Origin of the sequence: Stenotrophomonas sp. SBJS02 (genome assembly GCF_020428325.2) — a bacterium.
GTDB lineage: Bacteria > Pseudomonadota > Gammaproteobacteria > Xanthomonadales > Xanthomonadaceae > Stenotrophomonas > Stenotrophomonas africana.
Genome location: NZ_CP109812.1, coordinates 720,168 through 833,510, shown reverse-complemented (window position 1 = coordinate 833,510; position 113,343 = coordinate 720,168). Strand labels below are relative to the sequence as shown.

Sequence of the window (113,343 nt, the reverse complement as noted above, 5' to 3'; positions counted from 1 at the left end):
ATCGATGCGATCCACGCGCCCTACCACGCGCGCATCGACGCAGAACTTGACGCACGCCGCGATGCCGGCCGCCCCACCCTGCTGGTGATGATGCACAGCTTCACCCCGGCGATGAACGGCACGCAGCGACCGTGGCATGCCGGCGTGCTGTACCACCATGACACGCGCTTCGCGCATGCCTTGCTACAGGCACTGCGCGAGGAAGGCGATCTGGTGGTGGGTGACAACGAACCGTATTCGGTCAGCAGCACCAGCGACTACGCGGTGCCGGTGCATGGCGAAGGCCGCGGGCTGGTGCACGTGGAACTGGAAATCCGCCAGGACCTGATTGCCGATGTGGCTGGGCAGCAGGCGTGGGCGGAGCGGCTGGCGCGGATCTTCAGCGCATTGCAGCCGCAGTTGCTGGCGTTCGGTTGAACGCGCGTGGATCCAGTCCGGATCGGTAGTACCGGCCGCTGGCCGGCAACCTCAGGGTAGTTGGATCAATGTATTTGCCGGCCAGCGGCCGGCACTACCGCAGGCATGGCACATCCCCCCACGGCAGCGCCTTCAATCATGCCTCGCTGACCGGGCAGACGGCGGCGGCCGATTCGACCGGCGCCGGGCGCAGGCCCAGCGCGATCACCACGCCGAGCGCGGCGAACATCGCGGCGCCGTACTGTGCATTGACCATGCCCTGCAGGGCGTCGGCACTGGTTGCTGCCTGCGTGCCGCGCGCGGCGTTGGCCACCATCACCAGCACCGCCAGTCCCAACGCGCCGCCGATCTGCTGTGCGGTGGCCGCCATGCCGGACGCGACACCCTGCTGCGGCCCCGGCACGCCCTGCCCGGCCACGATCCACATCGCCGTCCAACTCATGCCCTGACCGACGCTGAGCACCACGATGCCCGGCAGCAGCGGCCAGTAACCGGCGCCATGCGGCATCGCCAGCGCCACCGTAGCGATGCCGATGGCACCCGCAGCGAAGCCCCAGGCCAGCACCTGCCGTGGCGAACGGCGCCGCAGCATGCGTTCGGCAATACGGATGCCGAAGGTGCACACCAACGTCGGCAGCAGGAAGGCCATGCCGGCCTGCAGCGGGCTCCAGCCATAGCCATCCTGGAAGTAGAGCGCCAGGAAGTAGTACTGCACGCCATAGCTGCTCATGAAGGCGAAGGTCAGGCCCAGTGCCGCGCGCAGGCCGGGCAGGCGCAGCAGCGAAAACTGCATCAGCGGATCACGGCTGCGCTTCTCGATCTGCACGAACACGGTCAGCAGTACCGCTGAAAGCAGCAGGCAGATGAGCGTGGCCGGCGCCGTCCAGCCCCACTCCGGCCCTTGCACCAGGGTGGTAACCAGCAGGCTGCCGCCGGCGGTGACAGTGAGGCAACCGGCCAGATCGAATGAACGGCCCTGCACCCGCGGACCATCGGCCGGCAGCCATGTACCGGCAGCGACCGCGCAGGCGGTGGCCAGCGGCACGATCACCGCCAGCACCGCCGGCCAGCCGAATGCCTGGGTCAATACGCCACCCAGAAGCGTGCCCAGCGCCAGGCCGACAGCGCTGGCCATGCTCCAGATCGCCAGCGCGCGGTTGCGCACCGGACCTTCGGCGTACAGCGTGTTGATCAATGCCAGCGTAGCCGGGAACAGCAGCGCCGCACCGACGCCCTGTGCGGCACGCGCGATGATCAGCAGGGTCGCATTCGGCGCCAGCGCACCAAGCAGCGAGGCCAGTGCGAACAGCAGCATGCCCAGCCGGTAGAAACGGCGGCGGCCGACCAGGTCGGCGGCACGGCCCCCCAGCAGCAGGCTGCCGCCGAAGGCGACGGTGTAGGCACTGACCACCCATTGCAGCTGCTGCGCATTGATCTGCAGCGCGCGGCCCATGTCGTGCAGGGCGACGAAGATGATGGTGGCGTCCAGGGCGATGATCAGCTGCGCGGTGGCCAGCAGGGTCAGCGCCCAGCGCGGGTATTTGAGGGGAGGCATCGGCGGGTTGGAGCGGTGGGGGGAGCGCAGTCTCATTGATGCGGACAACTCAATAAACCCCCTGCCGCCCATATCTGTCATGATTTTCAGCATGAATGCAGCCTCGATGGACCTCAATGCGGTGCGCATGCTGGTGCAGGTCGCCGAAGCACGCAGCTTCACGGTGGCCGCCGGCCAGCTCGGCCTGAGCCAGTCCGGCCTGTCCCGCGCGATCGGCCGGCTGGAGGCCACGCTGGGGGTGAAGCTGCTGCAGCGGAACACCCGCAACGTGGCGCTGACCCCGGATGGCCGCCAGTTCGTGGAACAGGTGGCCCCCCTGCTGGCCGGCCTGGACGATGCCGAGCGGCAACTGGCCGACCGCCCGTGCACGCCGTCGGGCACGTTGAAGATCAGTGCGCCGTCGATGTTCGGGCGCAAGGTGCTGGTGCCGATGCTGGCGCCGTTGCTGCAACAGCATCCGCAGCTGCAGGTGGAAGCCGTGCTCAGCGACCGCCTGGTCGATCTGGTTGAAGAAGGTTTCGATGCCGCGCTGCGCACCGGCGTCATCGCCGACCAGCGCATCGTCGCGCGGCCCTTGCGGCCGCTGCGCTGGGTGACGGTGGCCAGCCCCGCCTATCTGGCCCGCTGTGGCGCACCGGACGATGTGGCCGCGCTGCAGGATCACGCGTGCCTGGCGGTGCGCAACCTGCGCAGTGGCCGGCTGGTGGACTGGCAGTTCCTGCAGGACGGGCAACTGCGCGAGGTCACGCCACCGACGCGGATGGTGTTCGACAGCGGCGATCCGCTGGTGGAAGCGGCCATCGCCGGTATCGGCATCGTGCAGGTGATGGATTTTGCGGTGGCCGATGCGCTGGCCGACGGCCGCCTGCAGCGCGTGCTGCAGCCGTTCGAGGGCCGCAGCCGCGAACTGTCGTTGATCTACCCGCCGTCGCGCCAGCATTCGCCAAAGCTCCAGGTGCTGGCCGACGCGTTGCTGGCCGGGGATTGGTAGCGCCGGCCGCTGGCCGGCGTCTGCAGGAATCCAACCGTCTCAGGTTTGCTGGCCAGCGGCCGGCACTACCGATCAGGCGAAGCTATCGGTGGCGCGCACCAGCGCGTCCACGTTCTCGGCTTCGAACGCCGAATGGCCTGAAGCCGGGGTGATTTCCAGCTTTGCCTTCGACCACACCTTGGTCAGGTCCCAGGCGTTGGCCAACGGGCAGACCACGTCGTAGCGGCCGTGCACGATCACGCCGGGAATATCGGCGATGCGGTGCGCGTCACGCAGCAGCTGGTCTTCCACCTCGAAGAAGCCGCCGTTGACGAAGTAGTGGTTCTCGATGCGGGCGAACGCCAGCGCGAAATGCGGGTCTTCGTGGCTGTTGATGAAGTCGTCATCGACATGCAGGAAGCTGGTCGCACCTTCCCACACCGCCCACGCCTTGGCCGCTTCCAGGCGGGTGGTTTCGTCGTCGCTGGTCAGGCGGCGGTGGAAGGCGGAGATCAGGTCATGACGCTCCACCGACGGAATCGGCTTCAGGTAATGCTCCCACGCATCCGGGAACAGGCGGTTGGCGCCTTCCTGGTAGAACCATTCCAGCTCCCAGCGACGCAGCATGAAGATGCCGCGCAGGACCAGTTCGGTCACGCGCTGCGGGTGGGTTTCGGCGTAGGCCAGCGCCAGGGTCGAACCCCAGCTGCCGCCGAACACCTGCCAGCGATCGACCTTCAGGTGCTCGCGCAGCTTCTCGATATCGGCAACGAGGTCCCAGGTCGTGTTGTCCACCAGGTCGGCGTGCGGGGTGGAACGCCCAGCACCGCGCTGGTCGAACAGGATGATGCGGTACTTGGACGGGTCGTGGAACTGGCGCATCTTGTCGCTGCAGCCGCCGCCCGGGCCACCGTGCAGCATCACCACCGGCTTGCCGTCCGGATTGCCGCACTGTTCGAAGTACAGCGTGTGGCGGTCGTCGACCTTCAGGGTGCCGACGTCGTAGGGGGTGATGGCGGGGTACAGCGTACGCATGCTTGCAGCTCCAGGGTGATGCCCTGCCGGGGCAGGAGAACCTCCATTCTAGGCCGGACGCCGGCCCAGGGTGATGCGGTCGCGCTGCTCCAGATCCTGCATGGTCTGCACCTCGGCAAAACCCGCTGCGTCGAACAGCGCGCGGATCGCCTCGCCCTGGTCCCAACCATGCTCGATCAGCAGCCAGCCGCCGGGCAGCAGGTGGGCCTGACCACCGCCGATGATGCGGCGGATGTCATCCAGGCCATCCGGACCCGAGGCCAGTGCGGTGGCCGGCTCGAAGCGCAGGTCACCCTGTTCCAGATGCGGGTCGTCGCTGGCGATATACGGCGGGTTGCTGGCAATCAGGTCGAAGCGGGCACCCTGCAGCGGCGCATACCAGTCGTGCCCGCCCTCGGCGAAGCGGACGTTGCGCAGTTCATGGCGGGCCGCGTTTCGCGCAGCCACGGTCAACGCGCCTGGGCTGGCATCGGTGGCCAGCACCTGCGCCTGCGGCCGTTCGCTGGCCAGTGCCAGTGCGATCGCACCGCTGCCGGTGCCCAGGTCGGCCAGCTGCAGCGCGCGGCCAGGCGGCAGTCGCTCCAGCGCCAGTTCGACCAGCAGCTCGGTTTCCGGACGCGGGATCAGCGTGGCCGGGTCGACCTCCAGGTCGAGCGTCCAGAATCCGCGGCGGCCGGTCAGGTAGGCCACCGGCTCACCGGCCACGCGGCGGGCCAGCAACGCCTCGAAGGCGGCCTGGTCATTGGCGGCCAACGAATCGGTGGCGTGCGCGAACAACCAACTGCGCGGGCGGTCCAGTACGTGCAGCAGCAGCAGTTCCGCCTCGTGGCGGGCCTCGCTGCCGCCCAGGCGGGCGCTGGCATCGGCCACGATCTGGCGCAGGGTGGGTTCGGTTTGGAAAGACATGCCGCAATTGTAGAGTCGAGCTTGCTCGACTGCTTTTGATTGAGATGACGGGCGGGTCCGGAAAAGCCGTCGAGCAAGCTCGACGCTACAAAAGCCGAGATCCGTTCAGGTTCTGGCGAACGGAATAAGGAGGGGCTATCGGCCCCATTCAGCGGCCCCGCAAGATTTTCCTTGTCACACAGCCAGTTGCAGGGTGGGCACGGCAAGGTTCAGTGCCGGCTCATGGCATTACGATAGACTACATCTATCAAATAGATGCAATCAATGGATTGTTCTTATCGCGAGCGAATCGGTAACCTAGCTCCTGTCGATTCACCCACTCCCCTTCACCAGAGGAAAAACGATGTCCCTGATCAATACCCAGATCCAGCCGTTCGAAGCCAACGCTTACCACAATGGCGAGTTCATCAAGGTTTCCGACGCCAGCCTGAAGGGCCAGTGGTCCGTCCTGATCTTCATGCCGGCCGCCTTCACCTTCAACTGCCCGACCGAGATCGAAGACGCGGCTGACCATTACGCCGAGTTCAAGAAGGCCGGCGCCGAGGTCTACATCGTCACCACCGATACCCACTTCTCGCACAAGGTGTGGCACGAAACCTCGCCGGCCGTCGGCAAGGCCCAGTTCCCGCTGGTCGGCGACCCGACCCACAAGCTGACCCGTGCCTTTGGTGTGCACATTGAAGAAGAAGGCCTGGCCCTGCGCGGCACCTTCATCATCAACCCGGAAGGCGTGATCAAGACCCTGGAGATCCACTCCAACGAGATCGCCCGTGACGTCGCCGAGACCCTGCGCAAGCTGAAGGCTGCCCAGTTCACCGCCGCCAACCCGAACCAGGTCTGCCCGGCCAAGTGGAAGGAAGGCGAGAAGACCCTGACCCCGTCGCTGGACCTGGTCGGCAAGATCTAACGCAGTACCGGCCTGCCGTGGCCCCACGCCACGGCGCGCCTTTCATCCCCGTGCCGGTCCCCCGCCGGCGTGGGGTGAACCCAAGACAGCCAACGCTCGCCCGCCTTGGCCAGCCAGCCCCTTCCACGGTCGCTATCTTGGGTTCACCCCTACCCCCTGCTGGTCCGCTACCTTCTACAGCGGTGCCACGCCCCCTGTTTGCCTGAAGCCAGGAGATGACCCGATGTTGGACGCCAACCTGCAGTCGCAGCTGAAGACCTATCTGGAGCGCGTGACCCGCCCGATCCAGATCACCGCGCACGCCGACGACGGCGCCAAGTCGCAGGAAATGCTGGACCTGCTGCGGACCCTGGAAAGCCTGTCGGACAAGATCACGCTGCAAGTCCTGCGCGATGGCCAGGGCCGCGTGCCGTCCTTCGACCTGGGCACACCGGGCCAGGACATCCATCTCACCTTCGCCGGCCTGCCGATGGGCCATGAGTTCACCTCGCTGGTGCTGGCGCTGCTGCAGGTGGGCGGTCATCCGTCCAAGGCCACCGCCGAGCTGATCGAGCAGGTGCAGAACCTGGAAGGCGAGTACACGTTCGAAACCTACTTCTCGCTGTCCTGCCAGAATTGCCCGGATGTGGTGCAGGCGCTGAACCTGGCCGCGGTGCTCAACCCGCGCATCCAGCACGTGGCCATCGACGGCGCCCTGTTCCAGGACGAAGTCGAGAAGCGCGAGATCATGTCGGTGCCGACCGTGTACCTCAACGGTGAAGTCTTCGACCAGGGCCGCATGACCCTCGAACAGATCGTGGCCAAGCTGGATACCAATGCCAGCAAGCGCGATGCCGAGAAGATCGCCGCCAAGGACGCCTTCGACGTGCTGGTGGTGGGCGGTGGCCCGGCCGGCGCTGCAGCGGCGATCTACGCCGCACGCAAGGGCATCCGCACCGGCATCGCCGCCGAGCGTTTTGGTGGCCAGGTACTGGACACCATGGCGATCGAGAACTTCATTTCGGTGAAGGAGACCGAAGGCCCGAAGCTGGCCACGGCGCTGGAACAGCACGTGCGCGAGTACGAGGTGGACATCATGAACCTGCAGCGCGCCAGTGCGTTGGTGCCGGCCGGTGAAGACGGCCTGGTGCAGGTGCAGCTGGAAAACGGCGCGGTGCTGAAGTCGCGTTCGGTGATCCTGTCCACCGGCGCGCGCTGGCGGCAGATGAACGTGCCGGGCGAAGACCAGTACCGCAACAAGGGCGTGGCCTACTGCCCGCATTGCGATGGTCCGCTGTTCAAGGGCAAGCGCGTGGCGGTGATCGGCGGCGGCAACTCCGGCGTGGAAGCGGCCATCGATCTGGCCGGCATCGTGTCGCATGTAACCCTGCTGGAGTTCGATTCCAGCCTGCGCGCCGATGAAGTGCTGCAGAAGAAGCTGCGCAGCCTGGCCAACGTCACCGTGTTGACCAGCGCGCAGACCACCGAAGTGCTGGGCGACGGCAGCCGTGTCACCGGCCTGGTCTACAAGGACCGCGTCGGCGGCGACGCCCACCGCGTCGAGCTGGAAGGCATCTTCGTGCAGATCGGCCTGCTGCCCAACACCGAGTGGCTGAAGGACACCGTGGCGCTGTCGCCGCGTGGCGAGATCGTCATCGACGACCGCGGCCAGACCAACCTGCCGGGTGTGTTCGCTGCTGGCGATTGCACGACGGTACCCTACAAGCAGATCATCATCGCCATGGGCGCCGGTTCGACCGCCGCACTGAGCGCGTTCGACCACCTGATCCGCTCGTCGGTAAGCAACAGCAGCGGTGCCGTTGCTGAAGCTGCCTGATCCACCGTTCCCAGATCACCGGGAGCATTGTCTGCCTGTCGGGTAACCACGCCGTCAGCCGGTCCGTTATCCCTGGGGTGTAAGGATGAACCTACGTGATCTGAAGTACCTGGTAGCCCTGGCCGACCACAAGCATTTCGGCCGGGCTGCCGCCTCCTGCTTCGTCAGCCAGCCCACGCTGTCCACGCAGATCCGCAAGCTGGAAGAAGAGCTGGGCCTGCCGCTGGTGGAACGCGCACCGCGCAAGGTGATGCTGACCCCGGCCGGCCAGGAAGCGGCGGCACGGGCGCGGGTGATCGTGTCCGAAGTGGAACAGCTGAAGGAAGCGGCGCGACGCAGCCGCGATCCGGAAGCCGGTACGGTGCGCCTGGGGATCTTCCCGACCCTGGGCCCGTACCTGCTGCCGCATGTGATCCCGCGCATCCGCGATCGCTTCCCGGAGCTGGAACTGCTGCTGGTCGAGGAAAAGAGCGATGTGCTGCTGGACCGCCTGCGCGAAGGCAAGCTCGACGCAGCACTGCTGGCACTGCCGGTGATCGACGACCAGCTGCATGCCGAGTTCCTGTTCGAGGAACCGTTCCTGCTGGCTGTTTCCGGACGCCACCCGCTGGCCCGTCGCGAACACCTGGACGTGCAGGAGCTGGCTACGCAGAAGCTGCTGCTGTTGGAAGACGGGCATTGCCTGCGCGACCAGGCACTGGAAGTCTGCCGCCTGTTCGGTGCCAACGAGAAATCCGAGTTCCGCGCCACCAGCCTGGAAACCCTGCGGCAGATGGTCGCCGCCGACGTCGGCATCACCCTGCTGCCGAGCCTGTCGGTGCAGCCGCCGGTGCCGCGTTCGAACAACATCCGCCTGCTCGACTTCACCGGCGAGGGCCGTCCCAGCCGCCGCATCGCCATGATCTGGCGCCGCAGCTCGGCCATGAACGATTTCCTGATGGAGCTGGCCGACCAGTTCAAGCGCCTGCCGCAGACACTGTTCACCCTGGAGGCGGTCAACGCCGCCGACGACACGGCCGCCCTGCCCGGCCCCGCGCTGAACGGCTGAACCCCCGCAGCACCGGCCTGGAATCGGCAGGAGTCGATTCCGGCCGCATTTGTCCCCACAATACAGACAGGCGGCGCCAGCAGGTGCCGCCTTTTGCATGGCTTTCAACCAAGGAGCTTCACCATGAACACCGCCAGCGGCCTGCCGCCGTCGATCACCGTTTCTACCTTCGACATGGACCGCCTGGACGCCATGCTCGAATCCCCTGCGCTGAGCCAGACGCCTGCCGCGCTCGCGCTTGCTGAAGAACTCAACCGTGCCACCGTGCTGGCAGCGGACCAGATTCCCGAAGGCATCGTCATGATGCATTCGCGCGTGGAGTGCGAAGATGAAGTGTCGGGCGAAAAGCACGTCCTGACCCTGGTCTTCCCCCGCGAAGCCAACGTCGATGAAGGCAAGGTCTCCGTACTGGCCCCGGTCGGCACCGCCCTGCTGGGCCTGGCCATCGGCCAGAGCATCGACTGGAACGCGCCTGGCGGCCGCAAGCTGCGCCTGCGCGTGACCGCGGTCCACAACGACCGCCCCTGATTACCGCTGCGCACCGCGCGCGATTCGATCCCCCTGCACCAGGAGCCGTAATGAGTACCCCGTCCAAACTGTCCCAGCTGCGCGAACTGTCCGTGGTCGTTGCCGATACCGGTGACTACGACGCGATCAAGCGCCTGCAGCCGGTGGATTGCACCACCAACCCGACCCTGGTGAAGAAGGCGCTGGACCTGCCGGTCTACGCCGAGCTGATCGAACGCGAACTGGCCTGGGGCCGCCAGCAGGGTGGCGACCGCGAAGCCGTGGTGCACGCCGTGGCCGACCGCCTGACCATCGGCGTCGGCGCGCTGCTGAGCACGCTGGTGCCCGGCCGCGTGTCCACCGAAGTGGATGCCGACCAGGCCCACGACACCGCTGCCACCGTGGCCAAGGCGCGCCAGTTCATCCAGATGTACGCCGACGCCGGCGTGCCGCGCGAGAAGATCCTGATCAAGATCGCCGCGACCTGGGAAGGCGTGGAAGCCGCGCGCATCCTGCAGGCCGAAGGCATCGACTGCAACCTGACCCTGATCTTCAACCCGACCCAGGCGCTGGCCTGCAGCGAAGCCGGCGCGTTCCTGATCTCGCCGTTCGTCGGCCGCATCCTGGACTGGTACGTGGCCAACGGCCAGGCCCCGGCCAGCATCGACGAAGACCCGGGCGTGAAGTTCGTGCGTGGCGTGTATGCCGAATTCAAGCGTCGCGGTTCGCCGACGGTGGTGATGGGCGCCTCGTTCCGTTCGACCGCGCAGATCGAAGCACTGGCCGGCTGCGACCGCCTGACGATTTCGCCGGACCTGCTGGAGAAGCTGGACGCCGACCACGGCGAACTGCCGCGCAAGCTGGTGGCCGGTGTGGCCGATGGCGTGGCGGTGACCCCGATCGATGCGGCGAAGTTCGCGGCGGACCTCGCGGCCGATCCGATGGCGACCGAGAAGCTGGCGACCGGTATCGATGCGTTTGCCAAGGATCTGCAGGCGCTGCGCGAGCGCATTCGCTCGGAACTGTGATTCCAGCCAACGGCTGAGCCCCTCGTGGCGGGGGGCTATGAGCAAAAGCCGCGCTTGGCCGGGCGGGTTGGGTTCGCGGGAGACGCCGTGAATCCGTCCCTGGAGGCTTGGCCGCCGCATCCATGCGGCGGACACTCCCGCGAACCCAACCCGCCCGCCCTCTGACAGTTTCCTGTGGCCGCCCGCCACGGAAGAAAGAAAAGAAAAGCAACAGCGGGTCGCGCGCTGCGCGTGCTCACAAGCAAACAAACAAAAAGGACGCGGCGAACGCCGCGTCCTTTTTGTTTTCCATCAGTTCGTCAGTAACCCAATGCTCTTTCCCACCGTCACCGGGAAACTGTCGGGGGTGGGGCGGTGTGGGTTGGCAGGACCGTTGGCGCCATGGATGGCGCCATCGAGCCCCCAGGGACGGGTTCACGGCGTGTCCTGCCAACCCACACCGCCCCACCCAACAAGCAGCAACCCAGAGCCGCTTTGGCTTTGGCTTTCAGCCGTTGACGTTGCCCGCCGCAGGCGGACCACCGCGCGTCAGCGCGGCGCCTCCACATCCAACCCGATCGGGCAGCTCACGCCGGTGCCGCCGATGCCGCAGTAGCCGTTCGGGTTCTTCGCCAGGTACTGCTGGTGATAGTCCTCGGCGTAGTAGTAGGCCGGTGCCGGATACACGATCTCGGTGGTGATCGGGCCGTAGCCGGCCGCATCCAGCTGCGCCTGGTAGGCCTCGCGGCTGGCCAGCGCGGCGGCGTACTGCGCCTCGTCGGTGGCGTGAATCGCCGAGCGGTACTGGGTGCCGGTGTCGTTGCCCTGGCGCATGCCCTGGGTCGGGTCGTGGCTTTCCCAGAACAGCTGCAGCAGCCGCTCCAGGCTCACCACCGCCGGGTCGAACACCACCTGCACCACTTCGGTGTGGCCGGTCAGGCCCGAGCAGACCTCTTCATAGGTCGGATTCGGGGTGATGCCGCCGGCATAGCCCACCGAGGTGCTGTACACGCCCGGTTCGGTCCAGAACTTGCGCTCGGCACCCCAGAAACAGCCCAGCGCGAAACGGATCTGCTGCAGGCCGGCGAAGCGGTCCTTCAGCGGATGGCTGTTCACGAAGTGCTGGTTGCTGTGCAGCGGCAGCGGCTGGTCACGCCCCGGCAGTGCTTCTTCCGGGCGCGGCAGGCGCTGCTTGAAGGCGCCGATGCCGAGGATGCCCTCGCCAATTCCCAACATGATGCGCTCCTACGCCGGCAGTCCGGCTATGTCGTCTGCATCTGAAATGGGGGCGTCCGGCGCATGGCCCAAGTCCAGCCCCGCCACGATGTCCTCAGCCTGCGGGCGTGCTGCGTCGGGGATACCGACCCGCAGCACACCGAACAGCGGCAGTTCACCCATGCCGCCCAGCAACGACTCGCCGAACACGAAGGCCGGAATGCCGGCATCTTCCAGCGCGTGCTTGACCAGATGAGCGTCGAACAGGTTGTCGGCCTTGTACACGATGTGCATGCGGCGCCTCCGTGGGAGAGGGTTCCAGCATACGCCCGGGTGCTGAATGATGGTGGTGACGGCGCATGACCGTTCTGCCGGCCAGCGGCCGGCACTACCCAATTGCACGGCGATCCACATTCCGCCGGCCCGCTGCCGGCGCTGCCGGAAGATGGGTGGGAAGTGCCGGCCGCTGGCCGGCATCCCCACACCCCACCGGGCAGCCCTGCCCCGTACGCGCTAGACTGTTGGTCTTTCTGCCCTTTTTCGCCCCAGACTCATGTCCGAGCACACCCCCGCCAGCCCCGAGACCCCCGCCGACAGCCACGAGAAGCGCGATTTCATCCGCCAGATCGTGCGCGAGGACCTGGCCAGCGGAAAGCACCAGGCGATCAAGACCCGCTTCCCGCCCGAGCCGAACGGCTACCTGCACATCGGTCATGCCAAGTCGATCTGCCTGAATTTCGGCATCGCCGGTGAGTTCAGCGGCGTCTGCAACCTGCGCTTCGACGACACCAATCCGGCCAAGGAAGATCCGGAGTACGTGGCCGCGATCCAGGACGACGTGCGCTGGCTGGGCTTCGAGTGGAACGAGCTGCGCCATGCCTCGGACTACTTCCAGACCTACTACTTGGCCGCCGAGAAGCTGATCGAACAGGGCAAGGCTTACGTCTGCGACCTGTCGGCCGAAGAAGTGCGTGCCTACCGCGGCACCCTGACCGAGCCGGGCCGTCCGTCGCCGTGGCGCGACCGCAGCGTCGAGGAAAACCTCGACCTGTTCCGCCGCATGCGCGCCGGTGAATTCCCGGATGGCGCGCGCACCCTGCGCGCCAGGATCGACATGGCCAGCGGCAACATCAACCTGCGCGATCCGGCGCTGTACCGCATCAAGCACGTCGAGCACCAGAACACCGGCAACGCGTGGCCGATCTACCCGATGTACGACTTCGCGCATGCACTGGGCGATTCGATCGAGGGCATCACCCACTCGCTGTGCACGCTGGAATTCGAAGACCATCGCCCGCTGTACGACTGGTGCGTGGACAACGTCGACTTCGCCCACGATGACGCGCTGACGCAGCCTCTGGTCGACGCCGGCCTGCCGCGCGAAGCGGCCAAGCCGCGCCAGATCGAGTTCTCGCGCCTGAACATCAACTACACGGTGATGAGCAAGCGCAAGCTGATGGCGCTGGTTACCGAGCAGCTGGTGGACGGCTGGGAAGACCCGCGCATGCCGACTCTGCAGGGCCTGCGTCGCCGTGGCTATACCCCGGCGGCGATGCGCCTGTTCGCCGAGCGCGTGGGCATCAGCAAGCAGAATTCGCTGATCGACTTCAGCGTGCTGGAAGGCGCGCTGCGCGAAGACCTGGACAGCGCCGCGCCGCGTCGCATGGCGGTGATCGATCCGGTCAAGCTGGTGCTGACCAACCTGCCGGAAGGCCACGAAGAGCAGCTCACCTTCAGCAACCACCCGAAGGACGAGAGCTTCGGCAGCCGCGAAGTGCCGTTCGCACACGAAGTGTGGATCGACCGCGAGGACTTCGCCGAAGTGCCGCCGAAGGGCTGGAAGCGCCTGGTGCCGGGTGGCGAAGTGCGCCTGCGCGGCGCCGGCATCATCCGCTGCGATGAAGTGATCAAGGATGCCGACGGCACCATCACCGAGCTGCGCGGCTGGCTGGATCCGGAATCGCGTCCGGGCATGGAAGGCGCCAACCGCAAGGTCAAGGGCACCATCCACTGGGTCAGCGCCGTGCATGGCGTACCGGCCGAGATCCGCCTGTACGACCGCCTGTTCTCGGTGCCGAACCCGGATGATGAATCGGAAGGCAAGACCTACCGCGATTACCTCAATCCGGAATCGCGCCGCACCGTCACCGGCTATGTCGAGCCGGCCGCGGCCAGCGCCGCGCCGGAGCAGTCGTTCCAGTTCGAACGTACCGGCTACTTCGTCGCCGACCGCCGCGACCACACCGAAGCCAAGCCGGTGTTCAACCGCAGCGTGACCCTGCGCGATACCTGGTCGGCCTGAGGACCTGCGCGGGCGCCAGCACGGCGCCCGCACGCCATCGACAATGATCACCGCCCTCTCCGTCCTGTTCTGGTTCATCTCGCAGCATCCGCTGCTGACGTTCTTTGCAGCAATGGTGCTGGCCGGGCTGGTCTCGTGGTGGCGGCGCTTTCCGGGCTACGCCATCGTGGTGTTCCCGCTGGCGATGCTCAACATGTTCCTCGGCCACTTCCTCAATGCCGCCTTCCTCAACGTGGTGGGCGAGCGTGGTGAAGCGGTGATCGTCAAGGCCGAGCAAACCAGCTCCACGCTCAACGAACAGTACATCTGGCGGTACGAAGGGGTGCTGCGTACCGCCGAGGGCCGCGACGTGGAGGTGGTGTTCCACACCAACACCGCCTCGCTATGGCCGCTGGAAAACGCCATCCGCATCCCGGCGCGCGACCAGCCGTTCGTGGTGAAGTACACGCCGGGCTTCCCGCGCAACTTCGTCATCCTCACCAACGAATCCCCGCATGGTGTCGCCCAGGCCCGGACCAGCGCGCGCGAGCGCGTGGAGGTGGCGGCGCGCAAGCTGCACTTCAGCCCGGGCAATGCCGATTTCCGCGCGGACTATCGCCGCGAGCTGGAAACCTGGCTGCGCGACCACGGCAACGATCCGCAGCAGCAATCCGACGCGCAGCGATATCGCGCCGAACTCGACGCGCTCGACCGCTAGATCCCCAGGCCCTGCCTGGATGTTCCCCCCCATCCACCCACAGGCCTGACATGACCACGACCTCCGCCGCCCTCCTCCCGCTGCTGCAGCAGGTCCTGCAGGACGCGGGCGTCGCCAGCCACGTCGACGGCAACGCGCTGCTGCTGGACAGCGGCCTGCGCCTGACCCCGCATGCAATGGCCGCACACGCGCGCGACAACGGTGGTTGGCAGACCTCCACCGTCATCGAAAGCCAGCATCCGCAGTTGTTCGCCGATGGCCTGTTCGAGTACCAGCACGCAAATGGTGCCGATGAGCAGGCATCGCTGTTGTCCGGCTTCCAGGCCTGGGCCCGAGTGGACCTGGTGACCCTGCAGACCGCGATCGGCGCCCAAGACGCACAGGGCCTGCCGATGATGGGCCTGACCTATCCGGCCGGTGACAATGGCGAGGAACACGAGCGCACCGTGGTGCTGGGGCCGTTGGCGCACTACCGTGCACAGGAAGTGGATGCCTCCACCTGCAGCGAAGACGATCATGGCTCCTGCCCCTGCTGCCTGTTCACCCGCAGCATGGACGCCTTCGACGACCTGCTGAAGGCCCGCCAATTCCTCGCCATCCGCCTGTTCGCCTCGCGCGATGCCGATGGCCTGTGCGAGGCCGATTGCCGGGTCAACGGCCACGACTTCGCCGCAGCCCTGCCCCTGCTGCGCACCTACGCGGCCAGCTGGCCGCAGGCCGGGCTGGAGTTCCGCAAGCAGTACGTGGTGATCCGCACCGGCTCGCCGGGCTGACCCACCGCCACACCCGATACAGGCCGGTGCAGCTACACTGCGCGCCGGTTTCCCAAGCAACCGCACCTTCTTCCATTCCACTACGAGGCACCCCCGCGATGCTGTACGCGCAAGTCCACCTGACCCTTCCCGCCTGGATCCACGACCAGATCGACCTGGATCGTCGATATCCGGGCGATGAGGCCAAGGTCGCGCTGGCGATCGAGCTGTCGCGGCTGAACGTCGAGCACGCCAGTGGCGGTCCGTTCGGTGCCGTGGTGTTCGGCCCGGATGACAAGGTCATCGCCGCCGGCGTGAACCGGGTGATGCCGCACGCGACCTCGCTGGCGCACGCCGAGAACATGGCTTACATGCTGGCCCAGCAGCGCCTGCAGACCCCGCGCCTGAACGCGGTGCTGTCGCCGGTCACCCTGGCCACCAGCTCGCAGCCGTGCTGCCAGTGCTACGGCGCCACCGTGTGGGCCGGTATCGACCGCCTGCTGATCGGTGCCAACTCGGCCGACGTCGAAGAGCTGACCCCGTTCGATGAAGGTCCGCTGCCGGCCGACTGGGTGGGTGAACTCAACAAGCGTGGCATCGAAGTGGTGCAGGGCCTGAACCGCGACGCCGCGCGCAGCGTGCTGCGTGCCTATGGGGAAAGCGATGGCGCCCGTTACTGAAACCGGCATCGGCCTGCTGTGCCTGTGCCGGCAGGGCTTCGAGCCCGAGCTGGCCGGCGAGCTGCAGTTCCGTGCCGGCGAAGCCGGTTTCGCCGGCTATGCGCGTACCCAGCGCAATGACGGCTACGTGCTTTTCATGTGCGACGAAGCCGCCGCGCTGGCGCCGCGCCTGCGCTGGCGCGAGCTGATCTTCGCGCGGCAGAAGCTGGTGGTGCTGGCCGAACTGCCGCAGCTGGACCCGGCCGACCGCATTACCCCGATGCTCGACGTGCTGGCCGATGCGCCGCGCTTCGGCGACCTGTGGGTGGAACACCCGGACTCGGACGCCGGCAAGCCGCTGTCCGGGTTGGCCCGCGCCTTTGGCAATGCGCTGCGCCCGGCGCTGCGCAAGGCTGGCAAGCTGACTGACAAGCCGAACAACCGCCTGCCGCGCCTGCACGTGGTGTTCGTCGACGGCACCCATGCCTTCGTCTGCGTGGCCGACCCGGCCGACAGCGCGCCGTGGGCACTGGGCATCCCGCGCCTGAAGCTGCTGCCCGAAGCGCCTTCGCGTTCGGCGCTGAAGCTGGACGAAGCCCTGCTGACCCTGCTGACGCCGGAGGAGCGTGAAGCGCTGGCCAAACCCGGCATGCGCGCGGCCGACCTGGGTGCCGCACCGGGCGGCTGGACCTGGGTGCTGACCCGCCAGCACATGCACGTGCTGAGCATCGACAACGGCCCGCTGCGCCAGCACGTGCTGGACACCGGCCTGGTCGAGCACCTTCGCGCCGATGGCTTCCACTGGCACCCGGAGCAGCCATTGGACTGGATGGTCTGCGACATGGTCGAGCAGCCGCGCCGCGTGGCCGAACGCATGGCCACCTGGTTCCGCGAAGGCTGGTGCAGGCACGCGATCTTCAATCTGAAGCTGCCGATGAAGAAGCGCTGGGACGAAACCCGCTTGTGCCTGGACCTGTTCCAGGACCAGGCCGGCAAGCCGCTGGTGGTACGCGCCAAGCAGCTCTATCACGACCGTGAGGAGATCACGGTATTGGCCTCGCCGCTGCGCTGAGGAACATGCCCGCCGGGCATGGGCCCGGCGCTACCGAGGAAGGGAACCATGCGATACCACTCGCTCGCCATGCTGATCACCTTGCTGGCAGCCACACCTGCCATTGCCCAGCAGCTGCCGCACACCCCTGCGCAGAGCCAGCCGCTGGGCCCCACCGGCGGCGCGATCCGCCAGCAACCGCTGGATGCTGGCCGGGTCAGCGGCAGCGTCGAGATTGCACAGCCGGCCGGCGAGGCACAGGTAACCGTGCGTTCGCTGGAACCGAGCAGCGTGGTCGGCCAGTACCGCATCCACTTCGCCGCGCTGGATGTGAACGGCGATGGTTTCATCAGCCGCGAGGAAGCACAGGCCAACCCGGCGCTGGCCGATGAGTTCAATGCGTTGGACGTGAAGCGTCGCGGCAAGCTGGATCGTGCCGACCTGGCCGGTTGGCTGGTTGACTGAAAAAAGGGACGGAGGGGATTAAGTCGTATGTGCACATACGACTTAATCCCCTCCGTCCCTTTTTTGCGTTAGACGCCGGCGGCGCGCTTCCAGAACGCCTGCACCAGCGGCGGCCACTTGCCGACACAGCCCAGCGCGCGGCCACGGGCCAGGGTCAGGTGCATTTCGTCGTTGGAGAACAGGCGGTTGATCGCATCGAAGCTGTAGGCGGCGATGTGGTTGTCGCTACGCCGTTCGCGCGCCCAGCGCTGCAGGCGCTGTGGCGACAGCCGCGGCTGGCCACGGCGCTCGGCCGATGGCGCCAGCCACTGCTGCAGGGCGGCCACATCGCGCAGGCCCAGGTTCACTCCCTGCCCGGCCAGCGGATGCACCACATGCGCGGCATCACCCAATGCCAGCACGCGGCCGGCCACGTAGTGACGTGCCAGCTGGCGGCGCAGCGGGAAGGCTGCGCGCGGTGATGCCAGACGCAGCTCACCCAGCCGCGCCGCGAAAGCACGGGTCAGTTCGCGGTTGAACGCATCTTCGTCCAAGGCCAGCACACGTGCCGCCTCATCCTCGGGCAGGGTCCAGACGATCGAGCTGCGGCGCTCGGCCACAGGCAGCAGCGCCAGCGGCCCGCTCGGCAGGAAACGCTGCCAGGCGGTGGCCTGGTTGGGAAGATCGCTGTCCACGTAGGCCACCACGCCACGCTGGTGGTAGTCATGCTTTTCAACCTCGATCCCGGCCAGCTGGCGCAGGGTCGACTCGGCACCGTCGGCGGCCACCGCCAACGCCGCTTCCAGGCGGCGACCGTCATCCAGGCGCAGGCGCACGCCGTCTTCATCCTGTTCCAGCGCTTCCACCCGTGCCGGGCAGTGCAGCTGCACGCCCGCCGCCGGCAACGCCGCCCACAGGCGATCCTGCAGCAGGCCGTTCTCGACGATATAGCCCAGCTCACGACGGCCGAAGCGATCGGCGTCGAACAGAAGATCTTCGCCACCGGCGGCATCCCACACCTGCATGCGCCGGTAGGGCCAGGCGCGGGCCTGGGCGATTGCCGGCCACACGCCCAAGCGGTTCAACAGTTGTACGTTGTCAGCGGCGAAGGCGAACACGCGCAGGTCCGGCTGTGCGGCCTGCCACGGTGCCGGCTCACGGCCTTCCACCAGCGCAACCGACAGGCCGGCGTCGGCCACCGCCAGCGCGCAGGCGGCACCGACCACGCCGCCACCAACGATGGCCACATCAAGGCGCATGCGCCGGCTCATGCGGCTTCCCCGCGGCACAAGCGCGGCACGTCGCCACGGAAGCCCATCGCGCCACCGACCAGCATCGACTGCACCGAGGCGCGCTGTGCGGCCACCAGGCCGAGACTGCGCAACGGCCGCATCAGCGGCGCCGGGTTGCTGGTCAGCCGCGCCAGGCCTCCGGAGAACGCCACCGTCTGCCGGCGGTCTTCCTCGCGGCGCGCGACGTAGGCCTGCAGCAGTGCATCACTGCCGGCATCCTCATGCGCATCCTCCAGCAGTTCGGCCAGGGTCAGCGCGTCGCGCAGGCCCAGGTTGAAGCCCTGCGCACCCAACGGGTGAATGGTCTGCGCGGCATTGCCCAGCAGCACCGTGCGCTCACCGGCCAGCGCCCGCGCCAGTACCTGGATGAGCGGGTAAGCACTGCGTGGGCCGGATTCGAGCAGGCGACCGGCACGCCAGCCGATCGCGTTCTGCAGGCGTTGCAGCCAGGCCGCTTCGTCCAGCGCCATCACCGCATCGGCCTGGTCGCGCGCTACGCCGTGCACGGTGCCGAAGTGACGATCGCCACGCGGTAGCAGGGCAGTCGGGCCGGTATCTGTGAACCGCTCCCAGGCCGCGCCGTCCGGCGCGCGCTGGCTGCGCACGCGGGCCACGAACAGGGTCTGCTGGAAATCATGGCGGTCGACCTCGATGCCCAGCGCGCCACGCACGCCGCTGGTGGTGCCATCGGCCCCGACCACCAGGCGTGCCAGCAGCACGCGTTCGCCGGCCTCGTCAGCCACCCGTACCTGGCGGTAGCCATCGACCACGTCGCCCAGGCCCACGAATCGCATCGGCCGGTAACGGCGCAGGCGCGGCAGCTCCTGCAGGCGCGCTTCCAGCGCCTGGCCGAAATCGCGCGCGACCACCACCTGGCCGAACCACGGCCGGTCGTAATCGGCCGCTTCGAGCTGCACACGGCCGAAATCGCCGGCACGGCTGACATGGATGCGCCGGATCGGGCCCGGCGCCATCGCCAGTTTCTGCATCACCCCCAGCGCGGTCAGCGCATTGACGGTAGCAGCGGCGAAACTGAGATTGCGTTGATCGAACACCGCAGGCAGCTCACCGGCCGGGCTCGCCTCGAGCAGGCCCACGTCGCGGCCCAGCCGGTCCAGGGCGATGGCCAGGCTGGCACCGACCAGGCCACCACCGACGATCAGCACGTCATGTCGTTCACTCATGGTGTTCATGATACGCGCTCGCCCCGACTGTACGCCGAACGAGCGGCACCTGCGCCAACCTGCGCGGCGGGCTAGAATGAAAGCTGAATCCGCTCCGGGCCCCCACCATGTCCGACACCGCCAACCGCGCCTTCGTCCTGTCCGTGCTCGTACTGCTGCTGGCGGCGACCCGGGTCAATCACTTCGCGGCGATCCCCGATGCCTCCTGGGCCGTGTTCTTCATCGGTGGCTTCTACCTGGCCCGCTGGACGCGCTGGGCGTTCCCGCTGCTGATGGTGTTCGCGGTGCTGGTGGACTGGATCGTGATCCGCAGCAGCGGCCTGGATTTCTGGCAGCACTACTGCATCTCCCCGGGCTATTGGCTGCTGCTGCCGGCCTATTTCTCGCTGTGGGCCGGCGGCATGCTGCTGGGCCGCAATTACCAGAGCGCGCGCTGGCCGGTACTGGCCAAGGGCGCGCTGCTGCTGGTCGCCTCGGTGGCGGTCTGCCACCTGCTGGCACAGGGCGGCTTCTACTGGACCAGCCGCAACGTGGCCGAGCCGACCCTGGCCGGCTGGGCACAGAACTACGCGCAGTGGTTCGGCCCCTACCTGCGCACCACGGCGATCTACGTGGCGCTGGCCGCCGCCCTGCAGCTGGCCGTGGAGCAGGTGTTGAAGCTCCAGCAGGCCCGCCGCGACATCCGCCACTGAGCCGCGACATGGGTCATCGCCTCTCGCGCATCTACACCCGCACCGGCGACGACGGCAGTACCGGCCTCGGTGACGGCCAGCGCGTGGCCAAGGATAACGCCCGGGTGGCGTCCTACGGCACCGTCGACGAGGCCAATGCCGCGCTCGGCCTGCTGCTGGCCGTGCCCCTGCCCGAGGATGTGCGCGCGCTGGTGGTGCATCTGCAGCACCAGCTGTTCGACCTGGGCGCCGAACTGTGCATCCCCGGCCACGCCGCGATCCACGCCGCCGATGTCTCGGCCTTGGAACAGCAGCTGGACCATTACAACGCCGACCTGCCGATGCTGAAGGAATTCATCCTGCCGGCCGGCGGCGAAGCCGCCGCGCGCTGCCATCTGGCCCGCACCATCGTCCGCCGCGCCGAGCGCGAAACGGTCACCCTGGCCCGCCACGAAGCCGTGCGCAGCGAGGCGCTGCAGTACCTGAACCGGCTGTCGGACCTGTTGTTCGTACTGGCCCGGGTACTGGCCCGCGCCGATGGCCAGGGCGAAGCGCTGTGGCAACCACAGCAGCGCCAGCGCTGAGTCGGCACGATGCTGGTCTATACCCACCCGTCCTGCCTGCTGCATGACCCCGGTCCCGGCCATCCCGAGTGCCCGCAACGTCTGCAGTACGTACTCGATGCGCTGCATGCAGCCTTCCCTGGGCAGCTCGAATGGCGCGAGGCGCCGCCAGCCAAGTTCGGCGAACTGACCCGGGTCCACGACAGCGCCCTGCTCGACTTCGTGCTGCAGCCGCAGACCGCGCCGCTGCGCCAGCTGGACATGGACACCTGGACCTCGCCGGGTTCGGCCAGCGCCGCCGTGCACGCCGCCGGTGCCGGTGTGGCCGCAGTCGATGCGGTGATGCTGGGCGAGGACCCTCTGGCCTTCTGCGCGGTGCGCCCGCCGGGCCACCACGCCACCAGCAGCACGGCGATGGGCTTCTGCCTGTTGAACAACATCGCCATCGCCGCCGCCTATGCCCGCGACCGCCATGGCCTGGAGCGGATCGCGGTGGTCGATTTCGACGTGCACCACGGCAACGGCACCCAGGACATCTTCCAGCACGATGCCCGGGTCTCGTACTACAGCACCCACCAGGCCGGGCTGTTTCCCAATTCCGGCCTGCGCCGCGACCGCGGTGCCGGCAACCTGATGAACATCCTGTTGCCGCCGGGCAGCGGCGGCTTCCGCTTCCGCAACGTCTGGGCCGACGAGATGCTGCCGGCCATCGACGACTTCCGCCCGCAGCTGCTGCTGATCTCGGCCGGCTTCGACGCCCACCTGCGTGATCCGCAGGCGGACCTGATGCTGGAGACCGACGATTTCGCCTGGATCACCCGTGAACTGCACGCGCTGGCGCGTCGTCACGCGGCCGGCCGGGTCGTGTCGATGCTGGAAGGTGGCTACGACCTGCAGGCCCTTGCAGAGTGCAGCGTAGCCCACGTCCAGGCCCTGATGTCACCGGCGTCCAGCGCCGCCGCCGGATGAACCCGAACCGGCAGGCTCCGGCGTCCTTCATTGCCCCTATGCAAGGGATGGGGCAAGCTACCGTCCGTTTTCGCCCGAATCCGAACCGCGTGCGCCGAGCCCTCCGCCTGCTTCCCCTGCCTCTGAGCATCGCCATCAGCCTGCCGGCGATGGCCGATGAAAAGCCGCTCAACTGGGGCCTGTGCCCGGCCACCGACGTCATTCCCGCGTTCACTGACGCCCCCACCCCGGTCCCGGCCCAGGACAAGGCTGCCGCCGCGGCCGCCCGCGAGAACCAGCCGACCGACATCGAAGGCGACCAGCTGCTGGGCACCACCACCGTGCCGCAGTACGAGGGCAACGTGGCGCTGCGCCGGGGTGACCAGTTCGTCGGTACCGACAAGCTCAGCTTCGACACCGAGACCGGCAACTACATCGCCGACGGCAATGTCCGCTACCAGGACGGGTCGATCCGGATGGTCGCCAAGCGTGCCGAAGGCAACCAGGAAAGCGACACCCACAAGATCTCCGACATCAAGTACCAGCTGGTGTCGCGCCGGGGCAACGGTGATGCCGAGTCGGTCGACCTGCAGGGCGCGGTCGGCCAGATGCACCGCTCCACCTACACCACCTGCGACCCCTCGCAGCCGGTGTGGAAGCTGTCGGCGCCGCAGATCGAAGTGGACAACGACGAAGGCTTCGGCACGGCCCGCAACGCCGTGCTTCGCATCGGCAAGGTGCCGGTGCTGTGGGCGCCGTACTTCAAGTTCCCGATCGATGACCGCCGCAAGACCGGCCTGCTGTTCCCGCAGCTGGGCATGTCCGGGCGCAACGGCTTCGACTACGCGCAGCCGATCTACTTCAATCTGGCGCCGAACTACGACGATACGCTGACCCCGCGCTACATGAGCCGGCGCGGCCTGCTGCTCGACAACGAGTTCCGCTACCTCTACAACGGCGGCCGCGGCGAGGTGCTGACCTCGTTCATGCCCAACGACCGCCTGCGTGACCGTGACCGCGGCCGGGTGATGTTCACCGGCTACCACAACGTGGACAGCCACTGGCAGGCCCGCGCCAACCTGGCCTGGGTCAGCGACGAGCGCTATGTCGAGGATTTCGCCAACCGCCTGGTCGGGGTCACCGCCTCCAACCTGCAGAGCACGGTGGGCCTGTATGGCACCGGCCAGAACTGGACGGCAGGCATCATGGCCGACCGCTGGCAGCTGACCGACTACACCCTCGACGAGCGCGCCCTGCCCTACAACCGCCAGCCGCGCCTGTACTTCAACTGGGACAAGCCGGTCCGTTCATGGCTGGAAACCGGCATCTACGCCGAAGCCGTGCGCTTCACCCACGACGACATCAACTTCAAGAACGCCGTCGGCACCGGCGAGGATCTGCAGTACACCCGCAATGGAGTGCAGTGGACCGACGGCGTCGGTGTCAGCGGCGGTTCGCGACTGGACGTGAAGCCGTATGTGTCATTCCCGATCAGCGGCGCGGCCTGGTATGTGACCCCGACCCTGGCCTACCGCTACACCGCCTATCAGCTGGACCGTGGCCTGGTGGATGGTGTGAGAGGCATCCAGGCCCAGATCCTGAGTTCGCAAGGCATCGACCCGAACACTGCCACACCGGAACAGCTGCGCGGCAATACCTCGCCCAGCCGCAGCCTGCCGATCGGCAGCATCGACGCCGGCCTGTTCTTCGACCGCGAAACCAGCATCCGCGGCAAGTCGTTCCTGCAGACCCTGGAACCACGCCTGTTCTACCTGCGCACGCCGTACCGCAACCAGGACGAGCTGCCGATCTTCGACACCCGTGACTTCACCTTCAGCTGGGGCCAGCTGTTCCGCGATTCGCGCTATACCGGCGCCGACCGCCAGAACGACGCCAACCAGCTGACCCTGGCGGTGAGCACCCGGTTCATCGACCAGACCACCGGCAAGGAACGTTTCTCGGCCTCGATCGGCCAGATCCAGTACTTCGATGAGTCGCGGGTGACCGTCACCCCCGGCGGCGCGCCGGTGGAAAAGGGCAAGTCGGCCTGGATCGCCGACGGCAACTACATGATCAACGACCGCTGGACCCTGGGCGCCACCTACCAGTGGGACCCGAAGTACAAGCGCGAGGATCTGGCCAGCGTCCGTGCCCGCTACCTGATGCCCAACGACGGCGTGGTCAACCTGAGCTACCGCTACCGCATCAATGCCGGCGCCCTGCCCGGCGCCAACAAGCATGACCGGACCCTGCTGGAGCAGGCCGACCTGTCGTTCCTGTACCCGCTGAACGCGCGTTGGAGCCTGGTCGGCCGCTATTACTACTCGCTGCAGGACAAGGAGCCGCTGGAAATCATCGGCGGCGTGCAGTGGGACAGCTGCTGCCTGGCCGTGCGTGTGGTCGGCCGACGCTATGTGCGCAATCGCGAAGGCGAGATGAACAACTCCATCCAGGTGGAGTTCGTCCTGAAGGGCCTGAGCTCCATCGGCCAGGACACGGACCGCACGCTGCGCCGTGCTATCCTCGGCTATAACCGCGACGACCTCTATCTGGTGCCGCCCAGCAACACCGGGGCGACCCGGGATGACTACGATCCGAATCTGATCCCATGACCAAGCGCTTCCCCGTTCTACTCGCCTCGCTGCTGGCGGTGTCCAGTGTGTCTGCCCCCCTGCAGGTGCTTGCCCAGGAGGCGCAGCCGCTTGACCGCATCGCCGCCGTCGTCGACGAGGACGTGATCCTGCAGAGCGAGCTCCAGCGTGCGATCGCCAACATCAAGGCGCAGTACGTCGGCCGTGAAAACCAGCTGCCGCCGGAAGACGTGCTCAGCCGTCAGGTGCTCGAGCGCCTGGTGCTGGTCAAGCTGCAGGTGGCCCGGGCCCAGGGCAGCGGCATCCGTATCGGCGACCAGGAGCTGAACCAGGCGATGAATGCCATCGCCCAGCAGAACGGTTCGACCTTGGACGCCCTGCGCCAGCGCCTGGCCCATGACGGCATCGACTTCAATGATTTCCGCGCTTCGGTGCGAGACGAGATCACCGTGCAGCGCCTGCGCCAGAGCTTCGCGCAGAGCCGCATCAGCGTCAGCGAGGGCGAAGTCGATGCTGCGCTGAAGCAGCAGGCTACCGTCGGCAACCAGTATCACCTGGCGCACATCCTGATTGCCCTGCCCGACGGCGCCAATGCCGACCAGATCTCCACCGGCCAGAAGAAGGCCGACGGCGTGAAGGCCCTGCTGGACAAGGGCGAGCTGGACTTCAACGCGGCCGCCGTTCGCTATTCGGACAGCCCCAATGCGCTGGAAGGCGGCGATCTGGGCTGGCGCAGCCTGGATGAAATTCCGCAGGCGTTCGCGCAGATGATGGAAAAGATGAAGCCCGGCGAAGTGGTCGGTCCGATCCGTGGCCCCAGCGGCTTCCAGCTGCTGAAGCTGGTGGACGTGCGCGATGCCAGTGCCGCTGCCGGCGCCAGCACCGTGACCGAGTACCACGGCCGCCACATCCTGGTGCGCGTGGACGATCACCAGACCGACGCGGCCGCCAAGGCCAAGATCGATACCCTGCGTGCCCGCATTGCCGGTGGCGCGGACTTCGAGACCGTGGCCAAGGAGTCCTCCGAAGACAACAACAGCAAGGGCCAGGGCGGCGATCTGGGCTGGTTCCCGGCCGACGCGTTCGGCCCGGCGTTCGGCCAGCAGGTCTCCGGCATCCAGGATGGCGGCGTCAGCCAGCCGTTCCGTACCGATGCCGGTTGGCACATCGTGCAGCGCGTAGCCACCCGCCAGACCGACGTGACCAACGACAACCAGCGTGCCCAGGTCCGCGAGACCATCGGGCGCCGCAAGCTGGAAGACGAGTACAACCGCTTCCTGCAGGAACTGCGTGGCGAAGCCTACGTCAGCTTCCGCAGCGGCGACCGCGCGGAAAACACCGCGACCCCGCCGCAGTCCTGACCGATGCGCCCCGAGCTCGCTCTGGTACCGGGCGAGCCCGCCGGGATCGGCCCGGAGCTGTGCATCCGCCTTGTCCAGCAGCCGCGTGAAGATTGCCGGCTGCTGGCCTTCGCCGATCCGGACACCCTGCGCGCGGCCGCTGCCGCGCTGAACCTGCCTCTGCAACTGCTGCCCGAGGACGCCGAAGCACGCGCCCCCGGTGATCTGCGTCTGCGCGTTGTGGCCAATACCGTGCCCAGCCACTTCGGCCAGGCCAACCCGGCCAATGCCGGTGCCGTCATCGGTGCACTGCTCGGTGCCGGCCAGGCCTGCCTGTCCGGCGAACTGCACGGCGTGGTCACCGGCCCGGTGCACAAGGCGGTCATCAACGAAGGCGGCATCGCCTACAGCGGCACCACCGAACTGCTGGCCGACCAGGCCGGGGTAAAGGTGGTGATGATGCTGGCCAACCCCATCGTGCGCGTGGCCCTGGCCACCACCCACCTGCCATTGCGCGAGGTGGCCGATGCAATCACTGCGCCCGGCCTGGAACACACCCTGCGCACCGTGCACGCCGCGCTGCGCCGCGAGTTCGGTCTGCCCGCGCCACGCATCGCCGTGCTCGGCCTGAACCCGCATGCCGGTGAAGACGGCCATCTGGGCCGCGAGGAACTGGACCTGGTCATCCCGCTGCTGCAGCGCCTGCGCGCGGAGGGCATGGACCTGATCGGGCCGCTGCCAGCCGATACCGCCTTCCTGCCGGCCAAGCTGACCGGCTTCGACACCGTGCTGGCGATGTACCACGACCAGGGCCTGCCGGTGCTGAAGTATTCGGGCTTCGAGCAGGCGGTGAACCTGACCCTGGGCCTGCCCTACCCGCGCGTGGCGGTGGACCATGGCACCGCGCTGGACCTCGCCGGCCGCGGCATTGCCGATCCTTCCAGCCTGCAGGCGGCAACGACGCTGTGTGCGCAGCTTGCGCGGCAACGTACACTGAGCGCATGAATTCCCCGCATTCCCCCTCCGGCCCGGTGTTCACCGCCCCGGCCAAGAAGCAGCTTGGCCAGCATTTCCTGGCCGACCGCCACTACATCGACAAGATCGTGATGGCGGTCAACCCGAAAGACGGTGACCGCCTGGTCGAGATCGGTCCCGGCCAGGGCGCGATCACCCTGCCGCTGCTGCGCGTGCATCCGAAACTGACGGTAATCGAGTTCGACCGCGACCTGATCGCGCCGCTCACCGCCGCCGCCGAGCCGCTGGGCGAGCTGACCATTGTCCACCGCGACGTGCTGCGCGTGGACTTCACCGAGCTCGCTGCCGGCCAGCCGATCCGCCTGGTCGGCAACCTGCCCTACAACATCTCCTCGCCGATCCTGTTCCATGCACTGGAACATGCCGCGGTCATCCGCGACATGCACTTCATGCTGCAGAAGGAAGTGGTCGACCGCATGGCCGCCGGTCCGGCAGCAAGGTATTCGGCCGTCTCAGCGTGATGCTGCAGGCGTACTGCGAGGTGACCTCGCTGTTCGTGGTGCCGCCGGGCGCGTTCCGGCCGCCGCCGAAGGTCGATTCGGCCGTGGTGCGGCTGGTGCCGCGTGACCCGGCCACGATCAACATCAACGACCACAAGCGTTTCGCCGAGGTGGTCAAGGCCGCCTTCGGGCAACGCCGCAAGACCCTGCGCAACGCCCTGAACAACGTGGTGTCCGCCGAACAGTTCGTTGCCGCCGGCGTGCGTCCCGATGCCCGCGCCGAACAGCTGGACGTGGCCGAATTCATCGCTTTGGCCAATGCCTCCTGATTACACTGCCGGTATGGAAGACGCTGACGTTTACGCCATCTCCGTCGAAGTCGCACCGCGCTTCCTCGACGATCAATCCGCGCCGGAAGACGGGCGCTATGCGTTCGCCTACACGATCCGCATCCACAACCAGGGACGTGTTGCCGCGCGCCTGGTCGCACGCCACTGGCGCATCACCGATGCCAACGGCCGCGTCGAGCATGTCGATGGCGACGGGGTGATCGGCGAGCAGCCGCGCCTGCGTCCCGGTGAAGACTTCCATTACACGTCCGGTGTCATGCTGGGGACCGATCACGGGACCATGCAGGGCCACTACGACATGGTCGCCGACGACGGCACCGAATTTGCCGCGCCGGTCGCACCTTTCGTGCTGGCCGTCCCGCGTACCCTGCACTGACACGGAGGCCGAACGATGAGTGTGTGGGCGATCGGCGACCTGCAGGGCTGCTATGACGTCACCCAGCGACTGCTGGAGAAGATCCGTTTCGACCCGGCCCAGGACACCCTGTGGTTCTGCGGCGACCTGGTCAACCGGGGTGGCCAGTCACTGGAAACGCTGCGGCTGGTGCATTCGCTGCGCGAGCACAGCGTGGTGGTGCTGGGCAACCATGACCTTTCGCTGCTGGCCGTCGGTGCGCGCACCGAAGAGGAACAGCGCAAGGTCAACCCGGACCTGCTGCGCATCGTGCAGGCCGAGGACCGCGACGAACTGCTGGACTGGCTGCGCCTGCAGAAGCTGGTGCACGTGGACCGCGAACTGGGCTGGATGATGGTGCACGCCGGCCTGGCGCCGAAGTGGACCACGCAGATGGCCGAGAAGCATGCGGCCGAAGTCGAGGCACAGTTGCACGGCGCCGGCTACCGCAAGTTGTTCCGCAACATGTACGGCGACAAGCCGAGCTGGGCGCCCAACCTGTCCGGCTACGACCGCTCGCGCGCGATCATCAACGTGCTCACCCGCATGCGCTACTGCACCCCGCGCGGGCGCATCGGTATCGAGGACAAGGGCACGCCGGGCACGCAGGAACAGGGGCTGTACCCGTGGTTCGAAGTGCCGGGCCGGGTCGAGCGTGACCTCAAGGTCGTCTGCGGCCACTGGTCGGCGCTGGGCCTGACCATCACCCAGGGCGTGCACGCCATCGACACCGGTGCGGTCTGGGGCGGCAAGCTGACCGCGATCCAGCTCGATACCGATGAGCTGCGCGTGGTGCAGGTGCCAGGCCGCGATGTGCCGGCACCAGTGCCGCATGCACGACCGCCGGCGCGACCAGCGCACGAGCGTCCCGTCGCTGCGGTGCAGGGCAAGGAACAGGGTGGCGGCAGTGCCCCCGCTGCCAACCCCGGCAACCGTGGCCCGCGTCGTCGTCGCCGTCGAGGTGGCGGCGGTGGCGGCGGTGGTTCCGGCGGTCCCAACAACAACGGCGCAGCGCCGCAGGCATGATGCGGCGTGGCTGGGCACCATGGACGGTGCTGCTGCTGACGCTGGCCCTGGCCGGCGGCTGCCAGCCCACTTCGGCCCCGACTCCCACCGGCGGCAGGAATGCAGACCACACGCCATCGCAACCGCAGGCGCCTTCGCCGCCACTGGTGGCTGCAGCGCGCGCGCAGATCGGCGTCACCACCCGCTACGACCCTGCCTATCAGGTGCTGGCCTATCCCGGCGGAGATGTCCCGATTGATCGCGGCGTGTGCACCGACGTGCTGGTGCGCGCCCTGCGCAGCCAGGGCCTGGACCTGCAGGCGCGCGTGCACGAAGACATGCGCGGCAACTTCAGCGCCTATCCCACGATCTGGGGCCTGTCACGACCGGATCGCAACATCGATCATCGTCGCGTACCGAACCTGATGCGCTGGTTCGAGCGGCAGGGCTGGCAGCAACCGATCACGGCCCTCGCCGCCGACTACGCGGCCGGCGACATCGTCGCGTGGAAGCTCAACGGCAACGGCCTGCTGCACGTGGGCATCGTCTCCGACCGGCGCCTGGCCAATGGCACACCGCTGGTGCTGCACAACATCGCGCGCGGCACGCGCGAAGAGAACCTGCTGTTCCAGCACACCATCATCGGGCATTACCGGAGGCCGTAGGCAATCCTGTAGAGCCGAGCCATGCTCGGCTACGGGATGTGTCCGGCAACAGCAGCCGAGCATGGCTCGGCTCTACAGGAAACCATCTTCAGCGGCGCACGTAGTGCACGAAGCGGAACGCGTAGGCGTGTCGTTCGTCGGCCGGGTGCGGCTCGCTGCTCACTTCCCGCCAGTCCTGCACGTCCACTTTGGGGAAATGGGTATCGGCAGGGACTTCGGCATCCACCCAGGTCAGGTACAGGTCACTGGCCTGGTCCAGCAGCTGGTGGAAGATCTCGCCGCCGCCGATGATGCACAGCTCGCTGGCGCCCTCGCCTTCGGCAATCGCCTTCGCCTCGTCCAGCGACGCCACCGCCCGCATGCCCTCGAACGGCACCTGGCCGCTGCGGGTCAGCACCAGGTTGGTCCGCCCCGGCAACACGCGGCCGATCGACTCGGCCGTCTTGCGGCCCATCAGGATCGGCTTGCCCAGGGTGAGCGCCTTGAAGTGTTTGAAATCATCCGGCAGGTGCCAGGGCATTGCATTGCCCTGGCCGATGCCACGGTTGCGGTCCAGCGCCACGATCATCGACAGCTTCATTACGACCACCTCCTCAGCTGGCGTCGATCTGCAGGCGTTCGCAGGCAGCGTTGGCGGCACTGGCGGCCTGCAACGCCGCCGCCAGCGCAGGGCTGGACGTGGAGTGCTCATCCAGGCCACCGAGGATCTTCTGCTTCTGCGCCTCTTCGATATCTTTCAGGCCCGGTCCCGACAGGATGTCTGCCGACAACGCAGCCGTGTCGGTGCTGGCACGACGTGCCAGAAATGCCTGCAACTGGTCACTGGAATAGACGGTGGCAAGCTGCTGCTCGAGCGTGCGCTGATAGGCCGGATCTTCGATACCGGCCTTCAGGTGCTCGGTCATCGCCTTGTACATGCCGGTTGCCGCCTCACGCATCTGCGCCCGGCAGCCTTCCGGCACATCCTGGGGCATCATCGTGCTGCCGTTGAATGCCCCGGCGAACGCCTGCACTCCCTCGCGCATGTGCTTGTGCACGATCTGCTCATTGACCTGCCGGGCCAACGACAGCGCATCGGCCGATCCGGCCTGCACCATGGCCAGCGGCAGCATGCCGCACAGGCCCAGCAGGCCGCTGGAAATCAGACGGATACTCATACCGCCACCGGCGCCTTGATGGTCGGGTGCGGATCGTAGCCGTCGATGCGGATGTCGTCGAACTGGAAACCGAACAGGTCGGTCACCTCCGGGTTCAACCACAGCTTGGGCAGCGCGCGCGGTTCACGCGACAGCTGCTCGCGCGCCTGCTCGAAGTGGTTCGAATACAGGTGCGCATCGCCCAGCGTATGCACGAAATCACCCACGCCCAGGCCGGTGGCCTGCGCCACCATGTGGGTCAGCAGCGCGTAACTGGCGATGTTGAACGGCACGCCCAGGAAGATGTCGCCGCTGCGCTGGTACAGCTGGCAGCTGAGCTTGCCGTCCACCACGTAGAACTGGAACAGGTTGTGGCACGGCATCAGCGCCATCTGCGAAAGCTCGCCCACGTTCCAGGCACTGACCACCAGCCGCCGCGAATCGGGATTGCGCTTGATCTCGTCCACCAGCCACTGCATCTGGTCGATCTCGTCGCCATCGGCGGTGGCCCAGCTGCGCCACTGCTTGCCGTAGACCGGGCCGAGGTCGCCTTTCGCGTCGGCCCACTCGTCCCAGATCCGCACCTGGTTTTCCTTCAGGTAACCGATGTTGGTGTCGCCTTTCAGGAACCACAGCAGCTCATGGATGATCGAGCGCAGGTGCAGTTTCTTGGTGGTGACCAGCGGGAAGCCTTCGGCCAGGTTGAAACGCATCTGCCAGCCAAACACGCTGCGGGTGCCGGTGCCGGTGCGGTCGCTCTTCTCGGCGCCGTGCTCGAGCACGTGCGAGAGCAGGTCCAGGTAAGCCTTCATGCCTTGCCCTCGACAGCCACCGGCAGCTGCGGCTGCAGCACCGGCGCGCGGCGCGACATCACCAGCAGCACCAGGCCGAAGGCGATCAGCGGCAGGCTGAGGATCTGGCCGCGCGTCAGCCAGTCGAAGGCCACGTAGACGCCGTTGTCGGGCATGCGCACGAACTCCACCGCGAAGCGGAACAGACCGTACATCAGCGCGAACAGGCCACCCACCAGATAGCGGTGACGTGGCTTGGCCGACACGGCCCACAGCACGATGAACATCACCAGGCCTTCCAGGAACGCTTCATACAGCTGCGACGGATGGCGCGCGAACTGGTTCAGCGCGCCGCTGGCGAACTGCGCCTGCAGGGTGGCGTGGTCGAGCTGGTTCAGCGGCGCCGGCAGGCCGGACGGGAACACCACGCCCCAGGTACCGTCGGTGTACTTGCCCCACAGCTCGGCACCGATGAAGTTGCCGATGCGCCCGAAGCCCAGGCCCAGTGGCACCAGCGGCGCCATGAAATCCATGGTGTCGAAGAAATGCAGCCTGTGCTTGCGCGACCACCACCAGCAGGCGCCCAGCACGCCCAGCAGGCCGCCGTGGAAGCTCATGCCGCCATCCCATACCTTGAACAGCAACAGCGGGTTGTGCAGGAAATCACCCAGCGCGTAGAACAGCATGTAGCCGACGCGCCCGCCCAGCACCACGCCGAGCATGGCGTAGAACAGCAGGTCGGAGAAGCCGTTGGCATCGACGCCCGGCAGGCGCCCATCGGCGATGCGCTTGCGGCCCAGCAGCCACGCTGCAGTGAAGCCGAGCAGGTACATGATGCCGTACCAATGCACCTTGATCGGCCCCAGCGAGAGGGCGATGGGGTCGATGTCGTGGAAATAGATCATGGAAGGTGCCTTGCGGTTGAACGCCTATTCTCGGGCCAGCGCCGCCCCGGCTCAACCAAGGAGCTGGGGCGAGTTCGGCAACGCGTCATCGTTCGACCGCGTCGAGGCCGGAAAGTGCCCTTCGATCAGGCTGGAGACCTCGTCGATGGCATCCTGCAGCGCCTCCACCGGATGGGAACCACGCAGGCCCTCGCGCAGGTGGGTGCAGACCCGCTGCCACTGTGCGGCGCTGACCCGGCCCTGCAGGCCACGGTCGGCAACGATCTCGATGGCATGGTCAGCCAGCAGCAGGTAGATCAGAACGCCATTGTTGTGGGTGGTATCCCAGGTGCGCAGGCGCGCAAACGCATGCTCGGCGGCCTGGCGCGGGGTGACCTTGTGCCACAGCGCGGCCAGCGGCAGGTCCGCTTCCACCGCGAACATCACCTGCCCGCCGTGGCGCTGCTCACCGGCTGCGATTGCCTCGGTGATCGCCTGCAGCGTGGCCGGCGGGAAAGCGCGCCGTACCGACGGCGAAAACACATGACGACACAGTCGTTGGATCATCACCAGCTCCCCGAAGCACCGCCACCACCGGAGCGGCCACCACCGCCACCCCAGCCGCCGCCGCCACCGAATCCACCGCCCCCGCCGAAGCCGCCTCCGCCGCCCCAGCTGCCACCTCCCCAGCCGCCGCCACCGGCAAAGCGGCCCGGGTGACCGGAGAGCATGGCCACGATCAGCCCTACGACGCCTGCCAGGCCACTGGCCAGCAGCGTGGAGGTGAACAGGAACGCCGCCAGCGCCGCACCGGCACCGCCGAGCAGGCCACGCAGCGGACGCGGCACGCGCGAGAACACGCCGCGCAGGATGCTGCCAGCGAACACACCGATGAACAGCGCCAGGAACCAGGTATCACCGCCACCCTCGGGCTCGCGGCCACGCTGGCTGCTGACCGGCGCAGGCAGCGTTTCGCCGTCGATCAGCTTGACCAGCACGCCGGTGGCGTCGGTGATACCACCTGCGTAGTCACCGCTGCGGAAGCGCGGCACCAGGTATTCCTGGATGACCCGGTTGGCGATGGCATCGGGGATGGCACCTTCAAGACCGTAGCCCGGCTCGATGCGCACGCGCCGGTCGTCCTTGGCCACCACCAGCAGCACGCCGTCATCCACGCCCTTGCGGCCGATCTGCCATTGGTCGAAGACCCGCGTGGTGTACTGCGCGATGTCCTCCGGCTGGGTAGTGGGCACCACCAGCACCTGCAGCTGGCTGCCCTTGCGCTGCTGCAACTCGATCGCCTGCTGCACCAGCGCCTGCTTCTGCGTGGCATCCAGCGTGCCGGTGGTGTCGACCACCGGCGAATCCAGCGCAGGAACCGGCGCCAACTGCTGTGCATGCGAGGCCAGCGGCAGCCACAGCAGCAGGGCCAGCAGCGCAGTGGCCAGGCGCATCGATCAGTGCCCCGGCTGCGGTGCCGGCTGCTGCTGCGGCGTGTTGCCGAAATCGACCGCCGGCGCGTTGGAGATCTGCGCTTCGTTTTCCACCGTGAAATTCGGCTTGGTCTTGTAGCCGAAGATCTTGGCGGTGATCACCTGCGGGAACGAGCGGATGTAGGTGTTGTAGTCCTGCACCTGCTGGATGTAACGGCCGCGGGCGACGGTGACCCGGTTCTCGGTACCTTCCAGCTGCGCCTGCAGGTCGCGGAAGTTCTGGTTGGACTTCAGCTCCGGGTAGTTCTCGGTGACCACCAGCAGCCGCGACAGCGCGCTGCCCAGTTCGCCCTGGGCCTGCTGGAACTGCTTGAGCGAGGCTTCGTCGTCGGCATTGACGTTGATCTGGCCGACACGCGAACGGGCGTTGGTGACTTCGGTCAGCACGCGTTCTTCCTGGCTGGCGAAGCCCTTCACGGTCTGCACCAGATTGGGCACCAGGTCGGCGCGGCGCTTGTACTGGTTGATGACCTCCGACCAGCTGGCCTTGACCGCTTCATCCTTCTGCTGGATGGCGTTGTAGCCGCAGCCGGACAGCAGGGAGGCCAGCAGCATCAGGGGCAGGACACGGGTGAACAGGCGCATGGCGGAGGTTCCGGGTGGGCTTGGCGCCGAGCATGCCACGGTTCGGGTGAAAGACCGGCCATCGGGCGCCGCCCCCTCCGCGGTGGCCATGCTCATGGATCGCCTGAGTAGTCCGGGCGGGTGGGCATGGCGGGGGACGCCGTGAATCCGTCCCTGGAGGCTTAGCCGCGCCATCCATGGCGCGGATACCCCCGCCACGCCCACCCGCCCGGCCTCATACGGTTTCCTGCGCACCGCGGGAAGATCAAAAGAAAAATCAAAAGCAAAACGCGGTTCTTCAGGCATTCGTGTCGACCAAGGTCGACACCTACCAGAGCGGGACGCCGTTCCGACAGATCGCGGAAAACTGTCGAAGGCGGGGTGGGTCAGTTTGCGGGGGTGTGAGCGCCATGGATGGCGCGACCGAGCCTACACGGACGTACTTGCGGCGTCCCCCGCAAACTGACCCACCCCGCCATCCCACGGATAGCCAGCTTTTGACGTTGACGTTGATTGCAGCGGGTGCAGGGCTGCAAGCCCTGCCGGAACCCCACACCGTTCAACAGGCCTCAGCCACCGGGGCGCGCGCACGCCCCAGCCACGCCAGCAGCAGGCCCGACGCTGCCAGCAGGCCACCGGCCACCGGAATCGCCGCGTACCCCAGCCCCAGGCTGATCACCGCACCACCCAGCGCGGCACCCACCGCATTGCCCAGGTTGAACGCACCGACGTTGATCGACGACGCCAGCCCCGGCGCCTCGCTGGCCGCCTGCATCACCCGGATCTGCAGCGGCGGCACGATGGCGAAGGTCGCTGCGCCGAACAGCAGCACGCCCAGCGCCGCAGTGGCGTGGCTCATGAAGGCCAGTGGCAGCACGAACATGAGTACGGCCAGGACCGCCAGCAGGATGCGCGTGGCGCCATCCAGCGACCAGTCGGCCATGCGCCCGCCGATGCCGTTGCCGAAGGTGAAGCCGATGCCGATCAGGGCCAGCGACATCGCGATGAAGGCGTTGGAGGCGCCGGTCAACTCGGTCAGTACCGGTGCGACGTAGGTATAGAGGGTGAACATCGCACCGGCGCCGAGCACGGTGGTGGCCATCGCCAGCAGCACCTGCGGTTGCAGGATCGCCTTCAGTTCACGGCGCACGTCCGGGCGCGGTCCCGGCGCGGACGCCGGCAGCGCGAAGCCCAGCGCGGTGATCGCGACCAGGCCCAGCACCGCAGTACCGGCGAAGGACAGGCGCCAGCCCAGCTGCTGGCCCACCCAGGTTGCCAGCGGCACGCCGCCGATGTTGGCGATGGTCAGGCCCATGAACATGGTGGCCACGGCTGCAGCCTGCTTTTCCTTCGGTACCAGGCTGGCGGCGACCACCGCACCGATGCCGAAGAAGGCACCGTGATTGAGGCTGGTGACCAGACGCGACAGCAACAGCAGGCCGTAGTTCGGGGCCAGTGCCGAGAGCAGGTTGCCGACCACGAAGATCGACATCAGCAACATCAGCGCGGTGCGCTTGCCGAAACGGCCCATCAGCAGGGTCATCACCGGGGCACCCAGCATCACACCGACGGCATAGGCGGTGATCAGCATGCCGGCGGTGGGAATGCCGACGCCCACGCCGTCGGCGATGACCGGCAGCAGGCCCATCGGCGCAAACTCGGTGGTTCCGATGGCGAAGGCGCCGACGGCAAGCGCCAGCAAGGCGGCTCTGGAATTCATGGGGGTCCTGGGGGCGGGATTCGGGAGTGCGTAGCCTGCGCGCTTTGCTGCGCCGGATTAAGCCTCGCCCCGGGAAAACACTGTTGATCCAGGTTCACAAGTGGGGCCCGGAAACCCGCTACAAGTGCAAAAAACGCAGCGCCATAGTGAAGCCGAGCCCCCACAACGCAGAACCCCCGGCATGCCGGGGGTTCCGAGGGACACACACGCCAGTGGCGCGGTTACCAGTTACCGGCACCCGGCACGTTGTGCTCGCGGGCGCGACGGCGCATCAGCAGGTTCAGCCACTCGACCAGCACCGAGAAGCCCATCGCGGCGTAGATGTAGGGCTTGGGCACGTGCACGTCCAGGCCGTCCAGGATCAACACCGCGCCGATCATCAGGATGAAGGCCAGGGCCAGCATCTTCACGGTCGGGTTGGCATCGATGAAGCGGCCCAGCGGGTTGGCGGCCAGCAGCATCACCAGCACCGACAGCAGGATGGCGGCCACCATCACCGGGATGTGGTCGGCGATGCCGACGGCGGTGATCACCGAGTCCAGCGAGAACACGATGTCGATCACCGCGATCTGCGCGATCACGTAGCCGAACACGGCCGAGGCCTTGGTGGTGCTGGGGTCTTCGTCCTCGCCACCGCTGATCAGTTCCTTGATCTCCATGCAGCCCTTGATGATCAGGAACAGGCCGCCGACGATCAGCACCAGGTCACGGATGGAGATGCCCATGCCGGCCACCGTGAACAGATTGGCCGCCATATGTGCCAGATACGCCAGCGACACCAGCAGGCCAATACGGGTGATGCAGGCCACCGCGATGCCGAGCTTGCGCGCGAACGGGCGGCGCTCTTCGGGCAGTTTGCTGACGGCGATGGAAATGAACACCAGGTTGTCGATGCCGAGCACGATTTCCAGCGCGCTGAGCGTGAACAGGGTCACCCAGGCATTGGGGTCGGCGAGGAACTCAAAGGACATGGAAACTCTTCAGGGCAGTGGGGGAATGGGGATCAGCCGTAATTGCCGGCCATTGCATGCGGGACCACGACCAGCGACCAGCACAGAAGCACGTTCATCATCAGCACGAAGACTGCCGCCGAGCCCATGTCCTTGGCGCGGCCGGCCAGCTCGTGGATCTCGCTGCCGTAACGTTCGATCACCGCCTCGATGGCCGAGTTGGCCAGTTCCATCGCCAGCACCAGCAGCATCGAACCGATCAGCAGCGCGCGCTCGACCGGGGTCTGGCCCAGCCAGATCGCGACCGGAGTCAGCAGGATCAGCAGGTAGACCTCCAGCCGGAACGAGGACTCATGCAGCCAGGCGGCGCGCAGGCCCTGCCAGGACCAGCGGGCGGCCTGGAAGATGCGGCGCGGGCCGCGGGGCAGATGGCCGAACTGATCAGCCACGGGTGGAACATCCAGCAACAGGGGCGCGGCGCAGCGACCGCTCAGACGCACGGCAGGGAATCATGGGTGCACAGGGATGGGCAGATGGCCGCCATTTTGCCACAAGGCCGCCAGCCGCATCCCTCGCACCGGCCCGGTGAATGGACTGCCAGGGGCAAGCCCCGGCCCGCCCCAGCTTCTATGATGGCGTTCCCCTTCCCTGCTGGAGCGCCTGATGTCCCGTCGCCGTACCTGCCTGCTGATGCTGGGCCTGCTGACCGCCGCCCCCCTGGCCCATGCGCTGGGCCCGGCCAAGCCGCCGCGCGTGCCCGAGCAGGTCTCCAACGTGGCCTGGGCCGGCGACATGGCCCGCTTCGCCAGCGCCGACCAGGCCAGCCCGCCGCCGCGCGGTGGCATCGAATTCATCGGCAGCTCCTCCATCCGCTTCTGGGAGAGCCTGGCCACCGACTTCCCCGGCCAGCCGGTGTTCAACCGCGGTTTCGGCGGTTCGGAAGTGCGCGACAGCACCTGGTATGCCGGCCAGATCGTGGTGCCGTATGCGCCGTGCAAGGTGTTCTTCTACGCCGGTGACAACGACCTCAACAGCGGCCGCAGCGCCGTGCAGGTGCGCGACGATGTGGTTGCCTTCGTGCAGCGCGTGCATCGCGACCTGCCGAAGACCAAGGTGGAGTACCTGTCGATCAAGCCGAGCCCGTCGCGTGCGCATCTGCTGCCGGCGATCAACGAGGCCAACACGCTGATCAAGGCCGCCCTGGCCAAGCTGCCCAACACCGGTTTCACCGACATCTACACGCCGATGCTGGGTGCCGACGGCCAGCCGGATGCGTCGCTGTTCCGCGAGGACATGCTGCACATGACCCCGGCCGGGTATGCGATCTGGACCAGGGCGCTGGCGCCGAAGGTCAACTGCAACTGAGGCGTGCGTTCGCCGACCAAGGTCGGCATCTACGGCGACAATGCGCGTGCTCCGGTAGTTGCCAACCTTGGTTGGCATGAATGCGTCCACCTGCATCCCAGTGAAAGCGCCGACCAAGGTCGGCATCTACCGAGGCAGCTGGTGCCGCCTCAGCGGAAAATCACCGTGGCTTCGGTGCCCTTGCCAGGCTCGCTGGCCAGGCTGACCTTCCAGCCGAAGCGGTCGCACAGCCGGCGCACGATCGACAGGCCCAGGCCGGTGCCCTGCGGGCGGCTCGGCTCGGCGCGGTAGAACGGTTCGAAGGCCCGCGACAGTGCCTCGGCGGACATGCCGATGCCGGTATCGCGCACCACCACCCGGTCGTTGTACACATGCACGTCGATGCGCCCTTCGTCGGTGTAGCTGCAGGCGTTGCGCACCAGATTGCTGACCACCACCTGCAGCACCCGCGGCGGCGCATGCAGCTGCACCGGCCCATCGCTGTGCAGATGCACCGACACCGGGCGCGTACCCAGCAACTCGTTGGCGTTGTCCACTTCGTAGCGGACGATGTCGTTGACGTCGAACAGTTCGATCTGCGGCTCGACATCGGCCTCGCGGGCCAGGATCAGGAACGCATCGATCACCGCCTCCATGTCACGGCCGGCGCGCTGGATGCGCTGCAGGCTGCGGCGCAGGCGCGGCTCCAGGCTGTCATCGCCAAGCGCCATGTCGCTGGCAACGCGAATCACGGTCAGCGGCGTGCGCAGTTCGTGGCTGGCGTCGCGGGTGAAATTGCGCTCGCGCGCCACGTGTGCGCTGACCCGGTTGGCCAGCGAATGCAGTGCGGCCGCCAGCTGCCGGGTCTCGCCCTGCATGTCCGCCGGCAGCTTGTTCGGCTCCAGATCGGCCGCCTCCGGGTGGCCCGGGTCCCAGCGTGAGACGCGCCGCGCCAGCCAGTTCACCGGCGACACCAGGCGCTTGGAGGCCCGATAGGTGACCCAGCTGGCGCCATACACCGCAAGCAGGGTCAGCAGCACCGGTACGATGCCGAACCAGAACGCCAGCATCTCCGCGCGCGAGCGCAGGAACACCAGGTACAGGCGGCCGGCCGGGCGCACATCGACCAGCACCAGCTGGTCGTCCTTGGGCAGCTCGTGGAAGCCGGGCTCAAGATTGCGCAGGTTGGCCGGCAACGACAGGGCCGACTGCCCGCTTTCCAGCAGGTAGCCGCGGATGTTCTGGGTGTTGGGCGGCGGCTGCACCGGCGAGGCCTCGTGCAGCGTCCAGAAGTACGCCGCCTCCTCGCGCAGGGCGGCGCCGACCAGGCTGTGCTTGATCACCAGCGAGACCAGCCACGCGCCCAGCAGGATGCCCAGGCTGGCCAGCACTGCCTGCAGGATGAAAGCGATACGGATCTTGCGCGGCAGGCCGTGCGGCATTGCGGTGTCCCGGTCAGAGCGCTGCGATTATAGGCAGCGCTCTGCGCCGTAGTCGTGCACGGGGGCTGACCGGCGGCGCTGCCGACCGGTCATCACCTGCCCGGGTGCGTGGCCATTGCCCGGCCACGCCTGTTCCTGCACCTGTGGCGGCCCTGCTCAGGCCATCGGTTGGGCGATGTCGGCAATGCGGTAGCCGGCACTCTGCACGGTATGCAGCAGCGGACGGTCGAACGGCTTGTCGATGATCTTGCGCAGGTTGTACAGGTGGCTGCGCAGGGTGTCCGAATCCGGCAGGCCGTTGCCCCAGATCTCGCGTTCAATCTCCTGGCGGGTGACCACGCGCGGCGATTCGCGCATCAGGATGGTCAACAGGCGCAGGCCGATCGGCGACAGCTGCAGTTCGGTACCGGCACGGGTGGCACGCATGCTGACCGGATCGAGCACAAGGTCGGCGACCTTCAGCACTTCCGAACCGACCTGACGACGCTCGCGGCGGATCAGCGCGCGCAGGCGGGCTTCCAGCTCCTGGATCGCGAACGGCTTGGTCAGGTAGTCATCGGCGCCGAAACCGAGGCCGGTGAGCTTGTCGTCCAGCGTGTCGCGTGCCGTGAGCATCAGCACCGGGGTGGACTTGCGCGCATCGTTGCGCAGGCGACGGCACACTTCGATGCCATCCAGGCGCGGCAACATCAAGTCGAGCACCACGACGTCATAGCTGTTCTCCGCCGCAAGGCGGTAGCCATCCAGGCCGTCCTGTGCATAGTCGACTTCGAAGCCGCGACCTTCCAGGTATTCCCCGATCATCTCGGAGATGTTGCGGTTGTCTTCGACCACCAGCACCAAGCCGGAGGTCTCCTTCGTCTGACGCATGTGATTCCCTCTAACTTCAGCTTTGTGAAACATGCCGGATCGACGGTGGACGCGATGTGAAGTTCCGTCAAGAGGTACACAAACGGTTCAGAGCAGCGGCCTGAGCAGCGGCCAGACGTTGTCCAGCACCTTTGGCTGCGCCTGTGCGGTCGGATGCAGGCCGTCGGCCTGCATCATGCCCGGCTGCAGGGCCACACCCTCCAGCAGGAACGGCAGCAGCGGCACCTTGTACTGCGTGGACAACGCCTTGTAAGCCGCCGCCAGACGCTGCCGGTAGGCCGGCCCGTAGTTGGGCGGTACGTCGATGCCCAGCAGCAGCACCTTGGCCCCGGCCTTCTGGCTGGCCTGCACCATCCTTTCCAGGTTGCCCTGCACCTGCGCCGGGGTCAGTCCACGCAGCGCGTCGTTGCCTCCCAGCGCGATCACTACCACGGTCGGCTTTTCCTTGGCCAGCAGGCCTGGCAGCCGGGTCAGCGCACCGGCGGTGGTCTCCCCGCTCATGCTGGCGTTGACGATGCGCGCCGGCGTTTTCGACTGCTGCCTGACCCGCTGCTGCAGCAGGCTGACCCAGCCGGCGTCGGCAGGGATATTGTGGGCTGCACTGAGGCTGTCGCCGAGGACCAGCACGGTGCCGGCCGGACCTTTGGCACAGGCCAGCCCGGGCAGCAGCAGGAACCCTAGCAGCAGCACCATCATCACGCCGGCTCGCCGGCTCCATCCCGTCTTGCGCATTGGAGTCTCCTCATCGACAGCCTGTCCCCCCGCAGCGCGACCGTTGCCATCGCCGTCGACCAGGTCGGCAAATCCGTGCAGGGCCCGGAGGGTGAAGTCCACATACTGGACAACATCACCCTGACCGTCCATGAAGGCACCAGCGCGGCCATCGTCGGCGCCTCCGGTTCCGGCAAGACCACCCTGCTCGGCCTGCTGGCCGGGCTGGACCTGCCCAGCCGCGGCCATATCAGCCTGGCCGGCCAGAATCTGGCGACACTGGATGAGGAAACACGCGCCCAGCTGCGCGCGCGTGAGGTCGGCTTCGTGTTCCAGAGTTTCCACCTGCTGCCGGCGCTGACCGCCGCCGAAAACGTGGCGCTGCCACTGGAGCTGGCCGGGCGCGAGGACCGCGCGCGCGTCGATGAGGTGCTGGCCCAGGTCGGCCTGGCCCATCGCGCTCGCCATTACCCGCGCCAGCTTTCCGGCGGCGAGCAGCAGCGCGTGGCGCTGGCACGTGCCTTCGTCACCCGCCCGCGCATCCTGTTCGCCGATGAACCGACCGGCTCGCTGGACCACGCCACCGGCCAGCACATCAGCGACCTGCTGTTCGAACTCAACGCCGGCAGCGGCACCACCCTGGTGCTGGTCACCCACGACCTGCGCCTAGCCCAGCGTTGCCAGTACATCCACCGCATCGACGACGGCCGCCTGCTGCCGGTCGAGCGCGGGGCGCAGGCATGAACCTGCTGCGGCACGCGTGGCGCGCGCTGCGCCGCGAGGCCCTGGCCGGTGACCTGCTGACGGTGTTCGCCGCGCTGGTACTGGGCGTAGCAGTGATGACCGCAGTGGGCACGCTGGTGAACCGGGTCAACCTGGCGCTGACCGGTAGCGCGGCGGAAATGCTCGGCGGCGACCTCGGCATCGCCGGGCGCGACGATCCATCGCAGGCGTTCGCCGACGAGGCACAGCGGCGTGGACTGGCCCACACCCGTATCGCCAGTTTCGGCAGCGTGCTGTTCAACGGCGATGCCAGCCAGATGGCCAGCATCAAGGCGGTGCAGGCGGGCTATCCGCTGCGCGGCACGCTGCGGGTGCGGCCCACACCCGGCGGCGCCCTGATCGCCGAGGCCGGCATGCCGCCCAAGGGCCAGGCCTATGCCGACCCGCGCCTGTTGCAGGGACTGGGGCTGAAGGCCGGCGATGACCTCGAATTCGGCGCCGGCACGCTGCGCATCGCCGGCATCATCGAGGCCGAGCCCGATGCCGGCGGCGACCTGCTGACCCTCTCCCCCACCCTGCTGGTCAACCGCGCCGATGTGGAGGGCACCGGACTGCTCGGCCCTGGCAGCCGCATCAACTACCGGCTGATGTTCGCCGGAGCAGCCGACCAGATCGCCGCGCTGCGGCAATGGCTGCTGCCGCAGGTGAAGGGCCTTCGCCTGCTGAGCGTGGACGACACCCAGCGCGGTGTGCGCCAGGCCTTTGATCTTGCCGGACGCTTCCTCGGCCTCAGCGCGCTGCTTGCGGTGCTGCTGGCCGGCGTGGCCACAGCGCTGGCGGCCAACCGCTTCGCGCTGCGCCGCATCGACCAGGTGGCGATCCTGCGCTGCCTGGGCGCGCGCCAGCGCGACATTCTGTCCGGTCTGGCACTGCAGCTGCTGATGCTGGCGGTGCCGGCCTGCGCACTCGGCATCGGCCTGGGCATGGCGGCGCAGGAAGGTCTGGTGCAGGTACTGGGCAGCCTGGTGCCGCAGCGCTTGCCGCTGCCCGAGGCAATGCCGGCGCTGACCGGCGCCGGCATCGGCCTGTTGCTGCTGTTCGGCTTCGGCCTGCCGCCGCTGCTGCGCCTGCGCGGGGTGCCGCCGATGCGCGTACTCAACCGCTCCTTCGCCGCCCTGCCGCCGGCCTCGCTGCTGGCCTACGTGGCGGCACTGGCGGCCAGCCTGCTGCTGGCGGTTCAGGTCACCGGCGACCTCAAACTGGCGTTGTGGGTGCTGGGCGGCCTGGCCGCGCTGGCGCTGGCCGCCGGCGTGGTCGGCTTCGTGCTGCTGCAGCTGCTGCGCGGCCTGCAGCACCGCCTGCACGGCCACTGGCGGCTGGGTCTGGCCGCCCTGACGCGGCGCCGCCTGCTGGCCGTGATGCAGCTGGTGGGGCTGTCGCTGTCGCTGTGTGCGCTGTTGCTGCTGGCTGTGACCGGCCCCGGCCTGCTGCAGCAGTGGCGCGAGCGGCTGCCGGCGGACACGCCGAACTACTTCCTGATCAACATCCAGCCCGAACAGCGTGACAGCGTGCTGGCCGCGCTGCGCGGACTGGGGGCCAACGACGCCAGCATCGAACCGATGGCGACCGGCCGCCTGATCGCCATCAACGGCAAGCCGCCGTTGCGCGTGGACCGCTCACCGGAGCAGAGCGGGCAGCCGGCACAGGGCGAAGGCCAGCGCGATGACGACGATGAAAACCGGCCGTTGAACTTCAGCTGGCGCAGCAGCTTCCCACCCGCCAATACGCTGATGAACGGCACCTTCTGGACGCCCGACAACACGGCACCGGAAGCCTCGGTGGAAATCGGCTGGGCCAAGCGCTACGGCGTGTATCCCGGCGACCGCATCACCATTGCAGTCGGCGAGCAGGAGCGCGAGTTCACCGTCACCAGTGTGCGCAAGGCCGACTGGAACACCTTCCGGCCGAACTTCTTCGTGCTGCTCAACCCCAACGCGGTGGGCGACACCCCGCACAACCTGTTGTCGGCATTCCATCTGCCGGCCGGCAAGGCGGCCGGGCTGGGCGAGCTGGTGCGCGCGCAGCCCAACCTGTCGCTGCTGGACGTGGACGCGGTGATCTCGCAGGTGCGCGATGTGATGGAGCGGGTCGCGCAGGCGGTGCAGCTGGTGATGGTGTTCAGCCTGCTGGCCGGCGTGCTGGTGCTGCTGGCCGCACTGCAGGCCACGGCGGGCGAGCGCCGCTACGACAGCGCGGTGCTGCGCACGCTGGGCGCGACCCGGCGCCAGCTGCGCGGTGCGGTGCTGGTCGAGTTTGGCGCACTGGGCACGCTGGCCGCGTTGCTTGCGGTGGGCGCGGCCGCCGCCATCGGCGTGGCGGTCTCGCAGAAGGTGTTCGAGCTGCCATTGCTGCCGCCGTGGCCGGGCCTGCTGATCGGCGGCGTGGTCGGCATCGGGTTGAGCCTGCTGGCGGGTTGGTGGGGTACGCGGGCGATCCTGCATACGCCGCCGGCATTGGCGCTGCGCGAGGCCTGAGGCGGTTGCGCCTCCGGACGGCGTGCCGAGCAAGCCCGGCACCCACCGGAAGCAGGTGGATGCGGTTCCGGGTACACCCGGCCCCCATCTCCATCGCGCCGATCAACCTTCCTTCGGCGCCTTTTCCACGTACTTGGCGAACACTTCGTCGATCTGCTTGTCCTTCACCTTCTTGCCGGACTGGATTTCTTCGGCCTGGGTGAACAGCGGAATGATCATCGCCATGCCGTCGATCCTGGTCTTCAGGTGCACGCCCGGGGCCTGGGTCAGGAAACCGTCCCAGCGCTGGCGCACCTTGGCCCAGTAGCCGGCGGTGGCCTTCCAGTAGTTGCGCGCCGGGGTGAAGTCGACCTCGGTGGTCTTCACGTAGTCGTTGAAGCCGAACTCGCGGGCGATCTCCACCTGGCTGCCGTCGGCGTTGCGCTGCACCTTGGTGTTGAACTGCTCGTGGGTCCAGCCATTGGGCGTGAGCGTGTGGCGGTTGACCACGGCCAGCGCGTTGTAGTCGCTGCGCTTGGTGTACTCACGGCGCGGCAGCGGGCGCCAGCTCAGGTCGCTGGTCCAGCTCGGCACGTTGTTGGTGTAGGTCCAGGTGCCGGTGCCGCAGTAGCGCGGCGCGTCGCTCACTTCGTACACGCACTGGGTCCAGGCGCCCTGGTTGGTCGCTGCCGGAATGCTGCGCACCCGCCAGGTCTGGTCGGCACTGAACTCGAAGCGGTTCGGCGCTTCGTAGACCCAGTCCTGGCGCCAGTGCTTGGTGATGTGGCCGCTCTTCTCGTCCAGCAGCAGGTGCTGCAGCACGATGCGCTTCGGCGTGTCCTCGACCACGATGACCACTTCGCTGCCGCCGCTGCGCATCGCCGGTGCACGCTCGTAGCCCGGCTTCAGCAGCACGGTCTCGTCGAACGCGAAGTCCACGGTGTACTCACCCTGCATGGCAAGGATGCTGTCGTGGTCGCGGGCGATATCGGAGGGCTGCGCGCTGGCCACGCCGCTGGCGGCAAGCACAAGCAGGGCGCTGGCTGTCTGGAGCTTCATCGGGGTCTTCCTTCGGGGTTGCAGATTCATTGAGCGGCCATCCGTGGCCAGCGGGCGTTCCATCAGGAGAGGGTCACAGCGGATCAGCGGCAGGTCGCCGGGAACCCGCAGTGCCGGACGCCGCGCGGCATCGGCACAGCAGCAGTCGTCAATCGCCAGTTCGCCTTCAGCGTTTTCCAGGCGTGCGATGCGGCGCGCGGTGGCCGCGCCCAGCGAAGACAGGGTCGACAGGCTGGCAGCCAGCGTGCGCCCGTCGTCGGCGGCATGCAGGCGTAGCGCGCACAGGCGCCAGCGCTGGCCACCGAGATGGCCGGCCAGGCGGCGCCACAGGCGTTCGCCGACGCTGCCATCGCTGTCGTGTTCCGGTCCCGGCGGCAGCGCGGCCACCAGCCGGTCCCAGGCCAGGAAGTCGCTGTCCGGCAGCAGGTACAGGCGCCACACGCAGCGGCCGCGGCCATCGAGGAAGCACAGGCTTTCGCGCAGGCCTTCACTGTCCACGCCCTGGCAGGCGTGCACGCGTACGGCCTGGCGCCAGCCGCCCAGCTCGTTGCCGTCGGCGTGGTACAGGCACAACACGGTGCCGAGCGTGGCCAGCTGTGCCGGGGTCGGCCAGGCCGCGCTGTGCGGCGCGGCGATGGAATCATTCCTGCGTGCGGACAGTGCTCGGCTCATGAGGTCACCAGGAAACGGCAAGGCTGGCGGAGAAGGTGCGGCCCGGGCTGCTGTAACGATCGCTCAGTGCGCGATTGGTGATCAGGCTCGGGGTGATCGACGACCATTCGATGTAGCGCTTGTCGGCCAGATTGAACACGCCGACATTGAAGGTGGCACCCGGTGCGAAGTTCCAGTGCGCCATCAGGTCCAGCACGCCGTAGCCGGCCGGCTGGTAGACGAACGGCGCCGGTGCGTTCGGATTGGTCTGCGCAGCAGGCGGCGGCAGGCGCTTCTTGCGTTGTACGAAGGTGCCAGCCAGTTCGACGCCCCAGGTATCGGTGTCGTACATCAGGCCCAGCGTGCCGCGCAATGGGTCGACCGAGGCCAGCGGTTCGTCATCGGTCCGGTTGTCACCACGCGACCATGCCAACGCACTGCGCAGCGCCCAGCCCTTCAGCGCCGGGCTGAGTTCGCCGAACTCGATGCCGGCCTTCATTTCCGCGCCGTAGATGCGCGCGTCGGCGATGTTCTGCGACTGGAACACCATCAGGCCCTGCGCGTTGCGGCCAGTGTTGACGTTGGACTCGATGAAGTCCTTGTAGTCGTTGTAGTAGCCGCTGACGCTGACGTACGCCGCCGGTGCGATGAAGCGCAGGCCCAGCTCGTAGCCGTCGCTGGTTTCCGGCTTCAGGTCCGGGTTGGCAATGGCGGTGTAACCGAAGGCCACGTTGGTCAGGCCGATGTTGACGTCGTTGTAGGGCGGCGAACGGAAGCCACGCGCATAACCGGCGAACAGCGACCACTGGTCAGTGAAGCGCCAGACCATGCCCAGCTTCGGCGACACGCTGGTCTTCTTCAGCTGCGCCACGGCCGTGGTCGGGTTGTCTTCGGCGAAGATGCTGTCCACTTCCGGCTTCAGCTCATAGCGGTCCACGCGCACGCCCGGCACCAGCGACAACCGGCCATCGGCAAAACGCATCTCATCCTGTGCATACAGGCCCAGCTCGGTGGTCTTGCTGATCGGGAAGTCACGCACCGGGAAGGTGTCCGGCAGCACCGTGTTGCTGACCACGCCAGCCTTGCTGACCTGGTAGCCGTCGCGCTTCTGGCGGATCTCGGTACGGGTGCCTTCGAAACCGTAGGTCAACGCGTGCTCGACGCTGCCGGTGGTGAACGCCTTGTTGAACTGCGCCTGCAGGCCATAGGCATGCTGGTCGAAGGAGAACACGCGGTGGCGGCGGGTGCCGTCGGTGCGGGTCTCGTCGGTCTGCTGCCGGGTCTCGCTGTTCTGCGCGTACGCCTGCCAATGCAGGCTGTCGGCGAACGGCTGGTCCAGCGCATCCATCTCGTGGGCGAAGGAGATGCGGGTGCGCTTCTGGGTGTCGTGGGACGTCATGCCAGTGGCCGCAGCCGTCGCGCCCGGGCGCGGCGCAACGCTGGCGATCGCCGACAGCACGTTGGTATCGGTGGTGTCTTCGTTGCCTTCCACGGTCAAGCGGAAGCGCTGGTCTTCGCTCGGTGCATAGACCAGCTTGCTGAGCAGGCTGCGGCCGTCGCGATCCTGCGGATTGGACGCGGTGCGGGTGTCGTTGTCGCTGCGTACCGTGCCCTTGTTGTCCGTTTCCTGGCCCTGGTGGTGGTTGACGTTGACCAGGCCGCTCCAGTGGTCGCCACCAAAGGCGGCCGTGGCACCGCCGAGCAGGCCCTTCCACTCACCGTCGTAGCCGAACTTCAGGCCGAAGTAACTGTTCTTGCCGTCCTTGAGGTAGTCGGCCGGGTCCTTGGTCACGAACGCGACCACGCCACCGAGTGCATCGGAGCCGTACAGCGAGCTGGCCGGGCCACGCACGATCTCCACGCGCTTGAGCGTATCGAGGTCGGTGAAGTTGCGGTTGGAACTGGCGAACGCACCGATGTCGAACCGGGTCGGCATGACGATGCCGTCGGTCTGGATGCGCACGCGGTTGCCGTCCAGGCCACGGATGCGGAAACCATCCAGGCCGAAGCGGGTCGCGCTGCGGGTAACCGACAGGCCCGGCTCGTAGCGCACCAGATCCTTGATGTCCTGCACCAGGTGCCGGTCCATCTGCTCACGGTCGATGACGTCCACGGTGGCCGCCACGTCACTCACGGCCCGCTCGGTGCGGGTGGCGGTGACCTGCACCCGATCGAATTCGCGCGCATCGGGGGCGGCAGTGGCAGCAGCATGGGCGGACAGCGGCAGCGCCATCCAGACAGCAAGGCAAAGGGCGGTATGGCGGGTCATCGGGTTCGTTCAGTCAGGCAGGGGAACCCCCGGTTACCGGCACACCTGGAAGGTGCACGCGGTAGACCGAGGGGGAGAGAGCGGGAGCGGACGGGTCGCCCACCCTGTCGGCGCAGCCGGCAGGAGGGAGGGAGGCGGGCGACCAGACCGCGATTACTTGGTCAGGATCAGCTTGTCGTTGCTGGTGTGCCGCAGGCGATAGAAGCGGTCGCCGTGCTGGATCAGGATTTCACGACGGCCCTTGAGCAGGGCTTCGCTGTCGATGACCTCTTCCGGCGGAACGACACGGACGGGACGATCGCGGAGGGTCAGCGTTTCGGGGCGCAGCAGTACAGGTTGAGCATTCATGAGCATCTGGACTCGTGCGAGGGACGAGTTAAATGATAATGATTCTCAGTTGACAATCAACAACCATTCTCAATTTCATTGATGAGATTAATGATCGAATTCCGTAATTCGATAGATCGCATCAATTAAATGGCGAGGCAGGTGTGTAGAGTCGACTGTTAGTCGACTGCTGTTGCTCGAAGCAGTCGGTTATTCGAAGCAGTCGACTAACAGTCGACTCTACCGTTCCTGTTCCTGTTCCCGTTCCTGTTCCCTCGGCCAAGCCGGCCCGACCGAGGCCCCCGAGGCCCGGTTGGCCCCGGGGTTCAGGCGAAGACGGCTTCGACCTGCGCCCAGCCGGCGGCGTCGACCTGCTCCAGTACGTCCAGTGCCTGCAGATTCTGCAGCAGCTGGCTGACCCGGCTGGCGCCGAGGATGACGCTGGAGACGTTCGGGTTGCGCAGGCACCATGCAATGGCCAACGTGGCAGGGGCGTGCCCCAGCACGCGCGCCACCTCGCTGAAACGACGCACCTGGGCCAGGCGGGCCTCGGTGTCGTCCCCCAGCACCAGATCCTGCAACCACTCCATGCCTTCCCGCCCCAGCCGAGCATCGGCCGGGATGCCTTGGTCGTACTTGCCAGTGAGCAGGCCCGAGGCCAGCGGCGAGAAGATGGTGGTGCCCAGCCCGGCACCGGCATACAGGGGCGCGTACTCGATCTCGACGCGTTCGCGGTGCAGGAGGTTGTACTGCGGCTGCTCCATCGATGGGCCCTGAAGGTTGTGCGCCTCGGCGATGTCCAGCGCCTGCTGGATCTGCACCGCCGACCATTCCGAGGTGCCCCAGTAGAGGATCTTTCCCTGGCGCACGAGAGTGTCCATGGCGTGCACGGTCTCGGCAATCGGTGCATCCGGATCCGGGCGATGGCAGTAATAAAGGTCCAGGTAGTCCACCCGCAGGCGCTTGAGCGCGGCGTGGCAGGCGTCGGTCACGTGCTTGCGCGACAGGCCGCGCTGGGTCGGCCGCGGGTCCTTGGCGCTGCCGAAGAACACCTTGCTGGACACGCAGAAGCCGTCGCGCGGCAGGCGCAGGTCGGTGATCACGTCACCCATGACCTGTTCGGCGCGGCCGTTGGCATAGCCCTCGGCGTTGTCGAAGAAGTTGACGCCATGATCCCAGGCGGCGGCCACGAGGTTGCGGGCCTCATCGCGCGGGACCTGGTCGCCGAAGGTCACCCAGGCGCCGAAGGACAAGGCTGAAATCGGCAGGCCGGTGGAGCCCAGGCGACGGTATTGCATGCGAATCTCCTGCTGCGGGCCCGCATCCGGGCCGGGATCGAACCCCATTCTACCTGCCGCCGCCAGGCGCAAGCCCTTGCCGTTGCTGGCCTGATCGGTACCGTTGGCCGCGCACACGCTGCTTTTTCTTGCCCCGGCCCCTGCCCTGCACTAGGCTTCCCGTTTTTCGCGACGCCCCAGGGGAGTCACTCACATGGTCGAAGGTTTGGGCAGGATCGGCTTCGGCCTGTTCGGGTTGGCGGTGCTGATCGGCATCACCTGGTTGTTTTCCAATAACAAGCGCGCGGTTGACTGGAAGCTGGTTGCCACCGGTATCACCCTGCAGATCGCCTTCGCGGCGCTGGTGATCCTGGTGCCGGGCGGGCGCGATGTGTTCGATGCGCTGGGCAAGGGCTTCGTCAAGATCCTCAGCTTCGTCAACGAGGGCTCGGGCTTCATCTTCGGCTCGTTGATGGACACCAAGAATTACGGCTTCATCTTCGCCTTCCAGGTGTTGCCGACCATCATCTTCTTCTCTGCGCTGATGGGGGTGATGTACCACCTCAACATCATGCAGGGCATCGTGCGCGTGATGGCCTGGTCGATCACCAAAGTGATGCGCGTGTCGGGTGCGGAAACCACCAGCGTCTGCGCCAGCGTCTTCATCGGCCAGACCGAGGCGCCGCTGACCGTGCGACCGTACATCGCCAAGATGACCCAGTCCGAGCTGCTGACCATGATGATCGGCGGCATGGCGCACATCGCCGGCGGCGTGCTGGCGGCCTACGTGGGCATGCTCGGCGGCGGTGATCCGGCGCAGCAGGCCTTCTACGCCAAGCACCTGCTGGCGGCCAGCATCATGGCCGCACCGGCCACCCTGGTCGTGGCCAAGCTGCTGATTCCGGAAACCGGCACCCCGCTCACCCGCGGCACGGTGAAGATGGAAGTCGAAAAGACCTCCAGCAACATCATCGACGCGGCCGCTGCCGGCGCCGGCGACGGCCTGAAGCTGGCGCTGAACATCGGCGCGATGCTGCTGGCCTTCATCGCCCTCATCGCGCTGTTGAACGCACCGCTGACCTGGATCGGCGATGTGACCGGCCTGGCCACCGCCATCGGCAAGCCGACCAACCTGTCGACCATCTTCGGCTACGTACTGGCCCCGATCGCCTGGGTGATCGGCACCCCGTGGGCCGATGCCACCACCGTTGGTTCGCTGATCGGCCAGAAGGTCGTGATCAACGAGTTCGTGGCCTACACCGAGCTGTCGCAGATCGTGAACGGCCAGATCGCCGGCGTGAGCCTGTCCGAGGAAGGTCGACTGATCGCAACCTACGCGCTGTGCGGCTTCGCCAACTTCAGCTCGATCGCGATCCAGATCGGCGGTATCGGCGGCCTGGCCCCGGAACGTCGCCACGACCTGGCCAAGTTCGGCCTGCGCGCCGTGCTGGGCGGTACCATTGCCACCTTCATGACGGCGACCATCGCCGGCGTGCTGACGCACTTCAGTTGAACCCTTGGTTGAGAAAAGATTCCCTATGAGCAGCAGTGTCGTTGTCGTCGGTTCCTTCAATGTCGATCACGTGTGGCGGTGCGAATCGCTGCCGGCACCGGGTGCGACCATTGCCGGCCGTTACAGCACCGGCCCCGGTGGCAAGGGCTTCAACCAGGCCGTGGCGGCCTGCCGCGCGGGTGCCGACACTCACTTCGTGTGTGCGCTGGGCGACGACGCCGGTGGCGCCACCGCCCGTGAGCTGGCCGCACAGGACGGCTTCGGCCTGATCGCCGAAGCCAGCAGCGAACCAACCGGCACCGCCGGCATCTATGTCGATGCCCGTGGCCGCAACACCATCGTGATCGGCCCGGGGGCCAACGCTGCGCTGAGCACCGACTTCCTGCAACAGCAGCAGGCCCTGCTGACCAGCGCCAAGGTGGTGCTGGTGCAGCTGGAATCGCCGGTGCAGACCATCGAAGCGGCACTGGCCACGGCCCGCGAGGCCGGCGTCACCACCGTGCTCAACACCGCACCGGCCGATGCCCCCTCGACCATCGGCCTGCTCAAGCTGGCCGACGTGATCACCCCGAACGAGACCGAGTTCGCCGCCCTGCTCGGCCGCCATGTCGGCGAGCGCGTGGATGCCAACGATGTCGCGGCGCTGGATGGCGCCAGCCTGCACGCGCTGTGCCGCAAGCTGGTCGGCAATGGCACCGTGGTGGTCACGCTGGGTTCGGTGGGCGTGTTCGTGTCGCATGCCGATGAGAACCTGCGTGGCGATACCCAGCCGTACTACCGCGTGGGTGCCGAACAGGTGCAGGCAATCGACACCACCGGTGCCGGTGACGCCTTCAACGGTGCGCTGGCCGCATCGCTGGCGCAGGTGGCCGATGCCCCGTTCGCCCGCCACGTGCGCTTCGCCAACCAGTTCGCCGGCCGTTCGACCGAGAAGGAAGGCGCTGCTGCAGCCATGCCGCGCTTCACCCCGGCCGATTCAGAAGCAAAGTAAATCCACGCCACGCGTGGATGAGAGGGCCCGCGCATGCAGATGCACGGGCTTTACTTTTGCACAGTCTGCAGGCCCGCGCGCACCTGCGACCGCCGGTCGCATTGCCCGCATCCCGGCCCTCGCCCACCATCCGCGCAGCTTCCTTGCACGGGCAGGACATGGACGGATTCCCCTGGTTGCTGTTCGCGGCCGCCGGCAGTGCCATTGCAGCCCTGCTGCATATCGGCTGCATCGCCTTCGGCGCCCCTTGGTACAGGTACTTCGGTGCTGGCCAGCGCATGGTCCGGCTGGCACAGGCCGGGCATTGGTGGCCGCCGCTGATGACCGCCGGCATTGCTGCCGTGCTGGTGGCCTGGGCGCTGTACGCACTGGCCGCCGCGGGCTGGCATTCGCCGCTGCCGGCCAGTCGTCTGGTCCTGACGGGCATCGCCCTGCTGTTGCTGCTGCGCGCGGCGATGGGCTTCGGCCTGGCGCTGCTCCGGCCCGGCTACAACGGCCGGCGCTTCTGGGTAGCCAGTTCAATGGTCTGCCTCTGCCTGGGGCTGGCCTTCGCGCTGGGGACCCGGCAGGCCTGGCAGAGCCTGGGCTAGCCGCCTACCATCGCCCGCCCTTGGGGGCGGCGGAAGCAACCGTCAAGCATCTGCTGATGCCGGTACGGCATGAGGTCGGTGCCGATGGGCCTGAACCGGGGCGGGGCTGACACGGCCGTACCGCCGCCCGCGCCCTACAATGGGCGCATGCAGATCGGCCCCTACACCATTGCCCCCAACGTCGTGCTGGCGCCCATGGCCGGCGTCACCGACAAGCCCTTCCGCCTGCTGTGCAAACGGCTGGGCGCGGGTCTGGCCGCCTCGGAAATGACCATCAGCGATCCGCGCTTCTGGAACACGCGCAAGTCGATCCACCGCATGGACCATGACGGCGAGCCGGCCCCGATCAGCGTGCAGATCGCCGGCACCGAGCCGCAGCAGCTGGCCGAGGCCGCGCGCTACAACGTCGACCACGGCGCGCAGATCATCGACATCAACATGGGCTGCCCGGCCAAGAAGGTGTGCAACGCCTGGGCCGGTTCGGCACTGATGCGCGACGAGCAGCTGGTGGCACGCATCCTCGAAGCGGTGGTCAACGCGGTGGACGTGCCGGTCACGCTGAAGATCCGAACCGGCTGGGACTGCGACCATCGCAATGGCCCGCTGATCGCGCGCATCGCCGAGGACAGCGGTATCGCGGCACTGGCGGTGCACGGCCGTACCCGCGACCAGCACTACACCGGCCAGGCCGAGTACGCCACGATCGGCGAGATCAAGGCTGCGCTGCGCATTCCGGTGATCGCCAACGGCGATATTGATTCGCCGCAGAAGGCCGCCTTTGTGTTGGAGCAGACCGGCGTGGACGCGGTGATGATCGGCCGCTCGGCGCAGGGCCGGCCGTGGATCTTCCGCGAAGTGGCGCACTACCTGGCCACCGGCGAGGAACTGGCACCGCCGTCGCTGGCCGAAGTGCGCGACATCCTGCTTGGCCACCTGCACGCACTGCACGCGTTCTATGGCGAGCCGCAGGGCGTGCGCATCGCGCGCAAGCACCTGGGCTGGTATGCCAGGGACCGGCCGGAGAACGCCGCCTTCCGCGCCGTGGTCAACCGTGCCGAGGATCCGCAGAGCCAGATCGCATTGACCACCGAGTACTTCGACCGCCTGATCGGCGGGGAACCGGCGCTGTCTTCGGCGGCCTGAGCGTACGGCCCGCAACCTTTCCGACCACTTCGTTACGTAGAGTCGAGCTTGCTCGACTGAATTTCCAGAGCAGTCGAGCACGCTCGACGCTACAAGAGCCCACCATGACGCCGCCGATCTCTTCCCCGACCTATCTGCATGGCTTTTCCGGCACCGAGCAACAGCGCCTGATGACCCAGGCACGCCTGCTGGAATCGAGCATCTTCGGCCAGATCGACTACAGCGGCGCGCGGCGCCTGCTGGAAGTCGGCAGCGGCGTCGGCGCGCAGACCGAGATCCTGCTGCGCCGCTTCCCCGAGCTGCACGTGACCGGCGTGGACCTGAGCGAAACGCAGCTGGCCACCGCGCGCGAGAATCTGGCGCGCACGCCGTGGTGCAGCGACCGCTACACCCTGCAGCAGGCCGATGCCGGCGAGCTGCCGTTCGAGGCACGCAGCTTCGATTCTGCGTTCCTGTGCTGGGTGCTGGAACACGTTCCGTCCCCGGCACGCGTGCTCAGCGAAGTGCGCCGCGTGCTGGCACCGGGTTCGCCGGTGTACATCACCGAGGTGATGAATGCCTCGTTCCTGCTCGATCCGTATTCGCCGCATATCTGGCGCTACTGGATGGCCTTCAACGATTTCCAGTACGACCACGGGGGCGACCCGTTCGTCGGCGCCAAGCTGGGCAACCTGCTGCTGGCCGGCGGCTTCCGCGATGTGCACACCGAGATCAAGACCATCCACCTGGACAACCGCGAACCGGCACGCCGCAAGACGATGATCGCGTTCTGGGAACAGTTGCTGCTGTCGGCGGCCGACCAGCTGCTGCAGGCCGGCTCGGTGGACGAGGACACCGTGGAAGGCATGCGTCGCGAGTTCCGCCTGGTGCAGAACGACCCGAACGCGGTGTTCTTCTTCTCGTTCGTGCAGGGCCGCGCGACGGTGTATTGAGCCAACGCAGCACTGCCGCGGGTCCCGCCATCCACGCATGGCGTGGACCTACGGGTGCGCGGCACCGGTCGCGGAGGCTGCCGGCTCGTGCCAGATGCGCTGCCACATCGCGGCAAGCCGGCGCCCGGCGTCGGCGCGCGCGGCGGGACTGCTGTAATCCGCCCGCACCTGCCCGGGCGTGATTGGCCGCCACTGCCCGTCGACCTGCTCAGCCACGACAAAGTTGAACGTGTAGTCCGGCTCCAGCCCCATGCGCAGGTCGCTCAGCACCAGCCGCCCGTCCAGCACCTGTGCTCGCATGAAGCCGCGATTGAACCACGTCAGCTGCTGCACCGCCGGGATGCCCTCTGCTTCACGCAAGGCCTGCACGTTGGACGCGTGGCCTTCAAACTGCATCGGCCCGTGGTCGGCCACCAGCGAGCGGTCACCCACCACGTAGCCATTCGGTGTCATCGCCACCACCCGCCACAGCAGGGTGTTGAACGGCATCGGCACCGAGAAGCGCGGTGCATCGCCCAGGCCCATCGCCGCCAGGCTCTGCTGCGCGGCACGGTCGACCTGCGCTTTGGCGATCAGGCCCCAGCCCAGATAGGCACTGCTGAGCAGCAGGGCCACGCCCAGCACCTTGCCAGCCCAGGGGCGGGCACGGCCAAACCAGGCCAGCACGCAGCCCAGCAGCAGCCATACCGTGTAGCCGAGATCGATGATGAAGACGCTGGAACCCATCGTCGGGTGTGGCCGCAGCGGCCACCACAGCTGGGTGCCGTAAACGGTGAACGCATCCAACAGCGGATGGGTGACCAGCGCCAGCTGGATCGCCCAGAACCAGCGCACCGGTGATTGCGCGACACGGCCGTTGCCGAAGCGCTTGAACAACCACCAGATCAATGCGGCCACCCAGGGCAGCACCAGCAGTGAATGGCTGAAGCTGCGGTGCTCGATCATGTTCGCCACCGGGTCGGCGGCGGTGAAGCCGAGCCACAGGGCGTCGAGGTCCGGCAGGGTGCCAAGCGCGGCACCGGCCAGCAGGGCCGCGCGGCGGTGGCCGGGCGGGGCGATGGCAGCAGCGACGGCGCCGCCGAGCATGATCTGGGTCAGGGAATCCATGGGCCGATGCTAGCGGCTTGCAGGCGGTGCATGTAGAGCCGAGCCCATGCTCGGCTGCTCTTCGTTGGGCGCCACGTCAGCCGAGCATGGGCTCGGCTCTACAGGAGGACAGACGCGCGTTATGCCGCCTGCGACATCCGCGCGCCGGGCAGCTCCAGCAGCGTCTGGCCGTTGTGGTCGAGCAGGCGCAACGCGCCATCATGGTCTTCGGCCAGTGCGGTCAGGCTCTCGACCCAATCGCCGTCGTTGGCATAGACCAGACCATCGCGTTCAATCAACGCAGCGCGGTGGATGTGGCCGCAGACGATGCCGTCCAGGCCGCGTCGGCGCACGTCGTCCAGCCCGGCCTGCACGAAGCGCTCGATGTAGCGTTCAGCGGCACCGCTGCGCTTCTTCAGGAACTCCGACAGCGACCAGTAGCGCATCCCCAGCAGCCGCCGCACCGCGTTCAGCGCCTGGTTGCCGGTCAGGATGCGGTAGTACAGCCAGTCGCCGAATTTCTCCTGCAGGCCACCGAAGTGGGTCACGCCGTCGTACTCGTCGCCGTGTGCGACCAGCAGCCTGCGGCCATCGGCGGTCACATGGATGGCGCGGCGGCGCACCTGCATCGCTGGCAGCATCAGCCCGCATACCTGCCGCAGCGAGGCATCGTGGTTGCCGGGAATGTAGATGATCTCGGTGCCTGCACGGCGCAACGCGTGCAGGGCCTGGATGACTTCGCTGTGCGACTGCCGCCAGTTGGCGCGGCGATGCGCCATCCACCACAGGTCGATGATGTCGCCGACCAGATACAACCGTTCGCAGCGCAGCTGCGAGAGGAACCCTGCCAGCTCAGTGGCATGGCAATGACGCGAACCCAGATGCACATCGGAGACGAACACTGCGCGCCGGTGTGGCGACAGGTTCGCCAGCGCGCTCATGCCGGCGTCCCCGCGTCGCGCAGGTAGCGTCTGCGCTTGTTCGGCCGGATCGCGCACAGATCCACTTCAATCAGGCCGTCGATCGAATCACTGAAGTCCGGGTCGACACCGAAGGCGAGGAAGCGCGCGCCACCGGGTTCGCACAGATCGGTGTACTGGCGATACAGCGTCGGGACGCCGGTGCCGAGAGCGGCCAGGTTGGCCTTGAGCACATCGAACGCGGCGCCTGCATCCAGCTCGCCGAAACTCGGCGGCGCGGCGAAGTACTGGAACGGGCGGTTCGATTCGGCCAGGCCGGCGGTGCCGCTGTAATAGCGCTGGTAGTACGCCACCAGCTGCTCGCGCGCATCGCGTGGCAGCGCCGCGCTGATCGACACCGCGCCGAACAGGTAGCGGATGCCCGGCCGGCACTGCAGGTAGGCGCCGATGCCCTGCCACAGGTAATCCAGGCTGCGGCTGCCCCAGTAATCGGGCACCACGAAGCTGCGGCCCAGTTCCAGGCCCTCGGCGATGTGGGTGATCGCATCGTCGGAATAGCGGAACAGCGACGCGCTGTAGAGCCCGGACAGTCCGTGCCGGGCCAACGCATGGGCGCCGCGCATGATCCGGTACGCGCCGGCAATGCGCTGCGCGGCCGCGTCCCAGATCACGATGTGCTCGTACCGCGGGTCGTAGTCGTCCAGGTCGCGGCTGCGCCCGGTACCCTCGCCCACCTGGCGGAACGTCAGTTCGCGCAGGCGGCCCAACTCCAGCAGCAGCGGTGAATCAGCGGTACAGGTGGCCAGCAGGATCTGCTTGCCATCGGCGGTCTGGCCCAGCTGCGTGGCCGCCGCGATGCCCGCGGCGACCTGCGAGGGCGGCACCGGGGCGGCCAGCGGCTCCGGGCCTGCGCAGGCAACGGCATTACCGGCCCCACCATTGCGGCCCAGCGCATACAGCGCGCGGCGTACCGCCAGCAGCTGTGCGCCCGGGTCACCGCCTTTGCCCAGCTGCATCGGCTCACCGATGCTCAGCCGCAGTGGGCGGCCACGCCGGGTGAACATCTCGCGCGCCAGCAGCGCGGTGCCGGCCGGCTTGAACAGGGTCGAGGCGCCGTAGAACAGCGCCGAGTTTCGCGCTTCCACACGCACCGGCAGCACCGGCGCGCCGGCGGTACGGGCAAAGCGGACGAACCCGCGCTGCCAACGGCCATCACGGATGCCGCGCAGCGACAGCCGCGAGACCTCGCCGGCCGGGAACACGATCACGCACTGCTCGGCGGCCAACGCCTCCTCGACCGCATGCAGGCTGCCATGCTGGGCCTTGCCACCGAGGATGCGCACCGGCAGCAGCAGGTCCTGCAGTGGCGCGATGGCCCCCAGCAGGTCGTTGGCCACGATCCGCACGTCGCGGCGGATACGGCCAACCGCGTCCAGCAGTGCGAGGGCATCCAGTGCCCCGGAGGGGTGGTTGGCGACGATCAGCAGGCGGCCGGTGGCGGGAATCTTCGCCAGCGCGGCCGGGTCCACCTGGTACTGGCCGTCGATGAATTCCAGGCCGGCAGCGACGAAACCGAATCCGCGCAATCCTGCACTGCGCTGCAGGAAAGCTTCGATCTGGCCCAACCGCGACCAGCGCCCGACGCTGCGCAGCAGCGGCCGCGCCAGTTGGCCTCGGCGGCCGTGGAACCAATCAGGGAAGCGTTGCTGGAGACGCTGTTCAAGTTCCTGCATGGCGGTTTCACTCATGCCCGGCGGCCGGATTGGCCGACAGCCTGCTCCCGGCAGGCGGCAGCCAGATGGCGGTTTTGGGGCAGAACGATGACCACGGGTCCGTCTTGTCGACAGGGACGCCGCCTGCGCGGTCGGGGGCCGCAGCGCCCGCCCCGTTGTCACGCTGGTGGAACACTGGGCCTCGACGCTGGGCCCCAATCCCGGCCAGACGGCCCCTGCCGGGCCTACACGGGCTTAACCACCGGCAACCGGTACAGGTTCACAATGCACAGGCGGCGCACCCCGTGTATCATTCGCGCCCATCTTTCCATCCGAATCAAGGGATATTACGCCTGATGTCCAGCTATCTCTTCACCTCCGAGTCGGTCTCCGAAGGCCATCCGGACAAGGTTGCCGACCAGATTTCCGATGCGGTGCTGGACGCGATCCTGACCCAGGACCAGCGCGCCCGCGTGGCGTGCGAGACCATGGTCAAGACCGGTGTTGCCATTGTGGCCGGTGAAATCACCACCAGTGCCTGGATCGACCTGGAAGCGCTGACCCGCAAGGTCATCACGGACATCGGCTACGACAGCTCCGACGTCGGCTTCGACGGCGCCACCTGCGGCGTGCTGAACCTGATCGGCAAGCAGTCGCCGCACATCGCCCAGGGCGTGGATCGCAAGAAGCCGGAAGAAATGGGCGCTGGCGACCAGGGCCTGATGTTCGGCTATGCCACCAACGAGACCGACAGCTACATGCCGGCCGCGATCCACCTGTCGCACCGCCTGGTCGAGCAGCAGGCCAAGATCCGCAAGAAGAAGAATTCGCCGCTGTCGTGGCTGCGTCCGGACGCCAAGAGCCAGGTCACCCTGCGCTATGAAAACGGCGTGGTCTCGGCCATCGACGCGGTGGTGCTGTCGACCCAGCACGCCCCGGGCATCAAGCAGAAGGACCTCATCGAGGCCGTCCGCGAAGAGATCATCAAGCCGGTGCTGCCGGCCAAGTGGCTGCACAAGGGCACCAAGTTCCACATCAACCCGACCGGCAAGTTCGAGATCGGTGGCCCGGTGGGCGACTGCGGCCTGACCGGCCGCAAGATCATCGTCGACACCTACGGCGGCTGGGCCCGTCACGGTGGTGGCGCCTTCTCCGGCAAGGACCCGTCCAAGGTCGACCGTTCGGCTGCCTACGCGGCCCGCTACGTCGCCAAGAACGTGGTTGCCGCCGGCTTGGCCGACCGTTGCGAAGTGCAGGTCTCCTACGCCATCGGCGTGGCTGAGCCGACTTCGATCTCGGTCACCACCTTCGGCACCGGCAAGATCAGCGACGACAAGATCGAGAAGCTGATCCGCAAGCACTTCGACCTGCGCCCGTACGGCATCATCAAGATGCTGGACCTGATCCACCCGATGTACCAGCAGACCGCGGCCTACGGCCACTTCGGCCGCAAGCCGAAGGAGTTCAGCTACCTCAACGGCGAAGGCGAGACCGTCAACGCCACGGCCTTCTCCTGGGAGAAGACCGACCGCGCCGCCGCCCTGCGCGCCGATGCGAAGCTGAAGTAAAGCCGGCTGATAAAGCCGGCGGGTAGAGCCGACTGTTAGTCGGCTGACGGTGAGGAAGGGCCGCGCAAGCGGCCCTTCTGCTTTCTGGTAGAGCCGGCCGCTGGCCGGCTTTTTCATGGCCTCCGGAAACAATCGCGTCGTTGCCGGCCAGCGGCCGGCGCTACCCGGTTGCCGATACAATCGCCCCATGTCGACCGAACTGAAATCCCACCAGCTGTCCATGACCGTGCTGATGTCGCCGGAAATGGCCAATTTTTCCGGCAAGGTCCACGGCGGTGCGATCCTGCGCCTGCTCGACCAGGTCGCCTACGCCTGCGCCAGCCGTTATGCCGGCAGCTACGTGGTCACCCTGTCGGTGGACCAGGTGATGTTCCGCCAACCGATCGCAGTGGGTGAGCTGGTCACCTTCCTGGCCTCGGTGAACCACACCGGCACCTCGTCGATGGAGATCGGCATCAAGGTGGTGGCCGAGGACATCCTCAAGCGCAGCGTGCGCCACGCCAACAGCTGCTTCTTCACCATGGTGGCCGTGGATGAGGAAGGCCGGCCGACACCGGTGCCGCCCTTGCAGCCGGTCACGTCGGACGAGAAGCGCCGCCAGGCAGCCGCACTGATCCGCCGCCAGCTGCGCCAGGAAATGGAGCAGCGCCATCTGGAACTGCTGGCGTCGAATCCACCGTCGCCGGAGGAATGAGGGCGTGCGGGGCAAGCCCCACACCCACCGAGGCAGGTAGCGCCGGCGGATGCAGAAGGTCAGCCCGTGTTCTGCACGCCCTGCGAAACACCGTTCACGCACGCCACCAGCGCGCGCAGCAGGTCCTCGTCTTCGCGTCCGCTGGCCCGCCAGCGCTGTAGCAGGTCCACCTGCAGCACGCTGATCGGATCGACGTACGGATTGCGCAGGCGGATCGACAGCGCCAGCCGCGCATCGTGGTCCAGCAGCGTCTGCTGGTCCATCAAGGCCAGCAGCCAGTGCCGGGTGAGTTCCAGTTCGCGCTGCACCTGCGGGAAGAAGCGGTCGTGCAGGTCGCCCGACAACAGCGAGAACTGCTCGGCGATGGTGATATCGCCCTTGGACAGCACCATCGCGATGTCGTCCAGGAAGGTACGGAAGAACGGCCAGTCACGCGCCATATCGCGCAGCGTCTGTTCGTGGCCGGCATCAACCGCCGCCTGCAGGCCACTGCCCACGCCGTACCAGCCGGGGATCACCGCCCGCGCCTGGCTCCAGGCGAACACCCAGGGAATCGCACGCAGGTTGCCCAGTGCCGCGTCCTGGCCGAGCCGGCGCGAAGGACGCGAGCCCAGCGTCATCCGCTCGATCACGTCGATGGGTGTGGCGGTACGGAAGTAATCCATGAAGCCGGCCTGGCCAACGAACCCGCGATACACCTCGCTGCTGGCCGATGACACCACGTCCATCACCGGTCGCCACTCATCCTCGCGCGGCTCGGCGGCACGCGGGCGCAGGCTGGCGCGCAGCACCGCACCGGTGGCCTGTTCCAGCGAGCGCAGGGCCAGCGCGCGGATGCCGTACTTGCGATGGATCACCTCGCCCTGCTCGGTCACCCGCAGGCGGCCATCGATGCTGCCGCGCGGCGACGCATCGACCGCGTGCGTGGTCTTGCCACCACCACGGCTGATCGAACCGCCACGGCCATGGAAGAAGGTCAGGCGGATGCCGGCCTCGGCCGCCACCTCCAGCAGTTCCACCTGCGCGCGCTGCAGGCCCCAGCGCGAAGCAGCAATGCCACCATCCTTGCTGCTGTCCGAATAGCCCAGCATCACCATCTGCACGTCGTCGCGTGCTTGCAGGTGCGCGCGATAGATCGGGTCGGCCAGCAGGTCACGCAGGGTCGCGGTGCCGCGCTTGAGGTCATCCACGGTCTCGAACAGTGGCGCGATGTCGAGCGGCACCGCACCGCCCTCCTCTACCAAACCGCCACGGCGCGCCAGCGCCAGTACCGCCAGCACGTCGCTGCGGTCGTGCGCCATCGAGATGATGTAGCTGCCCAGTGCATCGCTGCCATGCCGCGCGCGCGCATCGGCCAGCGCAGCGAACACCGCATCCAGCCGCTGGTTGCCCTCGTCATTACCCTTGGGCAGCGTGTCTTCGCCGCTGGCGTGCGGGCCCAGCAGGCGCGCTCGGCCCAGCGCGTCCAGCGCCTGCCAGGTTGCTTCACCGCCCAGCACGGCGGCCAGCGCGCGCGCATGCACGCTCGATTCCTGGCGCACATCCAACCGCGCCAGATGGAAGCCGAAGGTCTTCACCCGCCACAGCAGGCGCTGCACGGCAAAGCCGCCAGCATGTTCGCCGCGATTGGCGCGCAGGCTGTCGAGGATCAGCTGCAGGTCGTCGATCAGTTCAGCGGGGCCGGCGTAGGCGCCCTCGCCGTCATCCAGCGTCGCCTGCAGGCGTGCGCGCATGCGGTCATTGAGCAGGCGGTACGGCATGTCGGCATGGCGCGGGCGCGACTGCACCCGCGGCAGCAGCTGCTGGTACTGCGCCACGCGTGCCTGCAATGCGTCGCTCACCCCTACCCGCTCGGTGGACTGGCTGAGCAGGCTGGCCAGCTGCAGCAGTTCCTTCTGATAGCGCCCGAGCACCGCCTGCCGCTGCGCATCCAGCGTGTTGCGGATGGTGGTGGCATCCACGTTCGGGTTGCCGTCCATGTCGCCGCCTACCCAGGTGCCGAAGCGCAGCAGGCGCGGCAGCGGCAGTTCTTCGCCGTAGGTATCGCGCAGCGCCTGCTGCAGTGATTCGTACAGCACCGGAATCACGCGATACAGCACCTGCACCAGATAGAAGCCGACGTGCTCGCGCTCGTCATCGACCGTGGGCCGCACTGGCGAGGAGTCGGTGGTCTGCCACGACGCCGTGAGCGCCATGCGGAAGCGCGCCGCATCGGCGGCGGCCTCGCCCGGCGTGCGCTGGCCGTCGAGGTTGTCGACCAGGCTGGCCACCATCAGCTGCTCTTTTTCCAGCAGCGCACGGCGCACGGCTTCGGTCGGATGCGCGGTGAACACCGGCTCGATGTCGATGCGCGGGAGCCACTGCGCCAGTTCGTCCAGGCCCACGCCCTGCGCCTTCAGGTGCTGCAGCGCGTCCTGCAGGCCATCGGGCTGCGCACCTGCGGTACCGGCGCGCTGGTAGTCACGGCGACGGCGGATGCGATGCACGCGCTCGGCGATGTTGACCACCTGGAAGTATGTGCTGAACGCCCGCACCATGGTCTCGGCCTGCTGCGGCGTGCGCCCGGCCAGGCCTTCGGCCAGCTCGGACAGGGGCGCCTGATTCTCGCGGCGGGCGATGGCGCGGGTGCGCACGTCTTCGACATCGTCGAGAAACGCGGCCGAAACCTGTTCAACCAGCAGGTCACCGACCAGCGCGCCAAGCCGGCGCACATCATCGCGAAGCGGAAGATCGGGAGAAGCAAATTCGATGCTGCTGCGGTACTCGTTCATCGGCGACGCACAGGCCTCGGTCAACGGATCCAGGCCCCAAGCCTAAACCAGAACGGGCGTCGTGCTGCGATGCAAAAATGGTTTCATCTGCACGTATCCGCAGCAGAAGCAGCCGAGCGTGGGCTCGGCTCTACAGACATCATCACGTGCTATACCGTGTAGCGCCCGAGCCCATGCTCGGGCGGCGGCGCAGCCGCACAGGCGGCCCCTGTTGCAGGGGCCGCCCTCATGCAGGTATCAGCGCTTCTTCTTCGCCTTGCCCTGCTCGGCCGGGCCGATGGTCTGTTCCAGCCAGCGCTCGCTCTCGGCCAGCATGGTCAAGATCGATTCGCGTGCGCGGTAGGCATGCGATTCGTTCGGCAGCATCACCAGTCGCGCCGTGCCACCCAAGCCCTTCACCGCGGCGAACATGCGCTCGCTCTGCAGCGGGAACGTGCCGGAGTTGTTGTCGTCCACGCCATGGATGAAGAGGATCGGATCCTTGATCCTGTCAGCGTAATTGAACGGCGCCATCTTCTGGTAGACGTCCTGCGCCTGCCAGTAGTTGCGCTCCTCGGCCTGGAAGCCGAACGGAGTGAGCGTGCGGTTGTAGGCGCCGCTGCGCGCGATGCCCGCCTTGAACAGGCGCGTGTGCGCCAGCAGGTTGGCGGTCATGAACGCACCATAGGAATGGCCACCGATGGCGATGTGGTCGCGATCGGTCACGCCACGGCGCACCACTTCATCCACCGCTGCCTGCGCGTTGGCCACCAGCTGTTCGATGTAGGTGTCGTTCGGCTCCTTGTCGCCCTCACCGATGATCGGCATCGACGGGCTGGCCAGCACCACATAACCCTTGGCCAGGAACGCCTGCGGGCCCCAGTAGCTGACCGCGTTGAAGCGGTACGGCGAATCGGTCACCTGGCTGGCCGCGGCCGCGCTCTTGAACTCACCCGGGTAGGCCCACATCAGCAGCGGGCGCGGGCCATCGCGCTTCGGGTCGTAGCCCGGCGGCAGCAGCAGGGTCGCGGTCAGGTCGACGCCATCCTTGCGCTTGTAGCGGATCTGTTCCTTCTGCACGCCCTTCAACTGCGGCAGCGGATGGGCGAAGTGGGTCAGCGCGCGCGCTGCGGTACCCGCATCGGCCAGCGACTGCACGTAGAAATTGGCCGGCTCGTCCGGGCTCTCGCGGCTCAGCAGCAGCGAGCTGCCCTGGTTGTCCAGCAATGCCACCGGCAGCGAATAGCTCGGCGCCTGCGAGTGGAACAGGCGGGTGGCCTTGCCGCTGGCGATGTCGAAGCGGTCCACGAACGGACGGTCACCTTCCGGCGAAGCACCCGCACCGACCAGGTACAGGCTGCTGCCATCAGCACTGGTCTGCAGCAGCGAGCGGCCACGATCGTCGCTGGACACCTGCGGACGACCCGGGTCGGCGTAGCGGTCCTGCGCATCGCGGTCCCACAGCAGGCGCGGCTCGGTACCGGCGTTGTCCGGGGCGATCAGCCAGGTCCTGGTCTTGCGGGTCTTCCACCACGATTCGGTCAGCAGGGCCAGGTCACCGCGGCCCCAGCTGATGCCGGCCAGGCGGCTGCCAAGCTGGGCCAGCGTCACCGGCGGCTTGTCGAACGGCGCGGCCTGCATCAGCACCGCATCGCGCACCTTGGCATCCCTGTTCGGGTCGCCGCCGTCCTGCGCTTCGGCCCAGACCAGGGTTGCATCGGCATCGCCGCGCCAGCTGATGTCGCGCACGCCGGTCACTTCAGCGTCGTTGCCGGTCGGCAGGCCTTCCACCAGCGGGCGCACGGCCACGGTGTGCACCAGCGTGCCGCTGGCTCGGTCGATCACTTCGATACGGCGCGGGAAACTGGTCACCGGCACCACGTAGGAGTACGGGCGCTGCACCGGCTGGCGCAGCACGAAGCGGCCGTCCGGCGACACCGAGAAGCCCATGAAGATGCCGGCCGCGCCGATCGTGCGGGTGTTGCCGTCCAGGCTGACTTCCATCGGCTGGGTGGTGGCGTAGTAATCGAACTGGCGCGCGTCGGCCTCGTTCTTCAGCAGGTCCTGGTAGGTACGGATCGACACCACGCCGCTGCCCTGGCTGGTCTGCTGCACGGCCGGGCCGGTCGGAATGCCGTCGGCGGCCGGGGCCGCACCGAGGTTGGCCGGGCGGGTGAACACCACCAGTCCGCGGCTGTCCGGCAACCACTGGTAGCCACTGCCGATCACCGTGTTCAGGCCGGCGACCAGGCGACGGGCGCTGCCGCCGGCCACGTCCACCAGCCACAGTTCATTGGCGCCACTGGCGGCGTCGACCTGGTTGAAGGCCAGCCACTTCTGGTCCGGCGACCACATCACACTGGCGATCGACAGCTTGGCCGGCAGGCCGCTGATCTGCCGTTCCTTGCCGTCGGCCACGTTCATCAGCCACAGCTTCTCGCCGAAGCTGAAGCGGCTGTCGGAGAACGTGCGCGGGTTGATGCGCAGGCCGGCCAGCTTCAGTTCCGGCTGCGCCACCACCTGGATCGAAGGCAGCGACGGCATCTGCATCATCGCGGCCACGTCGCGGCGTGGCGACAGGTACAACGAGGGCGCACGGGGTGCGTCCACCACCGCCTGCAGCGCGGCCGAGGGCAGTTCGTAGCCGTTGACGCCCCGGGCCTGTGCGGCCGCGGGCTGCGGCGCTGCCGCCCAGGCCAGCGGGGCCACCGCCAGCAGTCCCATCGACAGGACCAGGCCGGTCCAGCGCCGTGTGCGGCGCGCGTGCATGCTCATCGTTCCACCTGTGTGATGCGTGAAAACACCGACCTTAACAGGCCGTGCACGCCCGCCCATCTGCCGATGGTTGGGTCATCCGGATGTCATGCCGGGGCCGCGATATAATGGGGGTTCTCCCCTGCCGAGGGGCGCTGCGACCGGATCCCGTGAGGCCCGGCCAGGCTCGGTGAGGTGGCTTTGTAACAACGGCGCCCGGCTAGATGCGAGCACCCGCTCGCCCACAACCGGAGCACACGAATGAACGCTGTTGCCAAGACCTTCTCCACCGAAGGTGATTACAAGATCCGCGATATCACGCTGGCCGACTGGGGCCGCAAGGAACTGGACATCGCCGAGCACGAAATGCCGGGCCTGATGTCGATCCGCCGCAAGTACCAGGCCGAGCTGCCGCTGAAGGGCGTGCGCGTGACCGGCTCGCTGCACATGACCATCCAGACCGCGGTGCTGATCGAGACCCTGAAGGACATCGGCGCCGACGTGCGCTGGGCCTCGTGCAACATCTTCTCGACCCAGGACCACGCCGCTGCCGCCATCGCCGCCACCGGCACCCCGGTGTTCGCCTGGAAGGGCGAGACCCTGGAAGAGTACTGGGACTGCACCCTGGACGCGCTGACCTTCACCCTGGCCGACGGCACCCTGACCGGCCCGGAGCTGGTGGTCGACGACGGCGGTGACGTGACCCTGCTGATCCACAAGGGCTACGAGCTGGAAAACGGCAGCGACTGGGTCAACACCGCGTCCTCCTCGCACGAAGAACAGGTCATCAAGAACCTGCTCAAGCGCGTCGCCAAGGAGCGCCCGGGTTACTGGGGCCGCGTGGTCAAGGACTGGAAGGGCGTCTCCGAAGAGACCACCACCGGCGTGCACCGCCTGTACCAGCTGGCCCAGGCCGGCACCCTGCTGATCCCGGCGATCAACGTCAACGACTCGGTCACCAAGAGCAAGTTCGACAACCTGTACGGCTGCCGCGAGTCGCTGGCCGATGGCCTGAAGCGCGCGATGGACGTGATGCTGGCCGGCAAGGTGGCCGTGGTCTGCGGCTATGGCGACGTCGGCAAGGGCTGCGCCGCCTCGCTGCGTGCCTACGGGGCGCGCGTGATCGTCACCGAGATCGACCCGATCTGCGCCCTGCAGGCGGCGATGGAAGGCTATGAAGTCAATACCATCGAATCGACCCTGGGCCGTGCCGACCTGTACGTCACCACCACCGGCAACAAGGACATCATCCGCATCGAGCACCTCAGCGCGATGAAGGACCAGGCCATCGTCTGCAACATCGGCCACTTCGACAACGAGATCCAGGTCGACGCGCTGGTGTCGTTCGCCGGCATCAAGCACGTCAACATCAAGCCGCAGGTGGACAAGTACATCTTCCCGAACGGCAACGCGATCTTCCTGCTGGCCGAAGGCCGCCTGGTGAACCTGGGCTGCGCCACCGGCCACCCGAGCTTCGTGATGTCCAACAGCTTCGCCAACCAGACCCTGGCACAGATCGACCTGTGGGCGAACAAGGACAGCTACGAGAAGAAGGTCTACCTGCTGCCGAAGAAGCTGGACGAGGAAGTGGCGCGTCTGCACCTGGAGAAGATCGGCGTGAAGCTGACCACCCTGAGCCAGGAACAGGCCGATTACATCGGCGTGCCGGTGGAAGGCCCGTTCAAGCCGGACCACTACCGCTACTGATGCCTGCGGAGTGCCGGCCAGCGGGCGGCACCACCGGTGCATGCAACACACGGAACGGGCGCCCTCGGGCGCCCGTTCTGCATTTGCGAGTGGTCGTACACCCCGCATCCAGTCCCCGCGATAGATCCACGCCATGCGTGGATGCTCCGGCAGTAGCTTCGGTCAAGGCAACACCCCCGCCCCACGCTACGATGCCCTCATGACCCCGGCCATCAACCTGCTCAAGCGCGAGAAGATCGCCCACACCGTGCGCAGCTACGTGCACGACGCCCACGCCGAATCGTATGGCGGCGAAGCCGTCGACAAGCTCGGCCTCGACCCGGCCCAGGTGTTCAAGACCCTGCTGGCCAGCACCGAGGCACACGAACTGCTGGTGGCGATCGTGCCAGTGGCCGGCCAGCTGGACTTGAAGGCATTGGCCGAAGCGGCCGGCTGCAAGAAGTGCGAGATGGCCGCTGCAGATGCCGCACAGCGCGCGACCGGCTACCTGGTCGGTGGCATCAGCCCGCTCGGGCAGAAGAAGCGCCTGCGCACCTTCCTGGACGCCAGTGCCGAAGCGCTGCCCGCGCTGCATGTCAGCGCCGGACGCCGTGGACTGGAAGTGGAACTGGCACCCACCGATCTGCTGCGCCTGACCGGTGGCCACTACGCCGCCATCGGCAAGTCACGTTGATGCGCTGGCCGTGGTCTGCAGCACCGATTCCCCGGCTCGACGATGCACAGGCCGACGTGCTGCTGCAGGACCTGTTGTCGCGCGACGCAACGCGCATCACCGATGCCGCACGCACCGTCGCCCGATTGTTCACTCCCGCATCCCTGGAGGCGTTGAGCGCGCATGTGGATACGATTGAACGCAGCTGCCAGGGCGTCGCCCTTGGCGGCATGCTGATCAGCAACCAGGCTCACCTCAAGGCGGCCCTGCAACGGCTGCGCTACTGGCAGGCGCGCGAAGGCTGCCTGTGTGCGCTCTACCCTTCCTATGTGTTCTTCAGCCCCGAGCCGCTGCTGGAACAAGGTCACGTGCAGCTGCGTGCACGGGGCGAAGCGGAGGATGGCTGGGGCGAATGCTACCGGCTAACGTGCACCTGCTGCGCGCGGCAATGGCGCGCGACCGAGCGCGAGTACCACTACCGCTGGTGGGAGTGGAAGGCCGAGCCCGCCCTGCAGATGCCCTAGTTGAGCTTGAACGTGACCGTTCCGCGTATCAGGCTCATGTCTGGCGCCTTGCCCGCCGCTTCACGCTCATAACGCCAGTCGCGCGCGTGCTTGAGCGCCGCCGCATCGAGCAGTGGGTACCCACTGGACCGGGACAGGATGATCGCCTGGGTCTTGCCTTGTGCATCCAGCAGCAGCATCAGCTCGACACCGCCCTGCTGGGCTTCGCGCATGGCGGCCGCGGGATACGCCGGGACCGACGAGAGCCGCCGCTGGTGCCAGCCTCCTTCCCGGGCAATCAACGGCGTGCTGGAAGAGAGCGGGCAACGGGCAGGCATCTGCAGGTCGAAGCCCGCAGCCCCTTGCGAAGGCCGGGTGGTGGCTGGCCCACCACAGGCAATCGCCGACACGCTCTGGAGCAATGACTGCTGACGCGAAAGCGCTGCTGCGTCATCCGCTTCCACATGGAACGTGCAACGCCCCGAGGTTGCCTGCGCCTGCAGTGAACCCACGCCCGCGTCGCGGATCTGCGTCACGTCGGACAGGGCCCCACAGGCAGCGCCTGCATCGTACTTTGCTGCCGAGCTTTCACTTGCGGCCAACAGGCCTGCGGCGACCCATGCAAACGGCATCCAACGTCGAACATCCATCCCTGTGCTCCCTGCGTTGATTCACCGCCATGGTAGCGCTCCACTGCCGTCACCCTGTTCACATGCCGGCTGTCCGGCCACAGCGTGGGCTCAGGGCCGCCAGTTGGCGTTGTTCTCCCAGAACTCCACCGAGCGCCGGTAGGCCTCCCGGTCCAGCGGTACACCGGAACCGCCCTCCTCCACGCCCAGCGCATTGCGCATCATCGTGATCGGCGCCATCGGCACCTCTTCCGGTTCGGCGGTGTAGATGCAGCCGACGATGCCCCAGTCGGCCTCGATCGGTGAACCTTCCCTCGCCAGCTGCCCGGCGCTGTACAGGATCACCACCAGGTAGTTCGCGCGCGGGGACTCCACACCCTCGAACCAGCGCACCAGTACCGGCAGTTCCTCACGGTTGCGCGCTTCGTAGCCGCTGCGCAGCAGATGGCGGTTGTCCTCGGTGACCGGCACCGTCAGGCAGCGCGTGCTGGTCCAGTTCTCATAGACGAACAACTTGCAGAACGGCGCGTAGCCGTCGAGCACCTTCAGCGGTGCGTGCGCATTGAGGTGTGCCTCGAACTGCTCGGCAGTGCAGTCCTGGAGGGTGTTGCCGCGCGGCACGCGCGGGAACAGGCGGGGACGGGCGAAATCGGTGAGGACGATGGACATGGCAGGGCGTGATCAGGAGTTCCACCGCACAGGGTAACCGCCCCGGAGCCAGGCCGGGCCAGATGCCGATGGTCACTGGCGCCCGTGTCCGGCTTGCAGCACCCTGCGGACGACCCAATGCAAGGATTGCCGGCTCATGGATGCAGCACGTGCGTTGCCCCGTTCCGCCCACCGTCGGCGATGGCCGATCGTTCTGGCCATCCTCCTGCTGGCGCCGCCATTGCTGTTCGCCGCCGCTCTGCTCTGGCCGCTGTCGGCACCGCCGTTGCCCGAGCCGGGCAACAGCCGCGTGATCGTCAACGCGCGGGTGGTGGACGTCGCGCGTGGCCAGGTCAGCGAACCCACGACAGTGACAGTGCGCAGCGGCACGATCATCGCCATCGGCGAAACGCCACGGGACACCACATTGCCGGTGCTCGATGCCGGCGGCCGCTGGCTGCTGCCCGGCTTCTGGGACATGCATACCCATGCACTGCAGCTGTCACCGCAACTGCAGTTCGCACTGATGCTGGCCAATGGCATTACCGGCACCCGCGACATGATGGACTGCCCGCAGGCTACCGACCCGCTGATCGCCTGCGTGGCCGACAAGCGCCGCTGGACCGCACAGGCCGTTGCCGGCCAGCAGGTCGCACCGCGCTTCATGCAGATCGCCAGCTTCTACTTCGAGGATCCATCACTCTCGCCAGACGCCGCCGCCGAACGCGCACGCACCTACACTGCGCGCGGCATCGATGCATTGAAGGTCTACAACCGGCTGCGTGCGGACACCTACCAGCGGCTGGCCAACGAGGCGCAGCAGCTGCGTCGCCCGCTGGTCGGCCACCTGCCCAGGGCCGTGCCTCTGGAAAGCGCATTGCAGGCGGGGCAGCGCAGCTTCGAACACGCCCATCTGTTCGTGCGGCATTGCTTCGAAAACGCAGCCGCCTGGCGTGGCGGCACCCTCGATGGCGAAGATCCGACCGCGCTGGCCGAGCGGATGGTCAGCGGATACCAGCCCGCGCTCTGCGAGGAAGCATTCGGCCTGATACAGGCAAGCGGTGCCGCGTTCGTGCCGACCCATGTCACCCGTGAAGAGGATGCACGCGCACGCGATCCGGCCTTCGTCGATGATCCGCGCCTGACCTATCTGGACCCGCTCTCACGCTGGGCGTGGCGTGATGACCTGCAGGCCACCGTGGCGCGCTATCCCGGCCGACGCGGCGAAGACGCTCTGAAGACCTACTTCGAGCATGGCCTGGCGCTCACCGGTGCGGCGCATCGCGCCGGCGTCAACGTGCTGGTCGGCACCGACACCGGATTGGGCGGCTTCCGCTACCACGATGAACTGCAGTGGCTGCGGCAAGCCGGCCTGAGCCAGGCCGACGTGCTGCGCGCAGCCACGTTGCAGGCCGCGCGTCATCTGCAGCTGCAGGCATCGCATGGCAGCGTCGAGGTCGGCAAAGCCGCAGATCTGGTGCTGCTTGATGGCAACCCGCTCCACGACACCGCCAATACCCGCCGCGTGCATGCGGTGCTGCTGGCCGGCCATCTCTACGACCGCCCGCGCCTGGATATGTTGCTGGTGTATGCGCGTTCCCAGGCGCGTTCTCCAGCAGTGATGGCACGCCTGCTGTGGGGCTTCGTGACCAGCCCGGTCAGTGCCGAGCTGTAAGGGCAGCTACAACGCCATCCGCTCGCGCAGTTCACGTGCCTGCCGCCGCGACACTTCCACTTCGCTGCCGTCATCCAGCGACAGGTCGTAGCCGTCTGCGATGCTGGGCGTCACGCCACGAATGCGGCGCAGGTTGACCAGGGTGTTGCGGTTGGCACGGAAGAACAGATCCTGCGGCAGGCGTGCTTCCAGCGCGCTCAGGCTGCGGGTCAGCAAGGCGTTCTGGTCGCGGAACCACAGACGCGTGTAGTTGCCATCCACCACCAGCCGGCGGATCTCGGAGACCGCCACGAACCAGCAACGATCGCCCTCGCGCACGAACACCTGATCCTGCCCATCCAGTGTGCCACGCGACTCCGGCGCCCCGGCCGAAGCCACCTCGCGCTGGCGCGCCCGCTCGAGCGCCTCCAGCAGCCGCGGCGCTTCCACCGGCTTCACCAGATAGTCCAGCGCGTTGGTCTGGAACGCACGCACCGCATAGGTGTCGTAGGCGGTGACGAACACCACCGCCGGCACTGTCTCCAGACCGTCCAGCACATCGAAGCCACTGCCCGAGGGCATCTGCACATCCAGCAGCACCAGGTCCGGCGCCAGTGTGGCGATCGCCTCGCGTGCAGCGGGTACATCGTCGGCTTCGCCCACGCACTGCACCCAGGGCAGCGCCGACAACAGCGTACGCAGCTCCTGCCGCGCCAGCCGCGCATCATCAACGATCAACACACGCAGCACGCCACTCATTGCGGAATCTCCAGCAGGGCCTGCATGCGGTCGCCGACCGGCTGCAGGGTGAAACGACCCTGCGTGCCGAGCTGCGCACGCAGGTAGGCAAGGCCAACGCCATGGCCATGGGTGGGCTCGTTGGCGCTGCCCAGCGGATTGTCCACCTGCAGGCGCAGCACGTCATTGTCCAGCGTGGCACGGATCTGCACCTCACCGCCGCCCGGGCGGCTGGCGATGCCATGCTTGATCGCATTCTCCACCAGCAGCTGCAGCGCCATCGCCGGCAGCTGTGCCTGCAGGGCATCGGCATCAATGTGCTGGCTTACCTGCAGGCGCTGTTCGAAGTGGACTGCCTCGATGGCCAGGTAGTCGTCCACTACCACCAGTTCCTCGGCCAAGGTGACCTGCTCGCTGCGGTTGTGTGCCAGCGCCTGGCGCAGCGTGCGCGACAGGCGGGTGACCATGTCGCGCGCACGCTCCGGGTCTTCCAGGATCAGCGCGCGCAGGTTGTTCAGCGCATTGAACATGAAATGCGGGTTGAGCCGTGCACGCAGTGCATCGCGCTCCAGTGCGCTGCGTTCGGCTTCGGCTCGCAGCCGGGCCAGTTCACTGTGGCGCGCCCGGCGCAGACCGTGCAGGCCGGCCCACAGGCCGGTCCACATCAGCAGGAACAGCGCGGTGTTCATCCAGTACACCAGCAGCGAAGACCATCGGTAATCCGCGTGGCCACCGGGCAGCTGCACCCAGCCCAGTGCCAGCGCCGGCAGCAGCAGCGCCGCCGTCATCGCCTGTGCGACGCTGGCACCGGCCACCACACCGGCGGCCAGTTTCAACACCAGGCTGCCCAGGCTCCCCTCCCACCAGCGCTGGCGCAGCGCCACCGCGCGCAGCATGCCACTGCACAGCCACAGGCAGGCGGCCACGCTGACGGTGATCAACACGATGCCGCTGAACACCACGCCGCCGCCGATCCGCATCCCCGCCCACAGCCCGTACATCGCATAACCCGCCCATGCCAGTGCATTGAGCGTCCAGAAGCGGCGGGATGAGGTAGTGGCGTCCATGCGGGCTCTCGGCGAGGACAAGGGTCAGGGGTGCGCGGCGAGGAAACGCTGCACCTGCTCCTGCAGCCAGCGCGGATCATCCCACATCAGGAAGTGGAACCCCTGTGCGCTCATCGCAATCTGCACGCCCTGAAGCTTCGCGTACTGGGCCTGGAACACCGCGCGCGTGCTGGCCTCGGTGCCGCCCATCGGCTGGTAGCCGGCCCAGCTGCCCAGCACCAGCGTCGGTGCGGTGATCGAGGCGATGCTGTCGCGCAGGTCGGTGGTCATCACCGCATGCATGGCGTCAGCCGTGGTCTGGCGGTCGCTGGCTTCGCCCCAGCGCCCCAGTTCGGCCTGCCGCTGCGGATCGCGGGTCATGCCCGGCAGGCCGGCTTTCAACTGCGCCTGCCATTGCGCGGCGTCGGCAGCCAGCATGCCCTTGCGCAGCTGGTCGGCCATTGGCCGCACGCTGTCTGCGGTGGCGTTCGGGTCACGCGCCGCCGGCAGGAACGGCAGTGCATCGACCACCACCAGTGCGCTGACCGCCTTCGGCTCGGCCTGCGCCATCTGCAGGCCCAGCAGGCCACCCAGACTGTGGCCGATCACCACCACCGGGCCCAGGTGCCGGTCATGCAGGTAGGCCAGCAGCTGCCCGCGCATGGCCGGCAGGAAGTCGGCCGGGCGCGGATCAGCGGCTGCGGCGCCGGCAAAGCCGGGCAGCTGCACCAGATGGCACTGCACATCCTTCAGGGCCAGGCAGGTCTCGCGCCAGACCTCGGCGCTGCTGTTCAGGCCGGGGATCATCAGCAGCGGACGGCCCTTGCCGACCACCTCGACCTGCACCTTGCCCGCAGCCAGGGCGCCGGCGGCATGCGCCGAGCCGGAGCCGAGTACGGCCATTGCCATGCCGATCATGGCCAGCCGGGCCAGCGCCTTCATTGCGTACCAGAGTGCCAGGAAGATCTTCATCGTCAGCTCCTTCATCGGGTGGGTGTTGCCGGGATGGGATCAGCGTGCCGCCGGCCGCGGCATCCGGGTTGCAATTTCGGAGCAGCGGCCGGAGACCGGGTCAAACGGTCGCAGGCGACGGACGGTACCTTTCCGCGCAGCCAACCAACATCCATCTTGATGAAGCGATATACTGGCCCGCACCCGCCGCCACCGCCCGTGCCATGACTGCCATCAGCTTCGAGTTCTATCCGCCCAAGACCGACGAACAGCGCAGCCAGCTGGACCGCGCCGCGGCAAAGCTGAAGGACTACGATCCCCAGTACGTGTCGTGTACCTTCGGTGCCGGTGGCTCGACCCTGAGCTATACCTCCGAAACCGTGCGCCACCTCAACCAGCACCATGGATTCGATGCAGCACCGCACCTGTCCTGCGTCGGCGGCACCCGTCAGGAAATCCGCGAGCTGCTCAAGCTGTACCGCGCCATCGGTTGCCGCCGCCTGGTCGCGCTGCGCGGCGACCTGCCGTCGGGCATGGGCTTTCCCGGCGACATGCGCTACGCCGCCGAACTGATCGACTTCATCCGTGCCGAGCACGGCGATGCGTTCCACATCGAAGTGGGCGCGTACCCCGAAACGCATCCGCAGGCCGCTGACGCACTGGCCGACCTGAAGCACTTCAAGGCCAAGATCGATGCCGGTGCCGATGCGGCGATCACCCAGTACTTCTTCAACCCGGATGCCTACTTCCACTTCGTCGATGAAGTGCGGCGGCTGGGTGTACAGGTGCCGATCACCCCGGGCATCATGCCGATCGCCAATTTCAGCCAGCTGCGCCGCTTTTCCGAACAGTGTGGTGCGGAGATTCCGCGCTGGATCAGCCGCAAGATGCAGGCCTACGGCGATGATGCGGAGTCGGTGCGTGCATTCGGCACCGAAGTGGTGGCCCGGCTGTGCCAGCGCCTGATCGAGGGCGGCGCACCCGGCCTGCACTTCTACACCCTGAACCTGGCCAAGCCGACCACCTCGGTGCTGAAGCTGCTGCAGGGCTGAGAGCACGGCGCGCAAGCGTGATCGGCGCTACCCTGCGGGGATGACCCGGCTTTCCTTCCTGCTGCTGCTGCCGCTGTGCGTGCTGTCGAGCGTCGCCCACGCACAGTCCACCCGCCTGAACCGCTGCACCGATGCGCGGGGCCAGAGCGTGTATACCGATCGTCCCTGCGACAGCCTGGGTGCGCAGTCGCGGCTGCCACCGCCTGCGCCCACCGGCAATACCCTGCAGCGCGACACCCTGGGGGCACGCTGCCCGCGGCGGCTCAGCGAACTGGTGGATGCGCTGCGCGTCGGCATCGTCAGCAACGATGTGAACCGACTGTCCTCGCTGTACCTGTGGGGCGCGGTCTCCGATGCGGGCGCGCAGCGCATCCTCGGCCAGTTGGAATCGTTGGCGCGGCGGCCATGGGTGGACGTAGTGCCGGTGTACCCCTCGCAGGCGCTGCCGCAATCGCAGGAGGAGGGTCAGAGCCCTGCTGCGCAGGGGTCCGACCCTGAGCCGCCGGCCGTTCGCCATCCGGTCGGACTCCGCCTGGAGCAGACGTTGCCGGGCAGCGCAGCGCGCGCTTCGACGGTGCTGGGATTGCGGCGGCAGTACGGGTGTTTCTGGATCACGTTGTGATCGGTAGGGTCAAAGCCCCGCGTTGCGATGATCTGACCCTGACATCACGCCGGCCACAGCGCGCGAATGGCGGCGATGCCCTGCCCACCATGGCGACGCGCCTCACTGATGTGGCCACTGCCCATGCCACCCAGCGCGTAGATCGGCAGTGACACCTGCGCACGCAGCTCGGCGAAGGCATCCCAGCCCAGCGGCACCGCATCCGGATGGCTGGCCGTGGCCTGCACCGGACCCAGCACGGCGAAGTCGCAGCCCAACTGCTGTGCGGCCTGCAGCTGCTGCAGGTCGTGGCAGGAGGCGGCCACCAGCTGGCCTTCGGGCAGCGGACGCTGCGACAGCTCCAGCAGCTGTTCGCTGCCCAGATGCACGCCCACGCCCAATGCGCGTGCCAGCTCGATATCGCGGTTGAGCAACCACTGCACCCCGCTGCGACGATGCGCGCGCACGGCCTGTTCGACCATCGCCTGCCGCTGCGGATGCGCCGTCGGCAAGCGCAGCTGAATGCGCTGCTGGCCCGCGGCCACAGCGCGCTGCAGCTGTTCATGCCAATGCTGCATGCCGCCCTCATCATCCGCTGGCGCCGGGGTGATCAGGTAGCTGTCAGGCTGGCGCAGGGCGGCCACCACCGGCAGGTCTGCCGGTGGCATTGAATAGCGGCCCAGCTTGTCCGGCGCCACCCAGGTAATGGCCTGGCCCTCCCGCCCACGCGGTGTCCCCTTCCAGCTGCGCACGTGGCGCACTTCCAGGGTCAGATGCTTGTCCGGATAGCGCTGCGGCACATCCATCAGCCACTCGCCGACATCGGCCTCGATGCCCAGTTCCTCGCGCAGCTCACGCACCAGCGCCTGTTCGGAGGTCTCGCCGGATTCACGCTTGCCGCCGGGGAATTCCCACAGGCCGGCCATGTCGCGGTTCTCGGTACGGCGGTTGAGCAGCACGCGGCCACGGGCGCGGTGATGACGGCGGCCACAACGTGGATCGATCGGGTGGGGGAAGGCATGGGGGAAGCATGCCCAGAACAGGGCGACTGGCGCAATCACGGATCCGGTGCAGCGCCGCCGCCATAAACGAAAAGCCCCGCTTTCGCGGGGCTCTTCGGGGTCAGCTCAGCTGGCCGTGGCAGTGCTTGTACTTCTTGCCACTGCCGCACGGGCACGGATCGTTGCGGCCGATCTTCGGCTCGTCGCGCTGCATCTGCGCCACGCCCTGCTGGGCAGCCTGCACCTGCGCGGCTTCCTCGTCGGCGCTGTAGCCGCCCACATCCTGGTGCTGGAACTGCGACTGGCTCAGGCGGGCTTCGGCCTGCTGGCGTTCGGCCGCTTCCAGCGCCTGCACTTCCTCGTCGCTGCGGATGCGCACGCGCGACAGCAGGGTCACCACTTCGCGCTTGACGTTCTCCAGCATGTCCGAGAACAGTTCGAAGGCTTCCTTCTTGTATTCCTGCTTGGGCTGCTTCTGCGCGTAACCACGCAGGTAGATGCCTTGGCGCAGGTAATCCATGCGCGCCAGGTGCTCCTTCCAGCTCTGGTCCAGCACGGTCAGCATCACGTGCTTCTCCAGCGCGCGCATGGTCTCTTCGCCCACGCCGGCTTCCTTCTCGGCGAAGTGCTGGTTGACGCGTTCCTGCACCTTGGCAGCAATCGCCTCGGCGTCCAGTTCCTCGTGTTCCTTGACCAGGTCGGTCAGCGACATCTGCAGGCCGAAGTCCGACTCCAGGGTCGCTTCCAGGCCACGCAGGTCCCACTGCTCGTCGATCGAGTTCGGCGGCACGAAGCGGGCCACCACGTCGAAGATCACGTCGTCGCGGATGCCGTCGACGTTGTCCTTCACCGACTCGGCGTCCAGCAGTTCGTCGCGCTGGGCGTAGATCACCTTGCGCTGGTCGTTGTTGACGTCGTCGAAGTCCAGCAGGTTCTTGCGGATGTCGAAGTTGTGGGCCTCGACCTTGCGCTGCGCCTTCTCGATCTGGCGGCTGACCAGACGGTCTTCGATGACGTCGTCTTCCTTCATGCCCATCATGCGCATGGCCTTCTGCACCCAGTCGGAGGCGAAGATGCGCATCAGGTTGTCTTCCAGCGACAGGTAGAAGCGGGACGAACCCGGGTCACCCTGGCGGCCCGAACGGCCACGCAGCTGGTTGTCAATACGGCGCGATTCATGGCGTTCGGTACCGACGATGTGCAGGCCGCCGGCAGCCTTGACGGCCTCGTGGCGCTTCTGCCATTCGGCCTTGACCGCGGCCTTCTGCTCGTCGGTGGCACCTTCGCCCAGCTCGTGGATTTCCGCTTCCAGCGAACCGCCCAGCACGATGTCGGTACCACGACCGGCCATGTTGGTGGCGATGGTGACCGCCGCCGGACGGCCGGCATTGGCGACGATGGTGGCTTCGCGGTCATGCTGCTTGGCGTTGAGCACTTCGTGCTTCACGCCCGCCTTGCGCAGGTGCTCGGACAACATTTCCGAGGTTTCGATGGAGGTGGTACCCACCAGCACCGGCTGGCCACGCTTGGCGCACTCTTCGATGTCGGCCAGCACCGCATTGAACTTGCCCTTGCGGTTGAGGAACACCTGGTCCGGGCTGTCCTTGCGGATGGTCGGGCGGTTGGTCGGAATCACCACCACTTCCAGGCCGTAGATGCTCTGGAACTCGAAGGCTTCGGTATCGGCCGTACCGGTCATGCCGGACAGCTTCTTGTACATGCGGAACAGGTTCTGGAAGGTAATGCTCGCCAGCGTCTGGTTCTCGCGCTGGACCGGCACGCCTTCCTTCGCTTCCACGGCCTGGTGCAGGCCATCGGACCAACGACGGCCGGACAGGGTGCGGCCGGTGAACTCATCGACGATGACCACTTCGCCGTCGCGCACGATGTAGTCCACGTCACGCTGGTAGATCGCGTGCGCGCGCAGCGCGGCGTTGAGGTGGTGGACCACCGTCAGGTTCTGCGGTGCGTACAGGCCTTCGGTCTCGCCGTCGAGGATGCCGGCCTCGACCAGCAGCTGCTCGGCATGCTCCATGCCCGCTTCGGACAGGTGCACCTGCTTGCCCTTCTCGTCGACCCAGAAGTCGCCTTCGCCGTCTTCCACTTCCTGCTTGACCAGGTTCGGCACGACGCGGTTGACGCGGATGTACAGCTCCGGGGAATCATCGGCCGGGCCGGAGATGATCAGCGGGGTACGCGCTTCATCGATCAGGATGGAGTCGACTTCGTCGACGATGGCGTAGTGCAGGCCGCGCTGATAGCGGTCGGCCTTGGACAGCGCCATGTTGTCGCGCAGGTAGTCGAAACCGAATTCGTTGTTGGTGCCGTAGGTGATGTCCGAGGCGTAGGCTTCGCGCTTGTCGCTGTGCGGCATGCCCGGGTAGACCACGCCCACGCTCAGGCCCAGCCAGTTGTACAGCTTGCCCATCTGCGCGGCGTCGCGGCGCGCCAGGTAGTCGTTCACGGTGACCACGTGCACGCCCTTGCCTTCCAGCGCGTTGAGGTACACCGGCAGGGTCGCCACCAGGGTCTTGCCTTCACCGGTGCGCATTTCTGCGATCTTGCCCAGGTGAAGCACCATGCCGCCGATCAGCTGCACGTCGTAATGGCGCATGCCCAGCACGCGGCGACCGGCCTCGCGGCAGACCGCGAACGCTTCCGGCAGCACCTTGTCCAGGGCTTCGCCATCGGCGATGCGCTGCTTGAACTCCGGCGTCTTGGCCTGAAGCTGCTCGTCGGAAAGCTTCTCGATCTCCGGCTCCAGCGCATTGATCTTGGCGACGATGCGGTTGAGCTGGCGCAGCTGTCGTTCGTTACGACTGCCAAATACGCGGGTAAGCAGGCTGTTGATCATTGAAGGAACCGGGTTGGATGGACACGACGCCCGGCCTCCCCCTTGGGATCCGTCCGCCGCAAACGAAACAGGGCGCCTGGCGCCCTGTCGATGGCAACACCCATTGTAGCTTGGGACGGCCCGCTGAGGTTTCAACCCCGAGGGGTAGTGCAGGCCGCTGGCCGGAGCCTCGTTCGGCAACCTCAAGGAATTGCCGGCCAGCGGCCGGCACTACCAGAACGGATCAGCCGCGGCTGACGCGGCCGACCGGCGTGTTGCCGCCGTCGCCGAGGAACTTGCGCGGGTTGACCACGTTGCCGTTCTCCCACACCTCGAAGTGCACGTGGGCGCCGGTCGAACGACCGGTGGAACCGGCCTTGGCCACTTCCTGCCCGGCACGGACCAGGTCGCCGACCTTCACCACCAGGCGCGAATTGTGCGCGTAGCGGGTGACGTAGCCATTACCGTGGTCGACATCGACCACGTTGCCGTAGCCGCCCTTCACACCGGCGAAGCTGACCACACCCTCGGCCACGGCCATCACCGGGTCACCGACCTTGGCGTGGAAGTCCATGCCCTTGTGGGTGGCGGCACCGCGGCCGAACGGGTCGGCACGGGTGCCGAAGCCGGAGGTCACATAGCTGTTGCGGATCGGCATGCGCGAGGGCACGGCGTTCTGCTGCAGCTGGTGGTCGAACATCAGCGATTCCATTACCGACAGCTGGCGGCCTGAAGCAGCGAAGCGCTGCTCCAGCACCTGTAAGTCGGCGTTGACGTCCTTGACCGGGATGTCGCTGGTCGGGCCGCCGGCGTCACCGTCACCGAGACCGGGGGTCTCGTTGAAGTCGAACTCGCCGTCTTCCAGCTTGCCCATCTGGGTCAGCCGTTCGCCGAGGGCGTTGAGGCGGGTGGCCTGGGCCTGCAGCTCGCCGAGGCGGGCCGCCAGCGCGTTGACCTGGGTCTGCGCATCGCGCTTGACCTTGGCCAGCTCCGCATCCTGGCGCTCGACCTTGGCCTGCAGCCGGGAATCATTCAGCGCGCTGGCGCCAATGCCGCCAGCAAGGCCGATAATGCAGCCTACCCCGAGCACGCTGCCCAGCAGGGCGCGGGGGCGGTCCTCGAAATAGAACCGCAAACGCGCGATGGGCGACGCCTTGGCCTGTCCTTCACGCGTTTTGATTACGATCTTTTTGAATGCCATCAGTGAGTTTTCATGTCTGAGCCGAAATCCAGCGTTCGCCCCGCGTCAGTGCCGAAGCCGGCGCTGGATGCGGTGATGGCGGACAAAAGCGGGAACCCGCTGCGGCGTGCCTTGTGGCTCGACGCGCTGGACCGTCAGTTGCGCCCCCAGTTGCCGCCACCTCTGCGCAGCCGTTGCCGGTTGGCCAATGTGGACGGGGAACACCTCGTTTTTCTCGTCGAGTCCCCGGTCTGGCATGCCAAGTTGCGGCTTGCCGAAGCCCAGTTGCTCGACGCGGCCCGTTCCATCGGGCTGAAGGCCACCAGGGTGACCATCAAGACTGCGTCTCCCACTCCCACGCGCTCCCCAGCGCTCGACAACCGGAATGGACCCCACGCAGTTTCAGCCGCCACGCACAAAGGGCTACGCGACGCCTTGGCTTGCCTGCAGGACGTTCCTTCGAAGCCGAAGAAGCGGTCCTGACGACAACGGAGCATCCGGCTCCGCTCCCCGTCGCGCGTGTCACCACGGCGTGAAACATTTCGGGGGCCGGGTCGCATCCTAGCTGCCATCCGGGGGCCTGTCGTTAGATTGTTGTTAAAACTGCGTTAAATTCAGGCTTCCGATCCAACAGGTTCACAAAACCGTGACCTCGAACCGGCCTTGACGCGCGTCAAGCATGCTGAATGCGCCGAACACGCCTGAAACGACAACGCCGCCCTGGAAGGCGGCGTTTTTGTCTTTCAATTCAACAGCCTACAGAAATCAGGCGTAGGCCGGAGTAGCGTATTCCACCGGGTCCGGCGTCGCCGGCGAGTCGAAGCTGACCCATTCCCAAGCAGTGGCGTCGGCCATCAGCGCCCGCACCAGCTTGTTGTTGAGGGCGTGACCGGACTTGAAGCCTTCGTAGGCACCCAGCACCTGGCCACCGGCCAGATAGAGGTCGCCGATCGCATCGAGGATCTTGTGGCGCACGAATTCGTCGGCGTAGCGCAGGCCGTCTTCGTTGAGCACGCGGAACTCGTCCAGCACGATGGCGTTGTCCATCGAACCGCCCAGGCCCAGATTGCGCTCGCGCATGTATTCCAGGTCGCGCATGAAACCGAAGGTGCGCGCGCGGGAGATTTCCTTGGTGTAGGCCAGCGTCGAGAACTCGATTTCCTGGCGCGACTGCTTGGCCGGGATCATCGGGTGATCGAACTGGATGGTGAAGCCCAGCTTGTAGCCCTCGTACGGGGTGAAGCGGGCCACCTTGTCGCCCTCGGTCACTTCCACGGTCTTCAGCACGCGGATGAAGCGCTTGGGCGCCTCCTGTTCCACGATGCCCGCCGACTGCAGCAGGAACACGAACGGGCCGGCCGAACCGTCCATGATCGGCAGCTCGGCCGAGGACAGTTCGACGATGATGTTGTCCACACCCAGGCCGGCCAGCGCCGACATCAGGTGTTCGACGGTCTGGATCTTGGCGTCGTTGCAGGTCAGGCCGGTGCACAGGGTCACTTCGGTGACCAGCTCGGCCTTGGCCGGCACTTCCACCACCGGGTCCAGGTCCACGCGGCGGAACACGATGCCATGGTTGACCGGTGCCGGGCGCAGGGTCATGTAGACCTTGTCACCGCTGTGCAGGCCAACGCCGGTGGCGCGGATCGTGTTCTTGAGGGTGCGTTGCTGGATCATGGGGGATGGACCGGAAGTGACACATTAGATTAACACGCACGGTCCCCTACCCCGACTGAAACGCCGGCAGGACACACCGGCGCGCCGGTAGGACGCGCGTGAAGCAGGGCGCCGGGCCCATCCTGGCCCGGCGCCCGCGTTTTCAGGACATGGTGGCGCAACCCGGGGAGGACAAGCCCCGGGCAGCCCCGCTCAGTCCGCCTGGCGGCGCAGGAAGGCCGGGATGTCCAGGTAATCGTTCGGCAGTTCCGCTGCAGCCGGGGCCGAAGCGGCCGGGGCCGACGGGGTGGAGGCTGCCGCGGTGTCGCTGCTGGCACGACGCAGGCCCAGGCCCATCCCGCCAACAGCCTTGGACACGGCGTCGCCGCCATTGTCGAACTCGCCGAACTCCGGCTGGCCGGTGGTGGCGTTGCGGACCAGCTTGATCGGCGCGCGCTCGCCCGGACGCTGGGTCTTGCTGGCCGAGATGCGGTTCAGGCCGGTGGCGACCACCGTCACGCGCACTTCGTCCTGCATGTCCGGGTCCAGCACGGTACCCACCACCACGGTGGCGTCTTCGGAAGCGAAGCCGTCGATGGTACGGCCGATCTCGTCGAACTCGGCCATGGTGAAGTCGGCGCCGGCGGTGATGTTGACCAGGATGCCGTTGGCACCGGCCAGGTTCACGTCGTCCAGCAGCGGGTTCTGGATCGCCGACTCGGCAGCGGCCTGCGCGCGGTCATCGCCGCGGGCGGTACCGGTGCCCATCATTGCCAGGCCCATTTCGGACATGACGGTGCGCACGTCGGCGAAGTCGACGTTGATCAGGCCCGGACGCACGATCAGGTCGGCGATGCCCTGCACGGCGCCCTGCAGCACGTCGTTGGCGGCACGGAAGGCCTGGATCATGGTCGCGTTGCGACCCAGCACGGTGATCAGCTTCTCGTTCGGGATGGTGATCAGCGAGTCGCAGTGCTGGCTCAGTTCCTCGATGCCCTTCAGCGCGACCTGCATGCGGCGACGGCCTTCGAACGGGAACGGCTTGGTGACCACGGCCACGGTCAGGATGCCCATTTCCTTGGCCAGCTGTGCCACCACCGGTGCAGCGCCGGTGCCGGTGCCGCCGCCCATGCCGGCGGTGATGAACACCATGTCCGCACCCTGCAGCGCGTCCATGATGCGCTCACGGTCTTCCAGCGCGGCCTGGCGGCCGACTTCCGGGTTCGCGCCTGCGCCCAGGCCCTTGGTCACGTTGGTACCCAGCTGCAGCTGCAGCTTGGCACCACAATTCTTGATGGCCTGCGAGTCGGTGTTGGCAGTGATGAATTCCACGCCATCCACCGCCGAGTTGACCATGTGCGCCACGGCATTGCCGCCGCCGCCGCCCACGCCAACAACCTTGATCACCGCATTGGGTGCCATCTTTTCGATCAGTTCAAAATGCGCCATGTCCGTGTCCTCGTTGTATCCGCTTTCGATTGCATGGGCATTCGGGCGTCCTGCCTTCGTGCTGCATGCCGTCGTTGCGGCTGTGTGGGTTATGTGTTGCCGGTGTTGCGTCGTGTTGCCGGTGTTGCAACCGGGCGAGCCCGGGTAGTGCAGGTTCCGCGTCAGAACTCGCCGCGGAACCAGGTCTTGAGTTTCTTGAACATGCTTCCAGCGCGCCCGGTCGGCAGCGACGGCCGCCGCGGGTGCTCGATCTGGCTGCCCATCAGCAGCAGGCCCACGCCGGTGGCATGCACCGGGTTGCCGACCACTTCGCCCAGGCCGGTGACGTGCTGCGGGATGCCCACGCGCACCGGCATCTGCAGCATTTCCTCGGCCAGTTCGACCACGCCTTCCATCTTCGAAGCGCCACCGGTCAGCACCATGCCGGCGCGCACCAGTTCCTCGAAGCCGGAGCGGCGCAGTTCGGCCTGCACCATCTCGAAGATTTCCTCGTAGCGGCCCTGCACGGCCTGCGCCAGCGAGTGGCGCGGCATGCGGCGCGGCGGGCGGTCGCCCACCGACGGCACCTGGATGCTTTCCTCGGCAGTGGCCAACTGGGCCAGCGCGCAGGCATAGCGCACCTTGATCTGCTCGGCTTCCGGAGTCGGCGTGCGCAGCATGTGCGCGATGTCATTGGTGACGTGGTCGCCGGCGATCGGCAGCGAAGCCGTGTGGCAGATCGCACCCTGCACGAATACGGCGATGTCGGTGGTGCCAGCGCCCATGTCGACCAGCACCACGCCCAGCTCGCGCTCGTCGGCGGTCAGCACCGCCACGCTGGAGGCCAGCGAGGACAGCACCAGATCGTCCACCTGCAGACCGCAGCGCTGCACGCACTTGCTGATGTTGGCTGCGGCCGACTGCGCACACACCACCAGGTGGGCGTGCACTTCCAGGCGCACGCCAGTCATGCCGACCGGGTTGCGGATGCCTTCCTGCGAATCGTCCAGAACGTACTCGCGCGGGATCGCGTGCAGGATCTTCTGGTCGGCCGGAATCGCCACCGCCTTGGCCGCGTCCAGCACGCGATCCAGGTCGCCCCAGGTCACTTCACCGTCGCGGATCGGCACGATGCCGGGCGAGTTCTTGCACTGCACGTGGTTGCCGGAGATCGAGGCGTACACCGAGCGGATCTCACAGCCAGCCATCAGTTCGGCTTCTTCCACCGCGCGCTGGATCGACTGCACGGTCGATTCGATGTCCACCACCACGCCGCGCTTCAAACCGCGCGACTCGTGCGAGCCGATGCCGATCACTTCGATCGGGTTGCCCGGCGAATACTCGCCCACCAGCGCCACCACCTTGGAGGTGCCGATGTCCAGGCCAACGATCAGCGATTTGTCACCCTTGCGATTCATGTCCTTTCCTGCGTCCTGCTGGCTGGGGTCGCCGACGTTTTCGCCGGCGTGGCCGGGGTACCCCAGCTCAGCGTGAAACCATTGGTGTAACGGAGGTCGGCGCGCTCGATCGGCGCGTCCTGACGGTTCAACTGCGGCAGCACCTTGACGAAACGCTGCATGCGCGAGCGTGCATCGTCGCGACCGACCACCACTTCAGTGCCGTTGCTCAGCACCAGCGACCAGCTGCCACGCGCGTCCATCGTCACCCGGCGCACGTCCACGCCGGCCGGTGCGAACAATGCACGCGAGTCGCTGTACAGCTTCATCACTTCTTCGGTCTGGCTGTCCGGACCGTCCAGTTCGGGCAGCGCCAGGTCGGCCAGCTTCTTCGGCGTGGGGAACAGCTTGCCCTGCTCGGAGACCAGGCGGTCGTTGCCCCAGCGCGCGAACGGCTTGTGCTCCACCAGGGTCACTTCCAGCACGTCCGGCCACTGCTTGCGCACCTGCGCGCTTTCCACCCACGGCAGCTGTTCCAGTGCATCCTGCGCGTCCTGCAGCTTGACCGCGAAGAAGCCCGCGTGCGCGTACGGCAGCAGCACCTGCTGCAGCTGCTCGGCCGGCACCCGCTTGAACTCACCATGCACGCGCAGCTTCGCCAGCGGCCAGCGCTCGGCGCCAACCCAGCCATTGACTACGGCCACCACCGGCAGTGCAACCACCGACAGCGCCAACAGCCAGACGAAGATGCGCAGCACCGCGTTCATGCGTGCGAGGCCTCCAGGGTCTGTTCCAGCACGCGCCACACCAGCTCCTCGAAACCGATGCCGGCCTGGCGGGCCGCCTTGGGCACCAGCGAGTGGCTGGTCATGCCCGGCGCAGTGTTCACTTCCAGCAGGAAGAAATGGCCGCTGTCGCGGTCTCGCATGACATCCACGCGGCCCCAGCCACGGCAGCCGGCGGCACGGAACGCGGCCAGCGCGATGCGGCGGATCTCGTCCTCGGCGTCACCGTCCAGGCCCGGGCACAGGTACTGGGTGTCCTCGGCGATGTACTTGGCGTTGTAGTCGTACCACTGGCCCTTGGGCACGATGCGGATCGACGGCAGTGCGACGTCGCCAAGGATGGCCACGGTCAGTTCGTCGCCGACCACCATCTGTTCCATCAGCAGCTGGCCGTCGTAGCGCGCGGCCAGCGCCACCGCCTCATCCAGGCCGGCGTCGTCGGTCACCCGGCTGATGCCCACGCTGGAACCTTCGTTGGCCGGCTTCACCACCACCGGCAGGCCGAGCGCAGCGGCGTTGGCATGCACGTCTTCGGCAGTGACCTTCCGGTACTGCGGGGTCGGCAGGCCCAGCGACAGCCACACCTGCTTGGTGCGGATCTTGTCCATGCTCAGCGCCGAACCCAGCACGTTCGAGCCGGTATACGGCACGCCGAAGGCGTCCATCAGGCCCTGCACGATGCCGTCCTCACCGCCACCGTTGTGGCCGTGCAGGATGTTGAACACGCGATCGATGCCGCCGGCGGCGAGCGCCTTGGCCAGCGCCGGGATGCCGTCCACGGCGAACGCATCGACGCCGCGCGACTGCAGGGCTTCGAGCACGTTGCGGCCGGAATCCAGCGACACCTCGCGTTCGCTGGAGGTGCCACCGAGCAGCACGGCGACGCGACCGAACACAGCCGGGTCGGTCACGCGCAGCGGCGGGAAGGTCAGCGCGCTCACGCCTCGCCCTCCCCCTTGAAGCCTTCCACCGCGATGTGGGTGGCCACGGCGCCGATGTCGCCCGCCCCCATCATCAGCAGCAGGTCACCGTCCTGCAGCACGTCCGGCAGCACGCTGGCCAGCTCGGCGGCCTTGCCCACCACCACCGGCTCGCTGCGGCCGCGCGCGCGGATTGCGCGGGCCAGCGCATGCGAGTCGGCACCGGCAATCGGCTCTTCGCCGGCCGGGTAGACCTCGCTCAGCACGAGCGCGTCGACGCTGGACAGCACCGCGGCGAACTTGTCGAACTGGTCGCGGGTACGGCTGTAACGGTGCGGCTGGAAGGCCACGACCAGGCGCTTGTCGGCCCAGCCACCACGCGCGGCGGCGAACACCGCCTCCAGCTCGCTCGGGTGATGACCGTAGTCGTCGATGATGCGGACCTTGGCCCCGCTGGCGGTGGTCACTTCACCCAGATCGTTGAAGCGACGGCCGACACCGGCGAAGCTATCCAGCGCACGTGCGATCGCATCCGGTGCCACGCCCAGCTGCCAGCCCACTGCGGCGGCGGCCAGTGCGTTGAGCACGTTGTGCCTGCCCGGCAGGGCCAGCACCACTTCCTGGCTGGTGCCCTGCGGCAGGCGCAGGGTGAAGCGCATGCGCGACCCTTCCTGCACCACGTTCTCGGCGCGCACGTCGGCCTGCGGGCTCATGCCGTAGCTCATCACGTGGCGCGGGGTCTTGGCGGCCAGCGCGGCCACTTCCGGGTCGTCGATGCACAGCACGGCCAGACCGTAGAACGGCAGGCGCTGCAGGAACTCGGCGAAGGCCGCCTGCACGCGGGCAAAGTCGTTGCCGTAGTTTTCCAGGTGGTCGGCATCGATGTTCGTGATGATCGACATCAGCGGGTTCAGGCGCAGGAAGCTGCCATCGCTTTCGTCGGCCTCGGCCACCAGCCACTGCCCGCCACCCAGCTTGGCGTTGGCACCGGCAGCCAGCAGCTGGCCACCGATCACGAAGGTCGGGTCCAGGCCACCTTCGCTCAGCACCGCCGCGGTCAGGCTGGTGGTGGTGGTCTTGCCGTGCGTGCCGGCCACCGCAATGCCGCGGCGGAAGCGCATCAGCTCGGCCAGCATCGCCGCACGCGGCATGATCGGAATGCGCTGGCTGCGCGCTTCCATCAGTTCCGGGTTGTCTTCGCGGATGGCACTGGAGACCACCACGCAGTCGGTGCCCAGCACGTTGGCCGCGGAGTGGCCGCGCATGATGCGCGCCCCCAGGCCGGCCAGGCGGCGGGTGGCCGCATTGTCGGCGTTGTCCGAGCCGGATACTTCATAGCCCAGCGTCAGCATCACTTCGGCGATGCCGCTCATGCCGGTGCCGCCGATGCCGACGAAATGCACGCGCGGGAACGCGCGCACCAGGTCGTTGGTGTCGTGCAGGCGACGGATCATGCGCGGCCTCGCGCAGGGCAGGCGCGGTGGCATGCCTTCTTCATACAGCTTCCTCAAGAATGATATCGGCGATGCGCTCGGCGGCATCGACCTTGGCCAGGGCACGCGCGGCTTGCGCCATCTGCATGCGGCGGGCGGGATTTTCGGACAGATCGCGCAGCAGTGCGGCAATGCCGTCGGCCAGCGTTCCGTCCTGCTTCAGCAAAACCGCCGCGCCGCGCTCGACCAGGTACTCCGCATTGCGGGTCTGGTGATCGTCGACGGCGGCGGGGAATGGCACCAGCACGCTGCCGACACCGACCGCGCAAAGCTCGGCCAACGTCGAAGCGCCTGCGCGGCACACCACCAGGTCGGCCCAGGCAAAGGCTTCGGCCATGTCGGCGATGAACGGCGTGATTTCAGCCTGCACGCCGGCCTTGGCATAGGCCTCGACCGCTTCGGCGTGCATCTTCTCGCCACTCTGGTGGCGCACCTGCACCGGAACCCCGGCACCGAGCGCGGCGATCGCTTGGGGCACGCCGGTGTTGAGCGCACGCGCGCCCTGGCTGCCACCGACCACCAGCACGCGCAGCGGACCCTGGCGGTCGGCGAAGCGCTGTTCCGGCGGTGCGATGGCGGCGATCTCCGCACGTACCGGGTTGCCAACGAACTCCTCGCCCTTGGCGAAGGTACCCGGGAAGCCGGTCAGCAGCCGGCGCGCGTAGCGCGACAGGATGCGGTTGGTCATGCCGGGAGCGCGATTCTGTTCGTGCACCAGCAGCGGCAGGCCGTGCAGGCGCGTAGCCATGCCACCCGGGCCGGAGGCGAAACCACCGAAGGCAACCACCGCACGGGGCTGGCGCTTGCGGATGATCATGCCGGCGGCGCGCAGCGCGCGCATCAACCGCCACGGCGCGCCGAGCAGGGCCAGCTTGCCCTTGCCGCGCAGGCCGGTGATGGCCAGCGTGTCGATCGGAATGTCGTGCTGCGGCACGAGGCGGGTTTCCATCGCACCGTCGGCGCCCATCCAGGTGACCGGCACGCCACGCTCGCGCAGCACGCGGGCCACGGCCAGGCCGGGGAAGATGTGCCCGCCGGTGCCACCGGCCAGGATCATTACTGGTCGTGCAGTGTGGGTGGCCGTGTTCATGACAGCCTCCCGAAGGTCGGTTCGATGCGCGACTGCAGGCGGCTGGTGCCGCGTGCAGCATTCGGGGCAGCGGACGCGGATGCGACCGGCTCGGCGCTCATCGGTACGCTGGCGGCCACCGGCGCGGCCGGCTCGTCGCTCGGCTCGGCAGCAACGTCTTCGGCGCCACCGATGCGCACGGCCTGGCGGCGCTCGGCGCGCTTGAGTTCATAGGACACGCGCAGAAGCAGGCCCATCGCCACGCAGGTCATCAGCACCGACGAACCGCCGGAGGAGATCAGCGGCAGGGTCAGGCCCTTGGTCGGCAGGATGCCCAGGTTCACGCCGATCGAGACGAAGGTCTGCATGCTGATCCACAGGCCGATGCCGAAGGCGATGTAGCCGGAGAAGTGCCGCTTCATTTCCACGCAGCGCATGCCCAGCCAGAAGGTCCGACCGACCAGCAGCGCGTACAGCGCCACGATCACGCAGGTGCCCAGGAAGCCGAATTCCTCGGCGGTAACCGAGAAGATGAAGTCGGTATGCGCTTCGGGCAGGTAGTACAGCTTCTGCACCGAGTTGCCCAGGCCGACGCCGGTCCATTCACCACGGCCCACGGCCATCAGCGCGTTCGACAGCTGGTAGCCGTCACCCTGCTGGTCGGCCCACGGGTCCAGGAAGGAAGTGATGCGGCGCATGCGGTAGGGCTCGATGATCGCCAGCGCGCTCATGCCGACCAGGCCGATGATCACCGGCATCGACATGCGCGGCATGTTCACCCCGCCCAGCACCAGCATGCCGGCGGTGATCGCCAGCAGCAGGGTCGACGAACCGAAGTCCGGCTGCAGCAGCAACAGCACCACCAGGGCACCGGCCACGCCCAGCGGCTTGAGCATTGCCGGCCAGGTCGCATTGACCTCGTCGCGGAAACGCACCAGGTAGCTCGACAGCCAGACGATGTAGAGCACTTTCACCGCTTCGACCGTCTGGAACTTGGAGATGCCCAGGTTGATCCAGCGGCGTGCGCCGTTGACCGTGCTGCCCAGGCCCGGTGCGAACACCGCCAGCAGCAGCACGAAGCAGCCCAGCAGCAGCATCTGGTTGTACTGCTCGATGGACTTCAGCTCGGTGCGGGCGGCGATGACCGCCAGCACGATACCCACCGCCAGGAAAATCAGGTGGCGGTTGAGGTAGTAGAACGGGCTGCTCATCAAGGCGATCGAGCTGGACGCCACCATCACCACGCCCACGCCGGTGAGCGCGATGATCGCGCCCAGCAGCCACTTGTCGTAGCTGCCTTCGATGGCTTCAAGGCGTGTTGCCTGGCGGGACAGGTCGTTCATCTCAGCGCACCTTCAACGTGGCCAGGCCGATCAGCACGAGCACGACGGAGATGATCCAGAAGCGCACGATGACGCGCGGCTCGGGCCAGCCCTTCAGTTCGAAATGGTGGTGGATCGGCGCCATGCGGAACACGCGCTTGCCGGTCAGCTTGAACGAGGCCACCTGGATCATCACCGACAGCGTTTCGATGACGAACACGCCGCCCATGATCACCAGCACCAGCTCCTGGCGGGTGATCACCGCGATGGTGCCCAGCACCGCACCCAGCGCCAGCGCGCCGATGTCGCCCATGAACACCATGGCCGGATAGGTGTTGAACCACAGGAAGCCGAGGCCGGCACCGGCGATGGCCGCGCAGATGATGACCAGCTCGCCGGCGCCCGGAATCTGCGGAATCTGCAGGTAGTTGGCGAATACCACGTTGCCCGAGGCATACGCGAATACGCCCAGCGCGCAGGCCACCAGCACGGTCGGCATGATCGCCAGGCCATCCAGGCCGTCGGTCAGGTTCACCGCGTTGGAGAAGCCGACGATCCAGAAGTAGGCGATGGCCACGAAGCCGATGCCGGCCAGCGGCAGCGCGATCGACTTGAACATCGGGATGTAGAAGGTCAGCGCTGCCGGCACGTCGGCCGTGTAGAACAGGAACAGGCCCGCGGCCAGGCCGAAGATCGACTGCAGCAAGTACTTCCAGCGCGACTTCAGGCCGTTCGGGTCGCGGCGGACGATCTTGATCCAGTCGTCATACCAGCCGATGGCGCCGAAGCACAGCATCACCGCCAGCACCAGCCACACGTAGCGGTTGCGCAGGTCGGCCCACATCAGCACCGACAGGGTGATGGTGAGCAGGATCAGCGAACCGCCCATGGTCGGCGTGCCGGCCTTGGAGAAATGGGTCTGCGGACCGTCCTTGCGGATCGGCTGGCCGCCCTTGAACTGGGCAAGCTTGCGGATCATCGCCGGGCCAAGCCACAGCGACAGGAACAGGGCCGTCAGCGCGGCAAGGATGGCGCGGAACGTCTGGTAGTTGAACAGCCCGAACAGGCTCTCCAACTGCTGCAACCATCGAGCCAGTTCATACAACATGCGGGGATTCCTCTCCTTGCGCCAGCAGCGCTTTGACAATCGTGTCCATGGCGCTGCCACGGGAACCCTTGACCAGGCAGCGCACGCCGGCGTGCAGCTCGTCCTTCAGCGCCTGCGACAGCGCGTCATGGGTGGCGAAATGACGGCCGCCTTCGCCGAAGGCGGTAGCGGCAGCGGCGCTGAGCGGGCCCAGCGCATACAGGCGCTTGAGGCCAGCGGCGCGCGCGCGGAGCCCCGCCTGCGCATGCAGCGCTTCGGCGTCCGGACCCAGCTCGCGCATGTCGCCCAGCACCAGCCAGCCCTCTTCCGGCGCGGCGGCCAAGGCATCGATGGCCGCTGCCAGCGAACCGGGGTTAGCGTTGTAGCTGTCGTCCACCAGCACCGCGCCATTGCGCAGCTGATGGGCGATCTGGCGGCCCGGTACCGGCTGCGCTTCGGCCAGGCCGGCCGCAATCAGTGCCAGATCGACACCAGCCGCCAGCGCCAGGCTGGCAGCGGCCAGCGCGTTGCTGACGTTGTGGCGACCCGGCAGGCCCAGCACCACGCGGGCTTCGCCGCTCGGTGCGACCAGGGTGAACTGGCTGCCCTGCGCGCCGGCGCGGATGTCGCGCGCGGTGATGTCCGCAGTGTGCTCCAGGCCGTAGCGCAGTACGCGGCAGCGTGGCGGGGTGCCGACGAAGTGCTGTTCGAACCAGCGGCCGTAGGCATCGTCCACATTGATCACGGCCACGCCATCGGCCGGCAGCGCGGCATAGATCGCGCCCTTGGTCACCGCCACGCCGAGCAGGCTGCCCATGCGTTCCAGGTGCGCCGGGGCGATGTTGTTGACCAGCGCATAGCGCGGGCGGGCGATGTCGGTCAAATAGGCAATGTCGCCCGGCTTGCCGGCGCCCATCTCGTAGACGGCGTAGTCGGCATCTTCCGGTGCATCAATCACTGCCAGCGGCAGGCCGATCTCGTTGTTGCGGTTGCCCGGGTTGGCGTACACCACCTTGTGCGCGTGCTGGGCTACCTGCTGCAGGATCGACAGCAGCAGGCTCTTCACGCTGGTCTTGCCGTTGCTGCCGGTGATCGCGAACACCTCGGTGCCACGGTCGCGCTGCATGCCGGTGGCGATCTTCGCCAGTGCCAGTTCGCTGTCGGCCACCAGCACCTGCGGCAGTTCGATCGGCAGCAGGCGCTCGACCAGGAGCGCACTGGCACCGCGCGCCTGCGCGTCGGTGGCGAAGTCATGGCCATCAAAACGCTCACCGCGCAGCGCCACATACAGGCTGCCCGGGCCGAGGCTGCGGGTGTCATTGCTGACCGCATCGATGGCCACGTCGTCGCCGTGGATCTCGCCGCCGGCCCAGTGGGCGATCAGCGAAAGCAGGGTGCGCTTCATGCGGCGCCCTCCCCGGCCTGCGCGCTGAGCACACCGGCCTTGGCCGCCAGTGCAGCGGCGGCCACTTCGGTGTCGTCGAAGTCATGGCGCACGCCATTCACTTCCTGGTACGGCTCGTGGCCCTTGCCGGCGATCAGGATGATGTCGCCGGCACCGGCACGCTTCACCGCCAGGCCGATCGCACGCGCGCGGCTGCGCTGCACGGTCACGGCGGAGGCATCGGCGAAGCCGGCCAGGATGTCGGCCACGATCACGTCGCCATCTTCGCCACGCGGGTTGTCGTCGGTGACGATGACCTGGTTGGCCAGGCGCTCGGCAATGGCCGCCATCTGCGGGCGCTTGCCGGTATCGCGCTCGCCACCGCAACCGAACACGCAGAACAGCGCGCCGTGCAGATGGCCATGCAGGCTGTCCAGCGCCTGTTCCAGCGCGTCCGGGGTGTGTGCGTAATCGACCACCACCGTCGGCAGACCGTCTTCGCCACCCAGGCGGTTCATGCGGCCACGGATCGGCTGCAGTGCCGACAGTACTTCGGCGATGCGCGGCAGCGGCTGGCCCTGCGCGTGCAGGGTGCCGGCCACCGCCAGCAGGTTGTCCACGTTGAAGCGGCCCAGCAGCGGCGACTGTACCGCCGCGCGCTGGCCGTCGATGACCAGTTCGAAGGCAATGCCGCGGCCGTCCAGCTGCAGCGCTTCGGCGCGCACGCTGGCATCGGTGGCACCGCGCGAGCTCAGACCGATCGGCTGCACGCCCGCCGGCAGGCCGGCGAACAGCTGGCGGCCGAAGGCGTCGTCAAGATTGATCACCGCGGACTTCAGGCCCGGACGATGGAACAGCCGCGCCTTGGCCGCGCCGTAGCTGGCCATGTCGCCGTGGTAGTCCAGATGGTCGCGGGTGAGGTTGGTGAACACCGCCACGTCGTAGTGCACGGCATCCACGCGACCCTGGTCCAGCGCGTGCGAACTGACTTCCATCGCCACCACGCGCGCACCGGCGTCGCGCAGCTGCGCCAGCAACGCATGCATCTGCAGCACCAGCGGCGTGGTGAAGCCGGTCGGTTCAACCGAACCATAAAGTCCGGCGCCCAGCGTGCCGATACTGCCGCTGGGCGTTCCGAGCAGGTGCCAGGCCTGGGCCAGCAGCTGCACGGTGGAGGTCTTGCCGTTGGTGCCGGTCACGCCCACCATCGCCATCGCCCGCGACGGTGCGCCATGGAACTGGTCGGCCATCGCGCCCATGCGCGCGCGCAGGCCCGGCACGGCGATCGCATCGGCTGGGGCCGGCAGTTCGGCAGGCGCGGGCGGTTCGAACAGGATGGCGACAGCGCCCGCCGCGCGGGCCTGCTCGACAAAGCCCAGGCCATGCGCGCCGAACCCGGCGATGGCGACGAAGGCATTGCCGGGGCGCACGGCGCGGCTGTCCAGCACCAGGCCGGTCAGAACGGGGTCGTGCCCTGCAAGAGCAACGTCCGGAAGCAACTGCGAAAGCAACATCGAAGGACTCATTGCGTGCCTCCCGTAGCGGGCGGCGTCTGGGCATGCGCGCTGGGCAGCGCAGCATCGAATTCAGCGGCGGCATCCACCGGCAAGGCGGCTTCGGCCGGCGGCGCAGGCAGGATCGAGGCCGAGTGGCCGACCTTGCCGGACTGCTGCGCGGCCAGCCACGACTGCAGGTCGTCCAGCGGCACGTCCATCAGGCGCAGGGTGCCTTCCATCACGTTGTGATAGACCGGCGCCGACACCAGGCCGCCGTAGAACTTGCCGGCCTGCGGATCGTTGATGACGATGACGGTGGCGAAGCGCGGGTTGGTGGCCGGCACCACGCCGGCGAACAGCGCGTTGTAATGACCCCGCTCGTACCCCCCCGGACCGGTCTTGCGCGCGGTACCGGTCTTGCCGGCCACGCGGTAGCCCAGCACCGCCGCCTGCTTGGCGCCGCCCTGGGTGACCACCGTTTCCATCATCGCCACCACCTGCCTGGCGACGCTCTCATCGATGATCTGATGCGCTTCGTTGCGCTGGCCTTTGACGAAGGTCGGCGCGATCAGCTTGCCACCATTGGCCAGCGCCGAATAAGCGGTCGCGATCTGCAGCGGCGTCACGTTCAGGCCGTAGCCGTAGGACATCGTGGTCTTGGTGGCACCGTCCCAGTTGGCCGGGCGCCGCACCACGCCACCGGATTCACCCGGGAAGCCGCTGTGCGGCACCGAGCCGTAGCCGAAGCGGCGCACGCCGTCATAGAACACCTGGTCCGGCATCTTCGCCGCAACCTTGGCCGCGCCGATGTTGGAACTGCGGGTGATCACGCCGGTCACGTTCAGCACGCCGTTGTTGCGCGGCACGTCGCGAATGGTGAAGCGGGCTACCTGCATGTAACCCGGGTTGGTATCGATGATGGTGTCCTTGGTCACCGCACCGGCCTGCAGCGCGGTGGCGATGGTCAGCGGCTTCATCGTCGAGCCCGGCTCGACCAGATCGGTCACCGCACGGTTGCGGCGCGCATCGGGCAGCGCGCCGGTCAGCGAATTCGGGTTGTAGGTCGGCAGGTTGACCATGGCCAGGATCTCGCCGGTGGTCACGTCCATGATCACCATCGAACCGCCGGCCGCCTTGTTGGCCACCAGCGCGTTGCGCAGCTCCTTGAACGCCAGGTACTGGATGCGGCGATCGATGCTGAGGGTCAGGTCCTTGCCCGGTTCGGCGGCGCGCAGCAGATCGCTTTCGACGGTCTCGCCCTTGCGGTTGCGGATCACCCGCTTGGCGCCGGCCTTGCCGCGCAGCCATTCGTCGAACGCCAGCTCCAGGCCTTCCTGGCCGCGGTCGTCGATGTTGGTGAAGCCCAGCACGTGCGCCATCGCCTCACCCTGCGGGTAGAAGCGGCGGAACTCGCGCTGCGCGGCCACGCCCGGAATCTTCAGCGCGACCACCTTCTCTGCCTCGTCCGGATTGATCCGGCGACGCAGGTACATGAATTCCTTGTCCGACTTCTGCGACAGGCGGCTGCTCAGCTCGTCCACCGACATGCCGACCGCCTGGGCCAGCTCCGGGATGCGCTCGGGCGAACGCAGCAGGTCCTGCGGGTTGACCCAGATCGAGGCGACCGGCGTGGACACCGCCAGCGGCTCGCCGTTGCGGTCGGTGATCATGCCGCGCGAGGTCTTGATCGGCAGCTCGCGCAGGTAGCGGGCTTCGCCCTGGCGCTGGTAGAAGTCGCTGTTGATGATCTGCACGTAGGCGGCGCGGCCGACCAGCGACACCGAACACAGGCCGAGCGCCAGCGCGACCCAGCGCAGGCGCTGGCGCAGGTTGAAGGCGTTGCGCGGGCGGTTGCGGCCGGTCTTGCTCATGGCCGCACCACCACGATGTCCCCGGCTTCGGGGAACTTCATGCCGAGCTTTTCGCGGGCGATGCGATCCACCCGGTTGGCTTCGGCCAGCGTGGCCTGCTCCAGCTGCAGGCGGCCGAATTCGAGGTTGATGTCATCGCGCTTGCGTTCGGCGCGCGACAGCTCGATGAACGTCTGCCGGTGACGGTGACGCACGAACACGACGCCGATCGCCGAGGCCACGGTCGAGGCCAACAGGATGATCAGCAGCAGCCGGCTCATGCGTCGGCCTCCCGCTTCTGCGCCACGCGCAGCACGGCGCTGCGCGCACGCGGGTTGGCGGCCAGTTCCTCGTCGGTAGCCTTGATGGCGCCACCGATCAGGTCCAGTGTCGGCACGAACGCCACCGCCTCGGGCAGGCGGCGGTTGGCCGGCGGCGCCTTGGCCAGGCGGTTCATGTACTGCTTGACGATGCGGTCTTCCAGCGAATGGAAGCTGATCACCGCCAGCCGGCCACCGGGCTTGAGCCGTTCCACGGCCGCATCGAGCCCGGCTTCGAGATCGGCCAGCTCGCGGTTGATGTGGATGCGGATGGCCTGGAAGCTGCGCGTGGCCGGGTGGATCTTGTCTTTCCCACGCGGCATCACCGAGGCGATCAGCTCGGCCAGTTCGGCGGTGCGGGTGAACGGCTGCTTCTCGCGGCGGGCCACGATGGCGCGGGCGATGCGGCGGCTCTGGCGTTCTTCGCCGTAGGTCCACAGCACGTCGGCAATTTCGCGGTCTTCCACGCGGTTGATCCACTGCGCGGCGCTTTCACCGCTGTCCGGATCCATGCGCATGTCCAGCGGGCCATCCTTGCCGAAGCTGAAGCCACGTTCGGCCACGTCCAGCTGCGGCGACGACACGCCCAGGTCGAACAGCACGCCGTCCAGGCCTTCGGCCGTCGCATCCCACTGCAGCAGCTGGGCGAAGCTGCCACGGAAGATGGACACGCGCGGGTCCGGCGCAAAATCGCGCTCGGCTACGGCGATGGCTTCCGGATCCTTGTCCATGACCAGCAGGCGCCCCTCGGGACCGAGCTGGGTGAGCACGCCACGTGCATGACCGCCACGACCGAACGTGCCATCCAGATAACGTCCGTTTTCGATCACCCTCAGGCCTTCAAGGACCTGGGTGTACAGGACCGGCAGGTGCACCGCCGGCGACTGCGACACCGGAAGGTGACCGGTCTGCGCTTCTGGGCGCATCCGGGCACCCCGGCTCACAACTTCAGGTCGAGCAACCCATCACCCAGATCCTCGTCAGACAACGTCTGCTGGATCAGGGCCCGATGCGCCTGCTCGCTCCACAATTCGAACTTGTCGCCCATACCGAGCAATACCGCCTTCTTCTCAATGCCCACCGCACCGCGGTGGCTGGCGGGGATGCTGATGCGACCGTTGCCGTCCAGCTCCAGATGGGCGGCCGAGCCGACCAGCTTCTGCTGCAACAGGCGCACGACGCGCTGGGTGTTGGGCTTGGACATGACGTCGTCGCGGACCCGCTCCCATTCCGACTCTGCATACAGCCACAGGCAGCCGGCTTCGAACGGGTTGTAGGTCAGCACGAGACGGTTGTTGCTGGCGCGCGCGACGAGGTCGCGGTAAGCGGTGGGAACCGCCATGCGCCCTTTATCGTCAACTGTGATGGCCGTCTCGCCCTGGAACACGACGCGTGCACCTATCCTTCGCCCGGTGAAACATTGAACCACGAAAACCCACAAAACACCCGGATTTCCCTCTGATGCCCACCTTAGCAGCGGCCGAAGGGTTGTCAACAACTTTTCAGCGGGGAAATCGCCAGCCACATCAATGGCTTGCAACAACCTTTAGAGAATTGTTCAAGGCTTATCCACAAGTTGCTGATCCGTCTCAATTTTTGAGATTGAACGGAAGTTCAGGGCTGTGGACAGCGCGTGAAACATCGGCCGCGCATTCATCCAAAACGGGCCGGAAGCGGCGCCAGACTGCGCAAACCGTGCACAATGAGGCCATGTGCCTGCTCGCTCTTGGCTGGATGCACCACCCGCGCTGGCGGCTGGTGATGACCGGCAACCGTGATGAGTTCCACGCCCGCCCGACGGCGGCGCTGGCCCCCTGGCAGGATGAGACCTCCGTCATCGGGGGCCGCGACCTGCGCTCTGGCGGCGGCTGGGCCGGCGTCGGTGCCGGTGGACGCATGGCCGTGGTCACCAATGTCCGCGACCCGCTGGCCGCCCAGACCGGTCCTTCACGGGGTGCGCTGGTGGCAGACTTCCTGCGCGGCCGCGACCCCGCCGCCGTGCATATCGACCGACTGGCAACGGTGGCCGGCGCCTACGCCCCATTCAACCTGCTGCTGGCCGACGGCCACAGCCTGGAGTTCCTGGGCAACCACCCCGCCGAGCGGCAGAGCCTGGGCCCGGGCGTGCATGGCATGTCCAACGGTGCGCTGGACGCGCCGTGGCCGAAGACCCGTCGGCTGATGGATGCGCTGTCGGCGTGGTTGCAGGCCGGCAATGAGGACCTGACCCCACTCTGGGCCGCCCTGGCCGACGAACATCGCCCTGCCGACAGCGACCTGCCCGACACCGGCATCGGCCTGGAGCGCGAGCGCTGGCTGAGCCCGGCCTTCATCCGCGGCGACGACTACGGCACCCGCGCCAGCACCGTGCTGCTGATCGACGCCAACGGGCATGGGCAGATCCACGAACGTCGCTTCGGCCCGCAGGGCGTCGCCCTGGGCCAGAGCCAGGTCGATTTCTGACCCTGTACCTGTTTTCTGTGTCTATAAATGTCTGCACGCACGCCACACGATGATCTGGCGCGGTCCTGCCGCGCGCCTCACCGATCCACAGGGAGTCATTGATGCGCCGTGTTCTCGTACTTGTCGCCACCCACCTGCTCACTCTCGGCCTCGGCTTCGGCCTGGGCGTGTACTTCCTGCCGATCCTGATCGCCCCTGATGATCCGCCGGCGGCGCAGGTGCAGGCCGCCATGAACGACGCCACTCATCACACCACGTTCCGCCGTGACCTCAAGGGCAGCGACGCGGTGCACTGGGCCGAGGGCAAGGTCAGCGTCAGCCGGCGCCAGGTCGCGTTCGACGGCAAGATGGGCCCGGGGCCGGACTACAAGGTCTACCTCTTGCGCGACTTCGTCGACAACAAGGCCGATTTCCTGAAGATCAAGGCACAGTCCCAGCGCATCGGCGAGGTGAAGACTTTCAACCGTTTCCTGGTGGACGTGCCTGAAAGCGTCAACGTGGACGATTACACCACCGTAGTGGTGTGGTGCGAACGGTTCGAGCAGTTCATTTCCGCCGGGCAGTACCGCACGCCGGGTTGAACAACATCCCAAGCATCTGGGCGGAGAGCAGCCGAGCATGGCTCGGCTCTACAGTAGAGCCGAGCCATGCTCGGCTTACCGTAAGAAAGAGGCGGAGCCGGCCGATAAGCCGGGTTCTGTCGTGGACAGTCATTCCTCTAGGCGTTACGTCACCGCAACGCTCAAGCAACCTACCCGGATCCAACGCGGGCCGCGCCAAAGGATCCCTATTTGGTCTTGCTCCAGGTGGGGTTTGCCGTGCCGGTCTGTTGCCAGACTCGCGGTGCGCTCTTACCGCACCATTTCACCCTTACCGGCCTTCCGAAGAAGACGTAGGCGGTATCTTTCTGTTGCACTTTCCGTCGGCTTGCGCCGCCCAGGCGTTACCTGGCACCTTGCCCTATGGAGCCCGGACTTTCCTCGGCACCCCCGAAGGGATGACGCGACTGTCTGGCCGGCTCCGCCAGCGCACATTCTAGCCTACGCACGCCCTTCCTGCCGTGCTGATCGCGGCGTGCGGTTCATCCATCCACGCGGGGCGCAGATCTACCGGTTCCGCTGCTCTGGTGGGTGCGGACCTTGGTCCGCACGATCCATCAGCTGCCGTACAACGCCTTGCGCGGTGCGCCGGTCAATTCAGCCGCCAGCTTCGCCGCGGTCGACGGCGGCAGATGCTCGCTCAGCTTGGCGTAGACGCGGCGGCCATGCGCCAGCTGCGCTTCCTCATCGTCGCCGGCGCCCTGCACCATCACCACGAACTCGCCCTTGCGCTGGTTCTCGTCGGCTTCCACCCTGGCCAGCAGGCCGGCCAGATCGCCATCCAGTACGGTCTCGAACAGCTTGGTCAGCTCGCGCGCCAGTACTGCCGGGCGCTCGCCACCGAAGATCGCCGCCATGTCGGCCAGCGACTCGGTGATGCGGTGCGAGGATTCGTAGAACACCATCGTGCGCACTTCACCGGCCAGCGCCTGCAGGCGGTCGCGGCGTCCGCTGGCCTTGGCCGGCAGGAAGCCCTCGAAGCTGAAACGGTCGCTGGGCAGGCCGGCCACGCTCAGCGCGGCGATGGCGGCGCAGGCACCGGGAATCGGGCTGACCTTGATGCCTGCCGCGCGCGCGGCACGCACCAGGCGGAAACCCGGATCACTGACCAGCGGCGTACCCGCATCACTGACCAGCGCCAGCGACTCGCCGGCCTGAAGGCGCGAGACCAGGCGCTGGGCCAAGGCTTCCTCATTGTGTTCATGCAGGGCCACCAGCGGCTGCTGGATGCCAAAATGGGACAGCAGCTGGCCGCTGCGGCGGGTGTCTTCGGCACAGATGGCCGCCACCGAACGCAGCACCTCCTGCGCGCGCGGGCTCAGATCGGCCAGGTTGCCGATCGGGGTGGCGACGACGTACAGGGTTGGGACACTCATTTCAGCGGTACTCACGGGGCAAGGGTAGAATCGTAGCGTGTACCCGGCCAAGGCCGCTGCCCTCATCGCATGGACCCGATCATGAACAAGCCCGCCGCACGGATCTTCGCCCTGTCGCTGTCGCTGATGCTGCTGGCCGGCTGTGCCACCACCAGCCTGACCAGCGCGCCCGAATCGCCGGCTCAGAGCCAGGCGCTGGCGCTGATCGAACAAGGCAAACCGCGCGACGCCGCCCTGCAGCTGGAAGCGCTGGCCGCAACCCTGAAAGGTGGCGCCCGCAGCAACGCCCTGGCCGATGCCGCCTGGGCCTGGCACCTGGCCGGCGACAGTGCCCGCGCGCGCAGCCTGCTTGGCCAGCTCACCGCCCGCCAGCTGTCCGGCGCCAGCCTGCAGCGCTACCAGCTGACCGGCGCCGAGCTGGCACTGGCCGACAAGCAGCCGGCGCAGGCCCTGGCCCTGCTGAAGGAACAGGGCGACAACGTCTTCCCCGCGCTGCGCACGCGCTGGCACGTAGCCCGCGCCAACGCGCTGCAGGGCACCGGCGATGCCTTCGGTGCCGCCACCGAGCGCGCCCGCGCCCATTCCAGCCTGACCGGCAGCGCGCGCAGCGAGAACCAGGCTGCAATCTCCGGCCTGCTCGGCACCCTCGACGATGCCACCCTGCGCAGCCGTGCCGCCGCACTGCCGGCCAACGATCCGCTGTACAACTTCGCCGGCCGCGCGCTGATCGCGCGTGGCCTGCCGCTGCCGCGCCCGTTCGACCGCGATGGTGCAGCCCAGTTCGATACCAGCAAGCGCCCGCCGGCGATGAGCGACGGCTACCGTCCGCCGGCCAAGCTGGCGGTGCTGCTGCCGCTCAGCGGCCGCCTGGCCACCGCCGCGCAGCCGGTGCGCGATGGCCTGCTGAGCGCCTACTACGGTGAAAGCCGCCGCCGCCCGGACATCAACTTCTTCGACACCGCCGGCACCCCGGCTGGTGCCCTCGCCGCCTACGACAAGGCCGTCGCGTCCGGTGCCGACTTCGTGGTCGGACCGCTGGGCCGCGACGAAGTGGACGCCGTGTACGGCCGCCAGCAGCTGCAGGTGCCGGTGCTGGCGCTGAACCGCGGCAAGGACGCACCGCCGGCCGGCAGCGCCGGCTTCTCGCTGGCACCGGAAGACGACGGTATCGTCGCCGCCGAATACCTGCGTGGCCGCGAGCGTGGCAAGGCGCTGGTGATCAACAGCGCCGACGACACCGGCCGCCGTGCCGCCGCGGCCTTCGCCCAGCGCTTTGCCCAGCGTGGCGGCCAGGTGGTGGCCACCCTCGGCGTCAGCGACGCGGTTGGCGATATCGGCGCGCAGGTGCGCAATGCCGGCCAGGTCGATGCCGTGTTCCTCGCCGTGCGCGCCCCGCAGGCCCGACTGCTGGCGCCGCAGCTGGCGCTGGCCGGTGCCGGTGGCGCCACCCGCGTCGGCACCTCGCAGCTGACCGTCGGCAGCGGCAAGGTGGAAGAAGACGTGGCGCTGGACGGCATCGTCTACCCGAACGAAGCCTGGAACGTGCGCAGCGTGTCCGGCCTGCCCTCGGCCAGCCAGGTGGCCAGCACGCTGCCCAGCGCACGCGGTGCGGCCGGCCGCCTGTTCGCCTTCGGCGCCGATGCCTGGAAGATCACCGCCTACCTGGACAAGCTGTCCAACGAGGGCGGCCTGGACGGCGCCACCGGCACCCTGTTCCTGGACAGCAACGGCAACATCCTGCGCCAGCCGGCATGGTCCACCTTCAATGGCGGCCGGCCGATGCCGATCGTCGGTGGTCGCTGAGCGCAGCCAACGGGGCTCGGCGGTGGAAGCCGCCGCCGAGCAGCATCTGCAGCAGGCCGGACTGCAGCCGCGCGCGCGCAACGTGCGCTATCGCGGCGGTGAACTGGACCTGGTGATGGACGATGCCGGCACCGTGGTGTTCGTGGAAGTACGCTATCGCGCGCGCTCCGATTTCGGTGGCGGCGCCGCCTCGGTGGATGCGCGCAAATGCCGGCGCCTGGCGCACGCCGCGCAGCTGTACCTGCAGGACAACCCCGCGCTGGCCAATGCGCCCTGCCGTTTTGATGTGGTTGACGCCACGGGCGAGCCGCCGCAGCTGCGGTGGCTGCGTGATGCGTTCCGGCTGGATGACTGCTGATGTGTACCGTCCGCCTTGGTAGAAGCCGACCTTGGTCAGCGCTTCTGTGCCAACCAAGGTTGGCACCTACCAGAGCGCAGCCTGGCCGGCACGACCACGGTGCGTGACTGATGCCTTCGATCATCACTCATGCCGCCGTGCCGCTTGCGCTGTGGTGCGCCGCTGATCGCGGCCGCATCCCGCCGCGCCTGCTGGCCGCCGGCGTGATTGCAGCGATGCTGCCGGATGCCGATGTGCTGGCCTTCGCGCTGCACATTCCCTACGCCGATGCGTTCGGCCATCGCGGCGCCAGTCATTCGCTGCTGTTTGCCGGCGTGCTGGCAGCATTGGCTGCGGCGTTGGCGTTCTTTGGTAGTCGCCGACCGTGGTCGGCACCACACAGCCCCGGTAGTCGCCGACCTTGGTCGGCGGTTTCGTGCCAACCAAGGTTGGCACCTACCAAGGCAGGGCCAACGGTAACATCGACCCTACAAGCTGCGGTGTTCGTCTTCGTCTGTGCTGCCAGCCACCCACTGCTGGATGCGATGACCTCCGGCGGCCTCGGCGTCGCCCTCACCTGGCCTTGGAGCGAACACCGCTTCTTCGCCCCGTGGCGACCGATCCGCGTTTCACCCTTCGCCCCACAGTTCTTCAGCGCGCGCGGCGTGGCCACCCTGCTCTCTGAACTGCGCTGGGTGTGGCTGCCGTTGGCTACCGCCGTCGTCGCCTGGAAACTGATCCAACCCGCTCCTGTTACCCCACGAGATCCGTCATGAGTCCTGCCCTGCCTGCTGCCCTGGTTGCCGAACTGTCTGCCCTGCTGGGCGCGGAGGGCTGGCGCATGGATGACAGCGCACTGGAGGCCAACGCACAGGACAATTCCTGGCGCCATCAACGCCCTGCCGCCGTCGCGCTGCCCGCCAGCATCGAACAGGTGCAGGCACTGGTGCGCGCCTGCCGTGCACATCACGTGGCGCTGGTCGCACGCGGCGCCGGTACCGGCACCACCGGCGCGGCGGTGCCGCTGCCCGGCAGTATCGTGCTGTCGTTCACCCGCATGGACCGCATCGTCGAGATCCGCGCCGGTGACCGCTGCGCCGTGGTGCAGCCGGGCGTGCTCAACGGAACGCTGCAGCAGGCACTGGCACCGCACGGGCTGTTCTGGGCACCGGATCCTTCCAGCGCGGAGATCTGCAGCATCGGCGGCAACCTCGCCTGCAATGCCGGCGGCCCGCGCGCGGTGAAGTACGGCACCAGCCGCGACAACGTGCTGGGCCTGGTGGCGGTGACCGGTACCGGCGAGGTGATCCGCTGCGGCGGTGCCTACACCAAGGACTCCACTGGCTACGATCTGACCCACCTGCTGGTGGGCAGCGAAGGCACGCTGGCACTGATCGTGGAAGCCACGTTGAAGCTGACCCCGCTGCCGGTCAGCCAGGCTGGCCTGCGCGTGCTGTACCGCGATGCCGATGCCGCCGCCGCTGCCGTGTCGCGGCTGATGTCGCAGCCAGTCGTTCCCACACGCCTGGAATTCATGGACGCACGCAGCCTGGAGCTGTTGCGCCTCAACGGTGCCGACGTACCCGACGCTGGCGCGATGCTGCTGGTCGAAGCCGATGGTGACCACGACACCCTGCCCTATCTGCTGCAGGCCCTGGCCAGCGCCGCTGAAGGCGACGGCATGATCGAACTGGACGTAGCGATGGAAGGCCGTGCGCGCGACCAGCTGTGGGCCGCGCGCAAGGCACTGTCGCCAGCACTGCGGACCGTCGCGCCCGGCAAGATCAATGAAGACGTGGTGGTGCCGGTGTCGCGCATTCCGGAACTGGTAGCCGGCGTACAGGCCTTGGCACGCGACTACGCACTCACCATCGTCACCTTCGGCCATGCCGGCAACGGCAACCTGCACGTCAACATCCTCTATCACCCGGACGATGCCGACGAGAACGCGCGCGCGCATGCCGCACTGCCGAAGATCTTCGAGCTGACGCTGTCGCTGGGCGGAACGCTCTCCGGCGAGCATGGCATTGGATTGGCCAAGCGCGATTTCATGGCCAAGGCGTTCAGTGCGGAAACGCTGATGACGATGCGCGCGATCAAAGCCGCATTGGACCCGGATGGCATCCTCAACCCCGGCAAGGTGCTGCCGCCGGCGTGAGGTTCCGTGTGGAGCCAGGCGTAGGCTCGACTCCACAGGGCAGGGTGAACTTCTTCTGTCGTGACTGCCCCGCCCAGGAACGACAGGCTGCCCGCGCGTAGACGGCCGCTGCAATAGCCGCCGCGCAGGCTCTTGAAGTCAGGCATCCTGCAACAGCACCCTGCGGTGGATGATCAGGCCGTCAACAGCCTGCCTGCTGGAGATTACGCACCATGCTGCAACTGCAAGACATCGAGCTTCACTTCAACGGCCGCGCGCTTTTCAGCGGCGTGGACCTGCGACTGCCCGCAGGCGCGCGTGTCGCGCTGATCGGCAACAACGGTACCGGCAAGAGCAGCCTGCTGCGGATGCTGGCCGGACAGGCAGCGCCCAGCGCAGGACAGATCCACTGGCGCGACGGGGCATCCGTTGCCTACGTGCCGCAGCACGTGCTGGACGGATCGGCGCGCAGCGGCGGCGAACAGATGCGCCATGCCCTGGCGCGTGCGCTGGATGCAGCTCCGGATGTGCTGCTGCTGGACGAACCCAGCAACCACCTGGACCGCAGCGCACGGCGCTCGCTGCTGGCCCGGCTACGCCAGTACCACGGCACCTTGGTGATTGCCTCACACGACACCGCCCTGATCGAGGCGCTGTGCGGCACGCTGTGGCATATCCACAACCAGCGTATCGAGGTCTTCCAGGGCCGCTACCACGACCACCAGCTGGAACTGCAGCGCCGACGCGACGCGCTGGATCGTACGGTGCGCGACCTCGACCGCGCGCAGTCGCAGGCCCACGACGCTCTCATGCGCGAACAGGAACGCGCCGCCTCCTCACGCAAGCGTGGCGCGGTGAAGGTGGAGCAGCGCAAATGGGGCACGGTGCGCTCGGCCACCAAGCTGGAGCGCGGTAACACCACGGCGGGACAGAAGCGCCAGCAGATCCGAGACGTGCAGGAAGACATCGCCGAGCGCCGCCGGCAGCTGCAGCGCGACGAGCTCATCGCGCAGCGCTTCCAGCTTCCCGCGGGCTGGCGACGGGAGGGCGTGGTGGTGCAGGTCACCGACGGCGCATGCGGCTACCACGCGCCCCTGGTCGTGCAGCAGCTGCAGGTACGCCTGGAGGTGGGCGACTGCCTGGTGGTGACCGGCGACAATGGCAGCGGCAAATCCACCTTCGCCCGCGCATTGCAGGGTGCCACCGATGTCCAGCGTGAGGGCGACTGGCTGCTGCCAGCGGCGGAGCAGGTCGCGCTGATCGACCAGCACTACGATGCACTGCCGAGCGCGCTGACGCCGGTGCAGGCGATGGCCGCATGCCAACCCCAATGGACCCCCTCCGAATGCCGCCTGCATCTGGCCGACTTCCTGTTCCGTGGTGAGGCTCCGGCGCAGACGACCATCGGCCAGCTGTCAGGGGGCGAACGCGCACGCCTGGCGATGGCCCTGATGGCGGCCCACCCGCCCACCCTGCTGATACTGGACGAACCCACCAACAACCTGGACATGAGCCTTCGTGCCCATCTGCTGCAGGTCCTGCACGCCTACCCGGGCACCCTGGTCGTCATCTCCCACGATGAGGGCTTCATCCAGTCGCTGCAGCCCACGCAGCAGTTGGATCTGCCGGCCGGCAACGGTGCCGGCGCACGCTGAATCCTCAAGCAACGCAGGAAGCCGATCGCGACACTTTGCAACAAGTTGCATGGGACTGCGACACCTGAGCCGGAACAATTTGAGTCGAAGTGGACATGCCCGGTCGTCTTTGGCATAGCATCGCCGACAGATCAAGCCACCCGGATGAGATGGGGGACGGCCGATGACGCGGCTGTCCAAACTAGACACATTCGTCCGATCAGGAGTGATCCATGCGCCGTCATTCTGCACGTCCCCAGTGCCTACCCATGCGCCCCCTCACCCAATACCTGCTGTTGGCCCTGGCGACCCTTCCTGCAACATCCGTGCTGGCACGCAACCTGGATGGCCAATCCGCGACCGTGCGCGAGGCCACCGCAGTTGAAGCCTGGACCTTGATCAATGGCTCCAGCCTGACTGTCGAAGAGGGCCGTACGGAGACGATCAGCAGCACCGATTCACTGGTAACGCTGCGCAACGGTCGCGTCGAAGCGCTGGCCAGCGGCGCAACCGCCGGCGTGGTGCTGCGCGGCAGGTCCACACTGGACATGACCGGCAGCACCCTGCATGACGGACAGGTCGTGGTGGCGGACCTTTCTACGGCGCGTATCACCGGCAGTACGTTGCACTCGGGGGGCGCCAGCTCGCGTTTCAGCATGGGTATTTCCCTTGAGAAGTCGCCAAGCGCATCCGATGCCAACAGCACCGTCATCGTCGACTCTTCCTTCGTGCGCGCTGAAGCATCACCGGGCGCGGCAAAGCTCAGCAACGGCCACGCCGTGCGGCTGCAGCAGGGCACTGCCATCCTGCAGAACCGCACTCGCGTGGAGGGAGCGAACTCCGGCGTACTGCTGCTGGGTGGTACTTACAGCTCTCTGCTCGGCCAGCCGATTACCCTGCGCGTGGACAATGCCCAGGTGGCCTCGGACAACGGTGCCGCCATCTGGGTGGCGCCGCGCAGGCTGGTGCGCTACGACATCACCGTCGCCAATGGCTCGCAGCTGTCCGGCGGCGATGGCCACCTGCTGCTTGTACGTCCCGATGGTGTTGCCACATCCGAAGCCGAAGTTCACTTCACGGTGGATGACGCACGCCTTGCGGGCGACATCACCTTCGACGCCGAGCGCGTTACCGGCAGCCTGGACGTGGTACTGCGCAACAAGGCGCAGATCGATGGCCGTTTCGCCAACGTCACCACGGCCAGCATCGACAGCGACAGCACCTGGCTGATGACCGGCGACAGCACGGTCGGCCATCTCACCCTTGGCGTGGGCGGGACCGTGGCGCTGGGCGATGGCAGCAGCTTCAATACCCTCAGCCTGGATGCGTTCACCGGCAACGGCGGCACCCTGCTGTTCAACACACAGCTGGGCGATGACACCTCGCTGACCGACACACTGGTGATCAATGGCGACGCCAACGGCCAGGCCAATGTGCGCGTGCTCAACGCCGGCGGTGCCGGTGCCAAGACCGACCGCGGCATCGAGCTGATAGATATCGGTGGTGCGTCCAATGCCCAGTTCGATCTGGTCGGCCGCGCGGTGGGCGGTCAGTACGAGTACTTCCTCGTGAAGGATGCCAACGGCAACTGGTACCTGCGTTCTGAACTAGCCACGGCACCGGACCCGTGCAAGATCGACCCGACCCTGCCGGACTGCACCCCCGTTACACCAATCGACCCGGTTGATCCGATTGATCCAATCACCCCGGTGCCAGTGCTGCGCCCGGAGGCCGGTTCTTACCTGGCCAACCAGTTCGCACTGGACCAGCTTCTGCGCCATACCTGGCGCGACCGCCAGAGCGGTAATCCCGCCACCGAAGGGGTGCGCGGCTGGACGCGCGTGGATGCCAACCAGAGCAAGCTGGCGGCCGTGGATGACCAGCTGGACCTGCGCGTGGACCGTTCGCGCCTGCAGTTGGGGGCAGACATCGGCGTGTTCGACAACGGTCGTGGCCGCGTGGGTGTGATGGGCACCGCTGCACGCAGTAGCGCCACCTCGCGTTCGCAGCTGACCGGCTTCAGCGCACGCGGAAGGGTGGAAGGGGGGGCGCTGGGTGTGTACGGCAACTGGAGGACCGAGGCGCTGTATGTGGATACCAGCGTGCAGCGCGGCCAGTTCCGCAACCGCGTACAGGGCGAAGGCCTGACCGAGGAACGCTACGACTCGGATATCTGGCAGTCGTCGCTGGAAGCCGGCTATCGCTTCAACATCGGTCAGATCGGTAGCACGGCGCTGAGCCTGCAGCCGGAGGTGCAGCTGGTCTACACCGACGCCAGCACCGATGTACACACCGAAACCAATGGCACCGTGGTGCGCGCCCTGGGCGACAGTGGTTTGTCCGGCCGTGCAGGCCTGCGCCTGCAGGGTGAAGGCCGCAGTGCGGCCGGTGCCTCGGTCAGCCCGTATCTGGCGGCCAACTGGTACCGCGATGGTGCTGGTAACGGCATCGCCTTCGACGACGAGTTGCTGAAGGCCGGCATCCCGCGCAACCGCTATGAACTGAGCGCGGGTGCGCGCGTGGAATTCCGTTCCGGCTTCAGTGCCTGGGGCGGGTTCGGGGTGATGCGCGGTGACAGTGGTTACCGTGAAGCGACGGCGAACCTGAGCATCGCCTACAAGTGGTGATGTAGAAACAGACACGACGCCGGATGACCTCCGGCGCCGTTCTGCATTCTGCATGCTGTGGCCGAACCCGCGCTCGACTTGCTGTAGGCAGCAAGTCAGGTCACGGGGGCCGATCGAAGATCAAGCCAAGCATCGGCTCGGCTCTACGGCGCCGGATCAGCGGTCAGTCATAGGCAGCGGTCACCACGATCTCCGTGGAGATATTGCCGGCGTTGATGCCACTGGTGTTGGGGATGAAATATCCCGCGCGCAACGGATAGGACGCCGTGGCACCTGAGACCGCTACGGGAATGTCAGCGTCGCCCTTCTTCAGATAGGTGTTACCGGTTGCGCCAGCCAACAGTGCGACCGTCACGCCGGTCGCTGGCGTGGTGGCGGCGGTATTCTTCCAGCGTTCGGGATCGCCATCAGCGGCCGTGCCATCAAACGACAGGCGTGCGCGGCTTACGCCCACACAGCCGGTGAAGTTCAATGCGCCAGCCTTCACTCTGTTGGCAGCACCCGGCGTCATCTCGTCAGCCTTCACCGGGTCCAACGTGATCGCGGGCGCTGCCAGCGTGCAGGTACCGGGCAGGACATGGCCACTGATGGTGAGGGTGGCTTGCGCATGGGCAGCCGACGCAAGAAGGCAGAGCAGCGATACCGCAACCAACTGCAGAGGGGAACGGGACATGGTGGAAGTCCTGTGAACGATGAAAGGAAATACGAAACTCACGGGGCAATGCTCGCTTCCGGCTCCGGCGTGCTCACCTGCAGTCCTTCCGGTGGCAACGGTTGCGGCATGCACACGACTTGGCTCCACGACAACCCGTAGACATCGGGCGCGTCAGGCACGCGGTAGTCGATACGGCAACGTCGCTTGCCTTCGGGGTCAACGATCAGCACACCACTGTCCTGCGCGCCGCGCAGCTGTATGACACCGCCCTGCCCGACCGCGCCCGCCGGCGTACCATCCTCGGTCTGCACTGCGGCAGCGAATGGCAACGGCTGGCCCAACGCATCGGTAGCGTCGATGAACAGCGTGCGTTCACGACGTACCTGGAACGGCACGCGCACGATGCCCCCGGCGGTAGGCGCGACGCGGTGCGAGGTCTGCAGCAGCTCCACCTCGATCGGCAGGCCGGAGGGATCCAGGTCGATCGTGTTCCAGCGATAGGGACTGATGTGCGGCAACAGCGCATAGCCGTTGCGGGCCACGCGCAGGCTGCCGCCGCCGATGCGTGCGCCCTGAGCGCCCGGTGCCTGCACCAGCGCAAAGCCCTCGCCCACCGGCGCGCCCAGATTGAGACCGCCGCCATGCACTGCCACGCTGCCGGACGCTCCCAATGACAGGCTGCGGTAGCCCCCGCTGCGGCTGTAGCCCGCGTTGAGGTTGCCGTGGCTGCCCTGCCACGCGGCATAGGCACTATGGCTGTTCTGGCCCTTGTCCTGTGCGCTGGACAGGCTGTAACTCAGCGCACGCGACTGGCCCAGGCTGCCACTGATGCCCAGCTGTGATTGCCGCCCGCTGTCGGCCTGGCTCAGCTGGGTGCTGGCACGCGGTGCGTTGGCACTGCGGCCCAGCGGCACACTGAGGGTGAACGCATAGCGCGTATCCTGGCGACCATCGCCCAAGCGGTAGCGCAGCGCTGACACACTGTAGTTGACCCGTCCCAGCGTGCTCTGGAAACCCAACTGGAAGTCGTTGCGGCGTCGCGCGCTGTCCCAGTAGGACACGTGACCGCCGCTGAGATACAGGTTGCTGCGCTGGCCCACTTTCTGCGAGAAATTCACCTGGTAGCGCTGCCGTGCGCGCTGGCCGTAGCCCCAGTCGTCGTCGTGC

Annotated in this window: 99 protein-coding genes, 1 other RNA gene, 5 pseudogenes and 1 riboswitch (2 of these 106 running past the window's edge); of the genes and pseudogenes, 48 read left to right on the top strand and 57 right to left on the bottom strand. The window is 67.3% G+C overall.

Annotated features, from left to right (window positions below; genetic code table 11):
- Positions 1–417: the 3' portion of an N-formylglutamate amidohydrolase gene (locus FQS62_RS03775; RefSeq protein WP_208044174.1), read on the top strand. The gene continues 381 nt to the left of window position 1, outside the view; the window shows 417 of its 798 coding nt (coding positions 382–798); the start codon falls outside the window, past its left edge; it ends in the stop codon at positions 415–417.
- Between the two features lie 136 nt (positions 418–553).
- Here the strand turns inward: FQS62_RS03775 and FQS62_RS03770 are convergent, their stop codons facing one another.
- A complete protein-coding gene (locus FQS62_RS03770; protein ID WP_208044173.1) occupies positions 554–1,972 on the bottom strand; it encodes an MFS transporter in 1,419 nt (472 codons plus the stop codon).
- A 106-nt stretch (positions 1,973–2,078) separates the two neighbouring features.
- On the opposite strand from FQS62_RS03770, the gene FQS62_RS03765 reads away from it, so the two are divergent.
- Positions 2,079–2,963: a LysR family transcriptional regulator gene (locus tag FQS62_RS03765; protein WP_057499618.1), complete on the top strand. Its 885-nt coding sequence runs from the start codon at positions 2,079–2,081 to the stop codon at positions 2,961–2,963.
- A 72-nt stretch (positions 2,964–3,035) separates the two neighbouring features.
- Here the strand turns inward: FQS62_RS03765 and pip are convergent, their stop codons facing one another.
- Together pip and prmC are read right to left on the bottom strand one after the other, a co-directional pair.
- Positions 3,036–3,977, bottom strand: a complete 942-nt coding sequence (gene pip, locus FQS62_RS03760) for a prolyl aminopeptidase (protein WP_049447322.1) — start codon at positions 3,975–3,977, stop codon at positions 3,036–3,038.
- A gap of 48 nt (positions 3,978–4,025) precedes the next feature.
- Entirely contained in the window at positions 4,026–4,883 is an 858-nt protein-coding gene (gene prmC, locus FQS62_RS03755; protein WP_208044172.1) for a peptide chain release factor N(5)-glutamine methyltransferase, read from the bottom strand.
- A gap of 343 nt (positions 4,884–5,226) precedes the next feature.
- Here prmC and ahpC point away from each other — a divergent pair, with 343 nt between their 5' ends.
- The 5 genes from ahpC to FQS62_RS03730 all read left to right on the top strand — a co-directional run bounded on the left by ahpC (position 5,227) and on the right by FQS62_RS03730 (position 10,189).
- On the top strand, positions 5,227–5,790 hold the full coding sequence (gene ahpC / locus FQS62_RS03750) for an alkyl hydroperoxide reductase subunit C (protein WP_019337037.1): 564 nt from the start codon (positions 5,227–5,229) through the stop codon (positions 5,788–5,790).
- A 223-nt stretch (positions 5,791–6,013) separates the two neighbouring features.
- Positions 6,014–7,606, top strand: coding sequence for an alkyl hydroperoxide reductase subunit F (gene ahpF, locus FQS62_RS03745; protein WP_208044171.1), 1,593 nt, complete (start codon positions 6,014–6,016; stop codon positions 7,604–7,606).
- Between the two features lie 85 nt (positions 7,607–7,691).
- Positions 7,692–8,654 carry a LysR substrate-binding domain-containing protein gene (locus tag FQS62_RS03740; RefSeq protein ID WP_049447316.1) on the top strand — a complete coding sequence of 321 codons (963 nt, stop codon included), beginning with the start codon at positions 7,692–7,694 and terminating at the stop codon, positions 8,652–8,654.
- Between the two features lie 123 nt (positions 8,655–8,777).
- Positions 8,778–9,182: a nucleoside diphosphate kinase regulator gene (gene rnk, locus FQS62_RS03735; RefSeq protein ID WP_057499605.1), complete on the top strand. Its 405-nt coding sequence runs from the start codon at positions 8,778–8,780 to the stop codon at positions 9,180–9,182.
- 50 nt (positions 9,183–9,232) lie between these two features.
- Positions 9,233–10,189, top strand: a complete 957-nt coding sequence (locus tag FQS62_RS03730) for a transaldolase (RefSeq protein WP_208044170.1) — start codon at positions 9,233–9,235, stop codon at positions 10,187–10,189.
- A gap of 528 nt (positions 10,190–10,717) precedes the next feature.
- On the opposite strand, the gene msrA is transcribed toward FQS62_RS03730, so the two are convergent.
- Positions 10,718–11,383 (bottom strand): peptide-methionine (S)-S-oxide reductase MsrA, encoded by a 666-nt coding sequence (gene msrA, locus FQS62_RS03725; RefSeq protein WP_032968772.1) that lies wholly within the window; start codon positions 11,381–11,383, stop codon positions 10,718–10,720.
- A 30-nt stretch (positions 11,384–11,413) separates the two neighbouring features.
- Entirely contained in the window at positions 11,414–11,677 is a 264-nt protein-coding gene (locus FQS62_RS03720) for a putative signal transducing protein (protein ID WP_049444214.1), read from the bottom strand.
- A 259-nt stretch (positions 11,678–11,936) separates the two neighbouring features.
- Here FQS62_RS03720 and FQS62_RS03715 point away from each other — a divergent pair, with 259 nt between their 5' ends.
- From FQS62_RS03715 to FQS62_RS03690, 6 genes are all read left to right on the top strand, one after another.
- The gene (locus FQS62_RS03715) at positions 11,937–13,685 is read left to right on the top strand and encodes a glutamine--tRNA ligase/YqeY domain fusion protein (RefSeq protein ID WP_226053550.1); all 1,749 of its coding nucleotides are present in this window, start codon (positions 11,937–11,939) and stop codon (positions 13,683–13,685) included.
- Between the two features lie 43 nt (positions 13,686–13,728).
- Positions 13,729–14,382: a hypothetical protein gene (locus FQS62_RS03710; protein ID WP_057502040.1), complete on the top strand. Its 654-nt coding sequence runs from the start codon at positions 13,729–13,731 to the stop codon at positions 14,380–14,382.
- 50 nt (positions 14,383–14,432) lie between these two features.
- The gene (locus FQS62_RS03705; protein ID WP_088479744.1) at positions 14,433–15,155 is read left to right on the top strand and encodes a DUF6348 family protein; all 723 of its coding nucleotides are present in this window, start codon (positions 14,433–14,435) and stop codon (positions 15,153–15,155) included.
- A gap of 98 nt (positions 15,156–15,253) precedes the next feature.
- The gene (locus FQS62_RS03700) at positions 15,254–15,814 is read left to right on the top strand and encodes a nucleoside deaminase (RefSeq protein ID WP_004154307.1); all 561 of its coding nucleotides are present in this window, start codon (positions 15,254–15,256) and stop codon (positions 15,812–15,814) included.
- Positions 15,798–16,865: a 23S rRNA (cytidine(2498)-2'-O)-methyltransferase RlmM gene (rlmM, locus tag FQS62_RS03695; RefSeq protein WP_005408149.1), complete on the top strand. Its 1,068-nt coding sequence runs from the start codon at positions 15,798–15,800 to the stop codon at positions 16,863–16,865. Before FQS62_RS03700 ends, rlmM begins: the two co-directional genes overlap by 17 nt.
- A 48-nt stretch (positions 16,866–16,913) precedes the next feature.
- Positions 16,914–17,309 carry an EF-hand domain-containing protein gene (locus FQS62_RS03690; protein WP_049444221.1) on the top strand — a complete coding sequence of 132 codons (396 nt, stop codon included), beginning with the start codon at positions 16,914–16,916 and terminating at the stop codon, positions 17,307–17,309.
- A gap of 68 nt (positions 17,310–17,377) precedes the next feature.
- Here the strand turns inward: FQS62_RS03690 and FQS62_RS03685 are convergent, their stop codons facing one another.
- Together FQS62_RS03685 and ubiH are read right to left on the bottom strand one after the other, a co-directional pair.
- Entirely contained in the window at positions 17,378–18,559 is a 1,182-nt protein-coding gene (locus FQS62_RS03685) for a UbiH/UbiF family hydroxylase (protein ID WP_208043360.1), read from the bottom strand.
- Positions 18,556–19,764, bottom strand: coding sequence for a 2-octaprenyl-6-methoxyphenyl hydroxylase (gene ubiH, locus FQS62_RS03680; RefSeq protein ID WP_208043361.1), 1,209 nt, complete (start codon positions 19,762–19,764; stop codon positions 18,556–18,558). Before ubiH ends, FQS62_RS03685 begins: the two co-directional genes overlap by 4 nt.
- Positions 19,765–19,871: 107 nt before the next feature.
- On the opposite strand from ubiH, the gene FQS62_RS03675 reads away from it, so the two are divergent.
- The 10 genes and pseudogenes from FQS62_RS03675 (at position 19,872) to FQS62_RS03630 (ending at position 29,766) form a co-directional block, all read left to right on the top strand.
- On the top strand, positions 19,872–20,456 hold the full coding sequence (locus FQS62_RS03675) for a hypothetical protein (RefSeq protein ID WP_049446374.1): 585 nt from the start codon (positions 19,872–19,874) through the stop codon (positions 20,454–20,456).
- Positions 20,457–20,464: 8 nt separating this feature from the next.
- Complete coding sequence (locus FQS62_RS03670; protein WP_208043362.1) at positions 20,465–21,019, top strand: cob(I)yrinic acid a,c-diamide adenosyltransferase; 555 nt, start codon at positions 20,465–20,467, stop codon at positions 21,017–21,019.
- Positions 21,020–21,028: 9 nt separating this feature from the next.
- The gene (locus FQS62_RS03665; protein ID WP_049446378.1) at positions 21,029–21,967 is read left to right on the top strand and encodes a histone deacetylase family protein; all 939 of its coding nucleotides are present in this window, start codon (positions 21,029–21,031) and stop codon (positions 21,965–21,967) included.
- An 89-nt stretch (positions 21,968–22,056) separates the two neighbouring features.
- Positions 22,057–24,558: an LPS-assembly protein LptD gene (gene lptD / locus FQS62_RS03660; protein ID WP_080392963.1), complete on the top strand. Its 2,502-nt coding sequence runs from the start codon at positions 22,057–22,059 to the stop codon at positions 24,556–24,558.
- Positions 24,555–25,883, top strand: a pseudogene (locus tag FQS62_RS03655) (peptidylprolyl isomerase); the annotation flags it as partial. The gene lptD and the pseudogene FQS62_RS03655, both read left to right, overlap by 4 nt.
- 18 nt (positions 25,884–25,901) lie before the next feature.
- Positions 25,902–26,882 (top strand): 4-hydroxythreonine-4-phosphate dehydrogenase PdxA, encoded by a 981-nt coding sequence (pdxA, locus tag FQS62_RS03650; RefSeq protein WP_208043363.1) that lies wholly within the window; start codon positions 25,902–25,904, stop codon positions 26,880–26,882.
- Positions 26,879–27,681 (top strand): annotated as a pseudogene (gene rsmA, locus FQS62_RS03645) (16S rRNA (adenine(1518)-N(6)/adenine(1519)-N(6))-dimethyltransferase RsmA). The gene pdxA and the pseudogene rsmA overlap by 4 nt, the downstream one beginning before the upstream one ends.
- Positions 27,682–27,694: 13 nt before the next feature.
- Positions 27,695–28,078 carry a Co2+/Mg2+ efflux facilitator ApaG/CorD gene (gene apaG / locus FQS62_RS03640; RefSeq protein ID WP_049446387.1) on the top strand — a complete coding sequence of 128 codons (384 nt, stop codon included), beginning with the start codon at positions 27,695–27,697 and terminating at the stop codon, positions 28,076–28,078.
- A 15-nt stretch (positions 28,079–28,093) separates the two neighbouring features.
- Complete coding sequence (locus FQS62_RS03635) at positions 28,094–29,122, top strand: symmetrical bis(5'-nucleosyl)-tetraphosphatase (protein WP_099589463.1); 1,029 nt, start codon at positions 28,094–28,096, stop codon at positions 29,120–29,122.
- On the top strand, positions 29,119–29,766 hold the full coding sequence (locus FQS62_RS03630; protein ID WP_049446391.1) for a DUF1287 domain-containing protein: 648 nt from the start codon (positions 29,119–29,121) through the stop codon (positions 29,764–29,766). Before FQS62_RS03635 ends, FQS62_RS03630 begins: the two co-directional genes overlap by 4 nt.
- 88 nt (positions 29,767–29,854) lie before the next feature.
- On the opposite strand, the gene FQS62_RS03625 is transcribed toward FQS62_RS03630, so the two are convergent.
- The 10 genes from FQS62_RS03625 to FQS62_RS03580 all read right to left on the bottom strand — a co-directional run bounded on the left by FQS62_RS03625 (position 29,855) and on the right by FQS62_RS03580 (position 37,753).
- Complete coding sequence (locus tag FQS62_RS03625) at positions 29,855–30,346, bottom strand: dihydrofolate reductase (protein WP_099589462.1); 492 nt, start codon at positions 30,344–30,346, stop codon at positions 29,855–29,857.
- 13 nt (positions 30,347–30,359) lie between these two features.
- Positions 30,360–30,923 carry a hypothetical protein gene (locus tag FQS62_RS03620; RefSeq protein WP_226053549.1) on the bottom strand — a complete coding sequence of 188 codons (564 nt, stop codon included), beginning with the start codon at positions 30,921–30,923 and terminating at the stop codon, positions 30,360–30,362.
- A complete protein-coding gene (locus tag FQS62_RS03615; RefSeq protein WP_049446395.1) occupies positions 30,920–31,714 on the bottom strand; it encodes a thymidylate synthase in 795 nt (264 codons plus the stop codon). The genes FQS62_RS03620 and FQS62_RS03615 overlap by 4 nt, the downstream gene beginning before the upstream one ends.
- Positions 31,711–32,598, bottom strand: coding sequence for a prolipoprotein diacylglyceryl transferase (gene lgt, locus FQS62_RS03610; RefSeq protein ID WP_049446397.1), 888 nt, complete (start codon positions 32,596–32,598; stop codon positions 31,711–31,713). The genes FQS62_RS03615 and lgt overlap by 4 nt, the downstream gene beginning before the upstream one ends.
- Positions 32,599–32,649: 51 nt before the next feature.
- Complete coding sequence (locus FQS62_RS03605; RefSeq protein WP_049446399.1) at positions 32,650–33,144, bottom strand: TPM domain-containing protein; 495 nt, start codon at positions 33,142–33,144, stop codon at positions 32,650–32,652.
- Positions 33,144–34,031, bottom strand: a complete 888-nt coding sequence (locus FQS62_RS03600) for a TPM domain-containing protein (protein ID WP_208043364.1) — start codon at positions 34,029–34,031, stop codon at positions 33,144–33,146. Before FQS62_RS03600 ends, FQS62_RS03605 begins: the two co-directional genes overlap by 1 nt.
- Before the next feature lie 3 nt (positions 34,032–34,034).
- Positions 34,035–34,655, bottom strand: a complete 621-nt coding sequence (locus tag FQS62_RS03595) for a LemA family protein (protein WP_099589459.1) — start codon at positions 34,653–34,655, stop codon at positions 34,035–34,037.
- Positions 34,656–35,193: 538 nt separating this feature from the next.
- A complete protein-coding gene (locus tag FQS62_RS03590; protein WP_208043365.1) occupies positions 35,194–36,354 on the bottom strand; it encodes an MFS transporter in 1,161 nt (386 codons plus the stop codon).
- A gap of 221 nt (positions 36,355–36,575) precedes the next feature.
- A complete protein-coding gene (locus FQS62_RS03585) occupies positions 36,576–37,325 on the bottom strand; it encodes a TerC family protein (protein ID WP_005408127.1) in 750 nt (249 codons plus the stop codon).
- A gap of 32 nt (positions 37,326–37,357) precedes the next feature.
- Positions 37,358–37,753 (bottom strand): diacylglycerol kinase, encoded by a 396-nt coding sequence (locus FQS62_RS03580; RefSeq protein ID WP_049447178.1) that lies wholly within the window; start codon positions 37,751–37,753, stop codon positions 37,358–37,360.
- A 214-nt stretch (positions 37,754–37,967) separates the two neighbouring features.
- On the opposite strand from FQS62_RS03580, the gene FQS62_RS03575 reads away from it, so the two are divergent.
- Complete coding sequence (locus FQS62_RS03575) at positions 37,968–38,669, top strand: SGNH/GDSL hydrolase family protein (protein WP_107379132.1); 702 nt, start codon at positions 37,968–37,970, stop codon at positions 38,667–38,669.
- Positions 38,670–38,818: 149 nt separating this feature from the next.
- On the opposite strand, the gene FQS62_RS03570 is transcribed toward FQS62_RS03575, so the two are convergent.
- The 3 genes from FQS62_RS03570 to FQS62_RS03560 form a co-directional block, all read right to left on the bottom strand.
- Entirely contained in the window at positions 38,819–40,090 is a 1,272-nt protein-coding gene (locus FQS62_RS03570; protein ID WP_208043366.1) for a sensor histidine kinase, read from the bottom strand.
- A gap of 156 nt (positions 40,091–40,246) precedes the next feature.
- Positions 40,247–40,960 (bottom strand): response regulator transcription factor, encoded by a 714-nt coding sequence (locus FQS62_RS03565; RefSeq protein WP_002811889.1) that lies wholly within the window; start codon positions 40,958–40,960, stop codon positions 40,247–40,249.
- Between the two features lie 87 nt (positions 40,961–41,047).
- On the bottom strand, positions 41,048–41,692 hold the full coding sequence (locus FQS62_RS03560; protein WP_049448981.1) for an arylesterase: 645 nt from the start codon (positions 41,690–41,692) through the stop codon (positions 41,048–41,050).
- A gap of 75 nt (positions 41,693–41,767) precedes the next feature.
- Here FQS62_RS03560 and FQS62_RS03555 point away from each other — a divergent pair, with 75 nt between their 5' ends.
- Both FQS62_RS03555 and FQS62_RS03550 read left to right on the top strand, forming a co-directional pair.
- Positions 41,768–42,415, top strand: coding sequence for an ABC transporter ATP-binding protein (locus tag FQS62_RS03555; protein WP_049448979.1), 648 nt, complete (start codon positions 41,768–41,770; stop codon positions 42,413–42,415).
- Entirely contained in the window at positions 42,412–44,928 is a 2,517-nt protein-coding gene (locus tag FQS62_RS03550; protein ID WP_208043367.1) for an ABC transporter permease, read from the top strand. The genes FQS62_RS03555 and FQS62_RS03550 overlap by 4 nt, the downstream gene beginning before the upstream one ends.
- 102 nt (positions 44,929–45,030) lie before the next feature.
- Here FQS62_RS03550 and FQS62_RS03545 read toward each other — a convergent pair whose 3' ends face one another.
- The 5 genes and pseudogenes from FQS62_RS03545 to FQS62_RS03525 all read right to left on the bottom strand — a co-directional run bounded on the left by FQS62_RS03545 (position 45,031) and on the right by FQS62_RS03525 (position 50,511).
- Complete coding sequence (locus FQS62_RS03545) at positions 45,031–45,966, bottom strand: DUF6607 family protein (RefSeq protein ID WP_208043368.1); 936 nt, start codon at positions 45,964–45,966, stop codon at positions 45,031–45,033.
- A gap of 78 nt (positions 45,967–46,044) precedes the next feature.
- Positions 46,045–46,638: pseudogene (locus FQS62_RS03540) on the bottom strand (Hemin transport protein); the annotation flags it as partial.
- A 4-nt stretch (positions 46,639–46,642) separates the two neighbouring features.
- Positions 46,643–48,850, bottom strand: a complete 2,208-nt coding sequence (locus FQS62_RS03535) for a TonB-dependent hemoglobin/transferrin/lactoferrin family receptor (protein ID WP_208043374.1) — start codon at positions 48,848–48,850, stop codon at positions 46,643–46,645.
- Positions 48,851–49,039: 189 nt separating this feature from the next.
- Complete coding sequence (locus FQS62_RS03530) at positions 49,040–49,234, bottom strand: hemin uptake protein HemP (RefSeq protein WP_005412278.1); 195 nt, start codon at positions 49,232–49,234, stop codon at positions 49,040–49,042.
- A gap of 305 nt (positions 49,235–49,539) precedes the next feature.
- Entirely contained in the window at positions 49,540–50,511 is a 972-nt protein-coding gene (locus FQS62_RS03525; protein WP_208043369.1) for an aldo/keto reductase, read from the bottom strand.
- A gap of 193 nt (positions 50,512–50,704) precedes the next feature.
- On the opposite strand from FQS62_RS03525, the gene FQS62_RS03520 reads away from it, so the two are divergent.
- The 5 genes from FQS62_RS03520 (at position 50,705) to FQS62_RS03500 (ending at position 55,659) form a co-directional block, all read left to right on the top strand.
- Entirely contained in the window at positions 50,705–52,003 is a 1,299-nt protein-coding gene (locus FQS62_RS03520; RefSeq protein ID WP_099590114.1) for a NupC/NupG family nucleoside CNT transporter, read from the top strand.
- A 25-nt stretch (positions 52,004–52,028) separates the two neighbouring features.
- Complete coding sequence (locus tag FQS62_RS03515) at positions 52,029–52,994, top strand: ribokinase (RefSeq protein WP_049448969.1); 966 nt, start codon at positions 52,029–52,031, stop codon at positions 52,992–52,994.
- Between the two features lie 158 nt (positions 52,995–53,152).
- Positions 53,153–53,584, top strand: a complete 432-nt coding sequence (locus FQS62_RS03510) for a hypothetical protein (RefSeq protein ID WP_088480306.1) — start codon at positions 53,153–53,155, stop codon at positions 53,582–53,584.
- A gap of 147 nt (positions 53,585–53,731) precedes the next feature.
- Entirely contained in the window at positions 53,732–54,727 is a 996-nt protein-coding gene (dusB, locus tag FQS62_RS03505; RefSeq protein ID WP_208043370.1) for a tRNA dihydrouridine synthase DusB, read from the top strand.
- 104 nt (positions 54,728–54,831) lie between these two features.
- Positions 54,832–55,659 (top strand): methyltransferase domain-containing protein, encoded by an 828-nt coding sequence (locus FQS62_RS03500; protein WP_049448966.1) that lies wholly within the window; start codon positions 54,832–54,834, stop codon positions 55,657–55,659.
- A 48-nt stretch (positions 55,660–55,707) separates the two neighbouring features.
- On the opposite strand, the gene FQS62_RS03495 is transcribed toward FQS62_RS03500, so the two are convergent.
- The 3 genes from FQS62_RS03495 to FQS62_RS03485 form a co-directional block, all read right to left on the bottom strand.
- Positions 55,708–56,766 (bottom strand): metal-dependent hydrolase, encoded by a 1,059-nt coding sequence (locus FQS62_RS03495; RefSeq protein WP_208043371.1) that lies wholly within the window; start codon positions 56,764–56,766, stop codon positions 55,708–55,710.
- A 119-nt stretch (positions 56,767–56,885) separates the two neighbouring features.
- The gene (locus FQS62_RS03490) at positions 56,886–57,686 is read right to left on the bottom strand and encodes a UDP-2,3-diacylglucosamine diphosphatase (RefSeq protein WP_208043372.1); all 801 of its coding nucleotides are present in this window, start codon (positions 57,684–57,686) and stop codon (positions 56,886–56,888) included.
- A complete protein-coding gene (locus FQS62_RS03485) occupies positions 57,683–59,398 on the bottom strand; it encodes a bifunctional ornithine lipid synthase OlsF (protein WP_208043375.1) in 1,716 nt (571 codons plus the stop codon). The genes FQS62_RS03490 and FQS62_RS03485 overlap by 4 nt, the downstream gene beginning before the upstream one ends.
- 335 nt (positions 59,399–59,733) lie before the next feature.
- Here FQS62_RS03485 and metK point away from each other — a divergent pair, with 335 nt between their 5' ends.
- Positions 59,734–60,945 carry a methionine adenosyltransferase gene (gene metK, locus FQS62_RS03480; protein ID WP_005408103.1) on the top strand — a complete coding sequence of 404 codons (1,212 nt, stop codon included), beginning with the start codon at positions 59,734–59,736 and terminating at the stop codon, positions 60,943–60,945.
- A 187-nt stretch (positions 60,946–61,132) separates the two neighbouring features.
- Positions 61,133–61,639, top strand: a complete 507-nt coding sequence (locus tag FQS62_RS03475) for an acyl-CoA thioesterase (RefSeq protein WP_099590110.1) — start codon at positions 61,133–61,135, stop codon at positions 61,637–61,639.
- A gap of 59 nt (positions 61,640–61,698) precedes the next feature.
- On the opposite strand, the gene ppc is transcribed toward FQS62_RS03475, so the two are convergent.
- A complete protein-coding gene (ppc, locus tag FQS62_RS03470) occupies positions 61,699–64,410 on the bottom strand; it encodes a phosphoenolpyruvate carboxylase (RefSeq protein WP_099590109.1) in 2,712 nt (903 codons plus the stop codon).
- A gap of 237 nt (positions 64,411–64,647) precedes the next feature.
- Positions 64,648–67,164: a S9 family peptidase gene (locus FQS62_RS03465; RefSeq protein WP_208043853.1), complete on the bottom strand. Its 2,517-nt coding sequence runs from the start codon at positions 67,162–67,164 to the stop codon at positions 64,648–64,650.
- 120 nt (positions 67,165–67,284) lie between these two features.
- Positions 67,285–67,368: riboswitch (S-adenosyl-L-homocysteine riboswitch) on the top strand.
- 36 nt (positions 67,369–67,404) lie between these two features.
- Here FQS62_RS03465 and ahcY point away from each other — a divergent pair.
- The 3 genes from ahcY (at position 67,405) to FQS62_RS03450 (ending at position 70,026) form a co-directional block, all read left to right on the top strand.
- Positions 67,405–68,850, top strand: a complete 1,446-nt coding sequence (gene ahcY, locus FQS62_RS03460) for an adenosylhomocysteinase (protein WP_004154241.1) — start codon at positions 67,405–67,407, stop codon at positions 68,848–68,850.
- A gap of 199 nt (positions 68,851–69,049) precedes the next feature.
- On the top strand, positions 69,050–69,523 hold the full coding sequence (gene ybaK / locus FQS62_RS03455) for a Cys-tRNA(Pro) deacylase (protein ID WP_049448955.1): 474 nt from the start codon (positions 69,050–69,052) through the stop codon (positions 69,521–69,523).
- Positions 69,523–70,026: a hypothetical protein gene (locus FQS62_RS03450; protein WP_208043852.1), complete on the top strand. Its 504-nt coding sequence runs from the start codon at positions 69,523–69,525 to the stop codon at positions 70,024–70,026. Before ybaK ends, FQS62_RS03450 begins: the two co-directional genes overlap by 1 nt.
- On the opposite strand, the gene FQS62_RS03445 is transcribed toward FQS62_RS03450, so the two are convergent.
- The gene (locus FQS62_RS03445) at positions 70,023–70,655 is read right to left on the bottom strand and encodes an energy transducer TonB (RefSeq protein WP_080354940.1); all 633 of its coding nucleotides are present in this window, start codon (positions 70,653–70,655) and stop codon (positions 70,023–70,025) included. The genes FQS62_RS03450 and FQS62_RS03445 overlap by 4 nt on opposite strands.
- A 90-nt stretch (positions 70,656–70,745) precedes the next feature.
- Positions 70,746–71,303, bottom strand: coding sequence for a DUF3228 family protein (locus tag FQS62_RS03440; protein WP_049448950.1), 558 nt, complete (start codon positions 71,301–71,303; stop codon positions 70,746–70,748).
- 136 nt (positions 71,304–71,439) lie between these two features.
- Between FQS62_RS03440 and FQS62_RS03435 the strand changes: the two genes are divergently transcribed.
- Complete coding sequence (locus FQS62_RS03435) at positions 71,440–72,957, top strand: amidohydrolase family protein (protein WP_208043851.1); 1,518 nt, start codon at positions 71,440–71,442, stop codon at positions 72,955–72,957.
- A 6-nt stretch (positions 72,958–72,963) separates the two neighbouring features.
- On the opposite strand, the gene FQS62_RS03430 is transcribed toward FQS62_RS03435, so the two are convergent.
- Genes FQS62_RS03430 through FQS62_RS03420 form a run of 3 tightly spaced genes read right to left on the bottom strand, consistent with a single transcriptional unit; the run spans position 72,964 to position 75,692 of the window.
- Positions 72,964–73,695, bottom strand: a complete 732-nt coding sequence (locus FQS62_RS03430; protein ID WP_208043850.1) for a LytR/AlgR family response regulator transcription factor — start codon at positions 73,693–73,695, stop codon at positions 72,964–72,966.
- Entirely contained in the window at positions 73,692–74,741 is a 1,050-nt protein-coding gene (locus FQS62_RS03425; RefSeq protein WP_208043849.1) for a sensor histidine kinase, read from the bottom strand. Before FQS62_RS03425 ends, FQS62_RS03430 begins: the two co-directional genes overlap by 4 nt.
- 24 nt (positions 74,742–74,765) lie before the next feature.
- The gene (locus FQS62_RS03420; protein WP_208043848.1) at positions 74,766–75,692 is read right to left on the bottom strand and encodes an alpha/beta fold hydrolase; all 927 of its coding nucleotides are present in this window, start codon (positions 75,690–75,692) and stop codon (positions 74,766–74,768) included.
- Positions 75,693–75,895: 203 nt separating this feature from the next.
- On the opposite strand from FQS62_RS03420, the gene metF reads away from it, so the two are divergent.
- Both metF and FQS62_RS03410 read left to right on the top strand, forming a co-directional pair.
- A complete protein-coding gene (metF, locus tag FQS62_RS03415; RefSeq protein ID WP_049448938.1) occupies positions 75,896–76,723 on the top strand; it encodes a methylenetetrahydrofolate reductase [NAD(P)H] in 828 nt (275 codons plus the stop codon).
- 40 nt (positions 76,724–76,763) lie between these two features.
- Positions 76,764–77,345, top strand: coding sequence for a DUF4124 domain-containing protein (locus FQS62_RS03410; protein ID WP_208043847.1), 582 nt, complete (start codon positions 76,764–76,766; stop codon positions 77,343–77,345).
- Between the two features lie 44 nt (positions 77,346–77,389).
- Here the strand turns inward: FQS62_RS03410 and FQS62_RS03405 are convergent.
- From FQS62_RS03405 to FQS62_RS03395, 3 genes and pseudogenes are all read right to left on the bottom strand, one after another.
- Positions 77,390–78,345, bottom strand: a pseudogene (locus FQS62_RS03405) (Nudix family hydrolase).
- Between the two features lie 101 nt (positions 78,346–78,446).
- Positions 78,447–81,179, bottom strand: a complete 2,733-nt coding sequence (secA, locus tag FQS62_RS03400; RefSeq protein ID WP_057501039.1) for a preprotein translocase subunit SecA — start codon at positions 81,177–81,179, stop codon at positions 78,447–78,449.
- A gap of 223 nt (positions 81,180–81,402) precedes the next feature.
- Positions 81,403–82,359, bottom strand: a complete 957-nt coding sequence (locus FQS62_RS03395) for a M23 family metallopeptidase (RefSeq protein WP_057501038.1) — start codon at positions 82,357–82,359, stop codon at positions 81,403–81,405.
- Between the two features lie 12 nt (positions 82,360–82,371).
- On the opposite strand from FQS62_RS03395, the gene FQS62_RS03390 reads away from it, so the two are divergent.
- Complete coding sequence (locus FQS62_RS03390) at positions 82,372–82,821, top strand: DciA family protein (protein WP_005408086.1); 450 nt, start codon at positions 82,372–82,374, stop codon at positions 82,819–82,821.
- A 282-nt stretch (positions 82,822–83,103) separates the two neighbouring features.
- On the opposite strand, the gene lpxC is transcribed toward FQS62_RS03390, so the two are convergent.
- The 15 genes and pseudogenes from lpxC to FQS62_RS03315 all read right to left on the bottom strand — a co-directional run bounded on the left by lpxC (position 83,104) and on the right by FQS62_RS03315 (position 99,887).
- A complete protein-coding gene (lpxC, locus tag FQS62_RS03385) occupies positions 83,104–84,015 on the bottom strand; it encodes a UDP-3-O-acyl-N-acetylglucosamine deacetylase (protein WP_049448929.1) in 912 nt (303 codons plus the stop codon).
- Between the two features lie 192 nt (positions 84,016–84,207).
- On the bottom strand, positions 84,208–85,443 hold the full coding sequence (gene ftsZ, locus FQS62_RS03380) for a cell division protein FtsZ (RefSeq protein ID WP_049448927.1): 1,236 nt from the start codon (positions 85,441–85,443) through the stop codon (positions 84,208–84,210).
- A gap of 161 nt (positions 85,444–85,604) precedes the next feature.
- The gene (ftsA, locus tag FQS62_RS03375) at positions 85,605–86,840 is read right to left on the bottom strand and encodes a cell division protein FtsA (protein WP_005408083.1); all 1,236 of its coding nucleotides are present in this window, start codon (positions 86,838–86,840) and stop codon (positions 85,605–85,607) included.
- A gap of 71 nt (positions 86,841–86,911) precedes the next feature.
- Positions 86,912–87,586: pseudogene (locus FQS62_RS03370) on the bottom strand (cell division protein FtsQ/DivIB); the annotation flags it as partial.
- The gene (locus tag FQS62_RS03365; RefSeq protein WP_208043846.1) at positions 87,583–88,545 is read right to left on the bottom strand and encodes a D-alanine--D-alanine ligase; all 963 of its coding nucleotides are present in this window, start codon (positions 88,543–88,545) and stop codon (positions 87,583–87,585) included. The gene FQS62_RS03365 and the pseudogene FQS62_RS03370, both read right to left, overlap by 4 nt.
- Positions 88,542–89,978 carry a UDP-N-acetylmuramate--L-alanine ligase gene (gene murC / locus FQS62_RS03360; protein ID WP_208043845.1) on the bottom strand — a complete coding sequence of 479 codons (1,437 nt, stop codon included), beginning with the start codon at positions 89,976–89,978 and terminating at the stop codon, positions 88,542–88,544. The genes FQS62_RS03365 and murC overlap by 4 nt, the downstream gene beginning before the upstream one ends.
- Positions 89,979–90,018: 40 nt before the next feature.
- Complete coding sequence (gene murG / locus FQS62_RS03355; RefSeq protein WP_049448919.1) at positions 90,019–91,107, bottom strand: undecaprenyldiphospho-muramoylpentapeptide beta-N-acetylglucosaminyltransferase; 1,089 nt, start codon at positions 91,105–91,107, stop codon at positions 90,019–90,021.
- Positions 91,104–92,429: a putative lipid II flippase FtsW gene (gene ftsW / locus FQS62_RS03350; RefSeq protein ID WP_049448918.1), complete on the bottom strand. Its 1,326-nt coding sequence runs from the start codon at positions 92,427–92,429 to the stop codon at positions 91,104–91,106. Before ftsW ends, murG begins: the two co-directional genes overlap by 4 nt.
- 1 nt (position 92,430) lies before the next feature.
- Positions 92,431–93,516: a phospho-N-acetylmuramoyl-pentapeptide-transferase gene (gene mraY, locus FQS62_RS03345; protein ID WP_010481929.1), complete on the bottom strand. Its 1,086-nt coding sequence runs from the start codon at positions 93,514–93,516 to the stop codon at positions 92,431–92,433.
- Positions 93,506–94,900, bottom strand: a complete 1,395-nt coding sequence (gene murF, locus FQS62_RS03340) for a UDP-N-acetylmuramoyl-tripeptide--D-alanyl-D-alanine ligase (protein WP_208043844.1) — start codon at positions 94,898–94,900, stop codon at positions 93,506–93,508. Before murF ends, mraY begins: the two co-directional genes overlap by 11 nt.
- Positions 94,897–96,405: a UDP-N-acetylmuramoyl-L-alanyl-D-glutamate--2,6-diaminopimelate ligase gene (locus tag FQS62_RS03335; RefSeq protein WP_208043843.1), complete on the bottom strand. Its 1,509-nt coding sequence runs from the start codon at positions 96,403–96,405 to the stop codon at positions 94,897–94,899. Before FQS62_RS03335 ends, murF begins: the two co-directional genes overlap by 4 nt.
- Complete coding sequence (locus FQS62_RS03330) at positions 96,402–98,246, bottom strand: peptidoglycan D,D-transpeptidase FtsI family protein (protein WP_057501031.1); 1,845 nt, start codon at positions 98,244–98,246, stop codon at positions 96,402–96,404. Before FQS62_RS03330 ends, FQS62_RS03335 begins: the two co-directional genes overlap by 4 nt.
- Positions 98,243–98,506 (bottom strand): cell division protein FtsL, encoded by a 264-nt coding sequence (gene ftsL / locus FQS62_RS03325; RefSeq protein ID WP_005408074.1) that lies wholly within the window; start codon positions 98,504–98,506, stop codon positions 98,243–98,245. The genes FQS62_RS03330 and ftsL overlap by 4 nt, the downstream gene beginning before the upstream one ends.
- On the bottom strand, positions 98,503–99,471 hold the full coding sequence (gene rsmH, locus FQS62_RS03320) for a 16S rRNA (cytosine(1402)-N(4))-methyltransferase RsmH (protein ID WP_019661066.1): 969 nt from the start codon (positions 99,469–99,471) through the stop codon (positions 98,503–98,505). The genes ftsL and rsmH overlap by 4 nt, the downstream gene beginning before the upstream one ends.
- Positions 99,472–99,485: 14 nt before the next feature.
- Complete coding sequence (locus FQS62_RS03315) at positions 99,486–99,887, bottom strand: division/cell wall cluster transcriptional repressor MraZ (RefSeq protein WP_008266948.1); 402 nt, start codon at positions 99,885–99,887, stop codon at positions 99,486–99,488.
- Positions 99,888–100,255: 368 nt separating this feature from the next.
- On the opposite strand from FQS62_RS03315, the gene FQS62_RS03310 reads away from it, so the two are divergent.
- The gene (locus FQS62_RS03310; protein ID WP_088480326.1) at positions 100,256–101,008 is read left to right on the top strand and encodes an NRDE family protein; all 753 of its coding nucleotides are present in this window, start codon (positions 100,256–100,258) and stop codon (positions 101,006–101,008) included.
- A gap of 101 nt (positions 101,009–101,109) precedes the next feature.
- On the top strand, positions 101,110–101,589 hold the full coding sequence (locus FQS62_RS03305) for a DM13 domain-containing protein (RefSeq protein ID WP_208043842.1): 480 nt from the start codon (positions 101,110–101,112) through the stop codon (positions 101,587–101,589).
- An 89-nt stretch (positions 101,590–101,678) separates the two neighbouring features.
- On the opposite strand, the gene rnpB is transcribed toward FQS62_RS03305, so the two are convergent.
- An RNA gene (rnpB, locus tag FQS62_RS03300) (RNase P RNA component class A) lies at positions 101,679–102,030 on the bottom strand.
- 134 nt (positions 102,031–102,164) lie between these two features.
- On the bottom strand, positions 102,165–102,983 hold the full coding sequence (rsmI, locus tag FQS62_RS03295) for a 16S rRNA (cytidine(1402)-2'-O)-methyltransferase (protein ID WP_046982693.1): 819 nt from the start codon (positions 102,981–102,983) through the stop codon (positions 102,165–102,167).
- A gap of 81 nt (positions 102,984–103,064) precedes the next feature.
- On the opposite strand from rsmI, the gene FQS62_RS03290 reads away from it, so the two are divergent.
- The 6 genes from FQS62_RS03290 (at position 103,065) to FQS62_RS03265 (ending at position 111,521) form a co-directional block, all read left to right on the top strand.
- Positions 103,065–104,786, top strand: a complete 1,722-nt coding sequence (locus tag FQS62_RS03290) for a penicillin-binding protein activator (RefSeq protein WP_208043141.1) — start codon at positions 103,065–103,067, stop codon at positions 104,784–104,786.
- Complete coding sequence (locus FQS62_RS03285; RefSeq protein WP_170272468.1) at positions 104,776–105,144, top strand: YraN family protein; 369 nt, start codon at positions 104,776–104,778, stop codon at positions 105,142–105,144. The genes FQS62_RS03290 and FQS62_RS03285 overlap by 11 nt, the downstream gene beginning before the upstream one ends.
- 110 nt (positions 105,145–105,254) lie before the next feature.
- The gene (locus tag FQS62_RS03280) at positions 105,255–105,899 is read left to right on the top strand and encodes a metal-dependent hydrolase (RefSeq protein ID WP_049448899.1); all 645 of its coding nucleotides are present in this window, start codon (positions 105,255–105,257) and stop codon (positions 105,897–105,899) included.
- The gene (locus FQS62_RS03275; RefSeq protein ID WP_208043140.1) at positions 105,896–107,281 is read left to right on the top strand and encodes an FAD-binding oxidoreductase; all 1,386 of its coding nucleotides are present in this window, start codon (positions 105,896–105,898) and stop codon (positions 107,279–107,281) included. The genes FQS62_RS03280 and FQS62_RS03275 overlap by 4 nt, the downstream gene beginning before the upstream one ends.
- A 212-nt stretch (positions 107,282–107,493) precedes the next feature.
- Complete coding sequence (locus FQS62_RS03270; protein WP_208043139.1) at positions 107,494–108,915, top strand: ATP-binding cassette domain-containing protein; 1,422 nt, start codon at positions 107,494–107,496, stop codon at positions 108,913–108,915.
- Positions 108,916–109,163: 248 nt separating this feature from the next.
- Positions 109,164–111,521 (top strand): autotransporter family protein, encoded by a 2,358-nt coding sequence (locus FQS62_RS03265; protein WP_226053602.1) that lies wholly within the window; start codon positions 109,164–109,166, stop codon positions 111,519–111,521.
- A gap of 163 nt (positions 111,522–111,684) precedes the next feature.
- Here FQS62_RS03265 and FQS62_RS03260 read toward each other — a convergent pair whose 3' ends face one another.
- Together FQS62_RS03260 and FQS62_RS03255 are read right to left on the bottom strand one after the other, a co-directional pair.
- On the bottom strand, positions 111,685–112,194 hold the full coding sequence (locus FQS62_RS03260) for a fimbrial protein (RefSeq protein WP_208043137.1): 510 nt from the start codon (positions 112,192–112,194) through the stop codon (positions 111,685–111,687).
- A gap of 38 nt (positions 112,195–112,232) precedes the next feature.
- Positions 112,233–113,343, bottom strand: the final stretch of a protein-coding gene (locus FQS62_RS03255; RefSeq protein WP_208043136.1) for a fimbria/pilus outer membrane usher protein. The gene runs 1,424 nt beyond the window's last position; only the last 1,111 of its 2,535 coding nucleotides appear in the window; its start codon lies beyond the right edge, outside the window — the gene reads right to left on this strand; its stop codon occupies positions 112,233–112,235.

Excerpts from the sequence above, each read along its gene's own strand:
- FQS62_RS03395 (WP_057501038.1), bottom strand. The coding sequence starts at position 82,359 with ATGGCATTCAAAAAGATCGTAATCAAAACGCGTGAAGGACAGGCCAAG.
- rsmH (WP_019661066.1), bottom strand. The coding sequence starts at position 99,471 with ATGCGCCCAGAAGCGCAGACCGGTCACCTTCCGGTGTCGCAGTCGCCG.
- FQS62_RS03565 (WP_002811889.1), bottom strand. The coding sequence starts at position 40,960 with ATGCGTCAGACGAAGGAGACCTCCGGCTTGGTGCTGGTGGTCGAAGAC.
- FQS62_RS03435 (WP_208043851.1), top strand. The coding sequence starts at position 71,440 with ATGGATGCAGCACGTGCGTTGCCCCGTTCCGCCCACCGTCGGCGATGG.
- mraY (WP_010481929.1), bottom strand. The coding sequence starts at position 93,516 with ATGTTGTATGAACTGGCTCGATGGTTGCAGCAGTTGGAGAGCCTGTTC.
- rlmM (WP_005408149.1), top strand. The coding sequence starts at position 15,798 with ATGGCGCCCGTTACTGAAACCGGCATCGGCCTGCTGTGCCTGTGCCGG.
- FQS62_RS03530 (WP_005412278.1), bottom strand. The coding sequence starts at position 49,234 with ATGAATGCTCAACCTGTACTGCTGCGCCCCGAAACGCTGACCCTCCGC.
- metF (WP_049448938.1), top strand. The coding sequence starts at position 75,896 with ATGACTGCCATCAGCTTCGAGTTCTATCCGCCCAAGACCGACGAACAG.
- FQS62_RS03570 (WP_208043366.1), bottom strand. The coding sequence starts at position 40,090 with ATGCCGCACGGCCTGCCGCGCAAGATCCGTATCGCTTTCATCCTGCAG.
- FQS62_RS03690 (WP_049444221.1), top strand. The coding sequence starts at position 16,914 with ATGCGATACCACTCGCTCGCCATGCTGATCACCTTGCTGGCAGCCACA.
- FQS62_RS03665 (WP_049446378.1), top strand. The coding sequence starts at position 21,029 with ATGCTGGTCTATACCCACCCGTCCTGCCTGCTGCATGACCCCGGTCCC.
- pip (WP_049447322.1), bottom strand. The coding sequence starts at position 3,977 with ATGCGTACGCTGTACCCCGCCATCACCCCCTACGACGTCGGCACCCTG.
- FQS62_RS03595 (WP_099589459.1), bottom strand. The coding sequence starts at position 34,655 with ATGCGCCTGTTCACCCGTGTCCTGCCCCTGATGCTGCTGGCCTCCCTG.
- murF (WP_208043844.1), bottom strand. The coding sequence starts at position 94,900 with ATGAAGCGCACCCTGCTTTCGCTGATCGCCCACTGGGCCGGCGGCGAG.
- FQS62_RS03620 (WP_226053549.1), bottom strand. The coding sequence starts at position 30,923 with ATGAGTATCCGTCTGATTTCCAGCGGCCTGCTGGGCCTGTGCGGCATG.
- pdxA (WP_208043363.1), top strand. The coding sequence starts at position 25,902 with ATGCGCCCCGAGCTCGCTCTGGTACCGGGCGAGCCCGCCGGGATCGGC.
- FQS62_RS03545 (WP_208043368.1), bottom strand. The coding sequence starts at position 45,966 with ATGAAGCTCCAGACAGCCAGCGCCCTGCTTGTGCTTGCCGCCAGCGGC.
- FQS62_RS03710 (WP_057502040.1), top strand. The coding sequence starts at position 13,729 with ATGATCACCGCCCTCTCCGTCCTGTTCTGGTTCATCTCGCAGCATCCG.
- murG (WP_049448919.1), bottom strand. The coding sequence starts at position 91,107 with ATGAACACGGCCACCCACACTGCACGACCAGTAATGATCCTGGCCGGT.
- FQS62_RS03445 (WP_080354940.1), bottom strand. The coding sequence starts at position 70,655 with ATGGATGTTCGACGTTGGATGCCGTTTGCATGGGTCGCCGCAGGCCTG.
- FQS62_RS03765 (WP_057499618.1), top strand. The coding sequence starts at position 2,079 with ATGGACCTCAATGCGGTGCGCATGCTGGTGCAGGTCGCCGAAGCACGC.
- FQS62_RS03310 (WP_088480326.1), top strand. The coding sequence starts at position 100,256 with ATGTGCCTGCTCGCTCTTGGCTGGATGCACCACCCGCGCTGGCGGCTG.
- FQS62_RS03685 (WP_208043360.1), bottom strand. The coding sequence starts at position 18,559 with ATGAGCCGGCGCATGCGCCTTGATGTGGCCATCGTTGGTGGCGGCGTG.
- FQS62_RS03625 (WP_099589462.1), bottom strand. The coding sequence starts at position 30,346 with ATGAAGCTGTCGATGATCGTGGCGCTGGACCGCAACCGTGGCATCGGC.
- FQS62_RS03550 (WP_208043367.1), top strand. The coding sequence starts at position 42,412 with ATGAACCTGCTGCGGCACGCGTGGCGCGCGCTGCGCCGCGAGGCCCTG.
- FQS62_RS03305 (WP_208043842.1), top strand. The coding sequence starts at position 101,110 with ATGCGCCGTGTTCTCGTACTTGTCGCCACCCACCTGCTCACTCTCGGC.
- FQS62_RS03335 (WP_208043843.1), bottom strand. The coding sequence starts at position 96,405 with ATGAGTCCTTCGATGTTGCTTTCGCAGTTGCTTCCGGACGTTGCTCTT.
- ubiH (WP_208043361.1), bottom strand. The coding sequence starts at position 19,764 with ATGAGTGAACGACATGACGTGCTGATCGTCGGTGGTGGCCTGGTCGGT.
- ahpF (WP_208044171.1), top strand. The coding sequence starts at position 6,014 with ATGTTGGACGCCAACCTGCAGTCGCAGCTGAAGACCTATCTGGAGCGC.
- FQS62_RS03715 (WP_226053550.1), top strand. The coding sequence starts at position 11,937 with ATGTCCGAGCACACCCCCGCCAGCCCCGAGACCCCCGCCGACAGCCAC.
- FQS62_RS03430 (WP_208043850.1), bottom strand. The coding sequence starts at position 73,695 with ATGAGTGGCGTGCTGCGTGTGTTGATCGTTGATGATGCGCGGCTGGCG.
- metK (WP_005408103.1), top strand. The coding sequence starts at position 59,734 with ATGTCCAGCTATCTCTTCACCTCCGAGTCGGTCTCCGAAGGCCATCCG.
- FQS62_RS03420 (WP_208043848.1), bottom strand. The coding sequence starts at position 75,692 with ATGAAGATCTTCCTGGCACTCTGGTACGCAATGAAGGCGCTGGCCCGG.
- lgt (WP_049446397.1), bottom strand. The coding sequence starts at position 32,598 with ATGATCTATTTCCACGACATCGACCCCATCGCCCTCTCGCTGGGGCCG.
- FQS62_RS03410 (WP_208043847.1), top strand. The coding sequence starts at position 76,764 with ATGACCCGGCTTTCCTTCCTGCTGCTGCTGCCGCTGTGCGTGCTGTCG.
- rsmI (WP_046982693.1), bottom strand. The coding sequence starts at position 102,983 with ATGAGTGTCCCAACCCTGTACGTCGTCGCCACCCCGATCGGCAACCTG.
- ftsZ (WP_049448927.1), bottom strand. The coding sequence starts at position 85,443 with ATGGCGCATTTTGAACTGATCGAAAAGATGGCACCCAATGCGGTGATC.
- FQS62_RS03700 (WP_004154307.1), top strand. The coding sequence starts at position 15,254 with ATGCTGTACGCGCAAGTCCACCTGACCCTTCCCGCCTGGATCCACGAC.
- FQS62_RS03510 (WP_088480306.1), top strand. The coding sequence starts at position 53,153 with ATGGACGGATTCCCCTGGTTGCTGTTCGCGGCCGCCGGCAGTGCCATT.
- secA (WP_057501039.1), bottom strand. The coding sequence starts at position 81,179 with ATGATCAACAGCCTGCTTACCCGCGTATTTGGCAGTCGTAACGAACGA.
- ftsL (WP_005408074.1), bottom strand. The coding sequence starts at position 98,506 with ATGAGCCGGCTGCTGCTGATCATCCTGTTGGCCTCGACCGTGGCCTCG.
- FQS62_RS03260 (WP_208043137.1), bottom strand. The coding sequence starts at position 112,194 with ATGTCCCGTTCCCCTCTGCAGTTGGTTGCGGTATCGCTGCTCTGCCTT.
- FQS62_RS03535 (WP_208043374.1), bottom strand. The coding sequence starts at position 48,850 with ATGGCGCTGCCGCTGTCCGCCCATGCTGCTGCCACTGCCGCCCCCGAT.
- FQS62_RS03705 (WP_088479744.1), top strand. The coding sequence starts at position 14,433 with ATGACCACGACCTCCGCCGCCCTCCTCCCGCTGCTGCAGCAGGTCCTG.
- FQS62_RS03770 (WP_208044173.1), bottom strand. The coding sequence starts at position 1,972 with ATGCCTCCCCTCAAATACCCGCGCTGGGCGCTGACCCTGCTGGCCACC.
- FQS62_RS03390 (WP_005408086.1), top strand. The coding sequence starts at position 82,372 with ATGTCTGAGCCGAAATCCAGCGTTCGCCCCGCGTCAGTGCCGAAGCCG.
- ftsW (WP_049448918.1), bottom strand. The coding sequence starts at position 92,429 with ATGAACGACCTGTCCCGCCAGGCAACACGCCTTGAAGCCATCGAAGGC.
- FQS62_RS03720 (WP_049444214.1), bottom strand. The coding sequence starts at position 11,677 with ATGCACATCGTGTACAAGGCCGACAACCTGTTCGACGCTCATCTGGTC.
- FQS62_RS03290 (WP_208043141.1), top strand. The coding sequence starts at position 103,065 with ATGAACAAGCCCGCCGCACGGATCTTCGCCCTGTCGCTGTCGCTGATG.
- FQS62_RS03675 (WP_049446374.1), top strand. The coding sequence starts at position 19,872 with ATGTCCGACACCGCCAACCGCGCCTTCGTCCTGTCCGTGCTCGTACTG.
- FQS62_RS03280 (WP_049448899.1), top strand. The coding sequence starts at position 105,255 with ATGCCTTCGATCATCACTCATGCCGCCGTGCCGCTTGCGCTGTGGTGC.
- FQS62_RS03525 (WP_208043369.1), bottom strand. The coding sequence starts at position 50,511 with ATGCAATACCGTCGCCTGGGCTCCACCGGCCTGCCGATTTCAGCCTTG.
- FQS62_RS03495 (WP_208043371.1), bottom strand. The coding sequence starts at position 56,766 with ATGGATTCCCTGACCCAGATCATGCTCGGCGGCGCCGTCGCTGCTGCC.
- lpxC (WP_049448929.1), bottom strand. The coding sequence starts at position 84,015 with ATGATCCAGCAACGCACCCTCAAGAACACGATCCGCGCCACCGGCGTT.
- FQS62_RS03560 (WP_049448981.1), bottom strand. The coding sequence starts at position 41,692 with ATGCGCAAGACGGGATGGAGCCGGCGAGCCGGCGTGATGATGGTGCTG.
- FQS62_RS03575 (WP_107379132.1), top strand. The coding sequence starts at position 37,968 with ATGTCCCGTCGCCGTACCTGCCTGCTGATGCTGGGCCTGCTGACCGCC.
- FQS62_RS03465 (WP_208043853.1), bottom strand. The coding sequence starts at position 67,164 with ATGAGCATGCACGCGCGCCGCACACGGCGCTGGACCGGCCTGGTCCTG.
- rnk (WP_057499605.1), top strand. The coding sequence starts at position 8,778 with ATGAACACCGCCAGCGGCCTGCCGCCGTCGATCACCGTTTCTACCTTC.
- FQS62_RS03275 (WP_208043140.1), top strand. The coding sequence starts at position 105,896 with ATGAGTCCTGCCCTGCCTGCTGCCCTGGTTGCCGAACTGTCTGCCCTG.
- FQS62_RS03605 (WP_049446399.1), bottom strand. The coding sequence starts at position 33,144 with ATGATCCAACGACTGTGTCGTCATGTGTTTTCGCCGTCGGTACGGCGC.
- FQS62_RS03265 (WP_226053602.1), top strand. The coding sequence starts at position 109,164 with ATGCGCCCCCTCACCCAATACCTGCTGTTGGCCCTGGCGACCCTTCCT.
- FQS62_RS03515 (WP_049448969.1), top strand. The coding sequence starts at position 52,029 with ATGAGCAGCAGTGTCGTTGTCGTCGGTTCCTTCAATGTCGATCACGTG.
- ftsA (WP_005408083.1), bottom strand. The coding sequence starts at position 86,840 with ATGAATCGCAAGGGTGACAAATCGCTGATCGTTGGCCTGGACATCGGC.
- FQS62_RS03615 (WP_049446395.1), bottom strand. The coding sequence starts at position 31,714 with ATGAAGGCTTACCTGGACCTGCTCTCGCACGTGCTCGAGCACGGCGCC.
- FQS62_RS03520 (WP_099590114.1), top strand. The coding sequence starts at position 50,705 with ATGGTCGAAGGTTTGGGCAGGATCGGCTTCGGCCTGTTCGGGTTGGCG.
- murC (WP_208043845.1), bottom strand. The coding sequence starts at position 89,978 with ATGATCCGTCGCCTGCACGACACCAACGACCTGGTGCGCGCGTTCCCG.
- FQS62_RS03585 (WP_005408127.1), bottom strand. The coding sequence starts at position 37,325 with ATGTCCTTTGAGTTCCTCGCCGACCCCAATGCCTGGGTGACCCTGTTC.
- FQS62_RS03630 (WP_049446391.1), top strand. The coding sequence starts at position 29,119 with ATGATGCGGCGTGGCTGGGCACCATGGACGGTGCTGCTGCTGACGCTG.
- FQS62_RS03600 (WP_208043364.1), bottom strand. The coding sequence starts at position 34,031 with ATGCGCCTGGCCACTGCGCTGCTGGCCCTGCTGCTGTGGCTGCCGCTG.
- FQS62_RS03485 (WP_208043375.1), bottom strand. The coding sequence starts at position 59,398 with ATGCAGGAACTTGAACAGCGTCTCCAGCAACGCTTCCCTGATTGGTTC.
- FQS62_RS03635 (WP_099589463.1), top strand. The coding sequence starts at position 28,094 with ATGAGTGTGTGGGCGATCGGCGACCTGCAGGGCTGCTATGACGTCACC.
- FQS62_RS03315 (WP_008266948.1), bottom strand. The coding sequence starts at position 99,887 with ATGGCGGTTCCCACCGCTTACCGCGACCTCGTCGCGCGCGCCAGCAAC.
- dusB (WP_208043370.1), top strand. The coding sequence starts at position 53,732 with ATGCAGATCGGCCCCTACACCATTGCCCCCAACGTCGTGCTGGCGCCC.
- FQS62_RS03670 (WP_208043362.1), top strand. The coding sequence starts at position 20,465 with ATGGGTCATCGCCTCTCGCGCATCTACACCCGCACCGGCGACGACGGC.
- FQS62_RS03500 (WP_049448966.1), top strand. The coding sequence starts at position 54,832 with ATGACGCCGCCGATCTCTTCCCCGACCTATCTGCATGGCTTTTCCGGC.
- FQS62_RS03440 (WP_049448950.1), bottom strand. The coding sequence starts at position 71,303 with ATGTCCATCGTCCTCACCGATTTCGCCCGTCCCCGCCTGTTCCCGCGC.
- FQS62_RS03590 (WP_208043365.1), bottom strand. The coding sequence starts at position 36,354 with ATGAATTCCAGAGCCGCCTTGCTGGCGCTTGCCGTCGGCGCCTTCGCC.
- ybaK (WP_049448955.1), top strand. The coding sequence starts at position 69,050 with ATGACCCCGGCCATCAACCTGCTCAAGCGCGAGAAGATCGCCCACACC.
- ppc (WP_099590109.1), bottom strand. The coding sequence starts at position 64,410 with ATGAACGAGTACCGCAGCAGCATCGAATTTGCTTCTCCCGATCTTCCG.
- prmC (WP_208044172.1), bottom strand. The coding sequence starts at position 4,883 with ATGTCTTTCCAAACCGAACCCACCCTGCGCCAGATCGTGGCCGATGCC.
- ahcY (WP_004154241.1), top strand. The coding sequence starts at position 67,405 with ATGAACGCTGTTGCCAAGACCTTCTCCACCGAAGGTGATTACAAGATC.
- apaG (WP_049446387.1), top strand. The coding sequence starts at position 27,695 with ATGGAAGACGCTGACGTTTACGCCATCTCCGTCGAAGTCGCACCGCGC.
- FQS62_RS03425 (WP_208043849.1), bottom strand. The coding sequence starts at position 74,741 with ATGGACGCCACTACCTCATCCCGCCGCTTCTGGACGCTCAATGCACTG.
- FQS62_RS03270 (WP_208043139.1), top strand. The coding sequence starts at position 107,494 with ATGCTGCAACTGCAAGACATCGAGCTTCACTTCAACGGCCGCGCGCTT.
- FQS62_RS03330 (WP_057501031.1), bottom strand. The coding sequence starts at position 98,246 with ATGAGCAAGACCGGCCGCAACCGCCCGCGCAACGCCTTCAACCTGCGC.
- FQS62_RS03450 (WP_208043852.1), top strand. The coding sequence starts at position 69,523 with ATGCGCTGGCCGTGGTCTGCAGCACCGATTCCCCGGCTCGACGATGCA.
- FQS62_RS03740 (WP_049447316.1), top strand. The coding sequence starts at position 7,692 with ATGAACCTACGTGATCTGAAGTACCTGGTAGCCCTGGCCGACCACAAG.
- ahpC (WP_019337037.1), top strand. The coding sequence starts at position 5,227 with ATGTCCCTGATCAATACCCAGATCCAGCCGTTCGAAGCCAACGCTTAC.
- FQS62_RS03490 (WP_208043372.1), bottom strand. The coding sequence starts at position 57,686 with ATGAGCGCGCTGGCGAACCTGTCGCCACACCGGCGCGCAGTGTTCGTC.
- FQS62_RS03475 (WP_099590110.1), top strand. The coding sequence starts at position 61,133 with ATGTCGACCGAACTGAAATCCCACCAGCTGTCCATGACCGTGCTGATG.
- FQS62_RS03730 (WP_208044170.1), top strand. The coding sequence starts at position 9,233 with ATGAGTACCCCGTCCAAACTGTCCCAGCTGCGCGAACTGTCCGTGGTC.